This is a genomic window from Streptomyces sp. NPDC013157 (assembly GCF_042899865.1).
In the GTDB taxonomy this organism is placed as follows: domain Bacteria; phylum Actinomycetota; class Actinomycetes; order Streptomycetales; family Streptomycetaceae; genus Streptomyces.
Genome location: NZ_JBIBAK010000016.1, coordinates 219,062 through 318,580, shown reverse-complemented (window position 1 = coordinate 318,580; position 99,519 = coordinate 219,062). Strand labels below are relative to the sequence as shown.

The following is a 99,519-nucleotide window of genomic DNA, read 5'->3' as shown; positions in this document are numbered from 1 at the left end:
GTAGCCGAAGCCCGGCTCCAGCGGCTCGATCACGAACCGGGAGCGGAACTCGTCGACGACCTCTTCGGTCAACGAGGGACGCTGAGCGATCAGCACGAGGTATTGCCTCCAAGGATTTGCATCCGCTGTCTGGCGCCGCAGGCATGACGGTACGGGCGCCTGCGGACGGTCGGCAGGCCCGGCTCTTACCGGGGAAACTCAAAGATCAGCGAGTCAGCCACCACCGCGGTTCCTAGGCGCATACTAGGGGCAACATGACAAAGCCTGTGGCACCGAAGCGTCATTTGCCCACCAGCCCCTTCAAAGCCCCGACCACGCCGGTCCCCAAACAGTTCGTCGTGGGTGACCGGGTCACCCACGACCTGCACGGTCTCGGCCTGGTGATCGGCATCGAGAACGATGTCGCGGTACTCGTGGATTTCGGCTCGGAACAAGTACGGATCTTGAGCCCGTACGCCAAGATGACCAAGCTGTAGGACCACGATGTCCGGTCCGGGCACACCAGGCCCCTTCACGGAGCCTCGACGAAAGCGAGACCTCATCATCGATCCGACATCGCTGTTCTCCGCCCTGGAAGGACAGAACCGCTGGGCTGTGCCAGCATCATCGGCTCCGACGACGAACCCCTTCCGAGCCCCGGACTTCGGGGAGGACGAAACCTTCTTCGAGGAGGAACAGCCGGCCGCCGCGGGCATGCGTGCGGCGTAGCCCAGGGCGGCAACGCCCCTGAAGTGAGGGTCGGGACCGTTACGGATACCCGCACCCACGGTCAGCAGCAAGGGCCAGAACTCCCACTTGACTCGCCGACGTGCAGCTCCTGGGCGGTGTCCCGATCGCGCCGTCTGCGGGCCGGATCACTTGCCGGCCCTGTCGACGACCACGGTGGGGGTCCGCGCTTTCCTCCGCGCCTGGTGCGCCGAGGCCCGGCTGTTCACCGCGGGCACGCAGGCTCCGGCGCAACGAGCGGCTGGCCGGAGCCGCTCGAACCTGTCGCTCACCAGGGCCTGGCCGAGCCGCGCCCGGCGGGCGGTGCGGTCAGCGTGGTACAGGGTCTGGCCTGCGGAGATGCACTTCTCCCTGAGGGGCGAAGCGGGCGGGGTGCGGTCTGCTCAGTTCGCACCGGCCGTCGCGGTCCGCGCTGCGCGCTGGACGTGTCAGCCACGGCTTTCCCATGGCGGACGGCCCGATGGCCTTCGGCGGCCGACCACCGGACCCCACGCCAAGGCCCATGTCTCCGGCCTTGGCCCACACGCGCTGCCGTAGGTGTACGAGGTGGTGGTCGCGCCGGTGGCGGTGCATGCCGTGCCTGCGTCGGCAGTCTCCGTGGCGAGGGCGGTGCGAGTGACGAGGGTCGGACAGGAGCGTCTCGGTCATGGCCGGCACCTGGTCGGCGCACTCGGTCACGGTGCCAGGCCACCGCCGGGTGTCCCGCATCCAGTCAGCGGCGCCTTCGGGCACGCGAAGGGTACGCAGCCCCCAAATTGGTCTAGACAGCAAACAACCCCCACATCTATGACCTGGGGTTTTGCATTGGAACGGGTGACGAGAATCGAACTCGCGCTCTCAGCTTGGGAGCGACGGCGCCTGACCGGCCGTATGGCCTCCGACCTGCTGTTGACCGTAGGTGTCCGCCCTTAAGGGCACGCCGTGGGCACGGAGTCGTCGGCGGGAGTGGTGCGAGGCGTGCGCGGACCCGGCCGGGGTGCGGTCGGCGGTTCGGCGATGCCCGCCCCACGAACCGGTTGCGTTCGCGAACGCGGAGTGCCCGGGAGTACAGACGGGCCGCGCCGGTCGCCGCCGGGCATCCTCACGGCGGCAACCGGGCGGAGCGGACCATGCCGTTCTCGTGCGGCTCGCGGCTTCTTGCCGAACCGTCGGACCTCACGGGAGCGGGTTCACTGTCCGGCCCGCTCACAGACCGAGTGCCAGGTCCTCGGCTTTTCAACCGGCAAACAGCACATGAATTGCCGTGACTCCGGAAATCGTCACCAGCCGAGCGCGTCCTCGTCGGCCCGCGCGTCCCGGGGCGGCTCGACCTGGGGCGCGTCGTGGCAGGTGAAGCCGAGCCGGGTCAGGGCGCGGCGCATCTCGAACGACGTGAAGTCCCGGCGGTTCTGCCTGGTGATCACTTCCCCGACCTGCATCACGGGGTAGATCCGGCCCTCGATGGTCACGGACACGCCGGTGACGGGCTCGGGCGTGATGCCGTCCATCGACTGCTCGACCTCGCTCTTGGCCAGGTCGAAGGGGAAACGGGCGATGACACAGCGCATGAATTCCTCCGCGGAGATGGGTGAGAACGCCGGGGAACGACTCGGGGGCGGCCGGACGGGGCGGTCAGGGGGTGAGCGCGAGGACGCCCAGGGCGTAGCCGTGGTCGTCGACCACGGGGGAAACGTTCAGTATCCGTATCCGCATGGCGGCTTCCGCGTCGCCGAGTGCGGCCGTCGACGCGGTGAACGGTCCGCGGTCGAGCTGGATGTCGCGCAGCCGGGTCCGGTCGCTGAACCAGGAGCCGCCGCGGTGCGCGGCGAGCTGGGCCCGGGTGACCAGTCCCGCGCACCGCCCGTCCTCGTCCTGGAGGAGCAGGTGCGGAACGCGAGCCCCGATGAGCACGGACAGGGCCACATCGACCGCCATGTGGTCGTCGACCTGCGGTCCGGGGGCGTACAGCATGGCGTCGCGGGCGGTCAGTCCGGTGCCGTCGGTCCTGCCGTGCCGGTGTGTCCGGGGCGAAGCCGGCGTCATCGGCTGAATCGGCGTCATCGGTTTACTCGGCGTACTCGACGTACTCGGCGTACTCGGCGTCAAGGACTTCTCCTCTTCGTCGGGGCGGGCAGGAGGGCGGCGTCTCGGCCTGGCTGCCGGGAGCAGGGCGCGTTTCCCGTGGCCGGGCTATGGGGTCGGCCCGGGGGCGGAGCGCCGGGCTCGGCCCGCGGTCCGGCCGTTCCCGCCCCGTCCGGCCGACCGGTCCTGGCGGTCACGGCCCGCGGCTCCCCTGGCCTCGCGTTGTCCGGCGACCGGCGCGGGGACGGTGACCGGCACGCCGGACGGGGTCCGGGCGCCGGTGATGGTGTGCAGTGCGGCCGCGCCGGGGCGGATCCTGGCCGCGCGCGGGGTGATGCCGGCGTCGGCCATCAGGCGGTCCACCGCTCGGCGCTGGTGCGGCAGGACGAGGGTGACGACGGTGCCGGACTCACCGGCGCGGGCGGTACGGCCGCCGCGGTGCAGGTAGTCCTTGGGATCGCCGGGAGGGTCGACGTTCACGACCAGGTCGAGGTGGTCGATGTGGATGCCGCGGGCCGCGACGTTGGTGGCCACCAGGGCCGTGACGTGGCCGTCCTTGAACCGGGCGAGCGTCCGGTTGCGCTGCGGCTGGGACTTGCCGCCGTGCAGGGCCGAGGCGCGCACTCCGACGGACAGCAGGTGCTCGGTCAGCCGGTCCACCGCGTGCTTGGTGTCCAGGAACATGATCACGCGACCGTCGCGGGCGGCGATCTCGGTCGCGGTGGTGTCCTTGTCGGCGTCGCGCACGTGCAGCAGGTGGTGCGCCATGGTGGTGACGCTGCCCGCCGGCGGGTCGACCGAGTGCACCACGGGGTCGTGGAGGTAGCGGCGCACCAGGAGGTCGATGTCACCGTCCAGAGTGGCCGAGAACAGCAACCGCTGCCCACCTGAGGGGACTTGGTCGAGGAGCGTGGTCACCTGCGGCATGAAGCCCATGTCGGCCATCTGGTCGGCCTCGTCGAGAACGGTGACGGCGACCCGGCCCAGCCTGCAGTCTCCCCGCTCGATGAGGTCCTTGAGGCGGCCGGGCGTCGCGACGACGACCTCGGCCCCGCCGCGCAGGACACTCGCCTGCCTGCCGATCGACATGCCGCCCACCACGGTGGCGAGCCGCAGTCCCAGGGCGCGGGCGTAGGGCGCGAGCGCGTCGGTGACCTGCTGGGCCAGTTCCCGGGTGGGGACGAGGACGAGGGCGAGCGGCTGCCGGGGCAGGGCGCGCCGCCCGTCGAGGCGGGCCAGCATCGGCAGGCCGAAGGCGAGCGTCTTCCCTGAACCCGTACGACCCCGGCCCAGCACGTCCCGGCCCGCGAGAGCATTGGGCAGGGTGGCCGCCTGGATCGGGAAGGGCACGGCCACGCCCTCGGCACGGAGCGCGGCCAGCAGGCGTACGGGCATGTCCAGTTCGGCGAACGCCTCGACCGCGGGCAGCGGCTCGGTCAGGGTGACGGGCGGAGCGAACTCCTGTCGGCGGGCGGTGGAGTGCGCTCCTTGGCGGCTCTTGCGCCCGGCGCCCGGACGAGGACCCTGGTGGCCCGTCTCCTGCTTGCGGAAACGGCTTCCGCTCGTGGAGCCCGTCGAGTGCGGGGCTCTCCCGTTCGAGCGGGAGAGCCCGGAGGTGCCGCCGGTGCGGCGGGTGCGATTCAAGCTGGAACCTTCCTCGATACGGCGTATCGAGGAATTCCGTCCGACGGCGGGCGGCCGTACGAGGAATCACAAGAATGAGCCGAAGAAAAAACGGTACGCCGAGCCTCTCGGTACCGAAGCCAGGGATGTCATCAATCCGGAGATCCCGGAGAACAGGAGAGCCGAACATTTCGGAAACACCGAGATATCCGGGTGTCGGGGTGTACGGGTGACGCAATGGCTGGGGCCCGCACCCCAGGAGTGCGGGCCCCAGCCACATGATGCGCGAGCCACCAGCTCGCGACGCTACACGTCAGTCTCAGGCAGCGACGATGTTCTCGGCCTGCGGACCCTTCTGGCCCTGCGTGACGTCGAAGCTGACCTTCTGGCCTTCCTGAAGCTCGCGGAAACCACCGTTGCTGATGATGTTCGAGTAGTGGGCGAACACGTCGGCGCCACCGCCATCCTGCGCGATGAAGCCGAAGCCCTTTTCCGCGTTGAACCACTTCACGGTGCCAGATGCCATATTGAATCTCCCTTGGGGGGCAGTGCCGGACCCGCACTTTGCGGGGCCGAGTCGCCGCTATGATCACCCCTCCGGAAAGATCCGGAAAGCTATGCAAAGAAAAAACCTCTGGTAACCAAAACCGCAACGCCTATCACGCTAACACAGCCCGGCAGGAACCGGCCATGCACTTTCGTGTCCGTCCGGCGATTCTCATCCCGCCGGAACCGGTATTTCTGCACCGGCGGAACTAGATATTCGCGTCGCCCTCGTCCAGCTTCCGGCGTATTTCACGGTTCTGGCGGAGGGCGTCGTCCAGCTGGTCCTCGAGGAAGACGATGCGGCAGGCGGCCTCGACGGGGGTGCCCTGGCCGACCAGCTCGCGCGCGCGGGCGGCCACGAGCAACTGGCGGCGGGAGTACCGGCGGTGACCGCCTTCCGAACGCACGGGGGTGATCAGCCCGGCCTCGCCGACGGCCCTCAGGAAGGCGGGGGTGGTACCGAGCACGTCAGCGGCCCGGCCCATGGTGTAGGCGGGGTAGTCGTCATCGTCGAGGTTGCCGACGACGGGGTCGTTCTCGGCGGGCATGACACCTTCGTTCCGGGAGCGGTACGGAGGACCCAGGTGTGCGTGGCACCCGTGCTCGAAGGAATCAGCACCATCTGCGTCGTGCCACAACCCTATCTCCGGCGGGCACCGACATGTGGCCTCGCCGTGACAGATTTCCGTCCGGGCGTACTCGATGTCCGTCCGCCCGGCTTCCCGCGCAGAGCCCGGCGAGTCGCCGCACTCGTCACCGGCCGTCGATGCCGGCCCCGGTTCGCGTACGGTACGCCGTCGCCCCGGACGTTCGCCCCTCCCAGGCGTCCTGTGCGTTCGCGTGGGCGGGGAAGCGGCCGAGCATGCCGGTGCAGCGGAAGACGAGGCCGACCGTGTGGTTGTCGTGGACGACGCGGATCCATCCGCCCCGGGCGTGGCAGTCGGACCACGCCTCGCACAGCGGCGGCAGAATGCTGCAGTCGGCGAAGGTGACCGCGCTCAGGTCCACGATGACCACGGGGGACGCGGCCCTCATCCGGTCTTCCCTGCCGTGCCTCCGAGGCGGCCGGTGCGGGCGAGCGCCAGCATCCGCACCGCGGTCAGCGTGTTCTCGGGGTCGTCGACCGCGGCCAGCAGCCGGGCGGCCGTTCCTGCGGACTCCTCGGGCGGGACCACCAGGAGCACCCAGCGTCCCACGGTGCCGCAGTCCAGGGTGATGACGTGTGCCTCGTCTCCGGGACCGGCCGGCTCCACGGTGATCGCCCGGCCGGGCGCCATGACCGCGTGCGGGGCTCCGGGCCATTCGGCGGGGTCGACGGTGACCCGTACCTCGGCGTCCAGGTCCGGTTCCAACGCGGCGACGAGCAGGGGCAGTTCGAGCTCCAGGGCGTCGCAGCGCGGCCACCATGCCCCGTCCAGCGGGCCGTGGCTGATGTCCCGGGTGACGGTCAGGCGAGGCATGGGCATGCGATACGTGTACTCGCTGGGCGCGGACTCGGCCGCGCCGGGCGTTCTGCTGGTTCCCACCGTGCGGTCCCGTCCCGGGCGCCGTGGGAATGGCCGCCCGTCGCGTCACTCGCCGGGAACGGCACCGCCTGCCGCGCTGCGCGAAAGGCTCTCGGTGTCGTCAGGCTGCTCCTGCTCGCGGAGAAGCGGACGGGGCCTGCCCTCCTGCTGCCGTGCCTCTCGCTGCTCCGGTACCTCCCGCTACTCCTGCACCTCCCGCTCCTCCCGTTCCTCCTCCCGCTCCTCCATCAGGCGAATGCCCTCGTGTGTCAGCGACACGGCGGCCGGGGTCCGGTGCGAGGTCCAGTCCACGTTGATCAGGCCCTCGTCGGCCAGGTAGGCGCAGGCGGCGGAGAGGTCCTCGTCGGGCAGGCCCAGCTCGGTACGGAGCGCCGATCCGCTGACCTCGGAGCGGTTGTGCTCCACAGCCCCGTACAGGGATCGCAGGACCGCCTTCCGGTTGTTCTTGCGTTCACGCAGTTTCGTCATGTCTGTCGTTCTCCGAAGTTTTGACGGCCGTGTGGAGAAGGCCGGGACGACGGACCCTCCTGACCGCACGCGCCCGGTCACACCTCGTCGGCGTGTGCCGACGTCTGCCCCGTCGACTCGCCGGCCGCGAGCCACGACCGTGCGGGTTCCGCGGTGCGGGCGGTGTCGAGGGTGAGATGGAGCCGGGTGCCTCCGCCTTCCCCGGCGGGGTAGCTGCGCTGCTCGGTCGAGGCGAAGCAGCGACGGAGGACCTCGGCCACGCGCCGCGCGACCTCCGGGGTCGCGGCGACGATGCGCACCTCCGCGTGGCCCCGGGTGGGCAGGTGGTCGTACTCCACACGGACCTCCTGACGGGCGACCGGCAGAACGCGGACGCGTCGCTGCCCGGTACGCCGGGAGACGGGGCGGGGCGACTGCGGCGCGTTCCACGCGGGCCCGGCCGAATTTTCCAGCGCCCCCTTTTCTGAAGGGTATGCCGGGGAGGACCGGCCGTGCGTGCCATGGTCACACCGACGTCCGGACGGTGGTCCGCCCGTCACGGGGTGCCAGCCCCCGGTGACCGAACGGAGCCGGGCCGGTCGCCCCCTGCCCGGCAGCAGAGGCCGCTCGCGAAGGCGGCTGCCGCTCTCGGCCGGGAGTCCGGTGCACACCGGGGCGTCCCGCGCACGGATTCAGGCACCGGTGCCGCTCCGGCGATCGACGCCGCCGGGTCGGCCGAAGCGGGAGGAGGGATCCCCGACTCACGAGATCGAACGCCTCCGTGCGCTGACACGCCGCCAGGTCGAGAACCGCAGGCAGGAGCCGGGCGAGCTGTATGCCGAGCCTCCGGCGGCAGCCCACGGGCCTGGAACCAGTCGCGCATCAGCGCACCCGCGCGCCGCGCCGTCCCCTCTGTCCGGTTGGCCAAGGGCGCCCGCACGGCGGGCCCGCCGCCGTGGTGGGCGGTGGCAGCCAGGACGCGAACCTCTCCGAAAGGTTCTCCTCCGGAGGAAATCCACCTAGGCTTGCGGCATTCCGCCGTGCCACAGGTTTCCGCGGAAGGCACACCGTTCGGCAGCCTGTCGGCCGCCCGTGCCCCCGAACCCGGGCAAGGATCGAATTCGCAGCCTCCGCAGAACAGCCACCTCTCATGGCCCCCCGGCCGGCTGCCCCCTGTGCGTCACCCCGTCCACTTCCCCTCGTCGCGAGACCGGCGCGGTGACCTTCCCGCATGCCGCTGCACGGTCCGACGTGGGGCACACGGCTCCCGTCGACGCGCCCGAACAATTGGGGGGAGCGGCGCGCGGGGAGCCCGGGCGGCCGCCGTCGAGGTACGGACGACCGGCGGCGGCCGTCGCAGACCGCGGTGCCGGGCCGGAGAACCGGGCGGGGCCCGGGGCAGCGCCTCCGGCCGGAGGCTCGTCTCTCGCCGCTGCCGGGAAGGACTCGGCGTGCGCCCCCGCCGTTTTCCGGCGGGAGCCTGCCGCCGCCTACGTCCGCAGCAGCCGCTGGGTCAGCTCCCGGTACTGCCTCAGCGAAGCACGGAGTTCGGCGGAGTCCGTCTCGGGGTCCCGGTCATGCCAGCCTGCGCGGAGCACCCGACGCACCTCGGACAGGGCGGTCGCGAGCTGGGCGGCGGCTTCGTCGAAGGCGCCCTCGGCCTCCTCCAGCGCCTCGCGCGGGGTGTCCGCGAAGGTGTTGACGGCATGTCCGAGGCGGCGCACGATCTCGGCCCGTCCTTCCGGGGGAAGCAGCGGCTCCGGTCCCGTGGTGCGGCGTCCACCCGGGCCGGGGGGCCGGTCCGCGGGCTGCTGGGCGCGTGTCTGGTCGTACATCGTCGTGTGTACCGCTTCCGTTCGCGATGCGGATCACCGCCTGGAGGCGCCCTTCGCCTTCCCTACGGCCTGATTCGGGCTCCCGAGGACCCGGTCCGCCTGCTCTTCATGGCCCTCGGCCGTCCTGTCAGTCAACGTCCGGCGACGATCGGTGTCAACGCGACGTCTGCCCGATCGCGTCCGGCCGAAGGCCGCTGTTCAGCGGAATCAGGTATCCCCCGACCCGAGGGGTACGGTGGGGGCAGCGAGGGTGTGTCGTGCCTATCCGACAGGTCGTCACCAGCACGCCGCCCATCCCCAGGGGCAGTCCGTGACCCCGGCCGCACCTTCGTCCCAGCGGCCTCCGCCGAGGTCAAGGACCCCTCCATGCGCCCCAGCCCGGTCGACGTCCACCCCACCGGACACCGCCTCGCAGGTCCGGGGCCACAACGGCACCTCCCCCTTCCCGCCGGACGGACCTGCGCCCGCGCGCGACATCGACCGCGGCCAGAAGGACCCCTTGGTCGCCGTCACCCGCCTCCTGAACGCCTCCGTCTGGTGCGCGTCGCACACCCGGCGACACGGGACAGAGGCGCCGCGCGTCGCGCCTGACGGCAACCACGCACCCATCTACGGAAGTTGGCAGCAGCCTCATGACCACCGCACTGCAACCCCCGCTTCCCTCCCACCCCGTCCTCCGCCTGCGCCTGGCGCCCCGCAGCGACCTGCCGCGGTCCATCGACGGAGCGTGGTGGCCGCGCTCCTACGACCTCCTCGTGGAACTCCCGCGACTGCTGGCCGGGTTGCCGCGCGAGTGGGGCCATATCACCAGCGTCACCGTCAACGGGGCGGTGTGGTCCACGGTGCCCGGCCGGATACTCGTCTCCAACCAGGTCGTACGACTGCACGGAGCCCTGGCGGCGAACGCCCCGCACACCGTCGTCCTGCTCGCCCCCGGCCTGGGGCGCTGGGACCTTGTGGTCGTGCCTCCGGACACCACCGACGACGACGCCGAACCGCTCATGGCGGCCGCGGCGGGTGCCCCCCGGGGCAGGCTGCCCCGGACGCCGTGACATCCCCGCCGGCCTTCCCGCCCTGATCCGCCCACACGCACCCGCCCTGTTCCCGGCGGCCACCGGGACGCCGGGGCGCCAGGAGTACGGTGGAGAGACCGAGGGCATGCCGTGCACCGCCTCCGACGCCGGTGCCGTTCTCGGGGATCGACGACGCCGGGTCGGTCTTCGCCCGCGCCCGGGGCAGGGTTGCTCATGCCCGCGCACGTGTTCCTCCCGATGACGTTGACTCTCCCCGCGCTCCGACCCGCACGGGGCAGACCGCGCACTCGCCTGCCGGACCCGGACTCCGCGACGGCGGAGCGCCGGTCCTCGCCCGAGGTGGCGGAGCGCGTCCGCCCGCTGTCCCGCGGTCAGGTCGCTGACCGTCTGCAGGAACTGGGCGACCTGTACGCGGAGACCTCCGGCGGTGACGCGTGGGCGTGGAACCAGGCGCGGGCGACCTTCCTGCTCCATCTCGCGGCCGACTCCCGGCGACCGGGGTTCTCGCTGCTGATCGCGGAGACCACGGCCCTGGCCGGATACGCCTACGGCTTTCCCACGGCGGGCACAGGTCCGTGGGGGCCGAGGTTCCGTGGCCACGTCAGGGAGGGCCTGCTGCGCCGCGCCGTCACCGGCGGGCTCTTCGTCGTCTCCGGCATCGTGGTGCCCCCTCGCGTGCGCCGGGAGTACAAGGACCAGGTCTGGAACCTCGCCCGGCGCCTGCAGCGGCGGTTGCTCTCCGATCACGGCGCCGCGCTCGGCGTCACGCTGGTGGACGCCCGGGACGCCAGGACGGTCGAGACCATGCGGTCCTGGGGCTGGCGGGACGCAGGGGACGGCACCCTCCCGGCCGTGCCGCTGGCCGTGCCGCCCGGTCCGTTCCGCCTTCTGGTACTGGTTCCGGGGACGTGAGCGGCCGTCTCCGCACGGATCACATCTCGGCCCCGGCCGGAGGCAGGGGCAGACGCAGCGCGAGCAGGGCGATGTCGTCGGAGCTGCCGGGCGGCATCCGGGCCGCCAACTGGTCGCACAGCCTGTCCAGCGGTTCGTGGGCGAGTGTGAGGGCGTGGCGGCGCAGTCGACCCGGACTTCGCCATCGTCACACCGTGAGCCGAGGCCCGGCGGCGGACCGGCACTCCGGCCTGAACGGTGCTCGTCGCCGAGACACACGGTGGCGAGGAATCGGTGCGGACACCGAACTCACGTGAAATGGGCTGAGTTGGTTCCACCTCGACCAATGACGCCGGGATCGCTGCCCCGCCGTCGGCCAGGTACCTGGGTGTCATCGCCCCGGCGGTGACCGAGGACGAGAAGTTCCGGTCCGTGCAGAACACGACGCCGGGCACCGTCAACTTCCGCATCGGCCGGGGAGGACCGCTGCCCAGCGGTCGGCACGGCCAACGGACTGCCGCCATTCGCCGAATCCGGCATGGCGGCATCGCCGCGGTGCGAGGAAGCGGCCACCGCGGCCATGGCACCCCGGACATTCCCCTGTCCGGGACGCCAGAGGTCGAAGGCGAGGCCGGCGAAAACCCACGTGGGCGGCAGGCTCGCCGCGAAGCCGCAACCCTCGCCGATCCACTCGCCGAGCGCCCCGTTCTCCGCGACGGCGGACCCTGCGACCACGACCCATCCGCGGATCGGGCCGCCCGTCATGGGTCGTGACGCCAGTCCACGGTGCACGCGGCCACCCGGTCGGGCGGTAGCGGGTCACCCGGCGCACCGGCACATCGATCGCCGCCGGACCAGGATCCCAGCCGGTGTCGGAGTGCGCACGACAGCGGCCGGACGGTACCGGGGCCATTCGGAGGTACTGCGGTGGCACCTGGCGCGGCGGACTCGCACGCTGAACCCCGGACATGGACGCCCCACCACGCACCATTCGGTGGCAAAACCCTTCAGGAGGATCACGTGACCGCATCGCCGCCCGCCGGCGACGCCCCGCCGGCCCGGTACGACGACCTGCGCGCCCTGGTGATCAACTGCACCCTCAAACGGTCACCGGACCCGAGCAACACGCAGGGGCTGATCGACCGCAGTGTCGCCATCATGGACGCGCAGGGAGTGCACGTCGATGTCGTACGGGCGGTGGACCACGACATCGCCACCGGTGTGTGGCCCGACATGACGGAGCACGGCTGGGAGACAGACGCCTGGCCCGACCTGTACCAGCAGGTCATGGCGGCCGACATCCTGGTACTGGCCGGCCCGATCTGGCTGGGCGACAACAGCTCCGTGACGAAGCGGGTCATCGAGCGTCTGTACGCCTGTTCCAGCCTGCTCAACGAGGCGGGGCAGTACGCCTATTACGGCCGGGTCGGCGGCTGCCTGATCACCGGTAACGAGGACGGCGTCAAGCACTGCGCCATGAACGTCCTCTACAGCCTGCAGCACCTGGGGTACACCATCCCTCCCCAGGCGGACGCCGGATGGATCGGCGAGGCGGGCCCCGGACCGTCGTACCTCGACCCCGGCTCGGGCGGCCCGGAGAACGACTTCACCAACCGCAACACCACGTTCATGACCTGGAACCTGCTCCACCTGGCCCGCGCGCTGAAGGACCTGGGCGGCATCCCCGCCTACGGCAACCAGCGCACCGCCTGGGACGCCGGCTGCCGCCACGACTACGAGAACCCCGAACACAGGTAGGGACATTCATGGCCGGAACAGCCGCGCGCGGTCCGGAAGCAGGGTCCGTCTCCGCCGCCGTGCGCACCACTCCTGATGAGGGTGGCACGGTCACGAGGCACAGACGTTCGGAGATCACCGAGGCGGTCGTTCCGCCGTTCGGCTGGTGACGGACACCCGCTTGCACCTCGGGTCCGGACAGCCCACCCGATCTGTGCCAGCTTGAAGGTGTCCTGTTTGTCCGGAACAGGTCGTGGCGTTGAGGGCCGTCCACTTGTGAGCGCGGCTCAAGGACTGGAGGAGACGGCCGATGGCAGGTGGCGGACGGCCGTCGGGTCCGGCCCAGACCGGTGGGCCGCAACGCCGAAGACCGGAAGGGACGTCGGCGCTGAAGCAACTGAAGCGCGCAGCAGGCGCTGTGGCCGCCGCCGCGGCGGCGAGCCGTACCCGGACTCGTGCGACGGCAGAGCGCGTCGGACAACTGCCCCCGCCTCCGGGTCCGTTCCGCCCCGGATTCTGGCGCAGTCCGATCCGCGGGCCCTGGCTGACCTCGGCGTTCGGCCTGGTCCTCCTGATCGGCATTCCGCTGCTTTTCGTCACCGGACTGCTCTCCTACGCCGCCTACAACCCCGATCTGAGCCCCCTCAACGACGAGACCCCCGACAAGGGCGTCCTGAGCTTCTACCTCTTCGCCTGGCCCACGCACCCCTACTGGCTCTACCGGCTGCTCCAGGGCGTGCACGTGACGCTGGGCGTGGTCCTCGTCCCGGTGCTGCTGGCCAAGCTGTGGTCGGTGATCCCGAAGCTGTTCGAGTGGCTGCCGGTGCGCTCCGTCGCCCACGGCCTGGAGCGGCTGTCCCTGCTCATGCTGGTCGGCGGCGTCATCTTCGAATTCGTCACCGGCATCCTCAACATCCAGCTCTACTACGTCTTCCCGGGCTCGTTCTACCGTCTGCACTTCTACGGCGCCTGGGTGTTCATCGCCGCCTTCGTCGTCCACGTGTGGCTCAGACTCGGCCGGATGACCCGGGCCCTGCGCTCGCGCAGCCTGCGGACCGAACTGCGCACCGACCTCGCCCACACCCTGCCCGAACCCCCCGATCCCGACGGCCTGGTGGCGGCCGCCCCCGCCGCACCGACGATGACCCGCCGCGGCGCACTCGGCATGGTGGGCGCGGGATCACTCCTCCTCCTCGTCGTGACCGCCGGACAGAGCATCGGCGGGTGGCTGCGCGGCAGCGCACTGCTCGCACCGCACAACCGCGACCCCGGCAGCGGCAGCGGCCCGAACGCCTTCCAGATCAACAAGACGGCGGCGAAGGTCGGCGTCACCCCCGCGCTCGTAGGCCCGACCTGGCGGTTGGAGGTGCACGGAAGCGGAGCGCCGCGGATCCTCACCCGCGAGCAGCTCCTGGCGATGCCCCAGCACGCCGCCGCACTGCCGATCGCCTGCGTGGAGGGCTGGTCCACCGAGGACCAGCACTGGAGCGGCCTGCGGCTGGCCGACCTCGCCGCCCTGGCCGGACTGCCGGACGCCGCAAGCGTCCTGGTCCAGTCGATCCAGCCGCCCGGGCCCTTCACCAGGGTGGTGCTGCGGGGCAACCAGATCCGCGACCCCCGGGCGCTGCTCGCCCTCCGCGTCAACGGCGCGGACCTCTCGCTCGACCACGGCTACCCGGCCCGCATCATCGTCCCGGCCAACCCCGGCGTGAACAACACCAAGTGGGTGCACCGGCTCACCTTCAGGGCGTGACCATGGCACGATTCGTCCGCTGGTACGGCTCCGGCCCCCTGCACCTGCTCGTCCTGATCGCCTCGTTCGCCCTGACCGGCTACGCCATGGTGCGCCTGTTCGCCGTCCAGCCCTGGGAGGTGGCGATCTGGTTCATCGGCGCGGCGATCCTCCACGACCTGATCCTGCTGCCCCTGTACTCGCTGGCCGACCTGTCGGCGCTCTCCGTAGTGCGGCACCGAGCCGCCGATGCCTCCGACAGGCCGACGGTGCGGTGGATCAACCACCTGCGGGTTCCCGCTTTCCTGTCGGGTCTGCTCCTGCTGGTCTGGTTCCCTCTCATCCTCCGTCTGGCGGAGCCCTACCCCGGTGACACCGACCTGTCCGACAGCGTCTACCTCGGCCGATGGCTGGCGATCACCGGCGTGCTCTTCGCGGCCTCTGCGGTCGCCTTCGCTGTGCGACTGCGCCGAGTGCGTCGCCGCGGCGACGCCGAGGGCCGACCCCCTGCCGGACATGGCACAGCACTGTGACAACAGACGAGAAGGACCTGTACGCCGCGGACGAGGATCCCTACGCCCTCGCCCTGCGCCCCGGCCGGGAACCGGTGTACCTACGACTGGACGACCGGCGCCGCATCCGGATCCCGGTCCACCGCTGGCACGAACAGCCCACGGCGGCCGACAGGACCGTGCTCGAGCGCTGCGCCGGCCCCGTCCTCGACGTCGGCTGCGGTCCCGGCCGCATGTGCAGAGCACTCCTGAGCAGGGGAGTCTTCGCCCTCGGCGTCGACATCACCCCCCGCGCCGTCGCCCTGACCACCGCCCTGGGCGGGCTCGCACTGCACCGGTCGGTCTTCGACCGGCTGCCGGCCGAGAGAGGCTGGCAGACAGTGCTGCTCATCGACGGCAACATCGGCATCGGAGGCGACCCCCACGGCCTGCTGCGCCGCTGCGGCGACCTCATCGCCCCCGCCGGGCGCCTCGTCGTCGAGGTCGACCCCCATGACGTGGAAGAACAGTGCACCGCCCGGTTCGAGAACGACCAGGGCCAGGCCGGACCGTACTTTCCCTGGGCCCGGCTGGGACGACCAGCGCTCCACCGGATCGCCGCCGGCCTCGCCCTCACGGTCACCGACCAGTGGACGAGCGGACACCGCTGCTTCGCCACCCTCGCCCACCAGGGACCGTCCTGACGGACCCGTCGCAGCGACGGAAGACATGGGCACGGCAGTCGTCCGAGCCGGACGCCGTCTCGGTCCCCCGCGCGACGGAGCCCGATGAGCAGCCCCCTCGTGGGCGGGACCGCCATCGAACACCCTGAGCCCATCAGCAACCCCGCCCGCCGGCCAGGGGTTCGGCTCGTGCTGTTCAGCCCCCGGGTGTCCAATCGTTCGCGAGGAGGCCAAGGACGGCTTCGTCCGCATAGATGCCGTACGCCCATGCGGAACGCCGCAATGTTCCTTCCCGCGTGAACCCGACCCTGGTTGCCGCCGCGAGCATCGGGGTGTTGTCCGTGAGGGTCTCGATCTGCAGGCGCTGTAGTCCGCGTACGGCGAATCCGTACGCGCACAGCGCGTGCAGGACATCCGCGCTGAACCCGCGGCCGCGAAATGCGGGGCGCAGGGCGATCCCGATGTGAGCCGTCCGGTTGTGCGTGTCGATGCCCCACAGGAGGGCCTCGCCGGCCAGCTCCTGCGACTCCAGCTCGACGACGGAGAAGCACGCCGCCTCGTCCGACGGCCCGGTAACGGCGAAAGGCGAGTGGCCCGAACCTGGTGGGATGGGCCGCCACGGGCGAGAGTCGGCGCGTGACCGTGTCGGCACATCGTCGTACAGCTCGGAGTGGAGAACGGGGACGTCGCTCTCGTGCCGGGCGCGTAAGCCGATCCTTTCACCACGTATCACAGCGCATTGCTATACGAGGAGTTCCAGCCGATCAACCAAGTTTCAGGACGCGACGGCTCGGTTGCGCCAAGTGGCGGCCGACCAGGCAGCTCCGTCCCCCGGCGGGCCGCGCACCGAGCCGATCGGTCTCAGACTTGGAGGAGGGGCCGAGACGGTGAGAGGGCCGGTGAGTGATGGCGGAGGAACCGGGTGCCGCGCTGGCGCTGTTTCTGGAGCGCTCGCACGCCGCCTCCCCACGGCAGGTACCGCAGCTGGTCGACGAGACCGCCCGGCGGCTGGGGATGGCTTCGGCGGTCGTCTACCTGGCGGACGTACAGGAAGACCAGCTGGTGCCCCTGTTCGGCACGGCCGAGGGCCAGGGCGAGGCCGCCCTGGCGGTCGAGGGGACGGTGGCCGGATGGGCCTACCGCACCATGTCGCTGCGGCTGTCGCCCCGCCGGCCGCAGGCGGTGTGGCTGCCTCTGGTCGACGGCATCGCCCGGATCGGCGTGCTGCGCGTCACCGCCGACCAGCTCACCCCCGCCCTGCTGGACGGTGCCACGCAGCTGGCCGCGGTGACCGCGCTGACCATCGTCTCCAAGAGCGGGTTCAGCGACCTGTTCAGCCGCACCACCCGTCGGCGCCCGATGACCACCGCGGCGGAGATGGTGTGGGCGTTCCTGCCCCCGCGCACCCTGGGCACCGACACGGTCACCTCCAGCGCCGTGCTGGAGCCCGCCTACGAGGTCGGCGGGGACGCGTTCGACCACGGCCTGGACGACGGACGCCTGCACCTGACCGTGGTCGACGCGATGGGCCACGACCTGGCCGCGGGGCTGGCCTCCGCCGTCGCCCTGGCCGGCTGCCGGGCCACCCGCCGCGCAGGCGGCACCCTCACCGACATCGCCGACCGAATCGACGAAGACCTGCACCGATGGCGGCCCGGCGGCCTGCTCACCGGCGTCTTCGCACACCTCGACCTCGACACCGGGCAACTGTCCTGGATCAACGCCGGCCACCCGCCACCGCTCCTGATCCGCGCCCACCACGTCGTCACCGGGCGGCTGGAAGCCCACGGCGAACTGCCGCTCGGCCTCGGCCCCGGCTACCAGCCCTCCCGGACCGTGCACCGGGCCCAGCTGGAACCCGGCGACCGCGTCCTGATCCACACCGACGGCATCACCGAGGCCCGCTCCGCAACCGGCCGACGCTTCGGCGAGGACCGGCTCGTCGACTTCGTCACCCGCTCGCTCGCCGCCGGCGAACCCGCCCCCGAAGCCCTGCGCCGCCTCGTCCACGCCATCCTCGACCACCACCACGGCCGGCTGCAGGACGATGCCACCATCGTCCTGGCCGAATGGCACCCCAACACCGACAACACCACGCGGGAACACACCGCCACAGGGTTGCGAAGCGATTCCTCGACAGCGGGATCCGGCTGATCTCCCACGGCCACCCGGCCCGGTCTTCGGAGAGGCAGCCGCTCACGCCAAAGGTGAGCCCGGCCGGCACTGCACGGCTGAGCCCTGGACGACGTTCCGGGCGTCCGGCCAGATCGTCCGTGACGACCACTTTGCCGGTGTACCGCGGTACCAGTGGCCGACGGTGATTGTGACCTCCGGGTCCACGGGTCGCGCCGTAGCCGCTCCTAGCCTCGAAAGCAGTGACCCGGCCGGATGCCGGGCCAGGCAGAAGCGGGGATCGGCACCGTGATCGAAGTTCGTGGACTGACCAAGCGCTACGGGGACAAGACGGTGGTGGACAGACTGAGTTTCACCGCCCCGCCCGGACAGGTCACCGGGTTTCTGGGACCCAACGGGGCGGGCAAGTCCACCACCATGCGGATGATCGTGGGTCTGGACGCGCCCACCAGCGGTACGGCCCTGGTCAACGGCAAGCCCTACGCCCAGCATCGCGCCCCCTTGCAGGAGTTGGGGGTACTGCTGGAGGCGAAGGCCGTACATCCGGGTCGCTCCGCGTTCGACCACCTCATGGCGCTCGCGTACACCCATGGCGTGCCGCGTCGACGGGTGGAGGAGGTCATTGACCTCGCCGGTCTGCACGAGGTGGCGCACAAGCGGGTCGGGGCGTTCTCGCTGGGGATGGGCCAGCGGCTGGGCATCGCCGCCGCGCTCCTCGGTGATCCCGCAGTCATCGTGCTCGACGAGCCGGTCAACGGGCTCGACCCCGAAGGCGTGAGGTGGGTACGGGAGTTGCTGCGCGGGCTGGCCGCCGAGGGCCGCACGGTGATGCTGTCCTCGCACCTGATGAGCGAGATGGCACAGACCGCCGACCGCCTGGTGGTCGTCGGTCGGGGGAAGCTGCTGGCCGAGACGACCGTCGACGCGCTGGTCGAACAGGGGGAGGACAAGGGGGTGCGGGTGGCCACCGGCGAGCCTGCGCGGCTGCGGTCGCTGCTGGCCGCACCCGGCGTCACCGTCACCTCGACGGGCGCCGAGCGGCTGGTCGTCTCCGGCCTGGACACGCGGCGGATCGGGCAGGTCGCCGCCGAGCATCAAGTGCCGTTGTACGAACTGGTCACCGAGTCGGTGTCCCTGGAGGAGGCGTTCATGCATCTGACCCACGACGCCGTCGAGTACCACAGCAGTGACGCCGGGAAGGCCGCCTGATGAGCGCGAACACCATCACCGCCACCACGCCGGTGCGCCCGAAGTACCGTGTGACGGGCCGGCGGGTGATCCGTTCCGAATGGTCCAAGTTCTGGTCGCTGCGCTCCAGTTGGATCACGCTGGGTGTGGCCGCGCTGTTCCTGGTGGCCATCGGGGCGATCGCCGCCGCCCTCTACAGCCCGAGCGGGCCTTTGGGCGGAAAGGACGCGGCATCCGGTGCGGCGCTGACCCTGGCCCTGGCCGGCACCAACCTCGCGGCCCTGGCCGTCGGTGCGCTCGGTGTGCTGCTGTCGGCCGGTGAGTACAGCACGGGGATGGTCCGCTCGACGTTCGCCGCGGTGCCGGGCCGGCTGCCTGTGCTGTGGGCGAAGTGCGCGGTGTACGGCCCGATCGCGTTCGTCACCTCCACGGTCGGCGCCCTGGCCTCGTTCCTGCTCGGGAGCGCCGCCCTGCACGGCGAGAAGATCGCCCTGTCCCTCGGGGATGCCGGGGTCTTCCGGTGCCTGGTGGGGGCGGGCCTGTATCTGGGTCTGGTCGGTGTGTACGGCGTGACGGTCGGCCTGCTCGTGCGCAACAACGCCGGGGGCATCGCGATCCTGGCCGGTGTGGTGCTCGTCCTGCCCGGCCTGACCGGGCTGCTGCCCAGCTCGCTGGGAGACACCGTCAGCCGCTACCTGCCCAGTAACGCCGGCCAGTCGGTGATGACGCTGCACGAGTCCAGCGACTCCCTGGTCAGCCCCGGAGCGGGAGTGACGGCGCTGCTGGTGTGGGCCGTACTGCTGCTGGCCGGTGCCGCCTACCGGCTGCGCCGCAGTGACGTCTGAGGTCCCGTCCGCGAGGATGGAGCCGATGGACGACAGAACGAGGGTGGGGGCGGCCCGGGCGGGGTCGACCGCACCCTCGCCCGGGGCGGACGCCGTCTGGGCACACCCCGTCATGCGGACCCTGTTGCAGGTACTGAGCCGTCTGCGGGCGGCGGACAGACGGCGTCGCTGGCTCCTCGACACCGTCGTAGTGGTCCTCGTTGCCGCCGCCGCGCCGCCGGATCTGCTGGTGCACAGCCCGGAGCATCCGGTGTCGCGCCCGGTGGGAGCCGGCCTGCCCGTCGGTGTGGTGCTGGCCATCGCGGCCGTGCTGGTGATGCCGCTGTGGTGGCGGCGCCGCAATCCCGCCGCGGTCTTCGGCGCCTGCCTCGCGGTGTGCCCGGTCATGTGGTCGCTGGGCCTGGGGCCCGCGGCCGCCGCCGTGCTGCTGATCGCCCTGTTCGACCTCGCCCTGCACGCTCCGCCCAGGGCGATCTGCTGGGCACTGCCGGTGACCGTGGCCGGGTGGGTGCTGATCGTGGTCACCGTGATCCCGGCGGCCAATCCGGTGGCCTTTCTGGTCCTGTCCGTCGGCACCGGCATCGGGGCCGTCGCCCTGGGCCTGACCTTCCGGGTCAGCCGGTTGTACCTGTCCGCGCTGCGGGACCGCGCGGCACGGCTGGAGGTCGAGCGCGACCAGCGCGTCCGGCTGACGGCGGCGGCGGAGCGCTCGCGGATCGCCCGCGAGATGCACGACATCGTCGGCCACAACCTGTCGGTCATGGTGAACCTCGCCGACGGCGCCGCCGTGCTCACCACCCGCGACCCCGCACGGACCGAGCAGGCACTCCATCTGATCGGCGACACCGGCCGGCAGGCGATGGACGAACTGCGTCGCGTGCTGGGGGTGCTGCGCGAGTCCCGGGAATCGGAGGACGACGGCACGCCCAGGTCCCCGCAGCCGGGTGTCCGGGACCTGGAAACCCTGCTCGACCGGGTGCGCGCGGCCGGCCTGCCGGTTGCCTACCGCACCGTCGGCCCGGTCGACGAGCTGGGCCGCGGTGTGCAGCTCACGGTGTTCCGGGTGGTGCAGGAAGCCCTGACCAACACCCTCAAACACGTCGGCCCCGGTGCCACGGCCGACGTCACGGTCGCGGTCGAGCACGGCCGGCTGCGCGTCCGGGTCACCGACACCGGTTCACCGTCGCGGAAACGGGCCACGGCTTGCCGCGGGGACACCGGACACGGCCTGGTCGGCATCCGCCAGCGGGCCGCGCTCTATGACGGCACCGCAACCATCGGACCACGCGACGACGGCCAGGGCTGGATCGTGGAAGTCCTGCTGGATCCGTCCGCCTCGGCCACATCAGGAGAGTCCGCGCCATGACCACCGTGTTGATCGCCGACGACCAGCCGCTGCCCCGCATGGGCTTTCGGATGCTGCTCGACGGCACCCCGGGCATGAGCGTCGTCGGGGAGGCCGACAACGGCGCGCAGGCCGTCCGTATGGCAGCCGACCTGCGCCCCGACGTGGTCCTGATGGATGTGCGGATGCCCGGTGTCGACGGCATCGAGGCGACCCGCCGGATCGTGGCGGCCGGCGCTCGCACCCGCGTGATCATCCTGACCACCTTCGATCTCGACGAGTACGCCTACGCCGGCCTGCGCGCCGGGGCCAGTGGCTTCCTGCTCAAGGACGTCCGGCCGGCGGAACTCCTCGCCGGGATCCAGGCGGTCGCGACCGGCGACGCCGTCGTGTCACCCCGGTTGACCCGCCGCCTGCTCGACGCCCACGCCCACCACTTCCTGGCACCCAGCGCCCAGCGCCACACGGACGCGCGGCTGACCGCGCTCACCGAACGCGAGCACGAGGTGCTCGTGGCGATCGGCATGGGGTGGACGAACGCGGAGATCGCCGACCGTCTCGTGCTGACCGAGTCCACCGTGAAGAAGCACGTCGGGCGGGTCATGGCCAAGGTGGGCGCCCGCGACCGGATCCAGGCGGTCATCGTCGCCTACGACGCGGGACTGGTCACTCCCCGCCCTTGACCTGTGTTGGTTGCATGACAATGGTTCGCCGAGGCGCCTCGGCGGACCATTGTCATGCGGAGGACTGCTGTCAGTTCGTCGCCTTCGAGGCCGGGCGCTTGTACAGCTTCAGCGGCACCCGGCTGATGATCGAGTCGAGGGAGGAGTTGTTCCGCCCGTCGGCCCAGGTGACGTAGGCGTACTTGTCCGTCAGGGTGATGCCCGACCAACGGTCACCGGGAGGGCCCGTCTCCCCGACCGGCTCGGTCACGTGGTTGACCTGCACCGGGGCGCTGAACGAGCGTCCATGGTCGAAGGAGACGACCGAGAACGCGTCACCCGTGGTGGTCCGCCACATGACACCCAGGTCGCCGTTGGCACCGAAGTCGATCGCCGGACGCTGGGCATCGGGGGTGGCGATCGTCGCCGGGCCGTTCCAGGTCTTGCCGGCGTCCGGGGTGACGTAGACGTCCAGAGTGTTGGAGTCCCGGGGGACCATGACCGCGAAGCGGCCGCGGTGGGAGGTGTCGGCGGCGACCCACGGGACGGGGTCGGCGGCCGCGCCCAGGCCCGGAGTCGGCACCAGAGAACCGGTGCCCGCCGCGACAGGGGCTCCCTGGCCGTCCTTGACGGTGGTGTTCGTCCACGTCTTGCCGTCGTCACGGCTGACGTGGAAGTTCACCGGCTGGCCCGCCTCCTGGGAGGCGGACGCGAGGATCCCGCCGTACACGGCGATCTCACGACCCGGATAGCCGCAGACCAGCGGGATGCCCGGCGCCACCTCGATGCAGGGCATCGGGCCCGGGATCACCCGCGAGTCGCTGCTGAAGGTCTTGCCGCCGTCCGCGCTGACGGAGACCGCGCTCGGGTACTCCCACGCCGCTCCCGCGACCGCGTAGACCTTGCCGGTCGCGACGTCCACCCGCATTTTCGGGGCACCGCCGAGCAGCAGCGGTGTGGACACCGGGTCGGTCCAGGTCTTGCCGCCGTCCGTCGACTTCGCGACCTGGTTGTGGTTCACCAGGTTCGCGTCCAGACCCGAGCTGACCTGGTTGTTGTCCACGTACACGGTGCCCTTCGCGTCGAACTGCACGCTCGGCTCACCGCACTTGGGCGCTGCGGTACCGAGCGGCCAGGCGACCTGGGTCCAGGTGTCGCCCCTGTCGTTCGAGTAGGCAAGGAAGCACCCGCCGTCGACCGGTTCCAGGCCCGGCGACGGCGGGAAGACGGTCGAGACGAAGACCAGGTTCTTCGGGTTTCTCGGGTTGACTGCGACCGTCGGCTGGCCTTCCTTGGTGGCAGGCATGTCGGTGACGTCGACTTCGTAAATGACTGCGTTGCCCGCGTCAATCGGCGAGGCCACGGCAGCGGGTGTTCCATACAGCAGGAACAGTGCGGAGAACGCCGCCGCACTTAACGTCGTGGAGGAATTTCTGAACAGCACCATGTGATCCTCATTTTTCGTGTCCAGTGGAACAGATTTCGTTTTTGCTCTAGGGCACGGGATCGAAAGTGGTCGGATGGGTGAGCGTCGTTTTCCCTGGCCGGGTTGGTGCCGGCGACGAACGCTCCCTGCACCGGTCGGACGGATGTCGTCCCCGTGGCCGCAAGCTTGGCCAACTCTCACGAACATCGCTCCGGGAAACCTGTTTCCCGCCCGGTCCGCTGACGTCGGGTTCCCGTCTGCGGTCCTGGAGTCGATGACTTGCTCCATCACCAAAGGCAAAATCGACTCCGATAAGCGGTAAATTGCTTCTCTTCGCTGCGTTGTGATCCGGCCCGCTTAGGCTAGAGAGATCCACCGTCGCACCCGTGGGACTACGGGAGAAAATTCGCCCGACGGAGTGGTACCGCAGTACCATTCCGTCGGGCGAATCCCTCATCTACGGGTAAGTCGGCCGAAAATGACGGCAGAGATCAATACTGTGGTGAGTGGTGACTGCGTCCATTGGCTCCCCGGTCAGGGATCGCCGACGTCTGCACAAGAGCGGCGGCCGGGTGGCGGAGCTGACCGAATCACCGGCAGGGCGCACCGCAGTGTCGTGACGTCGCGAGTTGGGCGGTGGCATGCGAGGCGACGGGCACCTCATACTGGCTCATCGCAGTAGAGGGTGTAGTCGGGTCTGTCGGTTTTCGAGGTCGCCGGCACGGATTTCAGGCTCGGCTGCACTCCTGTCCGAGCGCGACGAGACGTGCGCTGCGGAACGAGCTATGCACCCCCGTTGTCATCGCGCAGGGAATGGATCATGCTCTGCAGGATTCGGAACGCGTCTGACTGCTCGGTCTCGGTCAGGCCGGCCAGCATTCTGGCCTCGACGGATCGGACGGCTGCGCTCGCCTTCTCGAGGCTTCGTCGGCCGCGAGGCGTGAGCCGCGTGGGAAGCACCTTCCCGACGGGTGCCTCCGCAGGCCTGGTCACGTAGCCGTCTCGTTCCAGGGCCTGGAGTAGCACGTTCATCGTCTGCCGTGTCACGAACGCGCCTCGCGCGAGCTCGGAGTTCGACAAGCCCGGTCGTTGCGCCAGCAGCTCGAGGCAGGAGTAGTGCGTCACGCTCATCCCGAGCGGCCGCAGCACTTCCTCCATGGCCGCGCGGAGGGCGCTCGACGCTTCTTTGAGCAGGTAGCCCAGTGACGTCTCCAGGTCGACGCCGACACCTTCTTGACTCATGTCAGTATTCTGACATAGCTTGCCGCATGTCAGAAAACTGACACGAAAGGAAGGAGTATCATCATGCCCGCCACCGGCCCCGACTTCATCTCGCTCCAAGTGCGCGACCTCGACGCTTCGCAGGCGTTCTACGAGCAGTACCTGGGCCTCGTCCGCTCGCCGGCCGGACCTCCGCACGCCGTCGTCTTCGAGACGAAGCCGATCGCGTTCGCACTCCGCGACGTCATACCCGGCACCGACCTCACATCCATCGCTCAGCCCGGCATCGGTGCCGCGATCTGGCTCCACGCCACCGACGTCCAGGCCATCCACGACGCGCTCGTCGCCGACGGTCACACCATCGTCTCCGCACCGATCGACGGCCCCTTCGGCCGGACCTTCACCTTCGCCGACCCCGACGGCTACCAGGTCACGCTCCACGACCGCGCTTGATCGGCCCAACACCACCGGACGATCATCAGCGGTTGCGCCCTGGGCTCGTGCGTGACGCTACCTTCTGCCCTGCTGACCTGACGGCGTTCTGCCGGCTGGATGACCTCGGCTTGGAAGTGGTCGGCCAACAGCTGCATCCCGACCACGCCGTGTTGCTCTGTCGAGTGGTCGACCCTGATGACTGGTGCCATGCCTGCGGCTGTCTGGGGGTGCCGCGCGACAGCGTGCTGCGCCGACTGGTGCACGTCCCGCTCGGCTGGCGGGCAACGATCCTGCACGTCCGCATCCGCCGCTACCGCTGTTCGGGGTGTGGGCAGGTCTGGCGCCAAGACACGACCGCGGCCGCCGCGCCGAGGGCGAAACTCTCGACGCAGGCGGTGATGTGGGCGTTGAAGAGTGTCGTCATCGACCGGATGTCGATCGCCCGGATCGCCGCCGGGCTCGATGTGTCCTGGCACACCGTCAACGACGCCGTCCTGGCGACCGGCCACCAGTTGCTGATCGCCGACCCGACCCGCTTCGACGGTGTCCAAGTCTTGGGCGTGGATGAGCACGCGTGGCGCCACACCCGCCGCGGGGACAAGTTCGTCACCGTCATCATCGACCTCACCCCGGTCCGCGACGGCACCGGACCGTCGAGACTGCTGGACATGGTCGAAGGCCGATCCAAGCAGGTGTTCAAGACATGGCTCGAGGCCCAGACACCAGCGTTTCGCGACGGGATCGAGATCGTGGCCATGGACGGCTTCACCGGCTTCAAGACCGCCGCAGCTGAAGAAATCCCCGACGCAGTCGCGGTGATGGACCCCTTCCATGTTGTCGCCCTGGCCGGCGATGCGCTGGACCGATGCCGCCAACGCGTCCAGCAAGACACCTACGGGCACCGCGGCCGGGTCGGTGATCCGCTCTACGGCATCCGCAGAGTGCTGCGCACCGGTGTCAGCCTGCTCACCGACCGCCAACACGCCCGACTCACCAGCGTATTCACCGCCGATGAGTACGCCGCGGTCGAGGCGACCTGGGGTGCCTACCAGCGCATCGTGTCCGCCTACCGGCAACCCGACCGCCGCGCCGGCAAGACCGAACTCGCCGCCGTCATCAAGACGATCAGCCACGGCGTCCCGGCCGGACTGCCCGAACTGAGTCGACTCGGCAGAACACTGAAACAGCGCGCCGCTGACGTGCTGGCCTACTTCGACCGACCCGGCACGTCCAACGGCCCGACCGAGGCCATCAACGGCCGACTCGAACACCTCCGCGGCACCGCCCTCGGCTTCCGCAACCTGACCAACTACATCACGCGCAGCCTGCTTGACACCGGCGGTTTCAGACCCCGACTACACCCTCTGCTGCGATGAGCCCTCATACTCCTGGGCCGGCTGATCGCCCTGCTCCTGTCCCTCACCACCGGTTCGGCCATGGTCGGGATCGTCTCCGCAACCGGCATCGTCGCACCGCTGATCGGCACCGGCGGTGGCCCGGAAGCGTCTCTTCCCGTGATTGCCGTCGGTTCGGGCTCACTGGGCCTGGATTGGCGCCGCACTCCATTGGGCCAGTCGGCACTGAGGACACTGCGTCGTATGGAGGTCTCTCGGCTTCACCTCGACGAGATGCGCGCCCGGCCGGAGGCCACCGACAGCGTCGACTCGGGCCGAGGAACTGCCGCTCGAGGAGGGTGCCCCTCCGCCGTAACTGGTCCGTGGTTTCGAGCGGGCCGCCTAAGCAGTGGGTCGAGCATCGGGAGCGACCGTAGCCGGCTGGGGCATTGATCTGGGCGTCGGCTGCACCATGTGATCGCAGCGCGGCGGTGGGGCTCGCCGTACCCGAAGCGCGGCATCGGTGCACGGCCTTCCTGATGCCCACCCTTGAGGTCGGCCCGGTGAGGGCTGGGTGCGCCGGATGGGCGGGAACCGGCCCAGCTCCACCCTGTCGCTCCCGCGACAGCCGACGCTGTCGTCACCCCGACCGCGGGACTTCTGGCCCGTACTCTCGTGTGGCCGCCACAAGGCGCTCCGGGTGGCCCGCGCCCACGCGATCAGCTGGAACCGGAGCTGCCGGCCGCCTCGTCCGCGGCACGACGGTACTCGGCGTTGATGCGCTGAGCTTCCTCGAGCTGGTCCTCGAGGATGACGATGCGGCAGGCGGCCTCGATCGGGGTGCCCCTGTCGACGAGTTCGCGGGCGCGAGCGGCGATCCGCAGTTGGTAGCGGGAGTACCGGCGATGCCCACCCTCCGAGCGGAGCGGAGTGATCAGACGAGCCTCGCCGATGGCTCGAAGGAAGCCCGGGGTGGTGCCGAGCATCTCGGCTGCCCGGCCCATCGTGTAGGCGGGGTAGTCGTCGTCATCCAGAAAATCACTAAGAGGGTTGTCCGCTGTCATGTCACCTCGCTGTGCAACGCGTCGAGGGGCCTTGGTGCCGTACGGCACCAAGGCCCCGAAGGAAATTCAACACCATCTGTCGGCCCTACTGCTGTGCCGACCTTCTGTTTCCGCTACCCGGCCCGGCAGAGGGGCGGGGTAGCGGGGGATCGCAGCTGCTTGACCGGGGACCACCATCCATTCCGGGGTCTTGCGGTACCCGGGCCGAGTGCTTCTCGGGCCGGGCGATCCTGATGGCGTCTGCTCCTCCGTTCCTCTCTGAACCAACCACTGGATGAATCGGCACTGCGGTACTGCTGCGGCAGCTCCTCGACATGCGAGCCGCCCAGTGCGGCTCCCAGCGCCGTCGCCGTTCTGGGAAACCTTGGCTTCGAGGCTCGAGAGCCGCACTGACCTGCGAACTTCGTGTACAGCTACCCGCCAGTTCGTTTCTGCCGGGTCTCGTTCGACCGTGTTCTACGACAGGAAGCATAACCACGCCGCGAGGCAATGTCTACTCTGGCAAGAGTAGATTTCACCTCTATGGCAGAGGAGGAATCCTGCCACCTGCGACGACGGCCTCCCCCTGGGTCGTCGCGCGCGGCGCCACGACGGACGGGGCCCCTCGCCGCTCGGTCAAGAACCGCCTCCCGCCGTCCGCGAAGCTGCTTCACCCCCCGCGGGGCGGCCCCGAGGCAGGCGGCTGCATAGGATCTGCTCTCATGTCGAACCCTGATGAACTGCTTGTCGCCCTCTCCGCCGCGGTGGAGTCCGAGCGAAGCAATCAGATGTCGCTGACCGTGGTCGTCGGTGGCGCCGTCATCACCGGCCGGCTGGCTCCCGAGGCCGTGTGGAGGGAGCGGGTGGCGGAGGTCCTGAAGGAATCGGACCGCCTCGGGCCGTTCTCCGGCGTCTTCACCGGCGGCCCGCGAGGGGAACGGCCCGGCCGCGGCGGAGATCCCACGCATCTGCACTTCCATCTCGCGCGGATCCTGCAGGGCAGCCTCGGTATCCCGGAGACGGGCGGCATGTACCGAGTCGCGATCAAGGACGTCAGCGCATGGACCGTGGGCGATTTCAGCTACTTCGACCGGTGAGACGCCGTCCCCGCCCCGCTACTGCGCCAAGAGTCTCCGAGCGGACGAGGACACAGCGGTGGGGGCTCTGTCGACGTGCGTCGACAGAGCCCCCACCGGGATCCTGAGGGCGGTTACCCGCCCGTCCTCACACGTCCACAGGGCAGGTGCCGTCGACCAGTGCCGACGGGGTCCGGAGCGGAAGGGGAACGCTCACGGGCGCGGCCTCGGGGCCGTCGTGGCAGGTGAAGCCGAGGCTCGCCATGGCCCGGGTGACTTCGCCGACGGTGAAGTCACGGCGGTCCTGTCCCGTGGTGACCTGGCCCACCTGCTTGGCGGGGAAGCGGCGGCGGCCGATGGTCACGGACGCGCCTGTGACCAGCTCGGGCTTGACGCCCTTCATCGAGGCCAGCACCCCGATCTTGGTCAGGTCGAACGGGTACCGGGCGATGACACAACGCATGATGCCTCCCAGGCATGACGGAAAGGAACTGACCCCGGCGGGGTGGATCAGCCGCGGACGGGAACAGGCCGGAGCCGGCTGCCGAGGACGTCCCGCAGACGGATGCGGTCCGTGTACGTGGAACTGGCACGGAGAACGGCGAGCCGGGCCAGAGTGATCGAACCCGTGCTCTGGTCGTCGCCGTCGCACACAGTCAGGTACTCGACGCGTGCACCCGCCATGACGGCCAGAGCCACCTCGACGGTCATGTCGTCACAGACCCGAGGCCCGTACGCTTCCATGCCGTCGACCACGGTCGTCGATGCGGGGTCCGCCACGCGGCACTGCGTCTGAGTGGGCGTCAAAAATGCCTCCTGCGGTGAGGGTTGGTCGTCTTGGTGGCCATTGCGGCCTGGGGAGACCGCTGCGGCTCCGGGGTCGTGCCGGGTCTAGGCCGCCGAGTCGACGGCGGTGCGCCGCTGTGCCCGGCGGCGCACCGCCGCGCCGGCGGGCCGCCCCTGGCCCGTGCGGCCCTGACGGCCACGGGACGGGGAAGACGTGCGGCGGGGACGCTCCACGGCCGGAGCGGTGATGACGACCGGGACACCGGACGGCGCCTGGGCGCCGGTGATGCGGCTCAGCTCCGCCTCACCCGAGCGCACCGGAGTGATGCGCGGTGAGATGCCGGCCGAGGCCATCAGTCGGCTCATGCCGCGGCGCTGGCCGGGTGTCACCAAGGTGACGACGCTGCCGGACTCCCCCGCACGGGCCGTACGACCGCCACGGTGCAGGTAGTCCTTGTGGTCGCCGGGCGGATCCACGTTGACGACCAGGTCGAGGTTGTCGACGTGGATGCCGCGGGCCGCGACGTTGGTGGCGACCAGCACCGTGACGTGACCGTCCTTGAACTGGGCCAGGGTCCGGGTGCGCTGCGGCTGGGACCTGCCACCGTGCAGGGCGGCGGCGCGGACGCCGCTGCTGAGGAGGTGCTCGGTCAACCGGTCCACGGCGTGCTTGGTGTCCAGGAACATGATGACCCGGCCGTCCCGTGCCGCGATCTCGGTGGTCGTCCGGTGCTTGTCCGCGTCGTGCACGTGGAGTACGTGGTGCTCCATCGTGGTGACGGCACCGGCCGACGGGTCGACGGAGTGGACCACCGGATCGGTCAGGTAGCGACGGACCAACAGGTCCACGTTACGGTCCAGGGTCGCCGAGAAGAGCATCCGCTGGCCCTCCGGCCGCACCTGGTCGAGCAGGGCGGTGACCTGGGGCATGAAGCCCATGTCGGTCATCTGGTCGGCCTCGTCCAGGACAGTGACGGCGACGTCCCGCAGTCGGCAGTCGCCCCGGTCGATCAGGTCCTTGAGCCGCCCCGGTGTCGCGACGACGACCTCGGCCCCGGCCCGCAGCGCACTCGCCTGCCTGCCGATCGACATTCCGCCGACCACAGTGGCCAGCCGCAGCCGGACGGCGCGGGCATACGGGGTGAGCGCGTCGGTGACCTGCTGGGCGAGTTCACGGGTGGGTACGAGGATCAGGGCCAGCGGCTCCCGTGGTTCGGCGCGCCGGCCTGCCGTGCGGGCCATTACCGCGAGGCCGAAGGCGAGCGTCTTGCCCGACCCGGTACGGCCACGACCGAGTACGTCACGGCCGGCCAAGGAGTTCGGCAGGGTCGCCGCCTGGATGGGGAACGGTACGGTCACGCCCTCGTGGCCGAGCGCGGCCAGCAACGGCGTCGGCATGGCGAGATCGGCGAACGTCTCGACGGCGGGCAACGCCGGTGTGGTCGTCTTCGGCGGTGCGAACTCGCCTTGTGCGGCCCGCCGGTTTCCGTTGCCCGTGGAGCGGCTCCGAACGCCGGAGCGGCCGACGCCAGCACTTCCTCCGACGCGGTCGTATGTGCGAGTCGTGCGTGTGCGCGTCGTGCGTGCACGGTTCATGTGGAACCTTCCTCGACGTGGGCGCGTATCAAGGAATTTCCGCAGCAGAACGAGCGGCGCAGAGAATCGCGAGAACGAGCCGAAAAAACAGGGCTGAATCGCCCTGAAAATGAAGCGAGCTGGGGCCCGCACCCCAAGGTGCGGGCCCCAGCTGCGAAGTATGCGTCAGTGCCGACGCGTCACGCGGGAACGATGTTCTCGGCCGTCGGGCCCTTCTGGCCCTGCGCGATGTCGAACGACACCTTCTGGCCTTCCAGCAGCTCACGGAAGCCCTGGGCGGCGATGTTGGAGTAGTGGGCGAAGACGTCGGGGCCGCCGCCGTCCTGCTCGATGAAACCGAAGCCCTTTTCCGCGTTGAACCACTTCACGGTGCCAGTAGCCATTTTGTTTCTCCTTCGGAGACGGTGTCAGGAATACGCTCTGTGCGCTTTCCGTGTCGCCGTGATGATCAGCCGCCGGAAAAACCATTCTGGCAACCACACCTGCAACTGATACTGACAGTAGCACGCCGTGAGCGACCCCACACGTTGAACAATTCCCGGCCGTCTCCCACCTCAGGAATACTTCTCGTGCGCCGTGTCGATTTCTCACTTCCCGACCACAGGAATTGCTCTCCCGGCCCGCACTGTTGCCGTCGAGCCTGTCCGGTCGCAGCGCCGTGACCTCCTTCGACGGCTTGGGCGCGGCTGCCGTCGCCATCAGCTGACGACATGCCGACGAACGCGCCGAGACCCTGGCAGCGAGAGGAAGGCCACACGGCGGTTCCGGCGGGGCGACCGCGGCGGTCTTGCGGCCCGCGGGCCGATCGAGCTCCGCACTTGGACGCGATTCCCACCCTCGCCCGGTACGACTTCCGGGCTGTCTGCCCGCTGGGCCGCCACAAGGCATTCCGGGTGCTGCCCGACGATCCGCCACTTTGACGCGAGCGTCCTGGTACTGAAGTCCCGTCCACAGACGGGACCTGGCCAGCCGTCGCGTTCAGGCGCAGGGGCACGTGACCCGGCCTCACCGAGGGAACGGCAGGCCGAGGGCCAGGACATGCGCACACGTGCCAAGTCGGCCACGAAACCTCAGGCCGTCGGCGCCCTTCGGCAAACGTGAGCGGGGGCTGCGTGGCATCCACCCAGCACCCGTGCCCTCCCCGCGCCCGATCTTCGTGGTGCTCGACGGGTAGGCGTCCGGGGGGCTCCAGCAACACACAGACCCCAGGTCACTGACTGGGGTCTCATCATGGAGCGGGTGACGAGAATCGAACTCGCGCTCTCGGCTCGGGAAGCGACGGCGCTCGGGAAACCCGGGGTTCTTCTAGGCGTCTACGCTCCGATGTGCCGCCCTCAAGGGGCAGGTTCGCGCTGCTGCCGACCGTGGTCGACCGGTCTGAAGGGCACGCTCCGGGCACGCCCTCCGAGACGAGTCGCCGCAGGCCGTCCTCTGTGGCGGATGCACGACCCAGTCCGGAAAGAAGCGTTGGCCGACGAGACGGCCTTGCACGGGCACATGAGGCAGCGGCAGAGCGGCGGACTCTGTCAGTCGGGCGTGGCCCGGATGTCGGATTCCTCCGGGCCGTCGGACCATCAAGGGAGCAACACCCTCAGCCTATGGCGTACGCCCGGTACACCGTCTCAACCGAGCTGTCTCCGGCGGAGTCCGTCACCTCGGAGCGCAGGGCGACGGCGCCGGACGCCGGGTTGTGGACGGACGCCTGCCAGGCCGATCCGGACCGCTTGACGGTCGCCGCCTTCCAGGTCTTGCCGCCGTCGGAGGACGACCAGACCCGGACGGACTTGGCGGTCACCTTGGTGAGCTTGATGTCGGGGCCCTGGGAGGCGCGCCCGGCGCTCACGTCGACCGTCGTGGTGCTGTTCGGCGCGGCCTGGTTGTGGCTGTTCAGCCCGGTCGGCAGAAAGCGGGTGAGGAAGACGGGCGCGACCATCGCCTTGGCCGGGTCGGACACCTTGAAGTGCCAGTCGAGGGTCGCCCGCGGCGACAGCATGCCGGCCGGGAAGGTGATGCCCGGGCGGTAACGGTGGGCGTCGACGGTCAGGCGATACCAGCCGGCCGAGCGGACAGGGCCATCGAACTCGGCGGGCCCGGTGCGCCAGTCGGTCAGAGTCTGCTTCTTGACCGTGGTGCTGCCCTTGGACAGGACCACCGTCTCCTTCGTTATGTCCCCCCAGTCGCCGCCGATGTCGAGGTCGCCGATCAGGGCGTCCGCAGACAAGGTGACGGACTTCTGCCCGAGCAGCGGCAGATTGCGCATGGGGCCCCATGCGGCCCGACCGAAGGACTGGGTGAGGCTCTGCCCCGCCTTCAGAGTCCTGAGCTTCGGAAAGCCGCCGCTGACGTCGTCGCCGTTGCTGCCGAAGATGTCGTCGCGCGGCTGCCAGGTTCCGGGAGTCAGATGGACGGTGGTGCTGTACGGGGCGTTGTCGTCGCGCACCTGGGCCATCAGGTCGGTCGTGCAGTCATCGGTCTTCGGCGTCGCCTGGAGCGCGGTGTCGACCTGAGTACCCATCTGCGTTCCGGCGCGCACCGAGAAGCGCATCGTCGCAAGCCCCGACCGCTTGAACGAGCCGCCGGGCGCCGCCGGGATGCCCGTGGTCTTCTTCACGGCGACATAGCTGTCGTTGCCCGACCACTGCGCGAGGTACCCGAACTGCAGCAGCTTGGAGGAGTTCGGGATGGCGTAGAGGGCTCCCTCGTCGTTCCAGCCACCCGCGCTGAAGGCGGAGGGCATGTCCATAGTGGCGGCACACACCTGCGCGCTGATCCGGGGCGGCCCGGTCACGTCGGCAGGCGTGTCGAGTGACACCTTGACAGGCTTGCCCTTACGCGCGTCGAGCGTCACCGACTTGCTGCCCGACACCGTCACGACCTGCGCGCCGATGGTGTCGGTGCCCAGACCGTCGGTAGTGCTCTCGTATATGTCGGTCATCGCGAGGTAGCGCCCCGACGGCAGGCTGATCCGCTTGCCGGACTTGACACTGTACGTCTGCCCGGACGGCACGGCGACGACGGTGACCGTCGTCGAGACCTTGCCGCCGTGCCGCCCCAGCGTGGTGACCGTCAGCGAGCCCGACGCCGCCTGCGCGGCGGCGGCCGAAGCGACCAGCGGTACCAGCGCGGCCACCCCGACGAAAGCAAGCGATCTTCGTGACACTGTCGTCAACTCCCCCTCAAGTCAACACTTTTGGCCATCATAGGATCGCCACGCAGACGGCAGTTCACGTCAGGAGATGCACCTGATCAAGGTGTGACAAAAAATCACGTGGCCCCTGCCCCGAGGTGAGGCCCTCATGACGTGAGCGGCATCAAGGCCGGCTCGCCGCCCGGGCACGGCGGCGCGCGGCGGAACCGGGGGAAAGAGCCGCAGCTGCAGACGATGACAAGGACTGGCTCTGACAACGACAGACGCGCCGACGAGGCTGCAGGCGGCAGTGCCGTCGGCAGGCGTCAGCAGTCCTCGCAACCGCCGTGGAGGACGGCTTCGGCATCCGCGGCCGCCGGGCCTGAAGGGTCGCAGCCCAGTGGCTCCCTCCGGTCATTGATCGCGCCGAGGCTGAGTTCCTACCGGGCGCCTCAGCGGCTGCGGGCCGGCTCCGAATCTCTGCGCGGCTGTCGTGACGCCAAGCCCCGGACCTCGCCCGAAGCATCCAGGTCGGGTACTGGCGAGATGGCGCTGAGTGCGTCCGTACGGCATGGGCCGCTGCGGCGCAGAGAGCACCTGCCGCCCCGCCGATCCGCACCTGCCACGAGATCGACGCGACCTCCGAGCGGCGGGCGAGGGTCCGGCGGATGGGCCCGCACTCATGGATCATCGTGCCGGTGACAGCCAGGGGCACGACCCTCGGCGTGGTGTGGTTCACCCGCATGCGGGAGACTCCGGAGAGCTTCGACGAGGACGACCTTCCCCTCGCCGAGGACCTGGTGGCAAGGGCGGCGGTCTGCCTGGGCAACCGCCCATGGTCAGGACACGACGGAGCGCTGGGGTACGGTGCCCGCCTCGGTCGGCGTGGAGCGGGTGGTGTACTGCGGTACGGGGGCGTCGTCGCGGCCGGTGTCGCGCACGAGTCCGTACCGTTCGCGGTCGGCGGAGTGCGGGGACGGGGGACTGGCGATGTCGTCGGCTGTCTCCTGCCAGGAGGAGGGCAGGACGTCGAGGTTGTAGTCGGCCTGGGTCTCGTTGAGGTGGAGTGTGACGCTGCCGTCGAGGTAGTAGTACTCGTTCTGCCACATCTGCTGGGCTCCCGGCGGCAGGGTGATCAGTCCTTGCTGCCGGTTGCCCATCCAGGTGCCGCCGGCGGTGGCGCCCGGCTGACGGTCGTCCATGCGGTGGCCGCCGCCCGAGGCCACGTGGAACAGCCTTCCCCGCAGTCCGGTCCACGAGGGCATGGTCAGCAGCCCGGGGCGCAGCCCGTACATCACGTCCCAGTGGACGGTGAAGTAGCCCTTCCCGCGCAGTACCACCGTGTCCCCGCGGTGGACGAGCTGGTAGCCGTCCAGGTGTCTCTTGAGCCCCGTCATCGTCACCGCGGTCTGCGGGCGGTGGGGCAATGCGGCGGGCGGCCGGTCCGGCGGTGGCGCGCTGTCCACGGTGTCGACCACGGACCCGTACCGCGGCCGGGGCGAGGGATGCGGGACGGCCGAGCCCAGTACCGGTGCCGGCCGTGACGGTGATGCGGATGCCGATGCCGATGCGGTGGGCGAGGGCGCGGGTGCCGGGCGGCCGGAAGCCGTCGGGGCGGTGGCCGGACGCGCCGACGGGCTGGACCATGGGGCCGCGTACACGAGCACGCCACCGCCCACGGCGAGCAGCGCACTCGCCGCCACCACGGCCTTCGCGGTGAGGCTCGCCCCGGCGGTCCCTGCCGTCCCTGCCGTCCCCGCCGTCGCGGAACCCCCGCTGCCTGAAGTGGCCGTGGTGCCGGCCTGGCCGGCCGCCGCCGCGTGCGTTCCCGCGGACAGCCACGGGCGCCAGGCCAGCAGTGCCGCCGGCACGGGCAGGAGGGCCAGGGACGCCAGCAGTCCTTCCGGGGCCAGCATGCCTTCCTCGTGGCGCACGCACCGCGGGCACTGCCGCACATGGCGGCCGAGGCGTTTGCGCCACAGGCCGCTGGGGGCCCCGTTCCAGTCCACGGTCAGCCGGGTCAGTTCCCCGCATGCGGGCCTGGCCGCGAGGGCTCGGACGATGACGCGGGAGGTGTGCAGGCGCTCCTTCATGCGTTGCACCCGTACAGCCGCTTGATGGCCGGTCATGTCCAGAGCCGAGGCGAGCTCGGGCCGGGCGAGCCGGCCGGCCGTCTCCAGCCACCACAGTGACAGCAGCTCCCGGTCGTCCTCGTCGAGCCAACGGGTCGCGCGCACGGACTCCTCGCGCTGTCCGGACAGCCGCAGGTCGAGGATGACCCCCTCGGCGAAGTCGGCGGCCGGGTCGGGCCGGTGTTCAGCCGCGTCGAACGCCGCTCCCGTCGTCTCCCTCCTGCCGCGCCTGCGGATGTGGTCGCGGACCTCGTTCACGGTGATGGTGATCACCCAGGACCGGAACGCCTCCGGGCGCTCCAGTCCCCCGATGCCGCGCAGGATGCGCATCATCGTCTCCTGGACGATGTCGTCGACGTCGTCGCGGTACGGGTGCGCACGCGCCGCGACGCTGTAGACCAGCGGAAGCGTCCGGGAGCCGAGCTCTTCCAGGGCGTCGCGATCGCCGGCCCGAGCCGCGGCAATCACGTCGGCCGCGGGCGCGGCATGCCTTGGCATCGGGTCTCCCTTCGACCTGACGCGGGTACGAAGCCCCGCTCGCGCCGACCGAGCCGGGTTGCGGGGGCCCGCGGGCAATCGCCGTCGGTGTCACACACACCGCGGCAGCGCGCTCATCGTAAGGGGTGAGCGCTGACGGCCATGGGCGGGCCGGTGGAATCCGTGGCGGCCGGGGATCAGCGGGAGTGACGCGGGGACGTACGCGGACGCGAGCGGACGCGCACGAAGACGAAGACCGCGGCGACGCCGGCGAGAACGACGCCCGCCAGTCCTGTGACGGCCCACAGAGCACCCAAGTCGCTGCCGGTGTCCGCCATGGTGCCGGTGGGGGCGCCCAGGGGGGTGGCCGCTCGGCCGGTCCGGGCCGGGGAGGGCGCCGGTGTCGTCGCGGCGGAGGAGGGGAGAGCGGTGAGCACGGTGTCGGCGCCGGCCCGGCTGACGGAGAAGCGCGCCCCGCCGATGGCGAGACCGGTACCGGAGACTGTTGCGGTCGTCGAACCGACGGTCAGCTCAGGGGATTTCCGGGGAAGGAGGATCTTCACGCCGGTGACGACCCGCAGCCTGCGCAGGGTCGTGTCGCGTGCCTTGCTGAGATCCAGGACGGCCGAGGAACCGGTCAGAGAGACCGCGCTGGATGTCCGCAGAGAGGTCCCGGAGACGATCAGCCGGCCTTTGGCCACGGTGGTGGCGCCGGTGTAGGCGGCACTGGTGACGGTGGTGGCCGCGGCTCCGCTCTGCGTCACCGATCCGGCACCGGTCACCGCCGGGAGGGAGATGGGTGTCCCGGTGTTGCGGATCACGAGTGAACCGTTGTCGATCACTTTGTCGAGGGCTCCGCCGGTGTGGAGGCTCCCGTCGCCGCCCGCGGCCCCGGAGCCGAGACGGAGGGTCGCGTTCCTGTCGATGGTGGTGGATCCGTCGTAGTACTGCGCTGCCGCGAAGGTCACGTCGTTGCCGTTGGTGCCGGCGATGACGACGTCCCCGGCGCCGGGAGCGCTGAGGGTGTCGTGATACATGCCGCCGCCGATGGGCGCGCCCAGGGTCACCGGTCCGTTGTAGTCGAAGGTGAGCCGGGAGCGCTGCCGTCTGGCGTGCAGGTTGATGTAGACCGTCTGCGCCGTGCCGGGCATGAAGATCCGGTGCGTTGTTCCGTCGCCCCACTGGACGTCGGCGCCCTCGATGTTGGTGCCGCGCTTGTTCAGGTTGTGGGCCACGGGCCGCCAGTTCAGTCCGGGGTCGCTCAGCGACGGCGCCGCCCCGTCGCCGCTGTCGCTCCAGCTGTAGACGCCGGTGAGGATCACCTTGCTGCCCGGGCGGGAGTGCACATTGACGTCGTTGCCGTACTCGTGGCTGTAGAAGTTCTGCCGCTGTACGACAGTGTGGTCGAGCGGGGTGTCGATGATCCATGAGCCGCGGTTGACGACGGAGCGGGCGTTGGGCAGGTCGGCGGCACAGGTGGTGCTCGCGAAGTTGACGCCCGTGCCGTTGTCGAAGATGCCGGAGAACGGGTTGGTGCCGCAGACCTGGAGCGTTCCCCACATGTTCCGGGGCTGGGTGACCAGGCCGGAGCCGCTGATGATGCCCAGGTTGAACAGCCGGGTCAGCGACAGACGCAGGGTGCCGTCCACCCGGATGTTGTCCTGGTTCTGCTGGTAACCGGGCGTGTTGTACGGGAAGGACCCGATCAGGCCGGTCGTACCGCCGGTGCCGTACTGGAGGGTCGCCCCCGCGTCCACGGTGACCGCGGGCTCGTCGGGACTGCCGACCACGACGTACGGGTGGTTGCCGCCCGGGACCTGGACCCTCTGGTGCTGCCGGGAGTGCGGCAGGGTGAAGGTGCTGTCCTTGGCGAGGACCAGCGTGCCGCTGCCGGACACGCGAAGGGCTCCTTCACCGCTGATCACACCGGTGTACGTGTGGGTTCCCTGCGGGACGCGCACGACCGCGTCACCGGTCAGGACGACATCACGGTTCGCCAGGACGGCCGAGGTGATGTCGCCGTCCGCGGCGACCGCGCTGCCCACCGCGACCACCGGTGTGACGGCTCCCGCGACGAGAGCCGACGCCAGGACAAGGTGCCAAGATCGATTCATCGAGTCAGGGTGCTTCCTGAAGTGCTGGTGATCCTTACGGACGTGAAGACCGGTGGCCGGCCACCGGGATCTCAGAAACCCGGAGAAGTTCTCCGTACGGAAGCCATCTGGGTCCTGGGGAACGGTTCCCTTTTGTGCCGGGCACCGGTCGCCGGGAAAACAGCGTCGGGGCGGCAACCTTCTCGTCCTCTGCGGCAACTGTGATCCGGAAGGCCGAGTCGAACTACCGGATGGACGGGCATGAGGGCAACGAAGCACGCCGCGCCGCAACCGTGGCGCGGGCGCGGACTGGTCATGGGCATTCCCTTGGCGCTGCTGGACGTCGGTGTGCCGGCGTCCCGTCCCCCGGGGAGCGGAACCGGTGTCAGGATCACCGACATCCACGGGGAGCGGCTGACCGTCGACGGCACCGCCGTGCAGCCGGACGTCGCGCAGCCGACCGGTGTCCGGTTCGCCCGGCATTGACCAGCCCGCCGGTCAGCCTTCACCGCCCCGCAACCGAGCGCGACCGCTGTTCGAATCCCGGGCTGGGCACTGTTAGGCTGCGCTCCCCGTTGTTAAACGCGCAACCAACGCGCACATCATTGCCAGGAGAGGGCGACCGGGGGATGGTCCTCGATGACGCGTCCGCGGAGTTCCACGAATTCTTCGAACGCCACTATGCCGAACTCGCCCGTCTGGCACACCTCCTGACCGGTGAGACCGACGCGGCGGACGACCTCGCGGCGGATGCCCTGGTCGCCCTGTGGCAGCGCTGGGACCGGTTGCGGCAGGCCGACCACCCGCTCGCCTACGCCCGCGGTGTGGTGGCCAACCTGGCGCGGGGACGGATCCGCAGCGCGGTGCGCGAGCGACGCCGGATCACGCTGTTCTGGTCCCGCAGCCCCGAGAAGGTGGACGGGCCGGACACGGCGGCCGTGCTGGACGTCCGCGCGGCGCTCGCCCGGCTGCCGTTCCGCAAGCGCGCCTGCGTGGTGCTGCGGCACGCCTTCGACCTGTCGGAGAAGGACACGGCGGCGGCGCTGGGCATCTCGGTCGGAACGGTGAAGAGCCAGACCTCGAAGGGAATGGCCGAGCTGGAAAGGATACTGGGCGCACGAGCGGCCGGGGACCTGGTGGCGGGGAGGAGGAACCGGTGAACGAGGAGATCGACCGTCAGCTGCGCGAGGCCGCCGAGGCCCACCGGCCCGACCGTGCGAGGATGCTGGCCCGGGTGCAACGCGGCATGGCCGGCCCCGCCGTCCGTCACCGCGCGCGGCCGTTCGCGAGGTCCGGGACCAGGGTCGCGCTCGCCGGGCTCGCCGCCACCGGCATCCTGGCGACCGGCGGCCTCGCCGTCGCCGCCATCGTCGCCACCCCGTCGCCGTCGCCCACCGTGACCACGCCTGCCACCCCGTCCCCGACCGTCAGCTCCCCGCACCCGACACCGGCCCGCCCCACCCCCGTCGCGCCGGCCCCGGCCACCACCCCGGGCAGCTCGCGCCCGACTCCGCCGGCCACCAGTCCATCGCCGGCCGCCGGCGAGAGCCAGAACGGGCCGCTGTGGTCGGCCGGCTCGGTGGACTCGGGCAGCACCGTCTACTGGACGCAGAGCAACCTCGCCCTCAAGACGACCCAGCCGCTCACCTCGCTCACGGTCGAGATGCGGATCGTGCAGACCGGCGGGGTGAAGAACACCGGCACCTGGCAGACCCTGCCGAGTGGTGACTTCACCGTCACCGTCCAGGAGGCCGGCGGCACGCTGGTCTACCGCTGGGTCCTCAAGCCGGGCCTGACCGTGCCGGCCGGGAGCCATGAGTTCGCCGCGCAGTTCAACAACGGCACCGGTGTCCGCAGTGCCGCGGGCGACGGCTACCGCGTCGACGGGCAGGGTTCGGGCGGCTCCGCGTCGGTCCGGGGAGGGTTCGTCCCGGCCCGGTGAACGCCGCTGTGCGGCAAGGGGACGAGGTCCCCTTGCCGGACAAGCTCGATGGCAGAACAAGTACCCGAACCGCTGGTACGGGGTCCAGTCGGCCGGCCCGGCGTTGGTCCCGTCGCCGTAGGTGGCCTTCATGGTGGCCTGCAGGTCGCCGTGGAGCCGGGTTGGGGATGGCGACGGCGGCCGTGAGAATTCTTCCCTCGATCGCGGCAACCTTTGTGTGCGTGGCGGCAACTGGCGGATGACCGGGGCCGGATCAAGGCCCGCTGTGCCAGAAGGACATGCCGTTGTCAGATCAGAACCGCTCTCATCGCCGCCGTCCGGCAACCCGCCGCGTGCTCGCCGCCGCATTGGTCCTCGCCGCCGCGGGTGCTGCCGTACCCCTGGTCGCCCAGGCCGCACACACACCGAAGGCCCGCCCGCTGGCCGGTGCAGCGGCCGGCAGCGGCCGCTACTTCGGCACGGCAGTGGCCTCGGGCAGGCTCGGCGACTCGACGTACTCCGCCCTTCTCGACCGGGAATTCAACATGATCACCCCGGAGAACGAGATGAAGTGGGACACCACCGAACCCTCCCGCGGGAACTTCGACTTCGCCCCCGCCGACTCGATCGTGGGCCACGCCACCGCGCACGGCCAGCGATTGCGCGGGCACACCCTGGTCTGGCACTCCCAACTGCCAAGCTGGGTCAAGTCCATCACCGACGCCAACACCCTGCGTAGGGTGATGGACAACCACATCACCACCGAGATGACCCACTTCAAGGGCAAGATCTACGCCTGGGACGTGGTCAACGAGGCGTTCGCCGACGGCGGCAGCGGTCAGCACCGCGGCTCGGTCTTCCAGGACGTGCTGGGCAACGGCTTCATCGAGGAGGCGTTCCGCACCGCGCGGGCCGCCGATCCCTCGGCCAAGCTCTGCTACAACGACTACAACATCGAGAACTGGACCGACGCCAAGACGCAGGGCGTCTACGCGATGGTCAAGGACTTCAAGTCCCGCGGTGTACCGATCGACTGCGTCGGCTTCCAGAGCCACTTCGGCGCAGGCGGCCCGCCGGCCGGCTACCAGACCACCCTGTCCAAGTTCGCCGCGCTCGGCGTGGACGTCCAGATCACCGAGCTCGACATCGCGCAGGCGTCGCCGACGGCGTACGCCAACGCCGTCCAGGCGTGCAGGAGCGTCGCCCGCTGCACGGGCATCACAGTGTGGGGGATCAGGGACAGCGACTCGTGGCGCACCGGTGAGAACCCGCTGCTGTTCGATGCGGGCGGCAACAAGAAGCCCGCCTACGACGCGGTGCTCACCGCCCTGGGCGGCAGCAGCGGCGGGGGCACGGCGGGCGGCGGCACGACGGCCAGGGGCATCACCTCCGGCACCGTCTACACGATCTCCAACGCGGCCGCCGGGCGCGTTCTCGACGAGCCCGCGGGATACAAGGGCAATGGCACCCCGCTCCAGGTGTGGGACGCCGGCGGTGCCTCCAACCAGCAGTGGCGGGCCGCCCGGAACAGCGACGGCTCCTACACGCTGACCAACGTCGCCGGCGGCCGGGTACTGGACGAGCCGGGCAACCAGACGGCCAACGGGACGAGGATGACGGTCTGGGACTCCAACGGTGGCGCCAACCAGCACTGGCGGGCCGCCCGGAACAGTGACGGCTCCTACACGCTGACCAACGTCGCCAGCGGCCGGGCACTGGAGATCCCCGGCGGTCGGACCGCCAACGGCACTCCCGTCCAGATCTGGGACACCAACGGCGGCGGCGCCAACCAGCACTGGAACTTCAAGCCGACCGCGGCGCCGAAGAGCAACACGTGTGCTCTTCCGTCGACGTACCGGTGGACGTCGACGGGTGCGTTGGCGCAGCCGGCGAACGGGTGGGACGCGGTGAAGGACTTCACCACCGTGACGTACACCGGCAAGCACCTGGTCTACGCGTCGAACGTGGCGGGATCGTCGTACGGCTCGATGATGTTCAAGCCCTTCACGAACTGGTCGGACATGGCCTCGGCCGGCCAGACCGGCATGAGCCAGAAAGCGGTGGCGCCCACACTGTTCTACTTCGCGCCCAGGAACATCTGGGTGCTGGCGTCCCAGTGGGGCGCGTCGACCTTCGTCTACCGCACGTCGAGCGACCCCACCAACCCCAATGGCTGGTCCGCGCCGCAGCCGCTGTTCACCGGCAGCATCCCCAGCACCGAATCCGCCACCGGCCCGATCGACCAGACCCTGATCGCCGACGACAAGAACATGTACCTGTTCTTCGCCGGCGACAACGGCAAGATCTACCGGGCGAGCATGCCGATCGGGAACTTCCCGGGCAGCTTCGGCTCCTCGTACACGACGGTCATGAGCGACACGGTCAAGAACCTGTTCGAGGCGCCGCAGGTCTACAGGGTCCAGGGCCAGAACCAGTACCTCATGATCGTCGAGGCACGGGGGGCGAACGAGCAGCGCTACTTCCGCTCGTTCACCGCCACCAGCCTGAGCGGTTCCTGGACCCCGCAGGCGGCCACTGAGAGCAACCCCTTCGCGGGCAAGGCCAACAGCGGTGCCACCTGGACCAACGACATCAGCCATGGTGACCTGGTCCGCAACAACCCCGACCAGACCATGACCGTCGACCCCTGCAACCTGCAGTTCCTCTACCAGGGCAAGTCCCCTGCGGCGAGCGGCCCCTACGACCGACTGCCGTGGCGGCCGGGCGTCCTCACCCTGCAGCGCTGACCGCTACTCACCGCCTCGTCGAGGAACCCCAGCCGTGCGCCGGCTGGGGTTCCCATCGTTCGAGGATCAGACGGAGGCTCGGCGAGGCTTGTCGGGCTGATGGGTGTGCTCCTGGTCCTGCGCGGCGTGGGCGCCGGCGTCCCGGGCCGCATTCACCTTCCGCCGCAGCGACGCATTGATCGACCGGGACGGCCCGCACTCCCCCGGCCTCGCGGTCGAACTCGGCTTCCCCGCCGTCACCTGTCAGCACGGTCATCCCCTTCGCCGAGGCCGCCTCGATCGGCGCCCGCACCGACGGCGGCACGGCCGGCGCCGCCCGGAGAAGTCCTCAGCCCGGCGAAGACGGCGAAATGCGCCCCCGTCGAAGCGATGGGGGCGCATTCGTCAGCTTCGCCTACTTGAGTGCTGTACCGCCCGAGTTGTGGTACGCGATCGTCTTGTTGATCAGGTTTCCGCCGTCGGTTTCGACCGAGGTCTGTTCCTGCTGTCCTGGGCCGAAGAGCAGGCCGGCGACATGGGCTTTCGCGACCTGGTCCAGGTGCCCGAAGAGCCAGTCCACCTTGTCGTCCTTGTAATGGTTGAGGGTGTTGTTCTGCGCCAAGTTGCCCACGGGGATCTGCCACAGAACCACCGGCTTGCCCACGGACTCGGCCATCGTCTTGTAGAACTGCAGTGCGGCGTCGGCCTTCTGGTCGGTCCAGAAGTGGTCACTGCCGCCGTGGGCCGGCTGTGCGTACCAGCCCGCGTCGCGGTCCGACACATCGGTGGCCAGGAAGTCGGCGTTCTGCGCCCCGAGGTTCGCGTAGTCCTTGACGCACGCCTGTGTGTCGGTCTGCCAGTCGAAGCAGGAAAGGTGGAGCCCCACGGCGGTGTTCGGCGCGTACTTGTGCGCCATCGAGATCAGGCAGCGGGAGAGTCCGGCGGCGCTGTTCTCCTGCGATCCGCAATCCGTCGGATTCGCGCCCGCGACCTGTGCGGGAACCTGGTGCGGATTGCCGAGCGACCGGACGTAGCCCCAGAAGTCGGGCTCAAGGTCGATCGCTTCGTGCGACGTGCCGATCTTCTGGAGGAAGAACCGGTAGTCGTTGAGGTACCGGGTGAGCAGGTCGAGCCGGTTGATGGCCTTGACCTCGCCCGGACCGTCGCCCTCGCCTGCCGCATCCCCGAGGTCGCGCAACGAGTACCAGGTCCAGAGCATCTTCTGCGGACGCGCGCTGCCCTTGTACGTCGCCTGGGCCGCCACGGAGTCCCGCCAGGTCACGTAAGTGCCGGGCGCCGTGGTGCTGCCGTTCCAGCAGCCCCACCAACCCGACCAGTCGTCGTGGCAGCGCGCCGCCGAGTAGTAGTCCGACGAGGGCGCGGGCTGGCTGTGCACATAGGCGTACCGCACGTCGAACGGCGCGGCGGCCGCCGAGGCGTCGGACATCGAGCCGCCGATGAGCACCGTGCTGCTGCCCATGAAGCGTGTCGTCGAGCTGCCGCCACCGGCCACGGGAGACGGCGTCGACGACGGGTGCGAGCTGCCCGGAGCCGGGCTGGCGGGAACGCTGCTGCTCGGCGCGGAGGGCGTACCGGCGCTGCCGACACTCCCGGCCGGGACGAGTTGCCACTGCTGATCGGCGCCGCCCCGGTCGCGGTTCTGGACGACGTGGCTCCCGTCGGCCTTGGCGGCGTTGTGGACATCGACGGCCATGCCACTGAAGCGATTGACCAGACGCACGTAGCCGTCCGACGACTTCGCCAGTTTGAACTGCTGGTTGGTGCCGTTCAGGTCTTTCCACTGCACGATGGCGGAGCCGGCGGTCTTCGACCAGCCGAGGTCGTCCAGCACCTTGCCGGAGTTCCGGTTCTGCAGCCGGTAGTACCCGTCACCCGCGTCGATGAACCGCCACTGCTGGTTGGCCCCGCCATGACGGCTCCACTGCACCACCGCCGCGCCGTCGTTCTTGGCGGAGGCGCGGTCGTCCAGCACCTTGCCGCTGTTGCGGTTGACCAGCACGTACCACTTCTTCGGATCCAGGGTCTTCGGCTGCGCCGAAGCCTGGCTGACCACGACAGCCGAGCCGGCCACGACCACCATGGTGAGACCCGCCCAGAGACCCCGACGCGCGAGCAACCGACGGCCACGATGCTTCGGGCGGCCACCGCGCGCGCCCCCGTCGGCACGGTGGCCGCCGACGGGGGACGCCACCGATGACGTGGGTGGGCCGGGGACATGTCTGTGCTCTCGTTCCAGGGACACGCCTGTGCTCTCTTTCAGCCGCTGCATCTGACCGACCACCTGGCCGGACAACACCGAGTGGTCCCAGAGGCCGAAAAGGTTGCCGCGAAGAGCCACAGAATTTTTCACGCCTCGCCCAAGGGGTCCGGGGTGCGGTGGCGGAAGAACAGGGCCGATCCCAGGGTCACCCCGCGTGCCCGCAGCGGCACTGCCATGACGGAGTGGATTCCGACGCGGTGCGTCAGATACAGGCCGAGAGCCCCAACGTATGGCCAGGTTGCTTGCCGCCGACGGTGGCCCACGTCCAACACCGAAGTGCGGGGGCCTGGATTCTCAGCGGTGAGTGCGACGGTGTCATGGCCGGTGGGCGTGGTTCGGTGTCAATGTCAGCGTTCGGGCTGCGGCGGCGTCGCGGAGGAGCCCGGCGAAGGTAAGGGCGGCGGGGGTGAGCGAGTGGTCGGTCATGCGAACCAGGAGGATGCGGCGGACGGGTGCCGGCGGTTGGAGGGGCAGGACGTTCACGCCGGGTCGGATGCCCTCCAGGGCCAGGGTGGGAGCAAGGGCGACGCCGATGCCGGCGGCGACCATGGCCTGGGCTTCCTGGTAGTCGTGGGCCTCGTAGGCGATGTGGGGCTCGAAGCCGACGGCGCGACAGCCGCGGACGAGGGCTTCGGCCACCGGGTGATGGTCGGCGCGGGTGATCCAGGGGTCGTGTGCGAAGTCGGCGAGTGAGGCGGCGTCGCGGCCGGCGAGTGGATGGTGGTCGCTGACGAGAAGGGCCGGCGGGTCATCGAGGAGTGGGGTGATGACAATGTCCTCCCGGTCGATTCGGCTCCAGTCGTAGTCCCACATGAGGGACATCTCGATCTCCCGGTTCTCCAGCATCGTCCAGAGCCCGGCGATGCGGGCGCTGCGGACGGTCAGCCGTACGTCGGGGTGGGCGTCCCGGAAGGCGATCACGGCCTGCGGGAGGAGCGAGGCGCCGACGGTGGGGAAGGTGCCGATGCGCAGGGTGCCCGCGCGCAGGCCGGCGTAGTCGGCGAGTTCGTTTTCCGCGGCCTGCAGTTCGCGTTCGATCCGTTGCCCTCGTTCGGCCAGCGCCCGTCCGGCATCGGTGAGGGTGACGCCCCGGGCGTGGCGTTCCAGCAAAGGCTGGCCTGCCTCCGTTTCCAGGCGGCTGATCTGCTGCGATACCGCTGACGGGGTGTAGTTGAGGGCGCGGGCTGTCGCGGTCACCGATCCGCGCCGGGCGACCTCCGTGAACAGCAGGATGCGCCGGACATCGAGCATGCCGCCACCTCCAGCGTTCACTTCACCTTAATAGCCATGCAGATTTCCGAGATTGTACTTCACGCTGCCGTAACCCACCGTGGAGGACATCACGCACGGCGAGACCGTCGGCGGGCTTCCCCTTCCCTGGCTGTGAGGAGTCGGTTGTGCTGCGTCTGCAGGGCGAGATGATCCGCGGAGGAACCAGCAAGTGCTGGATCTTCGACCACCGCGACGTGGCCGCCACGGGCGTGGACGTCGATGCCCTCCTGCTCGCCGCCTTCAACGCCGCCGACCCCCGTCAGATCGACGGCGTGGGCGGCGCCTCCTCCACCACCTCCAAGGCCGCCGTGGTACAGGCGTCGGCCCAGGCCGGCGTGGATGTCGAGTACGCCTTCGCGCAGGTGGGGATCGGCGACGAGCGCGTGGAGTGGGCCAGCAACTGCGGCAACTGCGCCACCGCCGTGGCCCTGTACGCCGTCCACCACCATCTCGTGCCGATCACGTCGGACACCACCACCGTCCGCATGCTCAACGTCAACACCGGGGCCCGCCTCACCGGCACGATCCCCACCCCCGCGGGGGTGGCCCCGGAGGAGGGCACGGCCGTGGTCCCGGGTACCTCGGCGCCGGGCGTGCCGGTCCTGCTCGGGTTTCAGGACCCGGCGGGCTCGACGACCGGCCGCGCACTGCCGACCGGCCGGGCACTGGACGAGCTGACCGGCCCGGACGGCCTTGTCGAGGCATCACTGGTGGACGCCGGCGCGCCGGCCGCGCTGTTCGAGGCCAAGGCGTTCGGCCTCGACGGCACGGAATCCCTCACCGCGTTCGCCACCGCAGTACCCGCGCTGACCCTGCTGCGCCGCCAGGCGGCGCTGGCCATGGGCCTGGCCCGCGAGGGCGATCCGGTCAGCCACGCGGTACCGAAAGCGGGCATCGTCGCCCGACCCGCGCTCTATCGCACCACGCAGGGCATCCTCGTCAACCACGACGAGTACGACCTGGCCGTGCGCATGGTCTCCATGCACGCCCCGCACCCGGCGATCGGCCTGACCTCCGCCGTGGCCCTGGCCACGGCCGCCACCACCCCTGGCACCCTCGCCCACCGCGTAGCCCGGCAGACCGCCGACGGCACGCTGCGCCTGGGCACCCCCGCCGGCGTGGTCACCACCCAAGCCGTCCCCGCACCGGACGGCGCGTCCCCCACGGTGCTGCTGCACCGCGCCGCCCGCCGCATCGCCCGAGCCGAACTCCTCGTTCCCGTCCTGGAAGGACGCCCCGCATGAGCCGCAACGACGCCGCCCCGGGTACCGTCACCCAACCACCGGGCCGCATCCGCCGGATGCTGTCTCACCTCTACATCCAGTGCCTGATCGCCGTCCTCCTCGGCGCCGCCGTGGGCGGGTTGTGGCCGTCCGCCGGTGCTGACCTCAAACCGCTCGGCGACGGCTTCATCGCGCTGGTGAAGATGTTCATCGCACCGATCATCTTCTGCACGGTCGTCCACGGCATCGCCTCCATGGGCAACGCCCGCGCGGTCGGCCGCGTGAGCCTGAAGGCCCTGGTCTACTTCGAGGTGCTGACCACCGTGGCCATGGTGATCGGCCTGGTCGTCGTCAACGTCGTCAAACCGGGCAGCGGTCTGCACATCGACCTCTCGACCCTGTCCGCCAAGGGCCTGCCGCCAGAGGCGACCACGGCCCACGAGGGCTTCGCCGCCTTCCTTCTCGCCGTCGTCCCGGCCACCCTGGTCAGTGCCCTGACCGGCAACGAGATCCTGCCCGTGCTGCTGGTGTCGGTGCTGTTCGGCTTCGGCCTGCACGCCAGCGGAGAGGCCGGCCTGGGCATAGCCCGGGGCGTCGAGAAGTTCTCCACGGTCCTGTTCACGCTCATCCGCTGGATCATGCGACTGGCCCCCATCGGCGCGTTCGGCTCAATGGCCTTCACCATCGGCCACTACGGCCTGGGCACCCTGCGCCACCTGGCGCTGCTCGTCGGCTCGTTCTGGCTGACCGCGCTCTTCTTCGTCCTGGTCGTCCTCGGGACCGTGATGCGCCTGAACGGACTGCGGCTGCTGCCCTTCCTGCGCTACATCAAGGAAGAACTGCTGATCGTCCTGGGCACCTCCTCCACCGAGCCCGTCCTGCCGCGCATGATGGCCAAGCTCCAGCACGCCGGCGCCTCGAAACCCGTCGTCGGCATCACGCTGCCCGCCGGGTACTCCTTCAACCTCGACGGCACCGCCATCTACCTGACCATGGGCTCGGTCTTCCTCGCCCAGGCCCTCGGCATCCACCTCAGCCTCACCCAGCAGCTGGCCATGCTCGCCGTCATGCTGCTCACCTCCAAGGGCGCCGCAGGCGTCACCGGCTCCGGCTTCATCGCCCTGGCCGCCACCCTCAGCGCCGTCCCGCACGTCCCGCCCGCCGCCCTGGCACTGATCTTCGGCGTCGACCGGTTCATGTCCGAAGCCCGCGCCCTGACCAGCCTGGTCGGCAACGGCGTCGCCACCCTGGCCGTCGCCCGCTGGGAGGGCGAGCTGGACGAGGACCGCGCCAAGGCCGTCCTGCGCGGAGAGATCCCCTACGCCCCCGCCCCCGCTCCCTCCGCGGTGACAGCCGAGCCCGATCGGGCGGAGACACCAGTACCAACCCACGCCCCCGTCCCCGCCGCAGGCTGACGTCGCGGTCCTGACCGATCTCGCCGCCGAGGCGGATGCCATCACCGTGGGCTGCGACAAGTGCGTGCCAGTCAGCGTGCGTGAGCGACAGCGCGGGCCCCGCCCCGTCTAGCAGGTCCTCGCCGGCAGTACACCCGTCATGGTCACGACTCAGAAGGTGCTCGTCGCCCGGCTGGGCGACGAGCAGTGGAGCCAGCTGCTGACCTGCTCCGCCGGCGGGCGCAGCAGCATCGTCAAGCAGACGGCCGGCCGCACCGGGACGGAGGTCGTCATGGTCTCCGGGAGCCCCGGCCTTGTCGATACCCACGTGCACGAGGCAGTCGCCAGGGCCACGGGGGCGAGGTCCACGGAGCGATGAGGCGGGACCGGCGGGCAGGCAGCCCGGGCTCGTCCGCCGCGCGCCGCTTCTGGTGGCTGCTTCCGTCCTGTCGCAACGGCGGCCCACGCCGCAATGAGCGCCTGCGGGCTTCCTGGAAGGCCGGATCGTTCGCCTTGACGACCTCCTGCCACGCCTTTTGCAGGGAGTCGACCGACTCCAGCACGGGCAAGAGGTCACCGTTGACATGAGGCAACGGCTCTACCTCAACCCATTGAAGATCCGGCATCCTGCTGACGTCGGCAGCTTGGTCGGATCAACGGCTGAAGGGCGCCGTCGCGAGTGCACAGCCGCACGGCGGGGCCGCAGGCCGTTGTGGCTGCGGCCCCGCTCGGGCGTCGGGGTCAGGACGGGTCGCCGTACTGGAGGCCGCGTCCGTTGGTGCCGATGTAGACGCGGCCGTAGGTGTCGGGGTCGCCGGTGATGATGCCGAGGCTGCCGATGGCGCCCCACTGGTGGGCGTCGTCGTTGACGCGGAGCCAGGTGGCGCCCTTGTCGGTGGAGCGGAAGACTCCGGTGACGTCGTTGACGGTGCCGATCAGGTACAGAGCCTGGTAGTTGGCGCCGGGTGCGGCCTTGCCGAAGCCGAGGACGGAGGCGGACTGCACCGTCTTGAGTGTGGTGAAGGTGCGGCCGCCGTCGGTGGAGTGCAGCAGCCCCTTGTCACCGCCGGCGATCCACAGGTCCCCGTCAATGCCGGGGACGGCGGTGAGCCGGCCGCCGGGCAGGCTGGTGGCGCGGGGGGTGAAGGTCGCGCCGCCGTCGGTGCTGGCGTGGAGCGTGCCGCCCGTGAGTGAGTAGAAGGTGCTGGCCGAGGAGCGGTCGGCGACGACCACGGCATCGGTACCCAGGCCGCTGACCTTCGACCAGCTCGCTCCCTTGTCGGTCGAGCGGTACGGGGCCTGGCCGGCCTCGGTCCACACGATGGTGGAGCCGTCCGCCGCGAGCGCGACATGGCCGCTGTTCGCGCTGCCCACCGGCTCTGCCGTGAAGCCGTTCCAGCTGCTGCCGCCGTCGGTGGAGTAGGCGCCGTCCTGCGCGCCGCCCGTGCCGACGCGGACCATCACCGCGGGGGCCGACTGGGCGAAATCGATGTCGGTGCTGCTGCTCATCAGCGGGTTCTTCAGCCGTCCGGCGGGCACCTCGGTCAGGGAGTCGTGGCGGAAGCCGCCTTGGTCGCCCATGGAGGTGATGACGGTGGCGCCGCCGGGAGGGGCGATCGCGTCCGCCAGCGAGGTCTCCTCCAGCCCGCGGGCCCCGGAGGTCCAGTGGCTGGTGCCGCCGCTGTCGGAGGCGCTCGCGTCCTTGCTGCGCCAGATGCCGTTGCCGGTGCCGTACAGCACGTGCCCGGAGTCGAAGGGATCGATGGCCAGCGCGGTCATCCAGTGTCCGATGCCGGTACCGACGTAAGGAGCGGCGGAGGCGTCCCGCACCGACTTGTCGGCCAGCGCCTTCCAGGTCGTACCGCCGTCGGTGGTCCGGTAGAGCTCGTCCTGGGGCCACCAGCGGTCGAGGGTGGTGACCATCACCGTGGACGGCTTCTGCGGGTCGACGGCCAGACCGGAGAACCCGTAACTGCCCTGGGACGGGGAGATGTTCTTCCACGCGCCGCCGGACGGCGTGTACTTCCACACCGAGCCCGCCGTCGCGTCGTTGGGGCCGATGTCGTTGCTGTACGTCAGGTACAGCGAGCCGTCACCGGAGACGACACCGTGCTGCGGCATCTGGCCGTTGGGCCGCCCGGAGACGGCCTGCCAGCTGTTGCCGCCGTCGGTGGAGCGGTACAGGGAGGTGTCCTTGTCGTTGACGCCGACGTAGACCGTGTTGCTGCCGGCCGGGCCGTACGTCACGAAGGAGATGCCCGCGCCGCTGCTCGCCCCGTCCTTCACGGGGAACGAGGAGACCTGACTCCATGTCGCGCCGTAGTCGGTGCTGCGCCACAGGCCGTTCTTGCGGGTGCCCAGCAGCAGGGTGGCGTGGTCCGCGGGGTCGATCACGAGCCGTTCGCCCGCTCCGCGGCCGGGTTCGTTGCCGCCCAGCTTGAACGGCAGATCGGTGCGCTGGAAGGTGCGGCCCCGGTCGGTGGAGCGCAGGATCGCACCGTTGCCGGCCCACTCGTTGGTGTAGGTGCCCGTCGCGAGGTAGAGCCGGTTGGGGTCGACGGGGTCGGTGGCCAGCGCGTCTATGCCCAGAAGGTTCCAGTCCTTCTCGCCGAGCCAGTCGGTCAGCGGGATCCACTGCTCGGCCGCGGTGTCCCAGCGGTAGGCGCCGCCCATGTCGGTGCGCGCGTACAGCAGACCCTTCTCCCGCTGGTTGAACACCAGCCCGGTGACGTAACCGCCGCCCACCACCTGGGCGTTCTTCCACACATACGGTCCGGCCGCGGCGGCCGTGGTCTGAGTGCTGCCGGTCCCGGACGCCTGGGTCTCGGCCGTTTGCACCAGCTTCCACTGCTGGTTGGTGCTGCCCCTGCCGGGATACTGGATGATCGGCGCGCCCTCGGCCGTGGAGCCTCCGGAGACGTCCAGGACCTGGCCGCTCCTGCGGGAGGTGAAAGTGACGGCGTCGGAACCGCTCACGTCGTCGATCCGCCACTCCTGGGAAGTGGAGGAGCTGTCGGTCTGCTGCTCGGCGGCGGCCGCCTGGGCGGTCGAACCGCCCGCTATGCCCAGCACCTTACCGCTGTTGCGGTTCACCAGCTCGTAGTAGCCGTCCCCGGTGGGTCTCAGCTTCCACTGCTGGTTGGCGGTGTTCTGGTCGGTCCACTGCTGGATGCGGGTGCCGTCGGCGGTGGAGAAGGCGTTGACGTCCATCACCTTGCCACTGCGTACGGAAACCAGCCGGTAGTAGGCATTGCCGTCGATCGTCGCGGCCTGCGAGTCCTCCTGCGCGAACAGGAGATACGGCACGACGATGGCGGGCACGCCGAGCAGCAGAGCGGTGGCGGTCCAGCGACGGCGGTGCCGCCCGCGGCGTCCGCCGGTCGTGGGGTTGTTCATGGGGAGGTGTTCTCCTTGCATGCCGTTCACCAGAAGAGGAGTGAATCCAGGCACGGGGGATGACCGGATCCGACGCCTAGTGGTCACAGACTCCGCACAGGGTTGCCGCGAGCCGGGAACTTCTTCCGGTCACCTCGTGGTGCGGTAGGCGTTGATCAGCGTCCAGGGTGGCGTTGGTGCCCTTGGCGTCGATGGCCTTGGCCCGGAAGGACACCGAGCCTGGCGTCCCGGGCTGGTCCAGCGTCACGGACCGCTTGGCGTCCTCAGGATCCGGGTTCGTCTCGCCGAATGGGAGCGGATGAACGGGCGACACGTCCAGGGCGACAAGAGAGCGAGGCAGGAACACGGACTGTGGTTCTTCCCGCGTTCCTCCGCCGGGAGCTCCGCCGGCACCTGGAGTCGTACGCCGAGCCTGGCCTTGACGGGTTGCTCTTCGTGGGGGAGAAGGGGGCGCCCTTCCGGCGCAGCACCTTCGGCCGGAAGTGGCGGAAGGCCCGTGAGATCGTCGGCATGCCTGAGGGCTTCCGGTTCTACGACCACCTCCGCCACACCGGACACACCCTGTCCACCCGATCCGGTGCCACCCTCAAGGCACGATGGCCCGCGCCGGCCAGTCCTCCGAGCCGGCCTCGACGCCACAGTACGGAAGGCATGCCAGGATGCTGCGGCCGTGCCAGAACAGCAGACGGTCGTCCCCGACGATCACCGTTCTGGCACGAATCTGGCACGCGGCAATAGACCACCGCGCACAGCAGAGAGGCCCGGGTCGATGACCTGGGCCTTCTCCATGAAGCGGGTGACGAGAATCGAGCTCGCGCTCTCAGCTTGGGAAGCGACGGCGCTAGGGAGCCGGATGGCTTCTGACCTGGGCGTATGCAGCCTCGTGCGGCGCCCGGAAGCGCGGAGTCGCACCGCTGTTGACCGTGGTTTACCGGTCTTATGGGCACGCTATGGGCACGCCGTCGGCTTGTGGACGTGACGGGCGCCTCCGGGTGGCCGACGAGCGGCCGAGCCGTGGAAGCGAAGGTTGACTGGAAGGCCGGCGTTGCAGGAGCACATAGAGGACGAGGGGACAGACGGGGCCGGACGCCAGGGCATGACGACCGGCGACGGTTCAGTGCTGGGTGCCGGCGGACCAGAGGGTGGCGCCTTGGTAGACCACGCTGACGTCGCCGTCGGTACCGAAGTAGAGGTAGGCGCCGTCGTGCCCGGAAGTCACGGAGCTCCAGACACCCCAGGTGTCCTTGTCGTAGACGACGAGGTTGCCGTCGGCCTGCATGATGGCGCGGTATCCGGTGCCCGAGGTGCCCGAGGACCAGCGCCTGTGGTGGTCCTCGTCGTAGATGACGAGGTTGCCGTCGGTCTGCATCGTCATGGTGGTCCGGTTGGTCTGCCAGGACTCGCCCGGCATCAGCTGCTGGTCGTGTCGCACGGTCAACGTCGTCCATTGGGGCGAGGCCGAGGCCGTCTTGATCGGGTCCGCGGCGGCTGCCCTCCCCGTAGGGGCCGTCGTCCTCGTCTCAGTGCCGAGTCCGGCGGAGGGACTCGGTGACGGCGGCGCGGCGGACCGCGTGGGTGCAGACGAAGAGGCTGCCGCGGTAGGTGCGCGGTGCGGGGGCGGTGATGTCGGGGCAGCGGCGGACGCGTACGGCTCGCTGATCGCTGTGTTGCCCGCCCCGACGCGGAGCTTCGTGTGTGCGGCGGAGTCCGCTTCGAAGGCCGCGTGGGTGGCCAACCCCGCGGTCACGAGGACGGCGGTCCCGGCGAGTATGGCCCCCGCTCTCCGTGCGCGGGTGCCCTTGCCGGTTGCGACGGTTCGGAACAGGCGGCTGCGGACGGTCGTGGCACCGGCGGCTTCGAGTGCGTCCGCGAACTCGGCGGCGTCGGCCCAGCGTCCCTCCCGCTCCGGTTCGAGGGCGCGTCGCGTCACGCGCCGGACTGCCGCCGGCACCTGGGGGCGCGGCGGCCCGGGCCAGTCGAGTTGTTCCGTCGAGCCCGGCAGGCTCCCGGTCAGCAGCTCGTAGGTGAGTACGCCCAGGCCGTAGACGTCGGCCCGCTCGTCGACATCGACCAGGCGGTCCTCCGGGACCTGCTCCGGAGCCATGTAGCCGGGTGATCCCACGCCCTGCGTCAGTCCCGAGGCGTGCGCCAGGCTCTTGGCCAGGCCGAGATCGGCCACCAGCAGCCGCTCACGGCCGCCCGACACCGTCTGGAGCAGAATGTTGGACGGCTTGATGTCACGGTGCACGATGCCGACCGCGTGCAGGTCGGCCACGCCCCGTGCGGCCTGCACCGCGAACCGCAGCGCCTGGTCGACGGCCAGGGGCCCCTGGGCCACCCGGTCGGCCAACGTTCCGCCGTCGGCGTAGGTCATGACGAAGTACGGTCGCCCGTCCGGCAGTTCACCGATGTCGTACACCTGCACCACGCGGTCCGACGCGGCCTGGCGCAGCAGCCGGGCCTCGTCCAGGAAACGCTCCCGGAGGTCCGGCCGGTGAACCCACTTCTCCGCCATGACCTTCACCGCGATCGGGGCTTCGAGTATGTCGTCATAGGCGAGCCAGACCATGCCGAAGCCTCCGCAGCCCAAAAGGCGCTGCAGGCGGTGACGTCCGACAGTGACGAGTGTTGACATGAGGGCGGAACTCCAGCGCAGTTGCCGTTCGACATTCGACCGGACCAAGAGGTGGCGGACTCGGCGCCTGGCCGCCGCGCCGCCCTTGAGCGACGTCCGGTGCCGGTCACCTCCTCGCACCGCGGAGACGGTGAGGGCACCTTGCCGGGCGCCCTTCCGGCATGCCGGTCCTGCGACCGCAGATGCCTGCGTGTCAGTGTCGACGCGTGACCCGGCCGCGCACAACGTGCACAGGACCAACATGATCTACATCTTTTGGGCACCGGCACAACGGCCCTGACGGTAGCGCGATCACAGATCACCGACCTTGAGTACAGGGGTCGCCGCGCTCCACAACCGGCTGCCCGTACGGATGTCGGCCAGGCCGAGCGGTGTGAGGTCGGCGCGGTCGGCGGGCCACTCGGTGAACTCGTCCTCCAGTCGCTGCTGCCAGGCGTCAGTCCGGGCCCGGGCCGAGCATACGGCGCGAGAGCTCGGCGAACTGGAGCAGTTCTGGCATGGTCCGGTGCTTGGAGTAGGCCAGGGCGACCATGCGCGGTGCGACGCCTTCGAGCGTCAGGTAGACGACGTCGTCACGACGGTAGAAGCCGGCCATGCCGGCCGGCATGACATAACACCCGGACCCGAAGGCGACGGTCTGCAGGCATTCCTCGATCGTCGCCGGGAACCGTCCGGTGTCCCCCGGCGGCGCGACCGGATCGAGCGGGACACGTCCGCGCCATTCCGGTACGTCCCGTGGATCCTGCAGCAGGGTCATGTCGCGCAGGTCCTCGACGTGCACCGCCTTGAGTTCCGCGAGCGGATGCTCACTGGACAGCGCCACCACACGGGGCTCCGGGAAGAGCGGGACCACCTCGAACATGCCCTCGGGCAGGGGCAGCCGGACGTAGCAGACGTCGACCCGTCCGTCGAGCAGGAAGTCGACCTGGTCCGTGATCGAGGTGTGCACGACATCGATGTCCAGTTGCGGCGCCATCCGGGCGAACTCCCGCACGATGGGGGTGACGATGACACCCGGCATGAAGCCGATGGTGAACTGGTTCACCTCCCGGTTCGCGGTCCGCACCCGCTGCTGCACCGCCTGTGCCATCGCCAGCATCGGCCGGGCGTCCTCCAGCAACTGGCGCCCCGCGCGCGTCAGTACGGTGCCCTGCCGGTCACGTAGGAAGAGGACCACACCCAGATCCTCCTCCAGCGCCCGGATCTGCCGGCTGAGCGCCGGCTGCGTCATGTAGAGACGGCTCGCCGCCCGCACGAAGCTGCACTCCTCGGCCACGGCCACGAAGTAGCGCACCCGGCGTATGTCGAGATCCATGAGGCTCATGCTAGCCACGCCCATCACGGCATATGCCGAAACGGCTTCAGAATCGAACAGATAGGCATTGGCGCGGTCCCCCTCGACCGGTCCACCATGGTCAGACCGAGGGGAAAGCCGCAACGTCCTTCGCTGGCACAGCAGTTGTGCAGGACGCCGGGCTTACGAGGACAGCCGGCCACCGTCGTGGGCCGGGGGACACACACCGCCGATCGGGAGCAGTCGCGAGGCGATGGGCCCTTCGCCCGTCCAGCGTGGACGCGGTCACACGACCGTCCCCTCGCGGGAGCCCGCCCGCGCCTTCGGGCATCGGCCCCACATCCGGCCTGCGGGGCGGATGCGCCCCACGAAAGGAATCACCATGGGATCACGCCGACACCGGGGCTGGACCATGCCGTCCACCGAACACACCCCGAGCGCCCCGGCATACGACGGCACGGCACGGCGGTCGGTTCTCTCCCTGGTTCGTGCCCGTCCGTCATGACCGGCAGACCCGAGCGCGCCGCCTCTGCGACAGCGGCTCTGCGCGACGTCCTGGAACACATCGACGCCGATGCTGTGGTCCAGCGTATGGAAACCGAACTTCGCCATACGCCCGAATACGTGCGCTCGGCACGCGCCTGCGGGGCTCCCGCTCTTCGCGCCTCGCTGCGCCGGCACGCCGGCCTGCTTCTGCACTGGATGGTGAGGGGCGCACCTCCGGACTCGTACGTCCTGTCCGAGATGTACGAGCAGGCGCGGGAGTGCGCCGCCGCCGGACAGCCGTTGGACGGCGGCCTGCTCCTCCATCACCGGGCTGCGACCGCCTTCTGGGACGCCGTGCTCGGCCTGGTCACCGAGGAGGAATGCGGACTCCTGGCGGACTGGACCGACCAGGGGCGGCGTCATCTCGACAGCTACTTCGACCTGGTCACCCGGATGTTCACGCAGGCATACACGGACCAGTCCGACCTGCCGTCCGCACAGGGCGACCGCCGGGCGCGCACCCTCGTCGACCGCCTCTGCGCCCACCTGCCCATCACAGTGGAGGACCAAGAGCGTGCCGCTCGGCTCGGCTTCGACCTGACACCCCCGTACGTGCCCTTTGTCGTGCTGCTCGACAAGTCCGCCCCCGCCGAGCGCGCCGATCTGGCGGCCCGCCTGCGGACCGCCGGAGCCCTGGCCTTCGTTGAGGACGCCCGCGTCACCGGAATCACCGGGCCCGAGTTCGCCTGGTCCGCGTTCATGGCCGACCGACGCCTGCTCCTGGCACAGGACCCGCCGACCGGGCGAACCGGTCTCCAGACCGCCCTCGACAACCTGCGTCTGCTGGTCGCTGTCGCATCGCGATCCCATCGGCGTGGGCATGTCCGGGCCGAGGATTTCCTGCCTGAGCTGCTCTTGGCGCGCTCTCCCCACCTCTCCGACGCGGTGACTCGTCGTGTCTTCGGCCCACTGGCAGGCGGGGACTACGGCGAACTGACGGCGACCCTCGCCTGCCTGGCCGAGAACCAGTTCGACAGCGCCTCCACCACGGCCGCCCTTCACATGCACCGCAACACCCTGCTGTACCGGATCAAGCAGATCGAGAAGCTCACCGGCCTCGACCTGCAGAGTCACAGCGACCGCACGCTGGTGTGGCTCGCGGTCATCTGGGCGCAGGTCTCGTCCCGACCGGTCGGATCGCGATCCGCGCGGAACCACTGGTTGTCGGCTGCGTCCAACGGCGCCGACGCAACAGGCACGTTCAATTCAGAAAGCGAGGAGCGATGAGAAGCCATCCGTCGGAAGCTCCGGCAGGGCTGGTGCCGATGCAGCGCCAGGTCGGATCGGACCGGCGTTTTCCCATCAGCAGTCCGGCAGCCACCGACTCTCCGCGTAGCAGGCGTCCGCACAGTGCGGCCAGACCGGGCCTGCGGCCGCACGCCGACGTCATAAGACGGCTCCCCACGGCTTCGGTGTCGGTGGCCGTGGACGCCGCGGACCCAGTGACACACGCCGGGCTGGCGGCCGGGCTGAGCCACGGACCGAAAGTGGAGCTCACCGCGGTGCGGGAGGCGGACGTCGTGGTGGCCGCGATCCAGACTGCCGACAACTCCACTTTGGAAGCGCTGCGTAGTCTGCCCATGCCGCCTCAGGCCCGGATCGTGCTCGTCGTCAGCGACGGCTGGTACGCCGACCTGACGGTGGCCGCCCACAGCGGAATACGGGCCGTGCTCTGGCGGGCCGAGGCACAGCCGCAGTCCCTGATCCGCGCCGTGCTGGCGGTGGCCGTCGGCGAAGCGCTGCTGCCGTCCGCGGTACAGGGCGAACTGCTCGACCAGGCAGACCGCCTCCAGCGCAACGTGTTGGCACCCAAGGGCCTGACGCCGTCCGGCCTGAACACACGGGAGATCGACGTGCTCCGGCTGGTCGCGCAGGGCCTGGACCTCGCCGAGATAGCCGACACGATGTGCTACTCCGAACGCAACATCAAAAAGATCCTCTACGGAGTCATCAACCGCCTCGGACTGCGCAACCGCGTCCACGCCGTCTCCTACGCCATCCGCAACAAACTCATATGAGCCGGTCCCGTGGGCCGCGCGCATCGTGAATGTGCGGGTCGCGGGTCTGATGAGCGTGAGGCTCGTCGAGCGCGCGCCATCTCGGGTCGCCAACGTGCCGAGCGGGTTCCGCAGGGCGACCGCGTGCCAGTCTCCGTGCTGGTCGCGGCGCCGACGGCAGTGAGCCTCCGCCGCAGGTGATCCGTTCGGCGCGGCGAAGGCCCGAGGTTGGTGTGGGGTGTCGTCAACGATCTCAGCCGGGGTCCGGGGTAGCTGAGCAGACCACCTGAGGAGAGTCCCCTTTCGAGGGCTCTTCGTCAGCGCGCGGTCCAAGCGCAGCGCGAGGGGCCAGTAGGCCGGGTCACCTGCCTCATTGCGAGAGAGTGGTGGCACTTTCCGGCTGCTCGGACGAGTGGTCGTCCTGACCGCGGAACGACAGCAGGCGTGAGGGAAGAAGCCAGAGGCAGGCAAGGGTTCCGCCGATCGCGCCGACCCACAGCGCCACGGGGATCCCTGCGGTCGCGGCGATGAGGGCGCCGACGACCGAGCCCAGCGGCCGGAGGCCGAAGCTCACGGTCTGGTACGCACCCCGGGTCTGTGACCGGAGGTGAGGTGGCACCACCAGCGCGAACACCGAGCCGACCGAGATGTCCTGAACGGACTCGCCGACGCCGCCCAGCAGTGTCGAGGCCAGGACCAGGGCGAAGACGAGGCTGCCGGTGGCGCCGACGGCGGGGATCACGAGGAGCGGAGCGTGTGACAGCACGCAACCGACCAGGAGCATCCGGCCCAGGCCGATGCGGCGGGCGAGCCGGGAAGCCAGGGCCGCGCCGGCGAGTCCGCCGATGGCCTGCACGCTGAACACGAACCCGATCTGGGCGCTGGTCAGGGACAGCTTGTGGACGTAGTACCAGACGAGTACCGACAAGAAGAGCATGTTGAAGAAGTTGCCGGTGGCGGTGACCGCGAGTGCCGTCCTGATCAGCGGATTTCGCCGGATGAAGGCCAAGCCTGTGCGCCGGTCGCGGCTCTCCGGGGTGCCGGGTTCGTGGCGGCGCTCCACCGGGCGCAGTCGGAGGAGGAACAGGGCGGCCGTGACGGCAGTGGCGGCGTCCACACCGACCGCTGCCGGGACACCCGCGAGTTGGACCAGGAGTCCACCGACGGAAGGTCCGGCCAGGATCGCGGCGGTCTGGCCCGTGTAGGAGGCCGCCTGCCCGGCCACGTAGAGCTCGGACGGCAGGGTGGTGGCGAACAGACCGCTCTCGCTGACATTCGACAGCACCGAGCACAGGCCGATGACGGCCAGGATGACGGCCAGCTGGATGAGCGAGAGCAGGCCGACTGCTGTTGCGATCGGCACGGTGCTCAGGGCGGCGACCCGCAGGAGGTTGGCGCTCGCCAGGAGCCTGCGGTGGTATCCCGTACGGTCGGCGAAGGAGCCGGCCGGTATGGCCAGGAACAGGCTCGGGAGCCAGATCACGGCCGACAGGACGGCACTTTGGACGGCGTCGGCGCCCAGGACCTCGATCGCGGCCAGCGGCAGGGCCACCGAGGAGATGGCATCACCCAGGGCGGCCAGGGTGGTGGCGGACCAGAGCTTTCTGAACGCGGAATGGCGCAGCGGCGCCGGCACCGAAGGTCGAGGGGCCCGCAAGGTGATGAATCCTGTTTCTCGCGATGACGGATATTGCGCGGATTGTGCGGCCGCTCCGGACCCGAACAAGTAACCGGAGCGGCCGATGAATTTACCAGGAGTGCTGCTTCTTCATTTTTTCACCTCCACTGCTCGTGAACTCCCCTCCACAAGGGAGTCGCTGGGAAAATTATTGAGGAAGTCGACGCATATCGCTAATGCCGATACCGTAGCCCGCCATGCCGAATCGGCATTCATCTACCGGCGTCGGGAAGAATCTCGGCAGCAGCCGAGATCTCGGCGAATTCAGAGGACCAGGTAGAGAGTGAGCAGAGTGGCGCCCGTGGCCACGACGTAGACCTCGAAGGCGCCGCGCAGGGCCGCCGGGGCGTTGCGCAGCTCCATGAAGTGCAGGCCGACCAGGCGTACCTTGATCAGCGCGATCGCGACGACCGCGCAGCCGATCGGGGTCGACGTGCTGCCTTCGATGCCCAGCAGCCAGCTCGACAACGTGGCCAGGACGAGTACCGGAAAGACCCACATGTGTCACGCCACCAGGTAGAAGAGCGGGAAGAGGACGAGCCAGAGCAGGTCCACCATGTGCCAGTACGCGGCCGCTCCCTCGGCGGCCAGCAGGTGGCCCCGGCTCAGGGCCGGCCGCCGGGACAGGACGATGAGGACCGTCAGCGCGCCTATCCCGATCGCCAGGTGGGCCAGGTGGATGCCGGTGAACACGAAGTAGTACATGAAGAAGTCGTTGCTGCTCGGGGTATGTCCGTCGTGGATCACGAGCGCGTATTCGGAGCCCTTGATGGCGGCGAACCCGAGCGCGCACAAAAGCGCCCATGGCAGTGTCCGTGCGGGTCTGCCGGACCGCAGCTGCCGTAGCCCGCGGGCCACCAGCGCTGACGCGATCAGCAGGAGCAGCGTGTTCAGGAGTCCCAGGTCTGGATGGAGGGCCTGCTGAGAGGCCCGGAACATCCTCGGGTACCGGCCGTGCAGTACCGCGACGAAGCCGAAGAACACCGAGAACATGATCATGTCGCCGAGGAGGAAGACCCACAGTCCGGCCTCGCCGGGGATGTGGCGGTGGCGCCGGGACGCCGAGTGTTCGGTCCGGGCCGCCGTGGCGGTCATACCGCGGGTTCCAGGTCGGCCGGGGCCCGGTCGTCGTCCACCCGGCGAGCGGCCCGCACCATCAGCGGTGTCATGACGAGGAACCAGGCGCCGAAGGCACCGGCCGCGACCCAGAACGAGAGGATGCCGTTCCAGGCGAAGGGGCCGGTCTTGAAGAAGGTCAGCAGGATGCTCGGCAGGAAGAGGAAGGCCATCCAGAAGTTCAGGTACGCGGCCCAGCGGGGCAGAAGCGGCGTGGGGCGCTTGTCGGCCAGGATCGCCACTCCGACCGCGATGGCCTGCCCGACGGCCGGAAACGCGTTCATGACCAGGGTGATCCAGGCCGTGTCGTTGAGCGCCATCGTGATGTCGGGCGACCGGTCCGGCCGGTAGGCCGTCGCGGTGAAGATCAGGACCGGTACGAAGATCGCGGCCACGTTGGCGGCACCGCAGACGAGTTGGGTGGCGGCCAGCGGCGCCAGCCGCGAGTCGATACGCCGGATCAGGCTCGACAGCGCCGCGACGAAAGGTGCGGTCGTCACTGCGCCGACGAGCATGACCACGAGGCCGGCACGGATCGAGTTGGCGTGGTCCGTATAGAAGGCCGCCACCCGCTCCGCCGACCAGCTCGGCGCCATCGGGGGTATCCAGTGGGCGATCAGCAGAGCGGCGAAGAACAGTGCGATGAACAGGTAACCGAAGCTCGCGCAGACGGTCAGGATTCGGCGGGACATGAGGGAATCTCCTGGTTCCGGAAGGGGCGGGTACGGAGCGGGCTTCGCTGCTCGGACCTGAGGACGTGCGGGTGGGACTGCCGGCCCGGCGATCGACCTGGAGAAGCCCGCCGGGCCGGGTGTTGCGAGGTTCGGCTTCGGCGTCTGGCCGATCCCCTGGCGGCGTCAGGCCGGTGCGCTCAGATACGGGAACACGGCGCGCAGCGTCCCGGTGGCGTGGCCGGCGTCCAGGCCCATGGGGACGGGAGCGTTCAGCACGATCTCGAACATCGCCTCGGGAGCGGACTCGGCGAGCCCTCTGCCGTTGCGCGCCTTCGCGCCGAAGTCGGCTTCGGTGCCCACCTGGTAGCGCAGGACGTCCGGGAAGATGACGTCCCGTATCGCGGCGCCGTAGCCCTGCGGGTCGGAGTGCGTGTCGTTCGCGGCCACGAGACCCGCGACCTTCCGGCGTACGAGGTCGCCGTAGTTGTCGAGGTCGGCATGTGGATCAGTGGCGTTGTAGTCGTCGAAGCCGGCCTCGGTGACGTCGAACAGCGTGCTGACGAGCGGATTCGCGCACCGGTTGATCTGCAGCCAGCCGCCGTGGTGGTCGTCCAGCGCGGTGGTGGCCCAGAGGCCGATCGTCCCCGATCCGATGAGCTCGTCCGGTACTTCGAGGACGATGGCGGTGACGTTGGTGCCCGCGAACAGGTTCGAGGCCCGCTGCGGGTCGAACGCGGAGAGGTCCACCGCCGCGCCGTTGCGGAGCGCGGTCACGACCGACGTGATGACGGTGCCGTCGAGGTAGAACGGGTCCCCGGCCCGGCCGACGAAGACGTTGACGCCGTCCGCCGTGGTGACGATCTCCTGCGTCCTGCCGGTTGCCACGAGGGCTCCCGAGGCGTTGCGGTCGGTGGCCTCGTAACCGGTGAGCCGGTCGAGCACCCAAGCCTGCCGGCCGTCCGGTTCGGTGGCGAGGAATCTGAACCGGAACGTCAGATCCTGCACCGCGTCGTCGTCGGTGTCGATGTGGAACTCGTACAGCGCCTCGGGGTGGAAGCCCTTGTCGGCCGACACCGGGTTGGTGTTCATGACGAAGACCGTTCCGGTCCGTCCCTTGAACAGGTAGACATCGCTGATGTCCAGGCGTGGGTCCTGTTTCGCGGCAGCTGAATCCTGGTGGTGGGACATTGATCGGCCTTCCGTGAGGGCAGAGCGGGACAGGGCACGGCGATGCCTTGCCGACTCGGCAGTTGTTGTGTGCACAGCAATCGAGAGGTTTGGTTCTGTGAACCCGAGGAAGCTGCTGCGGTTCAGGGCCTGCGCCGATCCGGTTGCCTGACGATCGCCGCGCTCAGGCGCTCAAGGCCGTCGCCAAGCAGAGTGTTGCTGCCGCTGCGCCGGGCACCCCGAGGTCGAAGTGGGTCACGTCGAACATCCTGACCCGGGCCGGTCATTCGTCGCCAATGCCTATCCGCTGGTTCTGTATGCCGGTTCGGCATCAGTCCTCGTACGTGCATGTGATGCGGCTGACGGGTTCGCGAATTCGGGATGGATCACACGGGACCGTGCCGCTGGTCTTTCAGCCCCGCCGTGCGGACGTCCGGGGTTGTTGTGTGTTCGCACGCGTGACGTCCGTACGAGGCAGGGTGCGGGGCAGCCTGCACGTGAGTGCGTAGATCACCGCACCGACGAGCGTCTCGTCCACCATGCGCCACAAGAACTTCACGGTTACCGTTCCTTCGTGTTCAGGGGCCGCCGCGCGACCCTTCTCCGGACATCCAGCGGGTGTTCTCAGGGCCGTTTCGCATCGCGTCGGATGGTGTCGGCAGCCCGTTCGGCGACGGCCAGGACAGTCGCGTTGACTCCGGTGTTGGGAATGGACGGCATCACCGAGGCGTCGGCGACACGCAGGCCGTCGACGCCGTGCACTCTCAGGTCCGGGTCGACGACAGCGAGGTCGTCCATCCCGATCCGGCACGTGCCGACGGGGTTGTGGAAGGTCGCCGCATTCCCGCGGATGTAGGTGACGAGGTCGTCTCCCTTTCCCGGAGCGGTCTCCCGAGCACCCCACTGACCCCAGGCGGGCATGCGGCCGATCTCTCGCGCGATCCCGAGGGCCGCGAGCATGGCGGACGCGTCGGCGCCGTCGGCGAGGTAGTTCGGGTCGATCAACGGCAGCCGGCCCGGGTTCGAGCTCCTGAGCCGAACCGTTCCCCGGCTCGCGGGCGCCGTGTGAGCGAAGGCGACCGTGTGTCCGCACTCGGGCGTCCCGACGTCCGCGATGTCCGCCGGAGCGTCGAGCAGCATCAGCTGGACGTCCGGAACGGCTGTCGCGCTGCTGTGCACCAGGGCACCGACCGTACTGAAACCATGGCTGGTGGTCAGTTGCCGCGCCGTCTCGAAGACCACGGGGCACTGCAGGTGATCGTGCAGGTTGGCGCCGACTCCGGGGAGATCGGCCAGCACCGGAATCCCGACATCACGCAGATGTGCCGCGGGACCGATACCGGAGAGCAGCAGCAGGTGGGCGGAGCCCACTGCCCCGGCCGCCACGATCACCTCGCTGCGCGCCTGGGCACGTTCCACCGTGCCGAAGGACGTGTATTCCACCCCGGTGCAACGTCCGCGCTCGATCACCAGGCGGCTGACGTCCGCCTCCGTGGCCAGGTGCAGATTGGGCCGGTCGAGCACCGGGACCAAGTACGCGTCCGCGGCGCTCTGTCTACGGCCACCCGCCCCGGCCAGATCACACCAGAAGGCGCCGTGCTGCCGTTCACCGTTGATGTCGTCGGTGAGATCGTGACCGGCCTCGGTGAGTGCGCCGAGGAAGGTCAACGACCCGTCGTCGAGCTGGGTCGTCGGCGCCGCCCACACCGGCCCGATGACGCCGCGCAGGGCGGGATTGCGGCCTATCGCCGTCTCCGTCCGGCGGAAGTACGGCAGCAGCTCGGTGTAGCTCCAGCCCTTCGCACCGTTGTCCGCCCAGCCGTCGTACACGGCGCGGTGCCCGCGGACGTGCATCATCGCGTTGATCGAACTCGACCCTCCGAGGACCCGCCCGCTGGGCCAGTGGTGACTGCGCGACAGCGTCCCGGGTTGCGGTGTCGTCCAGCGCGACCAGAGGATCTCCTTGGCCGGGATGAGCGGGAACCCGACCGGAAGGTGCATGGCCGGCGGCCCGAGCGCCGAGCCGGTCTCCACGAGAAGCACCTCCGCCGCCGCGTCTTCGGACAGACGCGCCGCGAGAACACAGCCGGCCGTTCCGCCACCGACGACCACATAGTCATAGGCAGTCATTTCCGTCCCGCCTACAGGTGCCTGGAAGCGCGACCCGGCAGCGTGGGCCCCGAGTGGGTGCTCGTCCCCGGCACGAGTAAGCCGCGATGCCGCATCATCAAAACCTTTTCTGTCAGCTCAAGTTCCTTCTGCCACTGAGCTTTGCGGGCCACGGCTCGTCACGCCAATGCCGATTACCCGAACCGTCATGCCGTTCGGACATGGCGACAGGACAGCGCGGTTCTGCTCGCCTATGCGCGCGCCTCTATGCCGAACCGAGCGCCGCGATCACGATCTTGGCGAACTGATCGATGGACGGCATCTTCCGGTTCTTGGCGTACGCCAGCGCCACCATGCGCGGGGCAACCCCTGTGAGCTGGACGTAACGAATGTCGGGGCGACGGTAGAAATCGGCGAGGCCGGCCGGGACGACGATGAACCCGGTGCCGGAGGCGACGGCTTCCAGGCTCTCCTCGATCGAGGTGGGCCGTTCGGCCTCCGGCCGGTTACGCGCCGCTGCCGTATCGAATTCGCTGCCGCGCCACTCCGGTACGTCAGCGGAGTCCTGCAGCAAGGGGTACGGCGTCAGCTCCGTGATGTGGACGGTCCGCGCCTGTGCCAGCGGATGTTCGTCGGAGAGAGCGGCAACCCGCGGCTCGGGGAACAGCGGGACGATCTCGAAGGTATCGACCGGCAGCGGCAGCCGGACGAAGCAGACGTCGACACGACCGTCGAGCAGGTAGTCGACCTGGTCGGTGGGCGTCGTGTGCAGCACCTGCACATTCACCTCCGGCGCCAGCGCCCGGAACTGCCTGACGATCGGCGTGACTATGACACCTGGCATGAAGCCGATGGTGAAGTGGTGCCCCTCGCGGCTGGCGAGCCGGACTCGCCGCTGCAGGGCCAGCGATGCCGCGAGCAACGGCCGGGCGTCCTCCAGCAGCTGACCGCCGGCCCGAGTGAGCGCCGTGCCCAGCGGGCCTCGCTGGAGCAGCGACGCTCCGAGATCGTCCTCAAGGGCGCGGATCTGTCGGCTCAGTGCGGGCTGCGTCATCTTCAGCCGTTCGGCACCACGCACAAAACTGAGCTCTTCGGCAACCGTCACGAAATAGCGGAGACGCCGGAGGTCGATATCCATGACGCCATGTTAGTCACGCCGATTTTCCTGTCGAACCGCGATACGAAATAGCACCTTGGGCTTTGACGATGCCCAACCGGCATGACTTCTGCGCGAATCGGCATTGGCGCCACCGGGCATCCATGGCCATGATTGACTGGACGCGCGCCGACGGTGCCGACCTGCGGGCCAGCAGTTTCCCCTCCGGCTTCCGACGGCGTTGAACCGCGACAAGAGGCCGACCATCGGCGTTCCATTTTCGAGGATGGGACACGGCCTGCTCCGGCGATATTCCGGCGTGGAATAATTCCACTCCGTCTCGGCGCGACCATCGGCAGACCCTCGATTCCCCGGTCCGGCACTCGCGCCGGGAGCACAGGACGCGGCCTCATTCCACGGCCGGGCGGGGTTCGTGGGGACGCGGTGCAGAGCCGAGGTGTTCCCGGGACGGAGCGGTCCGGCTCGGATCACCTGAGCCCGGTGGTCCGTCGCAGCGCCGACTGAAGCAGGCGGTCCACCAGGTCCCCGTACCCGATGCCACTGGCCTGCCACATCTGCGGGTACATCGAGACGGGGGTGAAGCCGGGCATGGTGTTGATCTCGTTGATCACGAATCGTCCCTCCTCGGTGAGGAAGAAGTCCGCACGGACCAGCCCCTCGCAAGAAGCCGCCTCGAACGCCTTGAGGGCCAGTCGGCGCACCTCACTGGTCTGGCTGTCGGTCAGCGCCGCGGGGACCACTCCGGGGGTGGATTCGAGGTACTTCGCCTCGAAGTCGTAGTAGGTGCGTGCATCGGGCGCGGGGATCTCGGCCGGCACGCTGGCCCGCGGTCCCTCGGGGAACTCGAGCACGCCGCACTCGATCTCGCGGCCCTGCACCAGGGCCTCCACGACGATCTTCGCGTCATGCCGGTGCGCCTCCGCGATCGCATCCTCAAGGCCGGGCGGCCCTTCCACCCTGGTGATACCGATCGAGGAGCCGGCGCGCGCCGGTTTCACGAACAGCGGCCAGCCGTACACGTCGGCGAAGCGGCCGATTCTCGCGCGGGCACCCGCCGCGTCGGACTGCCACTCCCGGGGCCTGATCACCAGGTACGGCCCGACCGACAGGCCGAACGAGCTGAACACCCTCTTCATGTACTCCTTGTCCTGGCCGACCGCCGAGGCGAGAACGCCCGCTCCGACGTAGGGGATTCCCGACAGCTCCAGCAGACCTTGCACAGTGCCGTCCTCGCCGTACGGTCCGTGCAGTACGGGAAAGACCACGTCCACTTCGCCGAGGACCTTGGGCTCCGTGCCGCGTTCGCTGCGGACGACAGTCCGGTCGGTCGGGTCGACGGAGACGATGAGGTGGCCCCGGTCCGAATCCGTGAGCTGCTCGACCGTGGGCTGCCGCCGGTCGACCATCGCCATGCGCTCGGGATCGTCCGCCGTCAGGACCCAGCGCCCGTCCTGGGTGATGCCGACCGGCAGGACGTCGTACTTCGCCCGGTCGATGGCTCGCAGCACGGCCCCCGCGGTCACGACGGAAATGCCGTGCTCCGAGCTCCGGCCACCGAAGAGGAGCACCACCAGCGGCCTGCGGCCCGATCCGGGCTGAGGGGAGGTGGGTTGTTCGGTCATGGTTTCTGCTTCCTTCGCTGTGCGGCGCCGGCCTTCCGACCGGAAGGCCGGCGCCGCACACTGGTGGACCGAAGTCCTCGGTTGTCCGGTCAGCCGGTCAGCGAGGACCTGGAGACGGGGAAGTCGAAATAGGTGGACGGGTAGGGCTCGGCGGCGAAGGTGAAGTGCCACCATTCCTCGGCGAGATTCACGAATCCGAGAGACTCGAGCTCGTTCTTGAGCAGCAGTCTGTTGCTGTGCTGGACTCCCACGATGCGCGGGTCGAGCGTGTGCGCGAGCGTGTCGAAGCAGTCGTACCCGGTGCCCATGTCGATCGAGTTGTCCGGGAACCTCTCCGCCGCCGGCGCGTAGCACGGCTCAAGCTTTTCCCCGGGAACGTAGGGACGCGTCGGGTGGACCGGCAGCTTCACGAGCGTGAGGTCGATCGTGCTGCCACGGCTGTGCCCCGACTTCGCCGCGATGTACCCGTCAGTGAAGAGGTCGGCCTTGTCCACCTGCGGGTAGAACTCGTCCTTCATCTTCAGGTCGGTCAGGTCCTGGGCCCAGTCGACGAACTGGTCCACCGCGCGCTGCGGCCGGTAGCAGTCGTACACCTTCAGGGTGTAGCCCTGCGTCAGGAAGTAGCGCTCGGCCTTCGCCAGGGCCTGTGCCGTCGGGGCGGTGACGATGCACAGCGGTTCGACATAACCGTTTATCGGCGTGCCGATGAAATTGTGGGGCGTGGCGTAGCGAATTTCCTGCAGAATCGCGGGGGCCACGTCGTGGAGCGCCACGAAATCGGCGGGCGCCTTGCTTTCCGTGTCGGCGGCCTGCGCGGTGACCGAGGCGCTCGTCACCGCGACAAGGACAGCCGCCAGAAACGCCAGCAGCATGGGGACGCGCGTGCGCGCATTGTCGATTATCACTATGCCGTACCTCTGCTAGATATATGGGCGGAGATTTTCCCCAGACCCGCGAACGGTGTCAGCGAGAGCGCCATGACGAAAATACCGAAGAACAAGGTGCAGCGCAGGAGACCGTATTCGCCGACGAGTAAACCCGTGACCAGTACCGGAACGCACATCGACGTATAAGTGATGGTGTAGATGGCGGCCATCAGGCCCGCCCGTTCCGTCGCGGCGACGTTCGCCGTCACCAGACGGACGCCGCCCTGGAACGCGGGGCCGAATCCCGCACCGGCCACCGAGGTCCCCACGTACAGGGCCGTGGAGGAGTCGCCGTGCGCGGCCAGCAGCGTGACGGCGACTCCCGTCGTCAGAAGCAGAGAGCCGAACAACGCCGTTCGGCCTGCGTCCGCATGCCGGGTCAGCAGCACGGCGGGGACCGCACTGCCGGTCAGCAGGGACACGATCAGGCCGTCGGCGGTCGACGATGCCGATCCTGTGATGCCCTGGACCAGATCGGGCCCGAGGGACAGATAGAAACCGCCCAGAGCCCAGACAGCCACGAACACGGGGGCGGTGACGAGGAGGGCTCGGCGACTCGACCGGGGAGCGCGGATCCGTGGTCGCAGTGAAAGCCAGGCTCCCGGCCTCGGCGACCTCGACTCCGGAAGGAAGGCCAGACCGATCGTCTGCACGGCCAGCGCGCTGAACAGCAGCGTGTACACGCTCCCGAGGTGAGCCGGGATCAGGTCCATGAGCAGGCTCGTGCCGATCGTCCCCAACGCCATGCCGATGAGCGGAGCGATGCTGACGAACAGCGGGCCCCACCGCCTGGTCACGTCGAGCAGGGCAGCACCCAGTGCACTCGTCGCGGCACCTGTGGCCAGCCCCTGGAGCGTCCGGGCGAGGATCAGCGAGGTGACACCGCCGGCCTGCAGGAAAAGCAGCATGGCCAGTGCTTCGAGGACGAGAGCGGCGCCGATGACCGGACGTCGGCCGACATGGTCGGAGAGCGCGCCGACGGTCAGGAGCGCAACCAGGACGCTCAGGCAGTACACGCCGTAGACCACGGTGACCGTACCGGAGGAGAGGTGCCAACTCTCCTGGTAGACGCGGTAGAGCGGAGTGGGCGCACTGGAGGCGACGAGGAACGTGGTGAGGACGATGGATAAGAAGACAGCCGACCTCCGGCGGACAACCGCGCCGTCGGCCCACCCGCTGGGCGGCCTGGCCCTTGCCTCGGACTTGGCATGAAGCTCTTCGAGCATCGTTGTTCGGCTCTCTGTACGGGAAGGGCGGAGTGGGACACGCGAGCGGCACCCGCAGGGCGCACGTCACTTGGCCTGTCGGCGCGTTCCGGAGTCATCGCCCCGGAGTCGTCGCCCCCGCGACGCGCCACGGTCGCCTGCGGAGCGCGGTACACACCGGCGGAGTCGTGCTCTCCATGACTCCGACGCCGCAGGCGACTCGACGGGCACCAGGGCGGCCTCCCGCCGAGGGGACCGGGGGAGGCCGACGGGGACCACCGTAGGGCTCCGGGTGACGTGCTCACGGCTGCCGTGGCGCATCGGGTACCAACGGGACCTCGGCAGGGCCCGAACGGACACTTCCGCGCGGGAGGCGCGGCGGATGGCGCGTCGGCGAGCTGGTGACATGCCGATCCGGCATCGGAACGGCCCTCGTCGGTATGGGCGGTATCGGCTGGTCCTGACCGAGAATCGGTCGGCGGGTCAGGTCTGCCTCTGTCGCCCGGCGACCCGCCGACGTCCGAGAGAGCCGGCCTTCGCCAACGCCTCCAGGCCCAGGTCCGGGCGCCACAACCCCGGAGGACGAACACCGAACATGACTGACCTCAGCATCGCCCAAGGTCCCGTCGGTCTCGTGGAAGAGGAGGACGTCACATATCCGGTGAGCATCGTGCTCACACTTCAGCGCGAGCAGACGGCGTCACTGCTCCGCGCCATGCGCAGTCAGCGGGTGCTGCCCGCCCAGACGCACACCTGGGGCTCCGAGCGGGCTTACGGCGCCCTGCTGCAGGAGGCCGCACCTCGCCTCACCGTCCTGGACGTACCGGGTTCGCAGTGGAGCGACGGCCTGGAGCAACGCGTGCGCGCGCTCAGCAACATCTCGTCCGTGGTCGTACTCATACCGGACCACACGGACTCCGTACGGCTTCTGCTGGCGGGTGCCGCCAATGTCCTCCCCCGCGACTCGCCACCCAGGGAACTCGCCAGCAGAATCACCGCGGAGCGGCGATGGCTGGACATGCAACGCCCACCGCGGCGGCGGGCCGCTGACTCACCACCGTTTCGCGCTGTCCGCGCCCAGCAACACTCCCAGCAGGTGCTGTTCGACATCCTCTGTTCCGCCTCGCGGCCCTGGTGCTGCCACGATCTGTGCCTACTGCTCGGCACAGCCGGAGAACCGATGAGCCGCCGAGCGCTGCAGGGCAGAATCGTACGGCTCAACGAGCGGCTCGCGCGTGACGGGCTGTCGGTCGACTGCACGACCCAGTGGGGGCGCACGACATTCCTGGGCCTCGTCGAGGAGTCCGGGGAAAAACCTGGGCCGGCGGCGTGCGGCAGGCACTGAAGGGACGGCTGAACGGCTCGTCCGGCCCGCGGCTTGTGGAGCCCGGGGCCCTGCTCAAGGCCATCGCCACGTGTGGCTGTGCGCCCAGGAGACAAACAGACCAACGGAGAGATGAACCAGTGAATGAGCGAGCAGCGACATCCGGCGAAGGGTCGGAACCGGAGGAGTCGGAGGAAGCGGTGCGCGCCGCGCTTCTGGACGCTTGGACGGCAGGGGGTGGGGCAGGGGCCGGACGTGAGGCGGGTGCCTCGTCGCGTTCGGTGCCATGGGGCGTCGCCCTGCCTGGTCCAAGCGAGGCCTGCCCCCATCGGAGACTTCGGGGCATCCCCCCGCAGGGCGGCTTACCGGGTGGTTGAGCACGTCTTGGGCAAGCCGCCCCCGTTCAAGGATCAGGTGGGGAGGTTCCACCGCTGATTGACGGCGCTGGTGCAGGCAGAGATCTGGAGCTGGGTGAGAGCGGTGGTGTAGTCGGCGGTGCCGTCGAGGCACTTGCCGGACTGCGGGTTGTAGATCGTGCCGTCGGCACGCGCCTGCCAGTTCTGGCCGCCGGAGCCGTCGCAGTCGTACAGCTCCACGAGGGTGCCGTCGGCTGTGCCCCCGCCCTTGACGGCCATGCACTTGCTCTCGGCCATGATCGTGCCGTTGAGTTGCAGCGTCCACTGCTGCGAGTTCGTGTCGTTGCACCAGTACAGCTGGACCGGGTTGCCGTTCGCGGTGTTACCCAGGCGGTTGTCCACACACATCCCGGCGGAGTTGCTGATGGGGCCCGTCGGGTTCTTCTCGTTGGTCAACGAGAACCCGCTGTTGGGCGTCAGCACCGCGTAGGACAGATCCGAGCAGCCGAGATCGGACGACTTCACAGTGGTCGCCACGCTCGAGTTGGCCTCCGTGGCGGCCGTCCAGCCACCGCCGTAGGAGGTCTGGTACTTGAGTCCCGTGGTCTGGAACACCGCGCCCTTGGTCTCCGCACAGTACTGGCCCTCGCCGGTCGCCGGGTCGTAGTGCGTGTAGACCTCCATCATGTCCCAGCCGCCGCCGGTATTGCTCAGCTTGCTGGTGTCCGCGCTCTTGAAGAAGGTCTCCCATTCGTGCGTGTCGTAGTTGTAGAGGTACGAGGTCCACTCGTTGGCCGTCGCATTGGTCTGAACGACCTGGACCGAGTACGACGGCCGGCCGTTCACCTTCTTGGTATAGGTGTCCAGGAAGGCGGAGTTGACCACCATGTACTTCCCCCAGCCCGGGCTCGCCGCACACCAGTCCCACGCACCGACCCAGACCGTGCCCCCGGAGTAGATCGTGGTCATCTCGATGCAGGTGGCATTACTCGGGTCCAGGGTCGGCGCATAGACGGTGTCGTCGCCGGTGACCGGGGTCGAGAGATTCACGCTGTGGGTGGCCTGCGCGCCGTGCATGGTCCCGCCGGTGGGAAAGACACCCCAGTAGGCGTGGTACTTCCCGGTCCAGGAGGACAAGGCGCTGGTGGTGGATTCCGTGACGGACGGCGCGTCCTTGGCGACGTCGCCCGGGCTGACGTGCCCGGAGGCGTTGAGCTCGTAGAACCGCCGGGAGACATCGGCGGGCAGTTTCTTCCGCGCCGCCGCCCCCGTGGTGCCGGGGACCACGCGCTCGCTGTGTCGGGCACCGGGTGCGGGTGAGCCGGAGTCCGTCTGGGCGGAGGCCGCCGCCCCGGAAGGCCCGGCGGGGGGCGCCGCTTCGGAAGCAGGTGTCCCGGTGGTCAGCGCCAGCACGGCGACGACCCCCACCAGGGCAGAGCTCAGCTTGTGTATGCGCACTACTTGTCCTATCCGGATGTACTCATGGCGGTGCCCGCGTTCGGGCTGTGGTGGCACGACCGTTGTGTCCGGCGCGGTCCGGGCGGCCTCCGAGGCCGACGCACCGTCGTCGTGACGTGGGAAGACACGGGCCGTCGGTGGCTCAGCGCTCGTGCATGCCGTTCGTGGCCTCGATCTGCGTCCATGAGCTGGGCCGGACGGGAAGAGAAGACCGGCCGGTCATGGTGGGCACCGAAGGCTTGGCCGGCTCGAAGAGCCAGGTGTCGAACAGCGCGCCCAGCTTCTTGCCGGACACCTCCTCGGTGTACCGCCGGAAGTCCGCGACCGAGGCGTTGCCGTAGGCGTGCTTCCGCGGCCACCCCTTCAGCACGGCGAAGAACGCCTTGTCTCCTGTCTCGTCGCGCAGTGCCTGGATCGCCAGTGCGCCGCGGTCGTAGACGGCGATGTCGAACTGGTTCTCGGGCCCCGGGTCACCGGGCGCCACGGTCCAGGGAGTGATCACCGACTCGTGCTCGCCGACGGTCGCGAACGCCGCTTCGACGCCGTTGACCCGCACCTCGCTCACGTCGAGCAGGAAGTCCAGGTCGAACCGGGAGAGGTCCTGGGTGGTGCGGGCCCGCAGGGTGGCCGTGCCCTCCAGCTCGTCGGTGGCGGGCTGGTACTTCAGCCGCAGGTCGTAGTGGGAGACGTCGTATCCGCCGTTGCCGTAGGCGGGGTGGTACGGGTCGCCGATGCCCTCGGCGCCGGGCGTGCAGGTCGCCGCGAATGCCGGGACGGCCAGCAGGAGGGAGGCGGTGCCGAGCGCGCCCGAAGCGATGACTCTGTAGTGCACTGAAGCTCCAAGTCCTGGACGAAAGGCAGGGGTTCGCACCCTGCGAGTTCAGATTTCGGCATGCTGGCGACGTCACCGCCTTCACATGGTCGTCGTCCGGTCGCGGCGATGACGGCCGCCCGCCGGCGACGGTGCCCGTTCGTACCCGTCGCAGTGCCCACACCACTGCATTGCCGACGGCTCGCGCCGCTTCAAGCATCAGAAATTCGGCGCTGGAAATATCGGAGAACAGCGGGAGACTCCACTGGCTCATGCCGGATCGACATGGAAAGAAGCAGGATTGGCATTAGCCTTCCGCCGATGCGGCCGCCATAGTCGATTCTGCGAAGCGCCGCAGGCCGCAACAAATACGGTTTTCCGTTCCCATGCGGACCGCGCCGCTTCCTCTGCCTTTTAGGCTCGACAACCCGAGAGGAACAACACCACATGAAGTCCACCGCTCGAATCAAAGCGCTGGCGGCTGCCGGGCTTGTGAGTGGCGCGGTCGTGGCCTCGCTGGCCGTGACGAACGCGAGCGCCGTCACGACCCAGGCGAACGACCACGCCGTCGCCTCGCAGACGGCGCACCGCGCGAAGCCGACGGTGGTCCTGGTCCACGGAGCGTTCGCCGATTCCTCCAGCTGGAACAGCGAGATCGGCTACCTGCGACGCCACGGCTACCCGGTCCTCGCGATCGACACCCCGCTGCGCGGCCTGGCCTTCGACAGCGCCTACGTCGAGGCACAGGTCAAGTCCATCAAGGGGCCCGTCGTGCTGGTCGGCCACTCCTACGCGGGAGAGGTCGTCAGCCAGGTCGCCGCAAAGACGTCGAAGGTCAAGGCCCTCGTGTACGTGGCGGCTCTCATCCCGAAGGTGGGAGACACCGCCGGCTCCCTCATCGGACAGTTCCCCGGTTCGCAGCTCGTTTCGGAGAACTTCCGCACCGTTCCGCTGCCCGGCGGTGACACCGACGTGTATCTCAAGGCCGACAAGTTCGGGACCGTCTACGGAAACGGGCTGTCGAAGTCGGACATCCAGGTCGCCTCGGTGACCCAGGAGCCGGTCGCCCTTTCGGCTTTCACCGACAAGGCCACGGTGAATCCGCCGGCGAAGACGCCGAAGTGGGCGGTCATCTCGACCGAGGACCACGCCGTGCCGACGGCCGCCCAGAAGTTCGAGGCCAAGCGAGCGGGCGCCCACATCAGCTACACCCGCTCGGGCCACGATGTTCCTTCGATCAGCCCGGGAGCGGTCGACCGTGCCATCGTCGCCGCCGCCGACTCCGTGCACTGATCGATCCCTGCAGCGGGGCGCGCGTCTGATCCACGCGGGGCTTCCGGCGGCCGTGGCACGGGCCTTCCGCGTCGTTGCAGGGCGCTCGTGACGACTTCGCTGCCGCGTAGACCGGTGAGGGGCTCGCAGCCGCAAGCCGCCGCGTGATCAACCACATCGGTGGCGAGCGCACGCCTTCGGCGACAGAAGGGCTCCCGCAAGTATCCGGCTTGCGGGAGCCCTTCGTCCTGCGCGTCCGCGAAACCCGAGAGGGAACCACCGGGAGGTGCCTCAAGATGCCGGACGCATTGTCGCCCACCGCGGGCCGGGCACTGCTCACTGGAGGACGAGACATCGGTCCTCAGCTTCAGCCAGGGCAGGCCGACAAGGCACCACAACCCTGATCCAGCCGAATTCAACGTTGAGATTTTTTGGTCAGCAAACGCAGCGAGGCGTTGTGCCGGTCTGGGAACGCTCCTCTTCGGCCCTCCCGAGCGTCAGCCCGGAACTCTTCGCGGAGATCGGTGCCCTGTACCAGGCACCGATGAACTCGGCCAGGCCGTCAGTTCCGAGAGGCCCGCCCCAGACGTCCAGTAGACGCCAAGGTGTGGCCCGTTCCGGCTACGGTCACTGCGGCAGGAGTGCGCCCTGGCTGCCCCGTCCTTGTGAACCGGGTGCGCGGTGGCCGGTCTGCCGGACGGCTTCCGCTTCTACGACCTTCGTCACACCGGCCACACCCTGTCGACCCGCTCCGGCGCGCCCCTCAAGGACACGATGGTTCGCACGGGCCAGTCGTCCGAGAAGGCCGCGCTGACCTGTCAGCACTCCGACGAGGAGAGGCAACGAGAGGTCGCCGCCGGCCTCGACGACCTGGTCCGCTCCGAGCGTGCGAAGCGCCACAACGACGACCCCGCGCACCACGAGACGCACCACACCGAGGAGGCCGCCGAGAGGTCATGGTGCGCCAGTGGTGCGCACCCACTTGGGGGCACTGCGCGGGGGCCGGACCGCTCCGCTGCGGTGGGACAGCTGCGGGTGCGGGATGGCCCCGACATATCGGCTTGCAGATGCACACCTCTATGAGGGCGTAGGCGGTCTGCGGGCTGATCCACACGGTGCGCGGCGATTGCCTCGGCCGGTCAGGTGGGCCTGTTCGGGCTCCGGGAGAAGGCCGTGTCGCCGGCCAGCGCCACGATCGCGTCCTTGACGAGCAGCACGCGCGGCGGGTAGTCCTGCGTTTTGTCCCCGGGGGCGTCCAGGGCGGAGGTGCGCCAGACCTCTGCTCCGGTGCGGCTGTCCAGTGCCAGCAGACGGCCGAAGCGGTTGGAGAAGTAGACCCGCTTGTACGTCGCTGACACCGCGGGCGCGGACAGACTCTCCATGTCCGTTGTCTTCTGCCAGAGTTGTCTGCCGCTGCGGGCCGACACCGCGGTGACCGTCCCGTCGGACCGGACGAAGTAGACGACGCCGTCCACGAGGGTGGCCGCGCCGGTCAGTGGATGTGCCAGCGGTATCCGTCTGACCTGTCCGGTGTCCGGGGCCACCTGCAGCAGCGCGTTGTACGGCCGTTCGTATCCGGCTTCGTACACGTCCTTCGCGGTCTGGGGGGCGCGGAACAGGGGTTGCCCGCCGACTGCGCCGAGCGCTTCCGCCTTCTTGGGCAGCGTGGCGTTTTCGGTCAGGCTCCCGGGGGCGAGCTTCATCAGCTCGACCGGGGCCTTGCCGGGCTCGGTGCCGGCTGAACACAGGGCGTAGGGGGCGCCTCCCAGCGCCGACGGAGTGCAGACCTCGTTCAGCGAGGGTGCCCGCCACAGTTCCTTTCCGGACGCCCCGTAGGCCACGAACGACGAGTAGTCGGGGGACAGGGTCAGCAGTCCCCCGTCGTACAGGACCGCGTCCTGGGACTTGTTGATGTCGCGTTGCCACCGCCGGTGCCCGGTAGCGGCGTCGAGGGCCACCACGCGCCTGGTCCTGTCGTCCGGATCCTCGTAGACGTAGACCAGCCCGTCGCGAACGCCGATCGGCTGCGCCCCCTGAGGGCGGGTGCCGGTCCGCCACAGCGTGCGGCCGGAGGCCGCGTCGATCCTGGCGGACGTGAAGCCCGTACCGCCACAGAACAGGGCGCTTCCCTCCGCCACGCATCCGGGGCTGTCGTAGTCGAGCGGGACACCCTTCACGTCGGACCGCAGCGCCGTGCGCCACGGCCGCCAGCCGTCGGGCAGTGACGCGGCACGGGCGGTGGCGGTGTCCGGGCCGGACACGAAGACAGCCACCCCGATCCCCAGCCCGGTGACGGCCAGCGCCGCGCCGAGGCCGGTGAGCAGCATGCGGGCTCGGCGTCGCTTGCCGGTGCTGGTGCTGGTGTCGGTCGCGGCGCCCGCGGAGGTGGTGGCCGTGCTCCGAGGAGTGGGGTGGCGCCGGGGGTTCGCGGACTGCCCGGTCTTCGCAGACGTGGTGGCGTCGGATTCCGGCAGCGTCTGGAGCATGCGGTGTATGTCCGTCAGTTCCGGCCGTGCGGCCGGGTCCTTGTCCAGGCAGCGCTCGACAATGCCCAGGAGCGTTTCGGGCACCCCTCCGAGGTCCGGGGTCCCGTGCACCACCTGATAGCCGGTTATGTACGGGCTGTCGGCATCGAACGGTCCCGTGCCGACGGCCGCGAACACCAGCAGTGACCCCAGCGAGAACACGTCCGAGGCCGGGGTGACCTCTCGGGGAGAGGCCAGTTGTTCCGGCGACATGAAGGGCGGAGTGCCGATCATGCGCCCGGTCGTGGTGAGGTTCTGGTTGCCCGAAGCGCGCGATATGCCGAAGTCGATGACGCGCGGCCCGTCCTCGGTCATCAGGACGTTCCCCGGTTTGAGGTCCCGGTGCACCAGGCCCACCCGGTGGATGTCGCGCAGCGCCTCGGTGAGCCCCAGCCCCAGCGCGCGCAGGTCCCGCCGGCTCAACGGGCCGTTCTTCTCCACGACTTCGGAAAGAGTGAACCCCGGCACGTAGAGCGTCGCCATCCACGGCCGTTCGGCGTCCGGGTCGGCGTCCACGACAGGCGCGGTGAAGGCTCCGCTCACTCTGCGCGCTGCCGCGATCTCCTGCCGGAAGCGCGTCCGGAACTCGTCCTCCTGGGCATACGGCCCGTGCACGAGCTTGACCGCGACCCGCCGTCCCGAGGCGGAGACGCCCAGATAGACGACTCCCATGCCGCCCGCCCCGAGCCGGCCGAGAAGGGTGTATCCGCCTATGGACTCCGGGTCCCCGGTGCTCAGGGGCGTCATCGCCGATCATCCTTCCCAGCGCCGGCCTGCCTCACGGGGATCAGAGTAGGGCCTGCCGCCCCGGAAACGGAGCCGCGCATATCACGGGCGGTCAGCAAGTGAATGAGAGATGGGCAGACTCGCCACCTGTCCCTCGGTACACGGGATTTCGGTGTCGAGTCCGGCGGGCGAAGCGAACGGCACATGCAGCAGCGCCACATCGGTTTGCCCGTGAGGCGCCGAAGTACAAGTGAGCTGCCGGCGGGCGAGCCCTCATGCCGGGGGCCTACCGGCCACTGGGCCGGCTGGCCTGCCCGTTCCCGCGCAGCCCGGCTGTCTGTCAGGCCTCGGGCATGTGTTTCGCCCATGACTCCTGACCTGTTCGGCCGGCTCACGCCGTTCTGTGAGGAAGCGCTGAGGCGCGGCATACGACCCCAGGGCATCGAACGGTGGACAGCCACCGCATGTCCGTCCGGGACACCGTCACGCGTGGGGAGGGGCCGGTCGTCGGCCGGTTCGGCGGTCCGTTGATGCTGCCCGCCGATGTCCCCGACCCCTGGTACCCCCTGCTCGCCACCCTCGACTGCGCAGCCCGGCCCGAGGAGGTGAGGGGCCTTCCGCTGCCGGCCGACGTCTCCCTGCCGTACACTTCCCGGCCTCGTCCTGGGAGCCCGGCCGGGAGGACGTTTCGCTCCCCGGGCATCCCCGAGCCGGGGAACTGACCGAGGCGTGGGGGGACACGTGCTGCGGCATCGTCGTGGACGGCCCGCTGCACATCGGCGGGTACGCCTTCCACGAGTGCACGGAGACGGATCCGGTCGCAGACGCCGCGCGGGAGGCGGAGCAGGCCCGACGGCACCGGACCGCGGGGGCACACGAGTTCGCCGATGCCGTGGAACTGCCCGCTCCCGGGGACTGGACGTTGCTCGCCCAGTGGGACATCGGTCTCACCGGGCGGGAAGGATCCACCCTGCACTGGGTGATCCCACGACAGGACCTGGCCGAGCGCCGCTTCGACCGCGTGCACGTTTCGTTCTTCTGGAACCCCTGAGCCGATTCGTCCCACCGGGAAGCGGACTGGCCGCGACCAAGCGCTGTCCGATCTGCTCGACAGCGCTGCCGCCGACGGCCGGTTGACCGTCGGGAGATTCAGCGTCGCCGAGGGCGAAGCCCCGCCGTATCACCTGTACACCCCAGAGGACGAGGTGTACTACTACGCCGGCCGCGCCACGTTCCTGGAGGCGGCCCTGGGCTTCGATTCGGGCGCGGACCCCAAGAGCAGATCCACGGCGGAGCGGGCTGTATGCGCGGGGTGGCCTTCGAGTGTTTCTAGCGCGACGCGCGGCTGTTCCGTATCTACGAGGGCGCCGGCCAGATCCAGCAGGTGTTCATCGCCCAGGCGCTGCCGGGCGACGCGGCACGCAGTTGACTCGAACGCCAACTCGCCTTTATCGAAACCATGTTGCGCTAGTCTCCACGCTGACCGACACCAGTCGCGCACGTCGCACATGTCACGCGAGAGACCGGGATTCCCATGTCTGTCCCTCACCACAGCCGGTCCAGCGCGCTCGCCTACGAGGCGGCCGGAATGGAGCCCCCGCCTCCGGTCCCGCTCAAGAAGACCGACCCCACTCGGGTCGGCCCGTATGCCCTGATGTCGGTGCTCGGCAGCGGAGGGATGGGCCGGGTCTATCTGGGCCAGGACACGACCGGCGGCTCGGGCCTGGCGGCGGTCAAGGTGATCCGGCCCGAATACGCGGAGGACCCCCAGTTCCGGAAGCGTTTCGAGCGGGAGGTCGGCGCGCTTGACCGCGTCCAGGGGGCGCACATCGTGCGGCTGCTGGGCAGCGGTTGCGACGAGGACCTGGTGTGGGTCGCCACCGAGTACGTCCCCGGGCCGACACTCGCCGAACTCGTCGACGCGCGGGGGCCGATGGACCCGCACGCCGCCTGGCGACTGCTGGCCGACCTGGGGCGTGCGGTCGAGGCCATCTGGCGTGCGGGGATCGTCCACCGTGACCTCAAGCCGTCCAATGTGATCCTGGCGTCCGACGGCGCCCGCGTCATCGACTTCGGAGTCGTCCAGGCCACCGACGGCACCTCGATCACCGTCACCGGCCAGAACGTGGGAACCCCCGCCTTCATGTCCCCGGAACAGGTCAGGGGCATGGAGGTGACCGCTGCCTCCGACATCTTCGCGCTGGCCTCCGCCCTCGCCTACGCCGTCACGGGGCAGGCGCCGTTCGGTGACGGCACCGGTGTCGACGTCCTGCACCGGGTCGCCTTCGAACCGCCGAAGGAGGAAGTCCTTGAGAAGGCGGCGGCCGTCGACGCGGAACTGGCCGCGTTCATCCGTACCTGCCTGGACAAGGAACCCGAATCGCGCCCTTCCCCGGAGACGGTGTTCCGGACCGCCATCGGGCACCAGTTCCCCGCGCCGGCCGAGCGGTCGGTACGGTCCACGCCGAAAGCACCCCTGCTCGATGGACGACCCACCGCCGCCCCCGCGCCACCCGCGGACCCTCCCGCCGGCTCCGCCGCCTCCGACCACCCTGTCACCCCCGCTCCCGGGAGGCGCAGGAAGCTGATCGTGGGCGCAGCCGCCACGGTGGGTGTCGCGGTCGCCGCGGCCGTCATCGTGGCTCTGTTGCCGCAGAGTCACTCCGCCGCGACGGCCGCCCCCGGGCCGGACACGTCGGCGACCGTGACGGACAACCCGGCATCCAAGCCCAGCAGTTCACAGAAGGCGCCGACGTCGTCCCCGTCGCAGGCGGACCCGGCGGTGAAACAGTCGCCGAGTGCGGCGGCAACGAAGGACCCCACCACGCAGGGTTCCGGGACACCGGACCTCCGCACCGCCGCGTGCTCCGCCGAGCTCGCGTCGGGAACCACCGGCGCCTGCGTCAAGGCCCTGCAACTCCTCCTCGACGGCCATGGCCTCTACGTCCCGGTCAGCGGGGACTTCGACGCCCCGACCGTCGCCGCGGTCAGGGCCTTCCAGACCGAGGCCGGCCTCGCCGTCGACGGCAAGGCCGGCGCGCAGACCAAGAAGCTCCTGTACGCCCTGCCCCGCGGAACCGTCCGGGCCGGCTCGGTCACGGTGACCGAGAGTGTCAACGCCGTCTCGCTCGCCCGGTGTCTCGACAATCGCGGCTCGGACGTCCAGGTGTGGGGGTGCAACGGCACGGACACCCAGAAGTGGGCCTTGTACCGTGTGGCCGGCCAGGGCTCTCAGTACCGCGTCGTCAATCGGGGCAGCCATCTCTGCCTGGACGCCGACGCCGGCACGACCGGCCAGAACGGCCAGGAGATACAGGCCACGAGCTGCGACGGGCTGAGTGCCCAGACGTGGCGGCTGGGCCACGGCGGAACGCTGGTCAGCGTCCCGGACGGCTTCTGTCTGGACGCGGAAGCCTCCACCTCCGGGCAGGACGGTCAGCGGGTCCAGGGCTTCGGATGCGCGGGCAGTACCAACCAGGTCTGGCACTGGTCCTGACGGCCCCGCTGAGGGGTGGACACGACGTCGCCCCTCCCCTCACAGTCGCGTCATGGCGCGGGCATGCCCGCCCGCGTGGGTGTGGCCTTCGTATGCCCAGGTTCGGCCGGTCTGCCGGTACCTCCACACCCCCTGACGGGACGCAAAAACCGGCGAGAAGGGCCGGGTGGTTACGCGGTCGACTTCACCGCGTGTGCCTTCAGGGCCCAGCAGCCGTTGCGATGGGCCCGCTCTGTCCGTTTTTCTGGCTTTCCGGTAACGGCGCGTCAACTCGCTTGTCACAGCGGTGTCTTGGTGCACCTCCGACGGCAACGGGCGGCCCGGCACCGGCCTCCTATGAAGCAACCGAGCCTGCCCAGCCGGAGCGAGCGGCCGATACGTCAAGATGATGCCCGCCCTCGCCCTCATCGCCGCTGCTGCCGGCCTCTCGCTGACCGCGTCCAGCGGCAACGCTCCGGACGTCTACGTCGACCCGGTCGGCTACCACGTCGGCTCCGGCAAGTAAGCGCAGCAGACACGCCGTTGCCCATATGACCGCCCACCGCTGACACCCGCGCTGCCGCTCAACCGAACGCAGCCAGGGAGACCGGCTGCCACTGGCGCCAGGTGCTCAGACGCTCCTCGTAGAGAGTGGCGACATCGGTGAAGGACTTGCCGAGGAAGATCCTCAGCGGGGGCCGCTCCGCATCGGCGATCCGAAGGATCGCGTCGCGGGTCGCGCGCGGGTCGCCCACCTCGAAATCCTGCGCGGTGGCCGCGTGGACTTCGGTGTAGTCCGGGTGCCGCTCACTGTGCCGCGCCCCTCTAGCCAGCCAGTCGGTGGCATAGGGGCCGGGCTCGACGTTGGTGATGTGGATGCCGAAGGCCGCCACTTCCTGCGCCAGGGACTCCGACACCCCCTCAAGAGCCCATTTGGAGGCGTGGTACGCACCGATGCCGGGAAATGCACGTACGCCTCCCTCGCTGGTCACTTGCAGGATCCTTCCCGAGCGTTGCGACCGCATGACGGGCAGCACGGCCTGCGTGACCCACATCGCGCCGAAGAAATTGGTCTCCATCTGAGCCCGGAGGTCGTCCTCGTCCAACTCCTCGACCATGCCGAAATGCCCGTAGCCGGCGTTGTTGACCGCGATATCCAGCGAACCGAAATGCGAGTGGGCGAGCCGCACCGCCTCGTGCACCGCGGTGCGGTCGGTGACGTCGAGCCGGACCGGCAGTACCGCGCCCCCGTACCGCTCGACCAGAGGGGTCAGCAGGCTGACGTCCCGAGCCGTCGCCGCGACGTGATCGCCGCGTTCGAGCGCCGCTTCTGCCCACTCGCGGCCGAACCCCCTCGAGGTGCCCGTGATGAACCACGTCTTCGCCATGGCTGGTGCTCCCCTTGCGTGAATGGCTGTGCGTGAATTGCTTGCTGTTGCTCCTCCAGCGTGCTGCTGATCCAGGTATTCCACCAGCGAAGGTCTTACATAAGAGACATGCAGTTTTGGAATGTGTCAGGATGACGGCATGGCGGACTTCACCCTGACCGGTCTGCGCGTCGTCCAGGCAGTGGTCGACACCGGATCGTTCACCGCCGCGGCCGACGCACTCGGATACACGCAGTCGGCGGTGTCCCGTCAGGTGGCGGCGATGGAAGCCGCCGCGGGCGTACCGCTGTTCGTCCGGGGCGCCCGCGGGGTGGCCCCCTCTCCCGCGGGCATGATGCTCGCCCGCCGAGCCGCCACGGCCCTCAACGAGATCGACGCCGTCAGCACAGACCTCGCCGGACTGCAGGACCACGTCACCGGACGAGTCGCCATCGCGGCGTTCCCCTCGGCCGCCGCCGTGCTCGTCCCCAGGACACTGGCCCGCCTTGGAAACGACCACCCGGGTCTGATCGTCGAGTTCGGCGAGGCGTCCTCGCCCACGCAGCTTCGCCAGCTCCGCGCTCACCGCATCGACGTCGCGGTGATCGGCGTGGGACCGGACCTGCCCGCCTACGATTTCGAGGGACTGCGCCGCGACCTGCTCCTCGACGGCGGCCTTCTGCTGGCCGTCCCTGCCGACCACCGGTTCGCCGGCCGCGGAACCATCCCGGTGACCGAGCTGAGGGACGAACCCTGGATCGTCGGCAAGGGCCTCCGTGACGACCCCCAGTTCGGCGCCTGGCCGACCCTTGACCACCCGCGGATCGCCTACGCCGCCCGCGAATGGCCCACTCGCCTCGGCCTTGTCGCCACCGGTCTCGGCATCGCCGTACTCCCCGAAGTGGCCGCGGCCGCGGTCCCCGTCGGAGTCCGCGTCGTCCAGGTCGACGACCCCGCCTGGCTCGGCCGAGCCGTCGTCGCCGTCACGGTCCGCGACCGCTCCCCCGAGGTGACGGCCACCGTGGGGGCACTGCGCCACGAGGCCGCACAGCTTCGTGCGGCGCCATGACGCTCACTCCTGGTGAGCGTGAACGGGCTTGTGCAGCGGGCATACCCCTGTGTGAGAACGGGCCGCCCTTCCGGGGCCGCGCCGCCTGACGTCCGGGATCAAGGTCAGTCGCGGCCGTCGACGAACCGTGGGGCCGGGGCGCTCCATCCGTGTTCGAGGAGGTCGAAGGCGGCGTCGACGGCTCGTTCGGGGTCCTCGGCGCGCTGGGCAAGGGCGGAGGTCTCCAGGGCGAACCGGGCCAGGGCTGCGCTGCGCAGGTCGTCGGGTGTGACGCCGAGATCTTGGGCGATGGCGCGGGCGAGGGCGTCCTGGTGGCGCATCCACATGCGGTGGGCGTAGTCGCTGAGGGCCGGGGTGGTCTTCACCAGGTTGAGGAAGTCGGCGTAACGGGCGCCGGAGTCGACGGCGCGGATGCGGACGCGCTTGACGTACGCGCAAAGGGCCTGGGGGACGGTCATGCCGGGGGCGCGGTCGCTGACGGCGGCAACGAGGCCGGCTTCCTGGTCGGCCTCCTCGTCGAAGACGAGCGCCTCCTTGCTGGGGAAGTGCTTGAGCAGCGTGGTGGTGGACACGTCGGCGGCCTCGGCGATCTCGTGCAGGGTCACCGCGTCGTAGCCGCGCTCGATGAAGAGGTTCAGGGCGGCCTCGGCGAGCGCCTGGCGCGTGGCGGCCTTCTTGCGCTCGCGCCGTCCTACAGGTGTCGTCATGCTCCCATCATACATAAAGGTGTCTGATGTAAAAAGTTGTACCGTTGCACTTATTTAGTGATCGTGCTTTTGTGGGGGAGCCGGAGTGCAGGAGCCGGACGGAACCCGACAGTGCCGACCCCTGCCCGCACACCCGCGACAAGGAGAACGACCATGAACCGCATCGCCGTCGTCGGCGCCGGACCCGGCGGCCTGACCTGCGCCCGCATCCTCCAGGGCCATGGCATCGACGTCGCCGTCTATGACTCCGATGCCTCCGCGACCGCCCGCGACCAGGGCGGCACCCTCGACATGCACCCCGACACCGGACAGCACGCCCTGCGCGCCGGCGGCCTGTGGCCCGGCTTCACCGCCCTGGCCCGGCCCGAGGGCGAGCAGATGCGCCTGGTCGCCCGCGACGGCCGCGTCCTGTTCGACGCCGCGCCGCCCCAGAACGGCCAGGGCAACCCCGAGATCGACCGCGGGCAGCTCCGCGACCTCCTGCTCGGCTCCCTCGCCCCCGGCACCGTCCGCTGGGGCCACAGACTGGAGCGCGCCGAACCGCTCGGCGACGGCCGCCACCGCCTGCACTTCGCCCACGGCCTCAGCGCCGAGACCGACCTCGTCGTCGGTGCCGACGGCGCCTGGTCCCGCGTGCGCCGCATGCTGACGGACGCAGTCCCGAACTACACCGGCGTCACCTTCGTCGAGACCGGCCTGAACGACGCCGACACCCGCCACCCGTCACTGGCCGCCCTGACCGGGAACGGCACCATGATGGCCCTCGACAACAACCTCGGCTTCGTCGCCCAGCGCAACAGCGGCGGACACATCCGCGTCTACGTCGGCATGCGCACCCCCCAGGACTGGCACCAGCAGGCCGGCGTCGACCTCACCGACCCCGCCGCCGTCCGCGACGCCCTTCTGCACCGGTTCGCCGACTGGAGCCCCGCCCTGCGCGGCTTCATCACCGACACCGACACCGGCTACACCAACCGACCCCTGTTCGCTCTGCCCGTCCCCCACACCTGGGAACCCACCCCCGGCGTCACCCTGCTGGGCGACGCCGCCCACCTGATGTCCCCCTTCTCCGGTATGGGCGCCAACCTCGCCATGCGCGACGGCGCCGACCTCGCCCAGGCCCTCACCGAACACGCCACAGTCGACGACGCCGTCACCGCCTACGAGAAGATCCTCATCCCCCGCTCCGTCGCGGCGGCCGAGGGAGCCGCCGAAGGAATCGACGGCGCCTTCGCCCCCGACAGCGCCGAGCAGGCTCTCGCCCACATGGCCGCCCACTGATCGTCAGGAGCACAACCGACCGAGGGCGCCTGGGGGCGTGCAGCGCCCCCAGGCGCCCTCGGTCGTTCGAGGACCTCCCCCGCCAGTCCGGTGTCAGCCGATCCTGTCCGTGAAGCCCACCGACAGGTACGTCTGGTGGGTGACCTTGCCCTTGCTGGCTCCCGCCGTCCACGTGAAGGTGTACTCCAGAACGGAGCTCGTCCTCGGGTCGACGATCACCCGGCCGACGCTCTTGGCCTCCGCGAACTCCAGGGCGGTCCCGCCGCGCCCGATGCTGTCCCTGACGGTCCCGACGAGCTTGACGCCCTTCAGCCCCGCCATCGCCTTGAACAGCCCTGCCCGCAGTTTCGGGCTCGCCGGGGACTCGCCGAGCAGGTAGGCGGTGGCGACCACCGAGATCAGGGCCTGCTCGGCCCGCCGGCGCCGTTCCAGCAGCCAGTGCGGGAAGTAACTGCCCTGCCGCAGCTTGGGGACGGCGAGTTCGACAGTCCCTGCGCGGGTGTCCCACTCGCGTGGGCGGTAGCCGTTGCGGTGGTTGACGCGTTCCTCGCTGACCTGCCCGTATTCGGCGTTGCAGAGGGCATCGGCCTCCGCGGACATGAGCGCGTCGGCGAACGTCTTGACCATCGCGCGCAGCAGATCGGGACTCGCCGCGGCGAGATTGTCCTCGACGAGGGCGTGCAGAGGCAGACTGTCGGGTGCGGTCATCGTGCTGATCTCCTTCGTGACTCGACATCTCGAAGATCAGCCGGTGGCCGTTCATCTATTGCGGGCCTCAGCCAGAAGCCGGAGCAAACCCTCGGATCAGGTCAAACCCGTACACCACTTCCCTGGACGCAACCGCGGAGGCTGGGGTGGGTCGGGGGCGTAGGCCGGGTACGGCGGTATTCCTGTACTGAGGTGTCTGCCCTGCTGGGCCGTGGCTTGTTCCGCGACGCCGCTCGTGACCACGACCGTGACGCCGACGATGATCAACAGCAGCCCGGGCACGGTCGCGGGCTTGATGCCCTGCCCCATGAACCACCACGCGGCGAGCGCCGCCACGGGGGTCTCCAGCAGGAGCAGGACGGTCATCGTCGTCGCCGATGTCCTGCCGAGGGCGAAGTTCAGTGAGCCGAGCCCCAGGATCTGGGGAAGGACGAGCAGCCCGAGCAGCGACAGTTGCGTGGATCTGTCGAAGCCCGTCAGCGGGATGTGGGCCAGTCGGCAGACGGCGAGGAGTTCCACACCGCAGACCAACGAGGTGAACGTCGAATACAGCGGCGTGCTCACATCCGCGCGCGACCGTTCGCTCAGCGCGGTGTACCCGGCCTGGGCGACGGCCCCGACGAGGGCGAGCAGGTCCCCCAGCAGCGCCGTACCGCCGGACCTGATGTCGAGACCGCCCGCCGCGGCCGCTCCGAGCACGGCGAGCGCGAGACCCGCCCAGGTCCGGCGGGGCGTCCGGACGCCCTGGCCCGCGGCGATGAGTGCCTGCCAGACGGGCTGGGTGGCGACGAGGGCCGTGGACATGGCGACCGAGGTCAGCCGGGTGCTCGTCATGAAGGACGCGAAGTGGAGGGCGAGCGACGAGGCCGCGAGGAAGCCGAAGAACAGGGGCCGCCACTGCTCCCGGCGCAGGATGCCGCGCTCGCCGCGCGCGACGCGCACCACCTCGCGACGGCGCAGTAACAGCAGGAGAGGCCCGAGTACGGCGAAGCCCAGGCAGTTGCGCCAGAAGGCCATGGCGAGCGGCGAGGCGGAGGCGGCGGCGGTGAGCGGGGCGGTGGCCGAGACGGAGACCACGGTGACCGCCATCGCCGCCATGGACAGCGGATCGAGCCTGGACTTCACGCCTTCGTACCGCCGTCCGCGGTATGTCCGATATTGGTCACTGGGCACGCGGTTTCTGGGAAGTTGGGGCGGCGGCTCAGGGCTTCGCCGACGTGAGCCGAGGTTGCCGGGCGGCCCGACGGGGAGAGTCCTCACCGGCCGAACAGCCCCCGGCTGCGGTGGTCAACGGGCCTGGTGGGCACGGCTGCCGCCACCACGCGGCGGCGGCAGCCGCTGAGTTTCCTCGGGGGCGTCGGCCGCCCGAAGTCCCCTACTGGACCGTGGCCGTGAGGGTCACCTCGATGTTCCCCCGGGTGGCGTTGGAGTACGGGCACACTTCATGAGTGGCCTTCATCAACTGGTCGGCGGTGGACTGCTCCAGGCCCGGCAGGTGCGCGGTCAGCGACACGGCCAGGGTGAAACCGCCGGCCTCCCGCGCCAGCAGGCTCACCTTCGACTGCACGGTCGAGGCCGCCAGTTCGACCCCCTGCCCGCGCGCGATCAGGCGCAGTCCGTTGTGGAAGCAGGCGGCGTATCCGGCGGCGAAGAGCTGCTCCGGGTTGGTCCTGTCGCCGCCGGGGCCGCCCATCTCCTTCGGGACCGCCAGGACTTCGTCCAGGACGCCGTCGAGGGACCGGACTTCGCCGTTGCGACCGTCACCGGTCGACAGGGCCTCGGTGGTGTACAGCGCAGACATGTTGTTTCCCTTTCGTGAGACGCGGTCCGGCCGGTACGCCGGACATCGCGTCCGGGACGCGGTGGGCGGGGATGCCGTGGCCAAGTGAGTCGGGCCGAGCCGAAGCCGGGACCGCATGGACGGCGAAACCGCCGTGCCGGGTTCCGGGCCGGTGACGCCGGTCGGCCCCCGCCCGTGTTCCGTTGCGGGGCGGACCTGCGTCCTGCTCGTGGCTCCGAGTGTGCTGGCGCCGGCTGCTCGCAGCCTGCCCCTGCCAGGGGCAGGCTGCCTGGCGTCCCGGTGATCGATACTCGGCGCATGGACAAGAAGCCGCGGTTGGGAGAGTTCCTCAAGACCCGCCGGTCGCAGTTGCAGCCGGCGGACGTGGGACTCCCGGATTTCGGAGAGCGCCGTCGCGTGCCGGGTCTGCGCCGCGACGAGCTGGCACAGCTCGCCGGGGTGGGCCTGTCCTACTACACGCGGCTGGAGCAGGGGCTCTCGCTCAACGCCTCACCGGAGGTGCTGGACGCGCTGGCCCGTGCCCTCGGGCTGGACGAGGTGGAGCGGGCCCATCTGCACGACCTGGCCCGCGCCTCGCGCCGCACCGGCACCCGGCGCAGGCCCGCGCCGGAGCGGGCGGGTGACACGACCCGACAGCTGCTCGGTGCGTTCGGCGACGCACCCGCGGTCGTGCTCGGGCGCCGCAGCGACGTACTGGCCTGGAACCGCACGGGACACGCACTGTTCGCCGGGCATCTGGACCCGCACATCCCCGATCAGCCCGACCGGCGCCCGAACACGGCCCGGCTGGTCTTCCTGGACGCACACGCCCGGGACCTCTACGACGCGGACTGGCCGAGGAAGGCCAGGGACGTGGTGGGAAAGCTGCGGCTCGCCGTCGGACAGCATCCGGACGATCCTCGGCTGGCCGCGCTGATCGGTGAACTTGCCATGAAAAGCGCAGAGTTCACCACGATGTGGTCCGAACACCGGGTCAGGAAATGGGACCTTGCGACGTACCGCATGCACCATCCGCTGGTAGGCCGCATGCAGCTCAACCTCCAGACCCTCAACGTCCCGCAGGAGGAGGGCCAGCGCATAGTCGTGGCGACCGCCGACGCCGGCACCACGTCAGCGGCAGCGCTGTGCCTCCTCGCCCAGGCCGGTGTTCCGACTGCCCTTCCGGCCGCGCGGCAGGCGGGACGCACCGAGACTCCGGGATCCCCACGGGACGGGGCGGACAGCCGGAGCCAGGCGCCTCTTGCGGAAGCGATGACCGCGCCGCGCCATCCAACGAGACCACCAGCACGCGCCTGGTAGCGGTCCTGGCCAAGTGCGTCCACGAGATGTCCGCCGACCGCTCGGACTGCCCGTCAGCGTTTACGACGGTTTGACTACGCCGTGCAGGGCCAGGTCGATCGCACGTTCGGCGGCGGCACGCGCCTCAGCCCTCGTGGTACCGGCATGGACTTCGCCGGTGAAGTGGCCTCGGTCGGCCCCGGCGCGGACGATTTCGAAGCGGGCAACCAGTGTGGGGCCCCGTCGGAACCGGGCGGCACACGACCGGGACGGCTGCCGATTACGTCGTCGCGGAACGTGAACAGGTCGTACCTGCGCCCAGGACGCTCGAAGCGGGAGCCGCGGCGGCACTGCCCCTGGCGGGCCTGACTGCGCTGCAGGCCCTTCAAGACGGACTGGGCCTGCGGGCCGGACGGAACCCGCGGGCCGGCTGGCGGCGCCTGGTTGTCGGCGCCGGCGGCGGGGTCTGCAACGCCGCAGTCCAGCTCGGCCGGGCCATGGGTGCCAGGGTGACGGCAGTGGCCGGCGCGAGCAACGCCGACTTCTGCCGCGCTCTCGGCGCGCCCAGCAGGTGCTTGACTACGCATCGACCGACTGGAGGACCCTGGCACGGGACTTCGGCGCGCTGGTTGACTGCCGTGGAGGAGCACCGGGCCGACACGACCGGCTGCTGCGCCGCGACGGCCCTGCCGTCACCATCGCGGCCGATGCGTTCTTGTTCGCCCTGCGCTCCCGGCTGCTCACCCGAGGCAGCTCGGAGATCATTTACGGGACGATCCTCGGGCGCGGGCGGCCCTGGCGAAGCGCACAAGCGCCTGGATGCGGCACGGCGGTATCGAGGACAGGTCCCAGGTCGGCCCGCCGAACGTCTTCAGCGCGTCGTACCGCTCCAGCGCCTTGACCACCCGCGCGGCGAGCGCCGTAGCGGTCCGGCGCCGAGACCCGCCGGCCGCCGGGGACGACGACCGGTTGCCGCGGCCGCTCCGCCTCGGGCACGCGAAAGACGCGCGTGCCCTGGCCTGGACAAGGGGTGGGTGAGACAGGAGGGCGGAGAAGGGGAGGGGGTGCCGGGAGCCCGCTACTCGGGCAGCGGCACCGCGCGGGATTCCTCGATGGCCGGCTCGGAGCGGTCCGGGCCGGTGGCCGCGGTGTGGACCAGGAGTGTCATCGCGGCCCGCGATGGCGAGCCGGCCTCGGTGGTCGCGATGACGACGTGCTGGTCCTGTTCGGTACGCAGGGCCTGCTGGGTGACGGTCATGGCGCCGACCAGCGGGTGACGCATCTGGTAGAGCGCCGTGTCGCCGGCCTTGACCCGGTGGTCGGCCCACAGGCCCGCGAACTCGGCGCTGTTCACTGACAGCTCTCCGACCAGCGCGGCCAGCGCCGGGTCGTTCGGGAACCGACCGGAGGCCAGGCGCAGCGTCCCGACCACGGCCCGGGCCTTGGCCTGCCAGTCCTCGTACAGTTCGCGGGTGTGCCCGTCCAGGAATACCAGGCGGGCCATGTTCGGCCGCTGCCAGGGGCGGTTGGGGCCGCCCGTGTCCAGATGTCCGGCGAACAGCGCGTGCCCGGCGCGGTTCCACGCCAGGACATCGCTGTACCGGCCGAGCACGAGGGCCGGGACGTCCGCCAGGGTGTCCAGCAGCTGCCGCACCGCCAGGCCTGCCTTCTCCGGTGCCGGTCGGCGTCCGGTCGGCTGTGTCTTCGCGCCGTCGGCCAGGGCGTGCAGGTGCCGGCGCTCGGCGTCGTTCAGGCGCAGGGCCTGGGCGATCGCGCCCAGGACCTGCGGGGAGGCGTTGGACGACAGGCCCTGTTCCAGCCGGGAGTAGTACGAGGCGCTGACCCCGGCCAGCAGTGCGAGTTCCTCGCGCCGCAGCCCCGGGACCCGGCGCTGATCGCCGAACACCCGCAGGCCGATGTCTTCCGGTCGCAGCTGTGCGCGGCGGGTCTGCAGGAACTCGCCGAGCTGTCGTCGTCTGTCCATGGCCCCAAGCATGGGCAGCCGTCGGGCAGCCGACCACTCCCTGCCAGTGTCAGGCACCGCCGCCTGGTCGGTTCCTCGTGGACGCGCCGGCGGCGGAGTGGCCGGCCCGGTTTCATGGCTGGTGTTCTTCGGCGATCCACTGGGCGAGGGAGAGCAGGGTGATGTCGACGCTGTCGGCCATGAAGTCGCGCAGGCGGTCCAGGTCGGCGCGGTCGGTGCCGAGTACCGGGTCGAGGCGCAGCAGTCGCCAGGACTGCTCGACGACGGTTCCGCGCCCCGCTGGGTGGAAGGTCCAGCTCCAGTGCACGATGCCGTCGGCGGCGCCGCCGACCACGAACGCGAACGCGGCGCCGGGGACGGCCGTCACGATCTGGGACCGGGTGGTCCATTGCTTGTCGTCACGGTGGTTTGTGCCGCTGAACCAGGCGCCGGTCTCGGGTCCGGCGCCGGGGTCGAAGGCGACGTCGCTTGCCGTCGGGCTCCACCGGCCGATCGCGGAGACGTTGCTGACCAGGCCGTAGACCCGGTCGGGTGCGGCATCGACCCACACCCGGCGGGTGAAGGCGAACTCTGACGCGTCCAGGACTTCGAAGGGGTCGGATTCTCTGACGCTGGTGCTCAAAGGGTCCTCCTGGGGGCAGTGCTGTGTTGCGGATCGCCGGTGCGGCGACGTCCATTCCAGCGCCGGCCCCACCGGGCGGCCAGCCCCCGCGGCGCGTATCCCCGCCAGGGAGTGGTTGCGCCTTCCACCCCGACCGAATACTCGCAGCAGTCCCTGCGGGGGACGGCCCGGTAGCGGCCGCTGCCTGCCGTGGCCCCTGGCGCCCGGGGCGGGACCCATCCATTTCCTGTGCGTCGGCATCGGGCCGCCGCATGCCCGGAACCTGTGAAGGAACTATGTTCACCAAGCTCTCCAAGATCGCCGTGTCGGTCGCCGCTGTGGCCACGGGCCTGGTCGCGACCATCGGCGCGACCCAGGCGTCGTCCGCGTCCGCCCCGCTGGGCCACCCGCGGACCGCCGTGCACTTCAACCTGGCCGCGGGCCAGACGCCTGAGAACATCGCCCTGGCCCGCCACGGCAACCAGTACGTCACCTTCGCCAAGGCCCGCCAGGTCGCCGAGGTCACCCGCGGCGGCGCCGTCCGGATCCTTGCCACCATGCCCCTGCCGGCCGACGGCGGCGTGCACACCCCGGCGCTGGGCTTCCCGCTGACCGTGGGCATCACCCGGGACCACGACGGGACCCTGTACTTCCTGTACGCCACCGGCACCACCGACCTCACCGGCGTGTGGCGCATGCACCCCGGCGGCCGGCCCGAGCGGATCGCCGCGATGCCCGCGAACAGCCTGCCCAACGGCCTGGCGCTGGACGCTCGCACCCACACCCTCTACATCACCGACTCCGAGGGCGCCGTCTGGAGCGTGCCCGCCACGAGCGTGCCCGCCACCGGCGGCACCGCCACCGCTTGGTCCACCGACCCCGCACTGGCCCCGGCCGGATTCCTCGGCGCCAACGGCCTGAAGGTCCACAACGGCGCGATCTGGGCCACCAACCTGGACAAGGGCACCATCGCGCGCATCCCGATCCTCCCCGACGGGACCGCCGGCCCGGCCCAGATCACCGCCACCGGCCTGACCGGCATCGACGACTTCGCCTTCACCGGCCACGGCGACCAGATCCTGGCCGCCCTCGACACCGTCGACCAGGTCGCCCTCGTTCAGCCCGACGGCACCCACACCACCGTCCTGACCGCCGCCGACGGGCTGCAGGGCCCGACCTCCATCGCCCTGCGCGGCGACACCGCCTACATCATGAGCGCCGCCTACCTCACCGGAAAGGACCCGAACGAGATCACCGTCCACCTCAACGACTGACACCCCGCGCACGACCCGCTCCAAGAAACCCCCCCAACAAGGAGCGAGGGCAACAAGGGCGGATGCCGCCCGGTCGTCACGGTGGCGAAGGCCGCCGCCGTACGCGCCGCGTACCTGGGCGGCCGGCCACCCTGCGGCCACGTCACCGAGCTCCTCGACCGGCACCTTGCCGACGTCGAGCAGCGGATCGCCGACCTGGAGGCAGCCCGCGGCATGCTGCACGAGCTGACCCGCACCGCCTCCGCAACCGACCCCGCTACCTGCACGGAGGGCGACATCTGCCGCATCCTCAGCGCCGGTTGAGACCAGGCTCCGCGGCGCCCACGAGTTCCTCCGCTGAAACGCCCACATCGTCCGCAAGCTGCTCCAACGGCCCTGGCAGCAGTCCTTGCACGCGGACCTCCACGTCCCGAAGCAACTCGGGCGGGGGCGCCGCCACGCCCAGCAAGACACCACCGGTAAGGCACAAGCCGATGCTCCCGTGTTCACCGGGCTCGGCCGAACTTCGCGCCTCAGGCGCCTGCGGCCGTGACGATCGCGTCGGTGGCGAAGCCGAGCAGGAGGCCGAGGAGGATGCACCAGGTGGTGAGCGTCTTGAGGCCGGTCTTGCGGGCGACGGCCAGCAGCTCGATGACGACGTAGAGGACGGAGCCCGCGGCAAGGCCGAGGAAGGCAATCGAGAGCGTGTCGTTGACCAGATGCTGGCCGACGAGGGTGCCCAGGAAGGTGGGACCGCCGCCGATCAGACCGAGCAACAGCAGGCTGGCCCAGGACGCGCGTTCGCCCTCGGCGGCCAGCGGAGCGACGATGCCGAAGCCCTCGGTGGCGTTGTGCAGGCCGAAGCCGATGATCAGCAGCAGGGCGAGGGAGAGTTCCCCCTGAGCGGCGGAGTTGCCGATGGCGAGGCCCTCGGCGAAGTTGTGCAGGCCGATGCCGGTGGCGATCATCAGCGCGAGCGATGCCGCTTGACTGCGAGGCTTCGGCGCCGGCTCGGCGGAGGCGGCGGCACCGGGACCTGCGGGCCGGGCGGCGGCTTCGCGGCGGCGGGCGATCCAGCCGTCGTAGTGAACCAGCCCGGCGAGTCCGATGGTCAGACCCGCCACCAGGGTGGAGCCCCCCGACGCCACGGTTCCCCAGACGTGCTTGCCCAGCGCCTCGTCGATGGGCTCCCAGGCGTGGGTCAGTACGTCCCAGACGAGGAAGATCAGGATGCCGATGGCGACGGCGTTGAGGCCGGCCTTGAGCCGGGGGGTGGGTGTGCGGAGGCGCCCGAGAGGGAGGCCGAGGTAGATGGTGAAGCCTGCGATGGCTCCGAGCAGGGCGATGTTGCCGCTGGACATGGGGACTCCGGTCTGACGTGCACAGGAAGCGCCCAGAACTTAAGACAGGTAAGCCTTACCTAACAAGCAATGTAGGTCGACTTGGGCGAACCTTGATGAGGTCATTACGCGTTCCTGCCCGTGGCGGGATGCAATCCCATCGAGCGTCGCGTTCGTACCACTTCACGCTCTTGCATCGGTTGCGGCAGGTCACACAGCCAGAACGCGGCGCAATGCGCTACATGGTTTCCTCGCAACCGCAATCCGAAAGAGTGCCGCTTACGTAACCTAGATGCAGCCCCGACCAGGGTTACGTCCCTGGGTAAGCGCCGATCACCTTGGCCGCGACGATCAATATCGTGCCCGGGAGTAGCGCTGGCTTGAGGGTCTGCAACTTCCGCTCTCCGCGGAGGCCGAGATGAAAGTTGTCGTTGAACTTTGCCAGCGTGAGCGGTATGCGCAGTACGGATGCCTGGCTCCGGAGACGTTCCGGATGCACGGTGAGGAAGCGCTCATGTACGACCCGAATCCCAGGAACGCTCGACGCGACCAGGTTCTGCGTGCCGCGGCGACCTGCCTGATCCAGGCGATCCTGGTCGACCGGCTGGAGTCGCAGCATGCAACGGCGGAGGCATCGCCGCCATGACCAATGCCGACACCCTGCGCGCGTTCAGGCGCGAGGGTCGCATCGTGATCGTCGGGGCGTCGCTGGCGGGACTGCGGGCGGCGGAGTTCCTGCGGGACGAGGGTTTCACCGGGTCGCTGACGATGATCGGTGACGAGCGGGGCGAGCCCTACGACCGGCCTCCCCTGTCCAAGCAGGTACTGACGGGATGGGTGCCCGCCGGCGGCACCATGCTGCCGCGACGCCGTGAGATCGATGCGGAGTGGCTGATGGGTGTGCCCGCCAGCGGGCTGGACCTCGCGACGAACCATGTGCGGCTGGCCGATGGACGGGCGGTTCCCTTCGACCGGGTGCTGATCTCCACCGGGGTACGGGCCCGGCCCTGGTTCGTCGAGTCTGAAGGAACCCTGGACGGAGTGTTCGTAGTACGTACACGCGAGCATGCCGAGAGCCTGCAGCAAGCCCTCGCCGCCGGGCCTTCCCGCGTTCTGGTGATCGGCGCGGGGTTCACCGGCTCCGAGATCGCCTCCGTCTGCCGCGAACGGGACATTCCGGTGACCGTCGCCGAACTCGGGGCGGCTCCGCTGGCCGGGGCGCTGGGCGCCGTGATCGGTGAGGTCGCGGCGGACCTGCAACGCGCGCACGGCGTCGACCTGCGGTGCGATGTCAAGGTCACCCGTCTTGAGGGCGACGCGCAGGGCCGGTTTCGCCGTGCTCACTTCGACGACGGCAACAGCATCGACGCCGACGTGGCGGTGGTGGCACTCGGGAGCATCCGCAACACCGAGTGGCTGCGGGAGTCGGGACTGGCGGCAGGCGTGTGGGGCATCACCTGCGACACGGGCTGCCGCGCCCTCGACGTCCATGGCCGCGTCACCGACGACGTCTTCGCCGCGGGCGACGTGGCACGTTGCCCCAACCCGGTCTACGAGTACCGGCTCATCTCGCTGGAGCACTGGGCCAACGCCGTGGAGCAGGCCGAGGTCGCCGCCCACAACATGGTCAACGGCCAGGCGGACCTCCGGCTCCACCTGTCCATCCCGGTGTTCTGGTCGATCCAGTTCGGCGTCAACATCAAGTCCGTCGGCGTACCGACCTTCGCCGACGAGGTCGTCGTCACCCACGGATCGCTGCACGACCACCGCTTCGTCACCGCATACGGCTATCGGGGCCGCGTCACGGCTGCCGTGAGCTTCGACAACGCCAAGTGGCTGAACCACTACCGGCGCCTCATCGAGACGGCCGCACCCTTCCCGCCCCCCTGCCCCACGCCTGACCGGTCGGCCGACATGAAACCGGTGCGCGTCGACTTCCCCGACCCCACCGTGCTCGCCCAGGGTGCCACCGCGGTCGTCACAGGCTATGACCCGGGTGAGCACCGCGTCACGGCTGCGCACCAGCATCGGCGGGAGGAAGGCCGGATGCCCCCGACCGGGGTGCCCGGCACGTTGCAGCGGATATACGACTACTCCTCCCGGGCCGACCCGTACCCGCTCTATGCGGAGCTGCGCCGGACACCGGTGGCCAGGCAGGAGGACGGCAGCTATGTCATCAGCACCTATCGCGAGATCACGGACGTACTGAATGACCCGCATCTGAGTTCCGACGTGCGCAATCTGTCGCGTCCGATGCCCTCCGGGGAGGGAGGGGTCCCGTTGTCGTTCATCCATATGGACCCGTCCGAGCACGACCGCCTGCGGCGCATGGCCATGCGCCACTTCGGCCCTCCGCACACCCCGGGACTGGTGACCGGCCTGGAAGGCGACCTGACTGCCACCGTCGGCAGCGTGATCGACGGTTTCACGGGCAAGGAGCGGATCGACGTCGTCGACGATTTCGCCTCCCCGCTCCCGGTGACGGTGATCTGCCACCTGCTCGGCGTGCCACGCGAGGACGGACCGAGGTTCCACCTCTGGGTGAACGACATCATGAACTCGATCGACTACGACCCCAGGACCGACCCGAAGGAGAGGCTGGAGAAGGGGGCACAGGCCCGCAAGGACTTGCGCCAGTGCCTCGGTGAGCTGGTGCAGCGGCGCCGCGGCCGGCCGGGCGACGGTCTGTTGAGCCGGCTGGCCAACGACGACGACCCCGACGTCGACGGTCGGATGACCGACGCCGAAATCGTCGCCACCGCCAAACTGCTGCTGATCGCCGGCCACGAGACCACCGTCAACCTCATCACCAACGGCATGCTGACGCTGCTGCGCCACCCACAGGTGCTGCGGCGACTGCGCGACGAACCGGACCTGGTCGTGCCGCTGGTCGAGGAACTGCTGCGCTACGAGCCCCCCGTGCAGATCATTCCCTGGCGCGCCGCGTACAGCGACATCACCGTCGGCGACACCGTCATCCCCAAGGGCTCGCGGATCATGCTGATGCTGGCCTCGGGCAGCCGCGATCCGGACCGCTTCCACGATCCCGACCGCTTCGACCCGGATCGTCGGGACAACCAGCACCTCGGCTTCGGCAGCGGCATCCACGCGTGCTTCGGCGGGCCGCTGGCCCGGCGGGAAACCCAGATCGCTCTGACCGAGCTGGTACGCCGCCTCGACCACCCCCGGCTGGTCACGGACCCCCCGCCGTACCGGCCCAGCCCCGTTCTTCGGGGGCCGATCCATCTGGAGATCGAGCAGGGTGACAGTTGACGCGGCAGCCGCGGGCAGTTGCAAGGTCGCGCCGCGAGCGCGCTGCCGCCTACCGGCAGAGCCTGCAACGGCTGCGCGAGATGGACGTCCTGATCGGCTCGTACGAGCCGCACAAGCCCAAGACGGGCGGAGGCGCCGACCGCTTCCAGTGGGAGGAAGCGCTGGAACTGTTGGTACCCGGGGTGAGCCAGAAGTTTCCTCGGCACGGCAGGCGGTCGGCGTCGCTCAGCGGCGAGGACGAAACTTGCCCGCCTGCGGTGGCCTTGTGGCACCACCCCGTGGCGGAGAGGTACCCCTGTCCGGGCAGGCGCTTTCCCTCAAGACATCCTCGGCCGGCCCGGCATGGTGGCCGAAAGGCGG

Annotated in this window: 84 protein-coding genes and 7 pseudogenes; 42 read left to right on the top strand and 49 right to left on the bottom strand. The window is 69.8% G+C overall.

What is annotated here, in order from left to right:
- Positions 1–254: 254 nt before the first annotated feature.
- Positions 255–476, top strand: a complete 222-nt coding sequence (locus ACFY6U_RS38670) for a hypothetical protein (protein ID WP_351496697.1) — start codon at positions 255–257, stop codon at positions 474–476.
- A 1,509-nt stretch (positions 477–1,985) separates the two neighbouring features.
- Here ACFY6U_RS38670 and ACFY6U_RS38665 read toward each other — a convergent pair.
- The 10 genes from ACFY6U_RS38665 to ACFY6U_RS38620 all read right to left on the bottom strand — a co-directional run bounded on the left by ACFY6U_RS38665 (position 1,986) and on the right by ACFY6U_RS38620 (position 8,764).
- Positions 1,986–2,273 carry an SCO5918 family protein gene (locus ACFY6U_RS38665; protein WP_390045926.1) on the bottom strand — a complete coding sequence of 96 codons (288 nt, stop codon included), beginning with the start codon at positions 2,271–2,273 and terminating at the stop codon, positions 1,986–1,988.
- A gap of 64 nt (positions 2,274–2,337) precedes the next feature.
- Positions 2,338–2,766: a hypothetical protein gene (locus ACFY6U_RS38660; protein WP_390045924.1), complete on the bottom strand. Its 429-nt coding sequence runs from the start codon at positions 2,764–2,766 to the stop codon at positions 2,338–2,340.
- A gap of 129 nt (positions 2,767–2,895) precedes the next feature.
- Positions 2,896–4,431, bottom strand: a complete 1,536-nt coding sequence (locus ACFY6U_RS38655; protein WP_390045922.1) for a DEAD/DEAH box helicase — start codon at positions 4,429–4,431, stop codon at positions 2,896–2,898.
- Between the two features lie 298 nt (positions 4,432–4,729).
- Positions 4,730–4,936 (bottom strand): cold-shock protein, encoded by a 207-nt coding sequence (locus tag ACFY6U_RS38650; RefSeq protein WP_352356523.1) that lies wholly within the window; start codon positions 4,934–4,936, stop codon positions 4,730–4,732.
- Between the two features lie 229 nt (positions 4,937–5,165).
- Positions 5,166–5,504 (bottom strand): MerR family transcriptional regulator, encoded by a 339-nt coding sequence (locus tag ACFY6U_RS38645; protein ID WP_390045920.1) that lies wholly within the window; start codon positions 5,502–5,504, stop codon positions 5,166–5,168.
- 205 nt (positions 5,505–5,709) lie between these two features.
- The gene (locus ACFY6U_RS38640) at positions 5,710–5,991 is read right to left on the bottom strand and encodes an STAS domain-containing protein (protein ID WP_390045919.1); all 282 of its coding nucleotides are present in this window, start codon (positions 5,989–5,991) and stop codon (positions 5,710–5,712) included.
- Entirely contained in the window at positions 5,988–6,422 is a 435-nt protein-coding gene (locus tag ACFY6U_RS38635; RefSeq protein ID WP_390045918.1) for a DUF5994 family protein, read from the bottom strand. The genes ACFY6U_RS38640 and ACFY6U_RS38635 overlap by 4 nt, the downstream gene beginning before the upstream one ends.
- Positions 6,423–6,662: 240 nt before the next feature.
- Complete coding sequence (locus ACFY6U_RS38630) at positions 6,663–6,950, bottom strand: hypothetical protein (protein WP_384559450.1); 288 nt, start codon at positions 6,948–6,950, stop codon at positions 6,663–6,665.
- 77 nt (positions 6,951–7,027) lie between these two features.
- On the bottom strand, positions 7,028–7,288 hold the full coding sequence (locus tag ACFY6U_RS38625) for a hypothetical protein (RefSeq protein ID WP_390045916.1): 261 nt from the start codon (positions 7,286–7,288) through the stop codon (positions 7,028–7,030).
- 1,131 nt (positions 7,289–8,419) lie between these two features.
- Entirely contained in the window at positions 8,420–8,764 is a 345-nt protein-coding gene (locus tag ACFY6U_RS38620) for a hypothetical protein (protein WP_390045914.1), read from the bottom strand.
- Between the two features lie 632 nt (positions 8,765–9,396).
- Between ACFY6U_RS38620 and ACFY6U_RS38615 the strand changes: the two genes are divergently transcribed.
- The 6 genes from ACFY6U_RS38615 (at position 9,397) to ACFY6U_RS38590 (ending at position 15,353) form a co-directional block, all read left to right on the top strand.
- On the top strand, positions 9,397–9,816 hold the full coding sequence (locus ACFY6U_RS38615) for a DUF5994 family protein (RefSeq protein ID WP_390045912.1): 420 nt from the start codon (positions 9,397–9,399) through the stop codon (positions 9,814–9,816).
- Between the two features lie 219 nt (positions 9,817–10,035).
- Entirely contained in the window at positions 10,036–10,710 is a 675-nt protein-coding gene (locus ACFY6U_RS38610; protein ID WP_390045910.1) for a hypothetical protein, read from the top strand.
- 999 nt (positions 10,711–11,709) lie between these two features.
- A complete protein-coding gene (locus tag ACFY6U_RS38605) occupies positions 11,710–12,447 on the top strand; it encodes a flavodoxin family protein (protein WP_390045908.1) in 738 nt (245 codons plus the stop codon).
- 397 nt (positions 12,448–12,844) lie between these two features.
- The gene (locus ACFY6U_RS38600; protein WP_390045906.1) at positions 12,845–14,179 is read left to right on the top strand and encodes a molybdopterin-dependent oxidoreductase; all 1,335 of its coding nucleotides are present in this window, start codon (positions 12,845–12,847) and stop codon (positions 14,177–14,179) included.
- A gap of 2 nt (positions 14,180–14,181) precedes the next feature.
- A complete protein-coding gene (locus tag ACFY6U_RS38595) occupies positions 14,182–14,691 on the top strand; it encodes a hypothetical protein (RefSeq protein ID WP_390045946.1) in 510 nt (169 codons plus the stop codon).
- Positions 14,688–15,353 carry a class I SAM-dependent methyltransferase gene (locus ACFY6U_RS38590; protein ID WP_390045904.1) on the top strand — a complete coding sequence of 222 codons (666 nt, stop codon included), beginning with the start codon at positions 14,688–14,690 and terminating at the stop codon, positions 15,351–15,353. Before ACFY6U_RS38595 ends, ACFY6U_RS38590 begins: the two co-directional genes overlap by 4 nt.
- A 175-nt stretch (positions 15,354–15,528) precedes the next feature.
- Here the strand turns inward: ACFY6U_RS38590 and ACFY6U_RS38585 are convergent, their stop codons facing one another.
- Positions 15,529–16,065 (bottom strand): GNAT family N-acetyltransferase, encoded by a 537-nt coding sequence (locus tag ACFY6U_RS38585; protein ID WP_390045902.1) that lies wholly within the window; start codon positions 16,063–16,065, stop codon positions 15,529–15,531.
- Between the two features lie 173 nt (positions 16,066–16,238).
- Here ACFY6U_RS38585 and ACFY6U_RS38580 point away from each other — a divergent pair, with 173 nt between their 5' ends.
- The 5 genes from ACFY6U_RS38580 (at position 16,239) to ACFY6U_RS38560 (ending at position 21,526) form a co-directional block, all read left to right on the top strand.
- Positions 16,239–17,486 carry a PP2C family protein-serine/threonine phosphatase gene (locus tag ACFY6U_RS38580; protein WP_390045900.1) on the top strand — a complete coding sequence of 416 codons (1,248 nt, stop codon included), beginning with the start codon at positions 16,239–16,241 and terminating at the stop codon, positions 17,484–17,486.
- A 267-nt stretch (positions 17,487–17,753) separates the two neighbouring features.
- A complete protein-coding gene (locus tag ACFY6U_RS38575; protein ID WP_390045898.1) occupies positions 17,754–18,674 on the top strand; it encodes an ABC transporter ATP-binding protein in 921 nt (306 codons plus the stop codon).
- Positions 18,674–19,498 (top strand): ABC transporter permease, encoded by an 825-nt coding sequence (locus ACFY6U_RS38570; protein ID WP_390045896.1) that lies wholly within the window; start codon positions 18,674–18,676, stop codon positions 19,496–19,498. The genes ACFY6U_RS38575 and ACFY6U_RS38570 overlap by 1 nt, the downstream gene beginning before the upstream one ends.
- Positions 19,499–19,523: 25 nt before the next feature.
- On the top strand, positions 19,524–20,864 hold the full coding sequence (locus ACFY6U_RS38565) for a sensor histidine kinase (protein ID WP_390045894.1): 1,341 nt from the start codon (positions 19,524–19,526) through the stop codon (positions 20,862–20,864).
- Positions 20,861–21,526: a response regulator gene (locus tag ACFY6U_RS38560; RefSeq protein WP_390045893.1), complete on the top strand. Its 666-nt coding sequence runs from the start codon at positions 20,861–20,863 to the stop codon at positions 21,524–21,526. Before ACFY6U_RS38565 ends, ACFY6U_RS38560 begins: the two co-directional genes overlap by 4 nt.
- Before the next feature lie 70 nt (positions 21,527–21,596).
- On the opposite strand, the gene ACFY6U_RS38555 is transcribed toward ACFY6U_RS38560, so the two are convergent.
- The gene (locus tag ACFY6U_RS38555; protein ID WP_390045891.1) at positions 21,597–22,868 is read right to left on the bottom strand and encodes a sialidase family protein; all 1,272 of its coding nucleotides are present in this window, start codon (positions 22,866–22,868) and stop codon (positions 21,597–21,599) included.
- Between the two features lie 846 nt (positions 22,869–23,714).
- Positions 23,715–24,173 carry a MarR family winged helix-turn-helix transcriptional regulator gene (locus tag ACFY6U_RS38550; RefSeq protein ID WP_390045889.1) on the bottom strand — a complete coding sequence of 153 codons (459 nt, stop codon included), beginning with the start codon at positions 24,171–24,173 and terminating at the stop codon, positions 23,715–23,717.
- A gap of 63 nt (positions 24,174–24,236) precedes the next feature.
- Here ACFY6U_RS38550 and ACFY6U_RS38545 point away from each other — a divergent pair, with 63 nt between their 5' ends.
- Genes ACFY6U_RS38545 through ACFY6U_RS38535 form a run of 3 tightly spaced genes read left to right on the top strand, consistent with a single transcriptional unit; the run spans position 24,237 to position 26,374 of the window.
- Positions 24,237–24,605: a VOC family protein gene (locus tag ACFY6U_RS38545; RefSeq protein ID WP_366892859.1), complete on the top strand. Its 369-nt coding sequence runs from the start codon at positions 24,237–24,239 to the stop codon at positions 24,603–24,605.
- A gap of 47 nt (positions 24,606–24,652) precedes the next feature.
- Positions 24,653–25,963, top strand: a complete 1,311-nt coding sequence (locus ACFY6U_RS38540) for an ISL3 family transposase (protein WP_390045887.1) — start codon at positions 24,653–24,655, stop codon at positions 25,961–25,963.
- A gap of 6 nt (positions 25,964–25,969) precedes the next feature.
- Positions 25,970–26,374 (top strand): hypothetical protein, encoded by a 405-nt coding sequence (locus tag ACFY6U_RS38535; protein ID WP_390045944.1) that lies wholly within the window; start codon positions 25,970–25,972, stop codon positions 26,372–26,374.
- 266 nt (positions 26,375–26,640) lie between these two features.
- Here ACFY6U_RS38535 and ACFY6U_RS38530 read toward each other — a convergent pair whose 3' ends face one another.
- Positions 26,641–26,985, bottom strand: coding sequence for a MerR family transcriptional regulator (locus ACFY6U_RS38530; RefSeq protein ID WP_059130428.1), 345 nt, complete (start codon positions 26,983–26,985; stop codon positions 26,641–26,643).
- 701 nt (positions 26,986–27,686) lie between these two features.
- Between ACFY6U_RS38530 and ACFY6U_RS38525 the strand changes: the two genes are divergently transcribed.
- Complete coding sequence (locus ACFY6U_RS38525; RefSeq protein WP_365800620.1) at positions 27,687–28,061, top strand: hypothetical protein; 375 nt, start codon at positions 27,687–27,689, stop codon at positions 28,059–28,061.
- Positions 28,062–28,188: 127 nt separating this feature from the next.
- Here the strand turns inward: ACFY6U_RS38525 and ACFY6U_RS38520 are convergent, their stop codons facing one another.
- The 4 genes from ACFY6U_RS38520 to ACFY6U_RS38505 form a co-directional block, all read right to left on the bottom strand.
- Complete coding sequence (locus tag ACFY6U_RS38520) at positions 28,189–28,503, bottom strand: SCO5918 family protein (RefSeq protein ID WP_390045884.1); 315 nt, start codon at positions 28,501–28,503, stop codon at positions 28,189–28,191.
- Between the two features lie 47 nt (positions 28,504–28,550).
- Positions 28,551–28,820: a hypothetical protein gene (locus ACFY6U_RS38515; RefSeq protein WP_059130431.1), complete on the bottom strand. Its 270-nt coding sequence runs from the start codon at positions 28,818–28,820 to the stop codon at positions 28,551–28,553.
- A gap of 111 nt (positions 28,821–28,931) precedes the next feature.
- Positions 28,932–30,422, bottom strand: a complete 1,491-nt coding sequence (locus ACFY6U_RS38510) for a DEAD/DEAH box helicase (protein WP_390045882.1) — start codon at positions 30,420–30,422, stop codon at positions 28,932–28,934.
- Positions 30,423–30,601: 179 nt separating this feature from the next.
- A complete protein-coding gene (locus ACFY6U_RS38505; protein WP_030342329.1) occupies positions 30,602–30,805 on the bottom strand; it encodes a cold-shock protein in 204 nt (67 codons plus the stop codon).
- A gap of 438 nt (positions 30,806–31,243) precedes the next feature.
- On the opposite strand from ACFY6U_RS38505, the pseudogene ACFY6U_RS38500 reads away from it, so the two are divergent.
- Positions 31,244–31,342 (top strand): annotated as a pseudogene (locus tag ACFY6U_RS38500) (VapC toxin family PIN domain ribonuclease); the annotation flags it as partial.
- Between the two features lie 671 nt (positions 31,343–32,013).
- Here ACFY6U_RS38500 and ACFY6U_RS38495 read toward each other — a convergent pair.
- Complete coding sequence (locus ACFY6U_RS38495) at positions 32,014–33,582, bottom strand: hypothetical protein (protein ID WP_390045880.1); 1,569 nt, start codon at positions 33,580–33,582, stop codon at positions 32,014–32,016.
- Between the two features lie 491 nt (positions 33,583–34,073).
- Here ACFY6U_RS38495 and ACFY6U_RS38490 point away from each other — a divergent pair.
- Positions 34,074–34,361 (top strand): annotated as a pseudogene (locus ACFY6U_RS38490) (GAF domain-containing protein); the annotation flags it as partial.
- Positions 34,362–34,388: 27 nt separating this feature from the next.
- On the opposite strand, the gene ACFY6U_RS38485 reads toward ACFY6U_RS38490, so the two are convergent.
- Positions 34,389–36,179, bottom strand: coding sequence for a sigma-70 family RNA polymerase sigma factor (locus tag ACFY6U_RS38485; protein ID WP_390045878.1), 1,791 nt, complete (start codon positions 36,177–36,179; stop codon positions 34,389–34,391).
- A gap of 176 nt (positions 36,180–36,355) precedes the next feature.
- Positions 36,356–38,272: an autotransporter gene (locus tag ACFY6U_RS38480; RefSeq protein ID WP_390045876.1), complete on the bottom strand. Its 1,917-nt coding sequence runs from the start codon at positions 38,270–38,272 to the stop codon at positions 36,356–36,358.
- Between the two features lie 294 nt (positions 38,273–38,566).
- On the opposite strand from ACFY6U_RS38480, the gene ACFY6U_RS38475 reads away from it, so the two are divergent.
- From ACFY6U_RS38475 to ACFY6U_RS38465, 3 genes are all read left to right on the top strand, one after another.
- Positions 38,567–38,737 (top strand): hypothetical protein, encoded by a 171-nt coding sequence (locus ACFY6U_RS38475; protein ID WP_019070466.1) that lies wholly within the window; start codon positions 38,567–38,569, stop codon positions 38,735–38,737.
- Positions 38,738–38,880: 143 nt separating this feature from the next.
- A complete protein-coding gene (locus tag ACFY6U_RS38470) occupies positions 38,881–39,411 on the top strand; it encodes a SigE family RNA polymerase sigma factor (protein ID WP_390045874.1) in 531 nt (176 codons plus the stop codon).
- Complete coding sequence (locus ACFY6U_RS38465; protein ID WP_390045872.1) at positions 39,408–40,193, top strand: hypothetical protein; 786 nt, start codon at positions 39,408–39,410, stop codon at positions 40,191–40,193. Before ACFY6U_RS38470 ends, ACFY6U_RS38465 begins: the two co-directional genes overlap by 4 nt.
- A gap of 63 nt (positions 40,194–40,256) precedes the next feature.
- On the opposite strand, the pseudogene ACFY6U_RS38460 reads toward ACFY6U_RS38465, so the two are convergent.
- A pseudogene (locus tag ACFY6U_RS38460) lies at positions 40,257–40,541 on the bottom strand (hypothetical protein); the annotation flags it as partial.
- Here ACFY6U_RS38460 and ACFY6U_RS38455 point away from each other — a divergent pair.
- Entirely contained in the window at positions 40,472–42,919 is a 2,448-nt protein-coding gene (locus ACFY6U_RS38455) for a non-reducing end alpha-L-arabinofuranosidase family hydrolase (RefSeq protein ID WP_390045870.1), read from the top strand. The pseudogene ACFY6U_RS38460 and the gene ACFY6U_RS38455 sit on opposite strands and share 70 nt — an antisense overlap.
- A gap of 394 nt (positions 42,920–43,313) precedes the next feature.
- Here ACFY6U_RS38455 and ACFY6U_RS38450 read toward each other — a convergent pair whose 3' ends face one another.
- Together ACFY6U_RS38450 and ACFY6U_RS38445 are read right to left on the bottom strand one after the other, a co-directional pair.
- Positions 43,314–44,999, bottom strand: coding sequence for an RICIN domain-containing protein (locus ACFY6U_RS38450; protein WP_390045868.1), 1,686 nt, complete (start codon positions 44,997–44,999; stop codon positions 43,314–43,316).
- A 495-nt stretch (positions 45,000–45,494) separates the two neighbouring features.
- On the bottom strand, positions 45,495–46,430 hold the full coding sequence (locus ACFY6U_RS38445; protein ID WP_390045866.1) for a LysR family transcriptional regulator: 936 nt from the start codon (positions 46,428–46,430) through the stop codon (positions 45,495–45,497).
- Between the two features lie 146 nt (positions 46,431–46,576).
- Here ACFY6U_RS38445 and ACFY6U_RS38440 point away from each other — a divergent pair, with 146 nt between their 5' ends.
- From ACFY6U_RS38440 to ACFY6U_RS38430, 3 genes are all read left to right on the top strand, one after another.
- Complete coding sequence (locus ACFY6U_RS38440) at positions 46,577–47,695, top strand: PrpF domain-containing protein (protein ID WP_390045864.1); 1,119 nt, start codon at positions 46,577–46,579, stop codon at positions 47,693–47,695.
- A complete protein-coding gene (gene dctA, locus ACFY6U_RS38435) occupies positions 47,692–49,089 on the top strand; it encodes a C4-dicarboxylate transporter DctA (protein WP_390045862.1) in 1,398 nt (465 codons plus the stop codon). The genes ACFY6U_RS38440 and dctA overlap by 4 nt, the downstream gene beginning before the upstream one ends.
- A 139-nt stretch (positions 49,090–49,228) precedes the next feature.
- A complete protein-coding gene (locus ACFY6U_RS38430) occupies positions 49,229–49,447 on the top strand; it encodes a hypothetical protein (protein WP_390045861.1) in 219 nt (72 codons plus the stop codon).
- A gap of 362 nt (positions 49,448–49,809) precedes the next feature.
- Here ACFY6U_RS38430 and ACFY6U_RS38425 read toward each other — a convergent pair whose 3' ends face one another.
- The 4 genes from ACFY6U_RS38425 to ACFY6U_RS38410 all read right to left on the bottom strand — a co-directional run bounded on the left by ACFY6U_RS38425 (position 49,810) and on the right by ACFY6U_RS38410 (position 56,414).
- On the bottom strand, positions 49,810–52,464 hold the full coding sequence (locus tag ACFY6U_RS38425) for an RICIN domain-containing protein (protein WP_390045859.1): 2,655 nt from the start codon (positions 52,462–52,464) through the stop codon (positions 49,810–49,812).
- A 76-nt stretch (positions 52,465–52,540) separates the two neighbouring features.
- Positions 52,541–52,711: a hypothetical protein gene (locus ACFY6U_RS38420; RefSeq protein ID WP_388541669.1), complete on the bottom strand. Its 171-nt coding sequence runs from the start codon at positions 52,709–52,711 to the stop codon at positions 52,541–52,543.
- Between the two features lie 867 nt (positions 52,712–53,578).
- Positions 53,579–55,099 carry a protein kinase gene (locus tag ACFY6U_RS38415; RefSeq protein ID WP_390045857.1) on the bottom strand — a complete coding sequence of 507 codons (1,521 nt, stop codon included), beginning with the start codon at positions 55,097–55,099 and terminating at the stop codon, positions 53,579–53,581.
- Between the two features lie 436 nt (positions 55,100–55,535).
- Positions 55,536–56,414, bottom strand: coding sequence for a LysR family transcriptional regulator (locus ACFY6U_RS38410; RefSeq protein WP_390045855.1), 879 nt, complete (start codon positions 56,412–56,414; stop codon positions 55,536–55,538).
- A gap of 570 nt (positions 56,415–56,984) precedes the next feature.
- Between ACFY6U_RS38410 and ACFY6U_RS38405 the strand changes: the two genes are divergently transcribed.
- Together ACFY6U_RS38405 and ACFY6U_RS38400 are read left to right on the top strand one after the other, a co-directional pair.
- Entirely contained in the window at positions 56,985–58,166 is a 1,182-nt protein-coding gene (locus ACFY6U_RS38405) for a PucR family transcriptional regulator (RefSeq protein ID WP_390045853.1), read from the top strand.
- A gap of 260 nt (positions 58,167–58,426) precedes the next feature.
- Positions 58,427–58,957: a LuxR C-terminal-related transcriptional regulator gene (locus ACFY6U_RS38400; RefSeq protein ID WP_390045851.1), complete on the top strand. Its 531-nt coding sequence runs from the start codon at positions 58,427–58,429 to the stop codon at positions 58,955–58,957.
- Positions 58,958–59,306: 349 nt separating this feature from the next.
- On the opposite strand, the gene ACFY6U_RS38395 is transcribed toward ACFY6U_RS38400, so the two are convergent.
- The 10 genes from ACFY6U_RS38395 to ACFY6U_RS38350 all read right to left on the bottom strand — a co-directional run bounded on the left by ACFY6U_RS38395 (position 59,307) and on the right by ACFY6U_RS38350 (position 70,571).
- Positions 59,307–60,593 carry an MFS transporter gene (locus ACFY6U_RS38395; RefSeq protein WP_390045850.1) on the bottom strand — a complete coding sequence of 429 codons (1,287 nt, stop codon included), beginning with the start codon at positions 60,591–60,593 and terminating at the stop codon, positions 59,307–59,309.
- Positions 60,594–60,878: 285 nt separating this feature from the next.
- Entirely contained in the window at positions 60,879–61,115 is a 237-nt protein-coding gene (locus ACFY6U_RS38390) for a cytochrome C oxidase subunit IV family protein (RefSeq protein ID WP_390045848.1), read from the bottom strand.
- Between the two features lie 3 nt (positions 61,116–61,118).
- Positions 61,119–61,709, bottom strand: coding sequence for a cytochrome c oxidase subunit 3 (locus ACFY6U_RS38385; RefSeq protein WP_390045846.1), 591 nt, complete (start codon positions 61,707–61,709; stop codon positions 61,119–61,121).
- Complete coding sequence (locus ACFY6U_RS38380) at positions 61,706–62,422, bottom strand: hypothetical protein (protein ID WP_390045844.1); 717 nt, start codon at positions 62,420–62,422, stop codon at positions 61,706–61,708. The genes ACFY6U_RS38385 and ACFY6U_RS38380 overlap by 4 nt, the downstream gene beginning before the upstream one ends.
- A gap of 165 nt (positions 62,423–62,587) precedes the next feature.
- A complete protein-coding gene (locus ACFY6U_RS38375) occupies positions 62,588–63,592 on the bottom strand; it encodes a DUF4331 family protein (protein WP_390045842.1) in 1,005 nt (334 codons plus the stop codon).
- 603 nt (positions 63,593–64,195) lie between these two features.
- The gene (locus ACFY6U_RS38370) at positions 64,196–65,701 is read right to left on the bottom strand and encodes a GMC family oxidoreductase (RefSeq protein WP_390045840.1); all 1,506 of its coding nucleotides are present in this window, start codon (positions 65,699–65,701) and stop codon (positions 64,196–64,198) included.
- A 244-nt stretch (positions 65,702–65,945) separates the two neighbouring features.
- On the bottom strand, positions 65,946–66,818 hold the full coding sequence (locus tag ACFY6U_RS38365; RefSeq protein WP_390045838.1) for a LysR family transcriptional regulator: 873 nt from the start codon (positions 66,816–66,818) through the stop codon (positions 65,946–65,948).
- Positions 66,819–67,264: 446 nt separating this feature from the next.
- On the bottom strand, positions 67,265–68,419 hold the full coding sequence (locus ACFY6U_RS38360; RefSeq protein WP_390045836.1) for a D-alanine--D-alanine ligase family protein: 1,155 nt from the start codon (positions 68,417–68,419) through the stop codon (positions 67,265–67,267).
- Positions 68,420–68,508: 89 nt separating this feature from the next.
- Complete coding sequence (locus tag ACFY6U_RS38355; protein WP_390045834.1) at positions 68,509–69,291, bottom strand: M15 family metallopeptidase; 783 nt, start codon at positions 69,289–69,291, stop codon at positions 68,509–68,511.
- A 32-nt stretch (positions 69,292–69,323) separates the two neighbouring features.
- The gene (locus ACFY6U_RS38350) at positions 69,324–70,571 is read right to left on the bottom strand and encodes an MFS transporter (protein ID WP_390045832.1); all 1,248 of its coding nucleotides are present in this window, start codon (positions 70,569–70,571) and stop codon (positions 69,324–69,326) included.
- A 574-nt stretch (positions 70,572–71,145) separates the two neighbouring features.
- Between ACFY6U_RS38350 and ACFY6U_RS38345 the strand changes: the two genes are divergently transcribed.
- A complete protein-coding gene (locus ACFY6U_RS38345) occupies positions 71,146–71,895 on the top strand; it encodes a hypothetical protein (RefSeq protein WP_390045830.1) in 750 nt (249 codons plus the stop codon).
- A 389-nt stretch (positions 71,896–72,284) separates the two neighbouring features.
- On the opposite strand, the gene ACFY6U_RS38340 is transcribed toward ACFY6U_RS38345, so the two are convergent.
- Positions 72,285–73,688, bottom strand: a complete 1,404-nt coding sequence (locus tag ACFY6U_RS38340; protein WP_390045828.1) for a ricin-type beta-trefoil lectin domain protein — start codon at positions 73,686–73,688, stop codon at positions 72,285–72,287.
- Positions 73,689–73,830: 142 nt separating this feature from the next.
- On the bottom strand, positions 73,831–74,520 hold the full coding sequence (locus ACFY6U_RS38335) for a M1 family aminopeptidase (RefSeq protein WP_390045826.1): 690 nt from the start codon (positions 74,518–74,520) through the stop codon (positions 73,831–73,833).
- Positions 74,521–74,946: 426 nt separating this feature from the next.
- Here ACFY6U_RS38335 and ACFY6U_RS38330 point away from each other — a divergent pair, with 426 nt between their 5' ends.
- Together ACFY6U_RS38330 and ACFY6U_RS38325 are read left to right on the top strand one after the other, a co-directional pair.
- Positions 74,947–75,792 (top strand): alpha/beta fold hydrolase, encoded by an 846-nt coding sequence (locus tag ACFY6U_RS38330; RefSeq protein ID WP_390045824.1) that lies wholly within the window; start codon positions 74,947–74,949, stop codon positions 75,790–75,792.
- 660 nt (positions 75,793–76,452) lie between these two features.
- Positions 76,453–76,665: pseudogene (locus ACFY6U_RS38325) on the top strand (site-specific integrase); the annotation flags it as partial.
- A gap of 245 nt (positions 76,666–76,910) precedes the next feature.
- On the opposite strand, the gene ACFY6U_RS38320 reads toward ACFY6U_RS38325, so the two are convergent.
- Complete coding sequence (locus ACFY6U_RS38320) at positions 76,911–79,043, bottom strand: PQQ-binding-like beta-propeller repeat protein (protein WP_390045822.1); 2,133 nt, start codon at positions 79,041–79,043, stop codon at positions 76,911–76,913.
- A gap of 443 nt (positions 79,044–79,486) precedes the next feature.
- Here ACFY6U_RS38320 and ACFY6U_RS38315 point away from each other — a divergent pair, with 443 nt between their 5' ends.
- The 3 genes from ACFY6U_RS38315 (at position 79,487) to ACFY6U_RS38305 (ending at position 82,518) form a co-directional block, all read left to right on the top strand.
- Positions 79,487–79,744: a hypothetical protein gene (locus ACFY6U_RS38315; protein WP_390045820.1), complete on the top strand. Its 258-nt coding sequence runs from the start codon at positions 79,487–79,489 to the stop codon at positions 79,742–79,744.
- Between the two features lie 35 nt (positions 79,745–79,779).
- Complete coding sequence (locus ACFY6U_RS38310; protein ID WP_390045818.1) at positions 79,780–80,073, top strand: hypothetical protein; 294 nt, start codon at positions 79,780–79,782, stop codon at positions 80,071–80,073.
- Between the two features lie 483 nt (positions 80,074–80,556).
- A complete protein-coding gene (locus tag ACFY6U_RS38305) occupies positions 80,557–82,518 on the top strand; it encodes a protein kinase (protein ID WP_390045816.1) in 1,962 nt (653 codons plus the stop codon).
- A 563-nt stretch (positions 82,519–83,081) separates the two neighbouring features.
- Here ACFY6U_RS38305 and ACFY6U_RS38300 read toward each other — a convergent pair.
- On the bottom strand, positions 83,082–83,885 hold the full coding sequence (locus ACFY6U_RS38300; protein WP_390045814.1) for an SDR family NAD(P)-dependent oxidoreductase: 804 nt from the start codon (positions 83,883–83,885) through the stop codon (positions 83,082–83,084).
- A gap of 139 nt (positions 83,886–84,024) precedes the next feature.
- Between ACFY6U_RS38300 and ACFY6U_RS38295 the strand changes: the two genes are divergently transcribed.
- Positions 84,025–84,933, top strand: a complete 909-nt coding sequence (locus ACFY6U_RS38295; protein ID WP_390045812.1) for a LysR family transcriptional regulator — start codon at positions 84,025–84,027, stop codon at positions 84,931–84,933.
- A 104-nt stretch (positions 84,934–85,037) separates the two neighbouring features.
- Here the strand turns inward: ACFY6U_RS38295 and ACFY6U_RS38290 are convergent, their stop codons facing one another.
- A complete protein-coding gene (locus tag ACFY6U_RS38290) occupies positions 85,038–85,640 on the bottom strand; it encodes a TetR/AcrR family transcriptional regulator (protein WP_390045811.1) in 603 nt (200 codons plus the stop codon).
- A 153-nt stretch (positions 85,641–85,793) separates the two neighbouring features.
- On the opposite strand from ACFY6U_RS38290, the gene ACFY6U_RS38285 reads away from it, so the two are divergent.
- The gene (locus tag ACFY6U_RS38285) at positions 85,794–86,921 is read left to right on the top strand and encodes an FAD-dependent oxidoreductase (RefSeq protein ID WP_390045809.1); all 1,128 of its coding nucleotides are present in this window, start codon (positions 85,794–85,796) and stop codon (positions 86,919–86,921) included.
- A 360-nt stretch (positions 86,922–87,281) separates the two neighbouring features.
- Here ACFY6U_RS38285 and ACFY6U_RS38280 read toward each other — a convergent pair.
- The 3 genes and pseudogenes from ACFY6U_RS38280 to ACFY6U_RS38270 all read right to left on the bottom strand — a co-directional run.
- A pseudogene (locus ACFY6U_RS38280) lies at positions 87,282–87,629 on the bottom strand (transposase); the annotation flags it as partial.
- A gap of 96 nt (positions 87,630–87,725) precedes the next feature.
- On the bottom strand, positions 87,726–88,754 hold the full coding sequence (locus ACFY6U_RS38275; RefSeq protein ID WP_390045807.1) for a DMT family transporter: 1,029 nt from the start codon (positions 88,752–88,754) through the stop codon (positions 87,726–87,728).
- A gap of 250 nt (positions 88,755–89,004) precedes the next feature.
- Complete coding sequence (locus ACFY6U_RS38270) at positions 89,005–89,430, bottom strand: organic hydroperoxide resistance protein (protein WP_390045805.1); 426 nt, start codon at positions 89,428–89,430, stop codon at positions 89,005–89,007.
- Positions 89,431–89,727: 297 nt separating this feature from the next.
- Between ACFY6U_RS38270 and ACFY6U_RS38265 the strand changes: the two genes are divergently transcribed.
- Entirely contained in the window at positions 89,728–90,729 is a 1,002-nt protein-coding gene (locus ACFY6U_RS38265; protein ID WP_390045804.1) for a helix-turn-helix transcriptional regulator, read from the top strand.
- A 1,057-nt stretch (positions 90,730–91,786) separates the two neighbouring features.
- Here the strand turns inward: ACFY6U_RS38265 and ACFY6U_RS38260 are convergent.
- Positions 91,787–92,692 (bottom strand): helix-turn-helix domain-containing protein, encoded by a 906-nt coding sequence (locus ACFY6U_RS38260; RefSeq protein ID WP_390045802.1) that lies wholly within the window; start codon positions 92,690–92,692, stop codon positions 91,787–91,789.
- A gap of 112 nt (positions 92,693–92,804) precedes the next feature.
- Entirely contained in the window at positions 92,805–93,314 is a 510-nt protein-coding gene (locus ACFY6U_RS38255; protein WP_123975548.1) for an SRPBCC family protein, read from the bottom strand.
- Positions 93,315–93,589: 275 nt separating this feature from the next.
- On the opposite strand from ACFY6U_RS38255, the gene ACFY6U_RS38250 reads away from it, so the two are divergent.
- Complete coding sequence (locus tag ACFY6U_RS38250) at positions 93,590–94,567, top strand: hypothetical protein (RefSeq protein ID WP_390045801.1); 978 nt, start codon at positions 93,590–93,592, stop codon at positions 94,565–94,567.
- Positions 94,568–94,648: 81 nt separating this feature from the next.
- Entirely contained in the window at positions 94,649–94,870 is a 222-nt protein-coding gene (locus ACFY6U_RS38245) for a MerR family DNA-binding protein (RefSeq protein ID WP_390045799.1), read from the top strand.
- Between the two features lie 209 nt (positions 94,871–95,079).
- Here ACFY6U_RS38245 and ACFY6U_RS38240 read toward each other — a convergent pair whose 3' ends face one another.
- A complete protein-coding gene (locus ACFY6U_RS38240; RefSeq protein ID WP_390045797.1) occupies positions 95,080–95,907 on the bottom strand; it encodes a ZIP family metal transporter in 828 nt (275 codons plus the stop codon).
- 397 nt (positions 95,908–96,304) lie between these two features.
- Between ACFY6U_RS38240 and ACFY6U_RS38235 the strand changes: the two genes are divergently transcribed.
- The 4 genes and pseudogenes from ACFY6U_RS38235 to ACFY6U_RS38220 all read left to right on the top strand — a co-directional run.
- A complete protein-coding gene (locus tag ACFY6U_RS38235) occupies positions 96,305–96,532 on the top strand; it encodes a ferredoxin (protein ID WP_390045795.1) in 228 nt (75 codons plus the stop codon).
- Positions 96,529–97,899 (top strand): annotated as a pseudogene (locus tag ACFY6U_RS38230) (NAD(P)/FAD-dependent oxidoreductase); the annotation flags it as partial. The gene ACFY6U_RS38235 and the pseudogene ACFY6U_RS38230, both read left to right, overlap by 4 nt.
- A gap of 33 nt (positions 97,900–97,932) precedes the next feature.
- Positions 97,933–99,159 (top strand): cytochrome P450, encoded by a 1,227-nt coding sequence (locus tag ACFY6U_RS38225; protein ID WP_390045942.1) that lies wholly within the window; start codon positions 97,933–97,935, stop codon positions 99,157–99,159.
- A gap of 47 nt (positions 99,160–99,206) precedes the next feature.
- A pseudogene (locus tag ACFY6U_RS38220) lies at positions 99,207–99,353 on the top strand (flavoprotein); the annotation flags it as partial.
- Positions 99,354–99,519: the final 166 nt, after the last annotated feature.

Coding starts and splice junctions, on each gene's coding strand:
- ACFY6U_RS38300 (WP_390045814.1), bottom strand. CDS start 83,885: ATGGCGAAGACGTGGTTCATCACGGGCACCTCGAGGGGGTTCGGCCGC.
- ACFY6U_RS38345 (WP_390045830.1), top strand. CDS start 71,146: ATGACTGACCTCAGCATCGCCCAAGGTCCCGTCGGTCTCGTGGAAGAG.
- ACFY6U_RS38570 (WP_390045896.1), top strand. CDS start 18,674: ATGAGCGCGAACACCATCACCGCCACCACGCCGGTGCGCCCGAAGTAC.
- ACFY6U_RS38430 (WP_390045861.1), top strand. CDS start 49,229: ATGGTCACGACTCAGAAGGTGCTCGTCGCCCGGCTGGGCGACGAGCAG.
- ACFY6U_RS38645 (WP_390045920.1), bottom strand. CDS start 5,504: ATGCCCGCCGAGAACGACCCCGTCGTCGGCAACCTCGACGATGACGAC.
- ACFY6U_RS38405 (WP_390045853.1), top strand. CDS start 56,985: ATGGAAACCGAACTTCGCCATACGCCCGAATACGTGCGCTCGGCACGC.
- ACFY6U_RS38285 (WP_390045809.1), top strand. CDS start 85,794: ATGAACCGCATCGCCGTCGTCGGCGCCGGACCCGGCGGCCTGACCTGC.
- ACFY6U_RS38375 (WP_390045842.1), bottom strand. CDS start 63,592: ATGTCCCACCACCAGGATTCAGCTGCCGCGAAACAGGACCCACGCCTG.
- ACFY6U_RS38425 (WP_390045859.1), bottom strand. CDS start 52,464: ATGAACAACCCCACGACCGGCGGACGCCGCGGGCGGCACCGCCGTCGC.
- ACFY6U_RS38450 (WP_390045868.1), bottom strand. CDS start 44,999: ATGGTGGTCGTGGCCGGCTCGGCTGTCGTGGTCAGCCAGGCTTCGGCG.
- ACFY6U_RS38525 (WP_365800620.1), top strand. CDS start 27,687: ATGTCGAACCCTGATGAACTGCTTGTCGCCCTCTCCGCCGCGGTGGAG.
- ACFY6U_RS38365 (WP_390045838.1), bottom strand. CDS start 66,818: ATGGATATCGACCTCCGGCGTCTCCGCTATTTCGTGACGGTTGCCGAA.
- ACFY6U_RS38290 (WP_390045811.1), bottom strand. CDS start 85,640: ATGACGACACCTGTAGGACGGCGCGAGCGCAAGAAGGCCGCCACGCGC.
- ACFY6U_RS38480 (WP_390045876.1), bottom strand. CDS start 38,272: ATGAATCGATCTTGGCACCTTGTCCTGGCGTCGGCTCTCGTCGCGGGA.
- ACFY6U_RS38250 (WP_390045801.1), top strand. CDS start 93,590: ATGTTCACCAAGCTCTCCAAGATCGCCGTGTCGGTCGCCGCTGTGGCC.
- ACFY6U_RS38530 (WP_059130428.1), bottom strand. CDS start 26,985: ATGACAGCGGACAACCCTCTTAGTGATTTTCTGGATGACGACGACTAC.
- ACFY6U_RS38560 (WP_390045893.1), top strand. CDS start 20,861: ATGACCACCGTGTTGATCGCCGACGACCAGCCGCTGCCCCGCATGGGC.
- ACFY6U_RS38545 (WP_366892859.1), top strand. CDS start 24,237: ATGCCCGCCACCGGCCCCGACTTCATCTCGCTCCAAGTGCGCGACCTC.
- ACFY6U_RS38225 (WP_390045942.1), top strand. CDS start 97,933: ATGCCCCCGACCGGGGTGCCCGGCACGTTGCAGCGGATATACGACTAC.
- ACFY6U_RS38295 (WP_390045812.1), top strand. CDS start 84,025: ATGGCGGACTTCACCCTGACCGGTCTGCGCGTCGTCCAGGCAGTGGTC.
- ACFY6U_RS38380 (WP_390045844.1), bottom strand. CDS start 62,422: ATGTCCCGCCGAATCCTGACCGTCTGCGCGAGCTTCGGTTACCTGTTC.
- ACFY6U_RS38235 (WP_390045795.1), top strand. CDS start 96,305: ATGAAAGTTGTCGTTGAACTTTGCCAGCGTGAGCGGTATGCGCAGTAC.
- ACFY6U_RS38350 (WP_390045832.1), bottom strand. CDS start 70,571: ATGCTCGAAGAGCTTCATGCCAAGTCCGAGGCAAGGGCCAGGCCGCCC.
- ACFY6U_RS38265 (WP_390045804.1), top strand. CDS start 89,728: ATGGACAAGAAGCCGCGGTTGGGAGAGTTCCTCAAGACCCGCCGGTCG.
- ACFY6U_RS38410 (WP_390045855.1), bottom strand. CDS start 56,414: ATGGATCTCGACATACGCCGGGTGCGCTACTTCGTGGCCGTGGCCGAG.
- ACFY6U_RS38470 (WP_390045874.1), top strand. CDS start 38,881: ATGGTCCTCGATGACGCGTCCGCGGAGTTCCACGAATTCTTCGAACGC.
- ACFY6U_RS38550 (WP_390045889.1), bottom strand. CDS start 24,173: ATGAGTCAAGAAGGTGTCGGCGTCGACCTGGAGACGTCACTGGGCTAC.
- ACFY6U_RS38360 (WP_390045836.1), bottom strand. CDS start 68,419: ATGACCGAACAACCCACCTCCCCTCAGCCCGGATCGGGCCGCAGGCCG.
- ACFY6U_RS38630 (WP_384559450.1), bottom strand. CDS start 6,950: ATGACGAAACTGCGTGAACGCAAGAACAACCGGAAGGCGGTCCTGCGA.
- ACFY6U_RS38520 (WP_390045884.1), bottom strand. CDS start 28,503: ATGCGTTGTGTCATCGCCCGGTACCCGTTCGACCTGACCAAGATCGGG.
- ACFY6U_RS38475 (WP_019070466.1), top strand. CDS start 38,567: ATGGGCATTCCCTTGGCGCTGCTGGACGTCGGTGTGCCGGCGTCCCGT.
- ACFY6U_RS38385 (WP_390045846.1), bottom strand. CDS start 61,709: ATGACCGCCACGGCGGCCCGGACCGAACACTCGGCGTCCCGGCGCCAC.
- ACFY6U_RS38505 (WP_030342329.1), bottom strand. CDS start 30,805: ATGGCTACTGGCACCGTGAAGTGGTTCAACGCGGAAAAGGGCTTCGGT.
- ACFY6U_RS38665 (WP_390045926.1), bottom strand. CDS start 2,273: ATGCGCTGTGTCATCGCCCGTTTCCCCTTCGACCTGGCCAAGAGCGAG.
- ACFY6U_RS38240 (WP_390045797.1), bottom strand. CDS start 95,907: ATGTCCAGCGGCAACATCGCCCTGCTCGGAGCCATCGCAGGCTTCACC.
- ACFY6U_RS38650 (WP_352356523.1), bottom strand. CDS start 4,936: ATGGCATCTGGCACCGTGAAGTGGTTCAACGCGGAAAAGGGCTTCGGC.
- ACFY6U_RS38315 (WP_390045820.1), top strand. CDS start 79,487: ATGTCCGTCCGGGACACCGTCACGCGTGGGGAGGGGCCGGTCGTCGGC.
- ACFY6U_RS38485 (WP_390045878.1), bottom strand. CDS start 36,179: ATGCCAAGGCATGCCGCGCCCGCGGCCGACGTGATTGCCGCGGCTCGG.
- ACFY6U_RS38610 (WP_390045910.1), top strand. CDS start 10,036: ATGACGTTGACTCTCCCCGCGCTCCGACCCGCACGGGGCAGACCGCGC.
- ACFY6U_RS38510 (WP_390045882.1), bottom strand. CDS start 30,422: ATGAACCGTGCACGCACGACGCGCACACGCACGACTCGCACATACGAC.
- ACFY6U_RS38565 (WP_390045894.1), top strand. CDS start 19,524: ATGGACGACAGAACGAGGGTGGGGGCGGCCCGGGCGGGGTCGACCGCA.
- ACFY6U_RS38270 (WP_390045805.1), bottom strand. CDS start 89,430: ATGTCTGCGCTGTACACCACCGAGGCCCTGTCGACCGGTGACGGTCGC.
- ACFY6U_RS38355 (WP_390045834.1), bottom strand. CDS start 69,291: ATGCTGCTGGCGTTTCTGGCGGCTGTCCTTGTCGCGGTGACGAGCGCC.
- ACFY6U_RS38415 (WP_390045857.1), bottom strand. CDS start 55,099: ATGTCAACACTCGTCACTGTCGGACGTCACCGCCTGCAGCGCCTTTTG.
- ACFY6U_RS38305 (WP_390045816.1), top strand. CDS start 80,557: ATGTCTGTCCCTCACCACAGCCGGTCCAGCGCGCTCGCCTACGAGGCG.
- ACFY6U_RS38640 (WP_390045919.1), bottom strand. CDS start 5,991: ATGAGGGCCGCGTCCCCCGTGGTCATCGTGGACCTGAGCGCGGTCACC.
- ACFY6U_RS38595 (WP_390045946.1), top strand. CDS start 14,182: ATGGCACGATTCGTCCGCTGGTACGGCTCCGGCCCCCTGCACCTGCTC.
- ACFY6U_RS38635 (WP_390045918.1), bottom strand. CDS start 6,422: ATGCCCATGCCTCGCCTGACCGTCACCCGGGACATCAGCCACGGCCCG.
- ACFY6U_RS38370 (WP_390045840.1), bottom strand. CDS start 65,701: ATGACTGCCTATGACTATGTGGTCGTCGGTGGCGGAACGGCCGGCTGT.
- ACFY6U_RS38620 (WP_390045914.1), bottom strand. CDS start 8,764: ATGTACGACCAGACACGCGCCCAGCAGCCCGCGGACCGGCCCCCCGGC.
- dctA (WP_390045862.1), top strand. CDS start 47,692: ATGAGCCGCAACGACGCCGCCCCGGGTACCGTCACCCAACCACCGGGC.
- ACFY6U_RS38670 (WP_351496697.1), top strand. CDS start 255: ATGACAAAGCCTGTGGCACCGAAGCGTCATTTGCCCACCAGCCCCTTC.
- ACFY6U_RS38260 (WP_390045802.1), bottom strand. CDS start 92,692: ATGGACAGACGACGACAGCTCGGCGAGTTCCTGCAGACCCGCCGCGCA.
- ACFY6U_RS38445 (WP_390045866.1), bottom strand. CDS start 46,430: ATGCTCGATGTCCGGCGCATCCTGCTGTTCACGGAGGTCGCCCGGCGC.
- ACFY6U_RS38455 (WP_390045870.1), top strand. CDS start 40,472: ATGCCGTTGTCAGATCAGAACCGCTCTCATCGCCGCCGTCCGGCAACC.
- ACFY6U_RS38390 (WP_390045848.1), bottom strand. CDS start 61,115: ATGTGGGTCTTTCCGGTACTCGTCCTGGCCACGTTGTCGAGCTGGCTG.
- ACFY6U_RS38660 (WP_390045924.1), bottom strand. CDS start 2,766: ATGACGCCGATTCAGCCGATGACGCCGGCTTCGCCCCGGACACACCGG.
- ACFY6U_RS38580 (WP_390045900.1), top strand. CDS start 16,239: ATGGCGGAGGAACCGGGTGCCGCGCTGGCGCTGTTTCTGGAGCGCTCG.
- ACFY6U_RS38615 (WP_390045912.1), top strand. CDS start 9,397: ATGACCACCGCACTGCAACCCCCGCTTCCCTCCCACCCCGTCCTCCGC.
- ACFY6U_RS38330 (WP_390045824.1), top strand. CDS start 74,947: ATGAAGTCCACCGCTCGAATCAAAGCGCTGGCGGCTGCCGGGCTTGTG.
- ACFY6U_RS38320 (WP_390045822.1), bottom strand. CDS start 79,043: ATGACGCCCCTGAGCACCGGGGACCCGGAGTCCATAGGCGGATACACC.